The 115,343-nt window shown below is 46.6% G+C and carries 100 protein-coding genes, 1 tRNA gene and 1 other RNA gene (1 of these 102 only partly in view); 70 read left to right on the top strand and 32 right to left on the bottom strand.

Annotation, left to right across the window (positions count from 1 at the left end; translation table 11 throughout):
* Positions 1-122 precede the first annotated feature (122 nt).
* The 11 genes from gyrA to F5971_RS04925 all read left to right on the top strand — a co-directional run bounded on the left by gyrA (position 123) and on the right by F5971_RS04925 (position 12,447).
* Positions 123-2,762, top strand: a complete 2,640-nt coding sequence (gene gyrA / locus F5971_RS04975) for a DNA gyrase subunit A (protein WP_036509422.1) — start codon at positions 123-125, stop codon at positions 2,760-2,762.
* Between the two features lie 66 nt (positions 2,763-2,828).
* A complete protein-coding gene (gene serC, locus F5971_RS04970; protein WP_193494318.1) occupies positions 2,829-3,911 on the top strand; it encodes a 3-phosphoserine/phosphohydroxythreonine transaminase in 1,083 nt (360 codons plus the stop codon).
* 20 nt (positions 3,912-3,931) lie between these two features.
* Positions 3,932-4,816 carry a chorismate mutase gene (pheA, locus tag F5971_RS04965; protein WP_036509425.1) on the top strand — a complete coding sequence of 295 codons (885 nt, stop codon included), beginning with the start codon at positions 3,932-3,934 and terminating at the stop codon, positions 4,814-4,816.
* Positions 4,817-4,838: 22 nt separating this feature from the next.
* Entirely contained in the window at positions 4,839-5,942 is a 1,104-nt protein-coding gene (gene hisC / locus F5971_RS04960; protein WP_036509427.1) for a histidinol-phosphate transaminase, read from the top strand.
* A complete protein-coding gene (locus F5971_RS04955) occupies positions 5,936-8,155 on the top strand; it encodes a prephenate dehydrogenase/arogenate dehydrogenase family protein (protein WP_193494317.1) in 2,220 nt (739 codons plus the stop codon). Before hisC ends, F5971_RS04955 begins: the two co-directional genes overlap by 7 nt.
* Positions 8,155-8,844 carry a (d)CMP kinase gene (cmk, locus tag F5971_RS04950; protein WP_193494316.1) on the top strand — a complete coding sequence of 230 codons (690 nt, stop codon included), beginning with the start codon at positions 8,155-8,157 and terminating at the stop codon, positions 8,842-8,844. The genes F5971_RS04955 and cmk overlap by 1 nt, the downstream gene beginning before the upstream one ends.
* A gap of 27 nt (positions 8,845-8,871) precedes the next feature.
* Positions 8,872-10,557: a 30S ribosomal protein S1 gene (rpsA, locus tag F5971_RS04945; protein WP_193494315.1), complete on the top strand. Its 1,686-nt coding sequence runs from the start codon at positions 8,872-8,874 to the stop codon at positions 10,555-10,557.
* Positions 10,558-10,629: 72 nt separating this feature from the next.
* Positions 10,630-10,926 carry an integration host factor subunit beta gene (ihfB, locus tag F5971_RS04940; RefSeq protein WP_036509435.1) on the top strand — a complete coding sequence of 99 codons (297 nt, stop codon included), beginning with the start codon at positions 10,630-10,632 and terminating at the stop codon, positions 10,924-10,926.
* 25 nt (positions 10,927-10,951) lie between these two features.
* Positions 10,952-11,257: a lipopolysaccharide assembly protein LapA domain-containing protein gene (locus F5971_RS04935; RefSeq protein WP_036509439.1), complete on the top strand. Its 306-nt coding sequence runs from the start codon at positions 10,952-10,954 to the stop codon at positions 11,255-11,257.
* 81 nt (positions 11,258-11,338) lie between these two features.
* Positions 11,339-12,043, top strand: coding sequence for an orotidine-5'-phosphate decarboxylase (pyrF, locus tag F5971_RS04930; RefSeq protein ID WP_193494314.1), 705 nt, complete (start codon positions 11,339-11,341; stop codon positions 12,041-12,043).
* A 116-nt stretch (positions 12,044-12,159) separates the two neighbouring features.
* Positions 12,160-12,447, top strand: a complete 288-nt coding sequence (locus F5971_RS04925) for a ComEA family DNA-binding protein (protein WP_036509444.1) — start codon at positions 12,160-12,162, stop codon at positions 12,445-12,447.
* 34 nt (positions 12,448-12,481) lie between these two features.
* On the opposite strand, the gene F5971_RS04920 is transcribed toward F5971_RS04925, so the two are convergent.
* Both F5971_RS04920 and F5971_RS04915 read right to left on the bottom strand, forming a co-directional pair.
* Positions 12,482-13,375: an AEC family transporter gene (locus tag F5971_RS04920; protein WP_036509446.1), complete on the bottom strand. Its 894-nt coding sequence runs from the start codon at positions 13,373-13,375 to the stop codon at positions 12,482-12,484.
* Positions 13,376-13,466: 91 nt separating this feature from the next.
* Positions 13,467-16,304, bottom strand: a complete 2,838-nt coding sequence (locus tag F5971_RS04915; RefSeq protein ID WP_193494313.1) for an FAD-binding and (Fe-S)-binding domain-containing protein — start codon at positions 16,302-16,304, stop codon at positions 13,467-13,469.
* 170 nt (positions 16,305-16,474) lie between these two features.
* Here F5971_RS04915 and pdhR point away from each other — a divergent pair, with 170 nt between their 5' ends.
* The 3 genes from pdhR to aceF all read left to right on the top strand — a co-directional run bounded on the left by pdhR (position 16,475) and on the right by aceF (position 22,117).
* On the top strand, positions 16,475-17,248 hold the full coding sequence (gene pdhR, locus F5971_RS04910; protein ID WP_036509451.1) for a pyruvate dehydrogenase complex transcriptional repressor PdhR: 774 nt from the start codon (positions 16,475-16,477) through the stop codon (positions 17,246-17,248).
* Between the two features lie 206 nt (positions 17,249-17,454).
* A complete protein-coding gene (gene aceE / locus F5971_RS04905) occupies positions 17,455-20,112 on the top strand; it encodes a pyruvate dehydrogenase (acetyl-transferring), homodimeric type (protein WP_237748541.1) in 2,658 nt (885 codons plus the stop codon).
* A 40-nt stretch (positions 20,113-20,152) separates the two neighbouring features.
* Entirely contained in the window at positions 20,153-22,117 is a 1,965-nt protein-coding gene (aceF, locus tag F5971_RS04900) for a dihydrolipoyllysine-residue acetyltransferase (protein ID WP_036509454.1), read from the top strand.
* A gap of 258 nt (positions 22,118-22,375) precedes the next feature.
* Here the strand turns inward: aceF and F5971_RS04895 are convergent, their stop codons facing one another.
* The 6 genes from F5971_RS04895 to aas form a co-directional block, all read right to left on the bottom strand.
* Positions 22,376-23,869 (bottom strand): alanine/glycine:cation symporter family protein, encoded by a 1,494-nt coding sequence (locus F5971_RS04895; RefSeq protein ID WP_036509457.1) that lies wholly within the window; start codon positions 23,867-23,869, stop codon positions 22,376-22,378.
* A 415-nt stretch (positions 23,870-24,284) separates the two neighbouring features.
* Positions 24,285-24,692: a heme-binding protein gene (locus F5971_RS04890; RefSeq protein ID WP_036509459.1), complete on the bottom strand. Its 408-nt coding sequence runs from the start codon at positions 24,690-24,692 to the stop codon at positions 24,285-24,287.
* Between the two features lie 21 nt (positions 24,693-24,713).
* Positions 24,714-25,943: a glycolate oxidase subunit GlcF gene (gene glcF, locus F5971_RS04885; protein WP_193494312.1), complete on the bottom strand. Its 1,230-nt coding sequence runs from the start codon at positions 25,941-25,943 to the stop codon at positions 24,714-24,716.
* Between the two features lie 13 nt (positions 25,944-25,956).
* A complete protein-coding gene (gene glcE, locus F5971_RS04880) occupies positions 25,957-27,063 on the bottom strand; it encodes a glycolate oxidase subunit GlcE (RefSeq protein ID WP_193494311.1) in 1,107 nt (368 codons plus the stop codon).
* A complete protein-coding gene (gene glcD / locus F5971_RS04875; protein ID WP_036509463.1) occupies positions 27,063-28,562 on the bottom strand; it encodes a glycolate oxidase subunit GlcD in 1,500 nt (499 codons plus the stop codon). Before glcD ends, glcE begins: the two co-directional genes overlap by 1 nt.
* A gap of 102 nt (positions 28,563-28,664) precedes the next feature.
* The gene (gene aas / locus F5971_RS04870; RefSeq protein ID WP_193494310.1) at positions 28,665-30,824 is read right to left on the bottom strand and encodes a bifunctional acyl-ACP--phospholipid O-acyltransferase/long-chain-fatty-acid--ACP ligase; all 2,160 of its coding nucleotides are present in this window, start codon (positions 30,822-30,824) and stop codon (positions 28,665-28,667) included.
* 254 nt (positions 30,825-31,078) lie between these two features.
* On the opposite strand from aas, the gene glcC reads away from it, so the two are divergent.
* From glcC to F5971_RS04810, 12 genes are all read left to right on the top strand, one after another.
* On the top strand, positions 31,079-31,834 hold the full coding sequence (glcC, locus tag F5971_RS04865) for a transcriptional regulator GlcC (protein WP_193494309.1): 756 nt from the start codon (positions 31,079-31,081) through the stop codon (positions 31,832-31,834).
* Between the two features lie 22 nt (positions 31,835-31,856).
* Positions 31,857-32,216 carry a CidA/LrgA family protein gene (locus tag F5971_RS04860; protein WP_193494308.1) on the top strand — a complete coding sequence of 120 codons (360 nt, stop codon included), beginning with the start codon at positions 31,857-31,859 and terminating at the stop codon, positions 32,214-32,216.
* Positions 32,203-32,919 (top strand): LrgB family protein, encoded by a 717-nt coding sequence (locus F5971_RS04855; protein ID WP_193494307.1) that lies wholly within the window; start codon positions 32,203-32,205, stop codon positions 32,917-32,919. The genes F5971_RS04860 and F5971_RS04855 overlap by 14 nt, the downstream gene beginning before the upstream one ends.
* 40 nt (positions 32,920-32,959) lie before the next feature.
* Entirely contained in the window at positions 32,960-34,627 is a 1,668-nt protein-coding gene (locus F5971_RS04850; RefSeq protein WP_036509465.1) for a GMC family oxidoreductase, read from the top strand.
* A gap of 115 nt (positions 34,628-34,742) precedes the next feature.
* Complete coding sequence (gene zapE / locus F5971_RS04845) at positions 34,743-35,852, top strand: cell division protein ZapE (protein ID WP_036509634.1); 1,110 nt, start codon at positions 34,743-34,745, stop codon at positions 35,850-35,852.
* Between the two features lie 170 nt (positions 35,853-36,022).
* Positions 36,023-36,454 carry a 50S ribosomal protein L13 gene (gene rplM, locus F5971_RS04840; protein WP_036509466.1) on the top strand — a complete coding sequence of 144 codons (432 nt, stop codon included), beginning with the start codon at positions 36,023-36,025 and terminating at the stop codon, positions 36,452-36,454.
* Positions 36,455-36,467: 13 nt separating this feature from the next.
* The gene (gene rpsI, locus F5971_RS04835; RefSeq protein WP_036509469.1) at positions 36,468-36,860 is read left to right on the top strand and encodes a 30S ribosomal protein S9; all 393 of its coding nucleotides are present in this window, start codon (positions 36,468-36,470) and stop codon (positions 36,858-36,860) included.
* Between the two features lie 287 nt (positions 36,861-37,147).
* Positions 37,148-37,744: a ubiquinol-cytochrome c reductase iron-sulfur subunit gene (gene petA, locus F5971_RS04830; protein ID WP_036509471.1), complete on the top strand. Its 597-nt coding sequence runs from the start codon at positions 37,148-37,150 to the stop codon at positions 37,742-37,744.
* Complete coding sequence (locus tag F5971_RS04825) at positions 37,744-39,000, top strand: cytochrome b (RefSeq protein WP_193494306.1); 1,257 nt, start codon at positions 37,744-37,746, stop codon at positions 38,998-39,000. The genes petA and F5971_RS04825 overlap by 1 nt, the downstream gene beginning before the upstream one ends.
* Positions 39,000-39,773: a cytochrome c1 gene (locus F5971_RS04820; RefSeq protein WP_036509474.1), complete on the top strand. Its 774-nt coding sequence runs from the start codon at positions 39,000-39,002 to the stop codon at positions 39,771-39,773. The genes F5971_RS04825 and F5971_RS04820 overlap by 1 nt, the downstream gene beginning before the upstream one ends.
* 89 nt (positions 39,774-39,862) lie before the next feature.
* The gene (locus F5971_RS04815) at positions 39,863-40,495 is read left to right on the top strand and encodes a glutathione S-transferase N-terminal domain-containing protein (protein ID WP_036509477.1); all 633 of its coding nucleotides are present in this window, start codon (positions 39,863-39,865) and stop codon (positions 40,493-40,495) included.
* Positions 40,496-40,512: 17 nt separating this feature from the next.
* Entirely contained in the window at positions 40,513-40,929 is a 417-nt protein-coding gene (locus tag F5971_RS04810; RefSeq protein WP_036509479.1) for a ClpXP protease specificity-enhancing factor, read from the top strand.
* Positions 40,930-40,973: 44 nt separating this feature from the next.
* Here the strand turns inward: F5971_RS04810 and F5971_RS04805 are convergent, their stop codons facing one another.
* From F5971_RS04805 to F5971_RS04790, 4 genes are read right to left on the bottom strand one after another with little or no spacing between them, the layout of a single operon-like run.
* Complete coding sequence (locus F5971_RS04805; protein WP_193494305.1) at positions 40,974-41,549, bottom strand: BON domain-containing protein; 576 nt, start codon at positions 41,547-41,549, stop codon at positions 40,974-40,976.
* A gap of 2 nt (positions 41,550-41,551) precedes the next feature.
* The gene (locus tag F5971_RS04800; RefSeq protein ID WP_036509483.1) at positions 41,552-42,139 is read right to left on the bottom strand and encodes an SIS domain-containing protein; all 588 of its coding nucleotides are present in this window, start codon (positions 42,137-42,139) and stop codon (positions 41,552-41,554) included.
* Positions 42,140-42,163: 24 nt separating this feature from the next.
* Positions 42,164-42,514, bottom strand: coding sequence for a YraN family protein (locus tag F5971_RS04795; protein WP_036509486.1), 351 nt, complete (start codon positions 42,512-42,514; stop codon positions 42,164-42,166).
* A gap of 7 nt (positions 42,515-42,521) precedes the next feature.
* Positions 42,522-44,324 carry a penicillin-binding protein activator gene (locus F5971_RS04790; protein WP_193494304.1) on the bottom strand — a complete coding sequence of 601 codons (1,803 nt, stop codon included), beginning with the start codon at positions 44,322-44,324 and terminating at the stop codon, positions 42,522-42,524.
* 34 nt (positions 44,325-44,358) lie between these two features.
* Here F5971_RS04790 and rsmI point away from each other — a divergent pair, with 34 nt between their 5' ends.
* Together rsmI and rnpB are read left to right on the top strand one after the other, a co-directional pair.
* Positions 44,359-45,195, top strand: coding sequence for a 16S rRNA (cytidine(1402)-2'-O)-methyltransferase (rsmI, locus tag F5971_RS04785; protein WP_193494303.1), 837 nt, complete (start codon positions 44,359-44,361; stop codon positions 45,193-45,195).
* Between the two features lie 37 nt (positions 45,196-45,232).
* Positions 45,233-45,587: RNase P RNA component class A (gene rnpB / locus F5971_RS04780), an RNA gene on the top strand.
* A 20-nt stretch (positions 45,588-45,607) separates the two neighbouring features.
* Here rnpB and F5971_RS04775 read toward each other — a convergent pair.
* Positions 45,608-46,201: a helix-turn-helix domain-containing protein gene (locus F5971_RS04775; RefSeq protein ID WP_036509493.1), complete on the bottom strand. Its 594-nt coding sequence runs from the start codon at positions 46,199-46,201 to the stop codon at positions 45,608-45,610.
* Positions 46,202-46,552: 351 nt separating this feature from the next.
* On the opposite strand from F5971_RS04775, the gene F5971_RS04770 reads away from it, so the two are divergent.
* The 28 genes from F5971_RS04770 to F5971_RS04635 all read left to right on the top strand — a co-directional run bounded on the left by F5971_RS04770 (position 46,553) and on the right by F5971_RS04635 (position 80,446).
* Positions 46,553-47,794, top strand: coding sequence for an FAD-dependent oxidoreductase (locus F5971_RS04770; RefSeq protein WP_036509497.1), 1,242 nt, complete (start codon positions 46,553-46,555; stop codon positions 47,792-47,794).
* A 10-nt stretch (positions 47,795-47,804) separates the two neighbouring features.
* The gene (locus F5971_RS04765; protein WP_036509499.1) at positions 47,805-48,071 is read left to right on the top strand and encodes a sarcosine oxidase subunit delta; all 267 of its coding nucleotides are present in this window, start codon (positions 47,805-47,807) and stop codon (positions 48,069-48,071) included.
* Positions 48,055-50,967: a 2Fe-2S iron-sulfur cluster-binding protein gene (locus tag F5971_RS04760; RefSeq protein ID WP_036509502.1), complete on the top strand. Its 2,913-nt coding sequence runs from the start codon at positions 48,055-48,057 to the stop codon at positions 50,965-50,967. Before F5971_RS04765 ends, F5971_RS04760 begins: the two co-directional genes overlap by 17 nt.
* On the top strand, positions 50,964-51,449 hold the full coding sequence (locus F5971_RS04755; RefSeq protein WP_051514313.1) for a hypothetical protein: 486 nt from the start codon (positions 50,964-50,966) through the stop codon (positions 51,447-51,449). The genes F5971_RS04760 and F5971_RS04755 overlap by 4 nt, the downstream gene beginning before the upstream one ends.
* Positions 51,446-52,780 (top strand): type III glutamate--ammonia ligase, encoded by a 1,335-nt coding sequence (gene glnT, locus F5971_RS04750; RefSeq protein ID WP_036509505.1) that lies wholly within the window; start codon positions 51,446-51,448, stop codon positions 52,778-52,780. Before F5971_RS04755 ends, glnT begins: the two co-directional genes overlap by 4 nt.
* Before the next feature lie 22 nt (positions 52,781-52,802).
* Positions 52,803-53,708, top strand: a complete 906-nt coding sequence (locus F5971_RS04745) for a class II glutamine amidotransferase (RefSeq protein ID WP_036509515.1) — start codon at positions 52,803-52,805, stop codon at positions 53,706-53,708.
* 11 nt (positions 53,709-53,719) lie between these two features.
* Positions 53,720-54,403 (top strand): GltB/FmdC/FwdC-like GXGXG domain-containing protein, encoded by a 684-nt coding sequence (locus F5971_RS04740; protein ID WP_036509519.1) that lies wholly within the window; start codon positions 53,720-53,722, stop codon positions 54,401-54,403.
* A gap of 10 nt (positions 54,404-54,413) precedes the next feature.
* Positions 54,414-55,739: an FMN-binding glutamate synthase family protein gene (locus tag F5971_RS04735; protein ID WP_036509521.1), complete on the top strand. Its 1,326-nt coding sequence runs from the start codon at positions 54,414-54,416 to the stop codon at positions 55,737-55,739.
* 43 nt (positions 55,740-55,782) lie between these two features.
* Positions 55,783-57,120, top strand: a complete 1,338-nt coding sequence (gene amt, locus F5971_RS04730) for an ammonium transporter (RefSeq protein ID WP_193494302.1) — start codon at positions 55,783-55,785, stop codon at positions 57,118-57,120.
* Positions 57,121-57,472: 352 nt separating this feature from the next.
* Complete coding sequence (mraZ, locus tag F5971_RS04725; protein ID WP_036509638.1) at positions 57,473-57,925, top strand: division/cell wall cluster transcriptional repressor MraZ; 453 nt, start codon at positions 57,473-57,475, stop codon at positions 57,923-57,925.
* Positions 57,926-57,960: 35 nt separating this feature from the next.
* Positions 57,961-58,899 carry a 16S rRNA (cytosine(1402)-N(4))-methyltransferase RsmH gene (gene rsmH / locus F5971_RS04720; RefSeq protein WP_193494301.1) on the top strand — a complete coding sequence of 313 codons (939 nt, stop codon included), beginning with the start codon at positions 57,961-57,963 and terminating at the stop codon, positions 58,897-58,899.
* On the top strand, positions 58,896-59,252 hold the full coding sequence (gene ftsL / locus F5971_RS04715; RefSeq protein WP_246187763.1) for a cell division protein FtsL: 357 nt from the start codon (positions 58,896-58,898) through the stop codon (positions 59,250-59,252). The genes rsmH and ftsL overlap by 4 nt, the downstream gene beginning before the upstream one ends.
* Positions 59,242-60,951: a peptidoglycan D,D-transpeptidase FtsI family protein gene (locus F5971_RS04710; protein WP_036509524.1), complete on the top strand. Its 1,710-nt coding sequence runs from the start codon at positions 59,242-59,244 to the stop codon at positions 60,949-60,951. The genes ftsL and F5971_RS04710 overlap by 11 nt, the downstream gene beginning before the upstream one ends.
* Positions 60,948-62,441 carry a UDP-N-acetylmuramoyl-L-alanyl-D-glutamate--2,6-diaminopimelate ligase gene (locus F5971_RS04705; protein ID WP_193494299.1) on the top strand — a complete coding sequence of 498 codons (1,494 nt, stop codon included), beginning with the start codon at positions 60,948-60,950 and terminating at the stop codon, positions 62,439-62,441. The genes F5971_RS04710 and F5971_RS04705 overlap by 4 nt, the downstream gene beginning before the upstream one ends.
* The gene (locus tag F5971_RS04700; protein ID WP_193494298.1) at positions 62,438-63,811 is read left to right on the top strand and encodes a UDP-N-acetylmuramoyl-tripeptide--D-alanyl-D-alanine ligase; all 1,374 of its coding nucleotides are present in this window, start codon (positions 62,438-62,440) and stop codon (positions 63,809-63,811) included. Before F5971_RS04705 ends, F5971_RS04700 begins: the two co-directional genes overlap by 4 nt.
* 2 nt (positions 63,812-63,813) lie before the next feature.
* Complete coding sequence (gene mraY / locus F5971_RS04695) at positions 63,814-64,896, top strand: phospho-N-acetylmuramoyl-pentapeptide-transferase (protein ID WP_036509530.1); 1,083 nt, start codon at positions 63,814-63,816, stop codon at positions 64,894-64,896.
* Between the two features lie 34 nt (positions 64,897-64,930).
* Positions 64,931-66,286: a UDP-N-acetylmuramoyl-L-alanine--D-glutamate ligase gene (gene murD / locus F5971_RS04690; RefSeq protein WP_193494297.1), complete on the top strand. Its 1,356-nt coding sequence runs from the start codon at positions 64,931-64,933 to the stop codon at positions 66,284-66,286.
* Positions 66,283-67,482: a putative lipid II flippase FtsW gene (ftsW, locus tag F5971_RS04685; protein WP_051514315.1), complete on the top strand. Its 1,200-nt coding sequence runs from the start codon at positions 66,283-66,285 to the stop codon at positions 67,480-67,482. The genes murD and ftsW overlap by 4 nt, the downstream gene beginning before the upstream one ends.
* The gene (gene murG, locus F5971_RS04680; protein ID WP_193494296.1) at positions 67,479-68,564 is read left to right on the top strand and encodes an undecaprenyldiphospho-muramoylpentapeptide beta-N-acetylglucosaminyltransferase; all 1,086 of its coding nucleotides are present in this window, start codon (positions 67,479-67,481) and stop codon (positions 68,562-68,564) included. The genes ftsW and murG overlap by 4 nt, the downstream gene beginning before the upstream one ends.
* Positions 68,561-70,015 (top strand): UDP-N-acetylmuramate--L-alanine ligase, encoded by a 1,455-nt coding sequence (murC, locus tag F5971_RS04675; protein ID WP_036509534.1) that lies wholly within the window; start codon positions 68,561-68,563, stop codon positions 70,013-70,015. The genes murG and murC overlap by 4 nt, the downstream gene beginning before the upstream one ends.
* On the top strand, positions 70,012-70,965 hold the full coding sequence (locus tag F5971_RS04670; protein ID WP_036509537.1) for a D-alanine--D-alanine ligase: 954 nt from the start codon (positions 70,012-70,014) through the stop codon (positions 70,963-70,965). The genes murC and F5971_RS04670 overlap by 4 nt, the downstream gene beginning before the upstream one ends.
* A 1-nt stretch (position 70,966) precedes the next feature.
* The gene (locus F5971_RS04665) at positions 70,967-71,785 is read left to right on the top strand and encodes a cell division protein FtsQ/DivIB (RefSeq protein WP_237748543.1); all 819 of its coding nucleotides are present in this window, start codon (positions 70,967-70,969) and stop codon (positions 71,783-71,785) included.
* A complete protein-coding gene (gene ftsA, locus F5971_RS04660; RefSeq protein WP_036509544.1) occupies positions 71,775-73,097 on the top strand; it encodes a cell division protein FtsA in 1,323 nt (440 codons plus the stop codon). Before F5971_RS04665 ends, ftsA begins: the two co-directional genes overlap by 11 nt.
* A 64-nt stretch (positions 73,098-73,161) precedes the next feature.
* On the top strand, positions 73,162-74,334 hold the full coding sequence (gene ftsZ, locus F5971_RS04655; RefSeq protein WP_036509547.1) for a cell division protein FtsZ: 1,173 nt from the start codon (positions 73,162-73,164) through the stop codon (positions 74,332-74,334).
* Positions 74,335-74,426: 92 nt separating this feature from the next.
* On the top strand, positions 74,427-75,338 hold the full coding sequence (gene lpxC, locus F5971_RS04650; protein ID WP_193494295.1) for a UDP-3-O-acyl-N-acetylglucosamine deacetylase: 912 nt from the start codon (positions 74,427-74,429) through the stop codon (positions 75,336-75,338).
* A gap of 187 nt (positions 75,339-75,525) precedes the next feature.
* Positions 75,526-78,273, top strand: coding sequence for a preprotein translocase subunit SecA (secA, locus tag F5971_RS04645; protein WP_193494294.1), 2,748 nt, complete (start codon positions 75,526-75,528; stop codon positions 78,271-78,273).
* A 10-nt stretch (positions 78,274-78,283) separates the two neighbouring features.
* Complete coding sequence (gene argJ / locus F5971_RS04640) at positions 78,284-79,504, top strand: bifunctional glutamate N-acetyltransferase/amino-acid acetyltransferase ArgJ (RefSeq protein ID WP_193494293.1); 1,221 nt, start codon at positions 78,284-78,286, stop codon at positions 79,502-79,504.
* Positions 79,505-80,446 (top strand): Nudix family hydrolase, encoded by a 942-nt coding sequence (locus F5971_RS04635; RefSeq protein WP_193494292.1) that lies wholly within the window; start codon positions 79,505-79,507, stop codon positions 80,444-80,446.
* Positions 80,447-80,537: 91 nt separating this feature from the next.
* On the opposite strand, the gene F5971_RS04630 is transcribed toward F5971_RS04635, so the two are convergent.
* From F5971_RS04630 to rpsU, 12 genes are all read right to left on the bottom strand, one after another.
* Positions 80,538-80,918 carry a Na+/H+ antiporter subunit G gene (locus tag F5971_RS04630; RefSeq protein ID WP_193494291.1) on the bottom strand — a complete coding sequence of 127 codons (381 nt, stop codon included), beginning with the start codon at positions 80,916-80,918 and terminating at the stop codon, positions 80,538-80,540.
* 8 nt (positions 80,919-80,926) lie between these two features.
* Positions 80,927-81,196 carry a K+/H+ antiporter subunit F gene (locus F5971_RS04625; RefSeq protein ID WP_036509552.1) on the bottom strand — a complete coding sequence of 90 codons (270 nt, stop codon included), beginning with the start codon at positions 81,194-81,196 and terminating at the stop codon, positions 80,927-80,929.
* Positions 81,190-81,693, bottom strand: a complete 504-nt coding sequence (locus F5971_RS04620) for a Na+/H+ antiporter subunit E (RefSeq protein ID WP_036509556.1) — start codon at positions 81,691-81,693, stop codon at positions 81,190-81,192. Before F5971_RS04620 ends, F5971_RS04625 begins: the two co-directional genes overlap by 7 nt.
* 5 nt (positions 81,694-81,698) lie before the next feature.
* Positions 81,699-83,213 (bottom strand): monovalent cation/H+ antiporter subunit D, encoded by a 1,515-nt coding sequence (locus F5971_RS04615; RefSeq protein WP_193494290.1) that lies wholly within the window; start codon positions 83,211-83,213, stop codon positions 81,699-81,701.
* Complete coding sequence (locus F5971_RS04610; RefSeq protein ID WP_036509561.1) at positions 83,213-83,569, bottom strand: Na+/H+ antiporter subunit C; 357 nt, start codon at positions 83,567-83,569, stop codon at positions 83,213-83,215. Before F5971_RS04610 ends, F5971_RS04615 begins: the two co-directional genes overlap by 1 nt.
* Complete coding sequence (locus tag F5971_RS04605; protein ID WP_193494289.1) at positions 83,569-86,361, bottom strand: monovalent cation/H+ antiporter subunit A; 2,793 nt, start codon at positions 86,359-86,361, stop codon at positions 83,569-83,571. The genes F5971_RS04610 and F5971_RS04605 overlap by 1 nt, the downstream gene beginning before the upstream one ends.
* A 237-nt stretch (positions 86,362-86,598) precedes the next feature.
* The gene (locus tag F5971_RS04600; protein ID WP_246187762.1) at positions 86,599-88,356 is read right to left on the bottom strand and encodes an alpha/beta hydrolase; all 1,758 of its coding nucleotides are present in this window, start codon (positions 88,354-88,356) and stop codon (positions 86,599-86,601) included.
* Positions 88,357-88,468: 112 nt separating this feature from the next.
* A tRNA-Ile gene (locus tag F5971_RS04595) sits at positions 88,469-88,545 on the bottom strand.
* Positions 88,546-88,608: 63 nt separating this feature from the next.
* Entirely contained in the window at positions 88,609-90,459 is a 1,851-nt protein-coding gene (rpoD, locus tag F5971_RS04590) for an RNA polymerase sigma factor RpoD (RefSeq protein WP_036509596.1), read from the bottom strand.
* Between the two features lie 154 nt (positions 90,460-90,613).
* Positions 90,614-92,509 (bottom strand): DNA primase, encoded by a 1,896-nt coding sequence (dnaG, locus tag F5971_RS04585; protein WP_193494288.1) that lies wholly within the window; start codon positions 92,507-92,509, stop codon positions 90,614-90,616.
* Between the two features lie 36 nt (positions 92,510-92,545).
* The gene (locus F5971_RS04580) at positions 92,546-92,989 is read right to left on the bottom strand and encodes a GatB/YqeY domain-containing protein (RefSeq protein ID WP_193494287.1); all 444 of its coding nucleotides are present in this window, start codon (positions 92,987-92,989) and stop codon (positions 92,546-92,548) included.
* Between the two features lie 117 nt (positions 92,990-93,106).
* The gene (gene rpsU / locus F5971_RS04575; RefSeq protein ID WP_036509600.1) at positions 93,107-93,322 is read right to left on the bottom strand and encodes a 30S ribosomal protein S21; all 216 of its coding nucleotides are present in this window, start codon (positions 93,320-93,322) and stop codon (positions 93,107-93,109) included.
* A 240-nt stretch (positions 93,323-93,562) separates the two neighbouring features.
* On the opposite strand from rpsU, the gene tsaD reads away from it, so the two are divergent.
* Entirely contained in the window at positions 93,563-94,594 is a 1,032-nt protein-coding gene (tsaD, locus tag F5971_RS04570; protein ID WP_193494286.1) for a tRNA (adenosine(37)-N6)-threonylcarbamoyltransferase complex transferase subunit TsaD, read from the top strand.
* 5 nt (positions 94,595-94,599) lie between these two features.
* On the opposite strand, the gene plsY is transcribed toward tsaD, so the two are convergent.
* Positions 94,600-95,187 carry a glycerol-3-phosphate 1-O-acyltransferase PlsY gene (gene plsY / locus F5971_RS04565; RefSeq protein ID WP_036509606.1) on the bottom strand — a complete coding sequence of 196 codons (588 nt, stop codon included), beginning with the start codon at positions 95,185-95,187 and terminating at the stop codon, positions 94,600-94,602.
* Between the two features lie 30 nt (positions 95,188-95,217).
* Here plsY and folB point away from each other — a divergent pair, with 30 nt between their 5' ends.
* Genes folB through F5971_RS04550 form a run of 3 tightly spaced genes read left to right on the top strand, consistent with a single transcriptional unit; the run spans position 95,218 to position 96,689 of the window.
* Positions 95,218-95,574 (top strand): dihydroneopterin aldolase, encoded by a 357-nt coding sequence (gene folB / locus F5971_RS04560; protein WP_193494285.1) that lies wholly within the window; start codon positions 95,218-95,220, stop codon positions 95,572-95,574.
* Complete coding sequence (gene folK, locus F5971_RS04555) at positions 95,574-96,128, top strand: 2-amino-4-hydroxy-6-hydroxymethyldihydropteridine diphosphokinase (protein WP_051514317.1); 555 nt, start codon at positions 95,574-95,576, stop codon at positions 96,126-96,128. Before folB ends, folK begins: the two co-directional genes overlap by 1 nt.
* A gap of 9 nt (positions 96,129-96,137) precedes the next feature.
* Positions 96,138-96,689, top strand: a complete 552-nt coding sequence (locus F5971_RS04550; protein WP_246187761.1) for a DUF1415 domain-containing protein — start codon at positions 96,138-96,140, stop codon at positions 96,687-96,689.
* A 25-nt stretch (positions 96,690-96,714) separates the two neighbouring features.
* Here F5971_RS04550 and F5971_RS04545 read toward each other — a convergent pair whose 3' ends face one another.
* The 4 genes from F5971_RS04545 to F5971_RS04530 all read right to left on the bottom strand — a co-directional run bounded on the left by F5971_RS04545 (position 96,715) and on the right by F5971_RS04530 (position 100,192).
* The gene (locus F5971_RS04545; protein WP_193494283.1) at positions 96,715-97,848 is read right to left on the bottom strand and encodes a patatin-like phospholipase family protein; all 1,134 of its coding nucleotides are present in this window, start codon (positions 97,846-97,848) and stop codon (positions 96,715-96,717) included.
* 64 nt (positions 97,849-97,912) lie between these two features.
* A complete protein-coding gene (locus F5971_RS04540) occupies positions 97,913-99,040 on the bottom strand; it encodes a tRNA nucleotidyltransferase/poly(A) polymerase-related protein (protein ID WP_246187760.1) in 1,128 nt (375 codons plus the stop codon).
* The gene (glpE, locus tag F5971_RS04535) at positions 99,040-99,357 is read right to left on the bottom strand and encodes a thiosulfate sulfurtransferase GlpE (RefSeq protein WP_036511291.1); all 318 of its coding nucleotides are present in this window, start codon (positions 99,355-99,357) and stop codon (positions 99,040-99,042) included. The genes F5971_RS04540 and glpE overlap by 1 nt, the downstream gene beginning before the upstream one ends.
* Positions 99,358-99,364: 7 nt before the next feature.
* Positions 99,365-100,192 (bottom strand): symmetrical bis(5'-nucleosyl)-tetraphosphatase, encoded by an 828-nt coding sequence (locus F5971_RS04530; protein WP_193494281.1) that lies wholly within the window; start codon positions 100,190-100,192, stop codon positions 99,365-99,367.
* Between the two features lie 120 nt (positions 100,193-100,312).
* On the opposite strand from F5971_RS04530, the gene msrA reads away from it, so the two are divergent.
* Together msrA and F5971_RS04520 are read left to right on the top strand one after the other, a co-directional pair.
* Positions 100,313-100,786, top strand: a complete 474-nt coding sequence (gene msrA, locus F5971_RS04525) for a peptide-methionine (S)-S-oxide reductase MsrA (protein ID WP_246187759.1) — start codon at positions 100,313-100,315, stop codon at positions 100,784-100,786.
* Positions 100,787-100,826: 40 nt separating this feature from the next.
* On the top strand, positions 100,827-101,549 hold the full coding sequence (locus tag F5971_RS04520; RefSeq protein WP_193494279.1) for a 16S rRNA (uracil(1498)-N(3))-methyltransferase: 723 nt from the start codon (positions 100,827-100,829) through the stop codon (positions 101,547-101,549).
* Between the two features lie 14 nt (positions 101,550-101,563).
* Here F5971_RS04520 and F5971_RS04515 read toward each other — a convergent pair whose 3' ends face one another.
* The gene (locus tag F5971_RS04515; protein ID WP_051514421.1) at positions 101,564-102,997 is read right to left on the bottom strand and encodes a sigma-54 interaction domain-containing protein; all 1,434 of its coding nucleotides are present in this window, start codon (positions 102,995-102,997) and stop codon (positions 101,564-101,566) included.
* 206 nt (positions 102,998-103,203) lie between these two features.
* On the opposite strand from F5971_RS04515, the gene F5971_RS04510 reads away from it, so the two are divergent.
* The 6 genes from F5971_RS04510 to F5971_RS04485 all read left to right on the top strand — a co-directional run bounded on the left by F5971_RS04510 (position 103,204) and on the right by F5971_RS04485 (position 111,864).
* Complete coding sequence (locus F5971_RS04510; RefSeq protein ID WP_036511297.1) at positions 103,204-105,153, top strand: acetoacetate--CoA ligase; 1,950 nt, start codon at positions 103,204-103,206, stop codon at positions 105,151-105,153.
* A gap of 118 nt (positions 105,154-105,271) precedes the next feature.
* Positions 105,272-106,054 carry a 3-hydroxybutyrate dehydrogenase gene (locus tag F5971_RS04505; protein ID WP_036511300.1) on the top strand — a complete coding sequence of 261 codons (783 nt, stop codon included), beginning with the start codon at positions 105,272-105,274 and terminating at the stop codon, positions 106,052-106,054.
* A gap of 121 nt (positions 106,055-106,175) precedes the next feature.
* Positions 106,176-107,240, top strand: a complete 1,065-nt coding sequence (locus F5971_RS04500; RefSeq protein ID WP_036511303.1) for a TRAP transporter substrate-binding protein — start codon at positions 106,176-106,178, stop codon at positions 107,238-107,240.
* Between the two features lie 37 nt (positions 107,241-107,277).
* Positions 107,278-107,871, top strand: a complete 594-nt coding sequence (locus F5971_RS04495) for a TRAP transporter small permease subunit (protein WP_036511306.1) — start codon at positions 107,278-107,280, stop codon at positions 107,869-107,871.
* A gap of 63 nt (positions 107,872-107,934) precedes the next feature.
* Positions 107,935-109,296: a TRAP transporter large permease gene (locus F5971_RS04490; RefSeq protein WP_237748599.1), complete on the top strand. Its 1,362-nt coding sequence runs from the start codon at positions 107,935-107,937 to the stop codon at positions 109,294-109,296.
* 225 nt (positions 109,297-109,521) lie between these two features.
* Entirely contained in the window at positions 109,522-111,864 is a 2,343-nt protein-coding gene (locus tag F5971_RS04485; protein WP_193494278.1) for a methyl-accepting chemotaxis protein, read from the top strand.
* Positions 111,865-111,912: 48 nt separating this feature from the next.
* Here the strand turns inward: F5971_RS04485 and F5971_RS04480 are convergent, their stop codons facing one another.
* A complete protein-coding gene (locus F5971_RS04480; RefSeq protein ID WP_036511312.1) occupies positions 111,913-112,746 on the bottom strand; it encodes an ion transporter in 834 nt (277 codons plus the stop codon).
* A gap of 208 nt (positions 112,747-112,954) precedes the next feature.
* Here F5971_RS04480 and F5971_RS04475 point away from each other — a divergent pair, with 208 nt between their 5' ends.
* Together F5971_RS04475 and F5971_RS04470 are read left to right on the top strand one after the other, a co-directional pair.
* Positions 112,955-113,881, top strand: a complete 927-nt coding sequence (locus tag F5971_RS04475) for a tripartite tricarboxylate transporter substrate-binding protein (RefSeq protein ID WP_193494277.1) — start codon at positions 112,955-112,957, stop codon at positions 113,879-113,881.
* 70 nt (positions 113,882-113,951) lie between these two features.
* Positions 113,952-115,343 carry the 5' portion of an EAL domain-containing protein gene (locus F5971_RS04470; RefSeq protein ID WP_193494275.1) on the top strand. The gene runs 1,374 nt beyond the window's last position, so only the first 1,392 of its 2,766 coding nucleotides appear in the window; it begins with the start codon at positions 113,952-113,954; the stop codon falls past the right edge of the window.

The following is a 115,343-nucleotide window of genomic DNA, read 5'->3' as shown; positions in this document are numbered from 1 at the left end:
TTTAACCTAATTCTAACACTCATAGCAGAGGTGAGTCAGCGTGTGTTTATGGTACAATACTGCGTTGATGAATTACCGTAATTACGGTGTGTAAGCATACCGAATCAAGGAACACTGAGCGAATGGGTGATCTAGCGAAAGAAGTCCTGCCAGTTAATATCGAAGATGAGCTTAAGCAGTCTTATCTCGACTATGCCATGAGCGTGATCGTAGGGCGAGCCCTACCTGATGTGCGCGATGGCTTAAAGCCTGTTCATCGTCGTGTATTGTTTGCGATGAACGAGCTGGGCAATGACTGGAATAAACCGTATAAAAAATCAGCCCGTGTGGTGGGTGACGTTATTGGTAAATACCATCCTCACGGAGACAGTGCTGTCTACGATACAATTGTTCGTATGGCACAAAATTTTTCGATGCGTGCAACGCTGGTTGATGGACAAGGTAACTTTGGATCCGTCGATGGTGATAGCGCCGCGGCAATGCGTTATACCGAAATTCGAATGGATAAGATTTCGCATGAGCTCTTAGCGGATCTTGATAAAGAAACCGTCGATTTTGTGGATAACTATGATGGTACGGAGCGTATTCCGGCTGTTTTGCCAACACGAGTCCCTAATCTTTTAGTGAATGGCTCGTCAGGTATTGCGGTGGGAATGGCAACGAACATCCCCCCTCATAACCTGTCTGAAGTGGTTAAAGCCTGTTTAGCGCTGATTGATAATCCTGAGCTAACCGTCGATGAGCTAATGGAATACATTCCAGGCCCTGACTTTCCAACGGGAGGCATCATTAATGGTCGTGCGGGGATTTTGCAAGCCTATCGTACGGGGCGTGGTCGAATTTATGTTCGTGCGCGCCACCATGTTGAAGACAATCCCCGTAATGGTCGCCCCATGCTGGTCATTACCGAGATACCCTATCAGCTCAACAAAGCGCGTACCATCGAAAAAATTGCTGAGTTAGTAAAAGAGAAAAAGATCGAAGGTATCAGCGAGCTTCGCGACGAGTCTGACAAAGACGGAATGCGTATTGCCATTGAGTTGCGTCGCGGTGAAGTGGCTGAAGTGATTATCAATAACCTGTTTTCTCAAACGCAGTTGCAAAGTGTGTTTGGGATTAACATGGTTGCGCTGGTTGATGGACAGCCAAAAACCTTAGATTTAAAGTCAATTCTTGAATGCTTCATCCTGCACCGCCGTGAAGTGGTGACGCGTCGTAGCGTTTACGAATTGCGAAAAGCGCGTGAGCGTGCGCATGTCCTTGAAGGATTGGCCATTGCCCTTGCGAATATAGATCCTGTTATACAGCTGATTAAAGAGTCTCCTTCTCCAGCTGAAGCCCGTGAACGACTGATTGCCAAGCCATGGTTGCCGGGTAACGTTCTCGATATGCTTGAGCGCGCTGGCGAAAATGCTTGTCGTCCTGATGATTTAGCGCCTGAATTTGGCATGCGCGATGGGCAGTATTATTTATCGCCCGTTCAGGCTCAAGCTATTCTTGATTTGCGTTTGCATCGCTTAACGGGTTTGGAGCACGAAAAGCTAATCGCTGAATATCAAGGACTTGTTGATAAAATCGCCGAGCTTTTACATATTTTGGGCTCTCGTGAGCGCTTGATGGAAATTATTCGAGAAGAGCTCGAAGCCATCGAAAGTGAATACTCAGATCCACGTCGTACCGAAATTATGGCATCGCAGCAGGATTTAACCCATGCTGATTTAATTACGGAAGAGGACATGGTCTTGACTGTGTCTCATAACGGTTATGCGAAAACTCAGCCGATCACGGATTATCAATCTCAGCGTCGTGGCGGTAAGGGTAAGTCAGCAACGGCGATGAAGGATGAGGACTTCATAGAGCATCTTTTAATTGCCAACACGCACGATACCGTCTTGTGCTTTACCAATAAAGGTAAGGTGTATTGGCTCAAAGTGTATGAAATTCCACCTGCGAGCCGTGCATCACGTGGTCGCCCGATGATTAATATTCTTCCGTTAGACGAAGATGAATGTATTACAACCCTTCTGCCAGTGAAAGAGTTTGACGAAAATCGTTATATTTTCATGGCAACCGCGATGGGTACGGTAAAGAAAACGCCTTTGCAAAGCTTTGCACGTCCGAGAAGCACTGGATTAATTGCTTTGGACACGGTAGATGGCGATCGCTTAATTGGAGCATCGATTACCAATGGCAATGACGATGTCATGTTGGTTACAAGTGCCGGTAAGGCCGTTCGCTTTAATGAGCAAGATGTACGTCCTATGGGTCGAACGGCCCGTGGTGTCCGCGGCGTAAAAATGAACGAAGACACTAGGGTTATTTCTCTTATTATTCCGCAAGAAGGGGGGAATGTACTGACGGCTTCTGAAAAAGGCTATGGTAAGCAAACCGCCGTTGAAGATTTCCCACTGCGTGGGCGTGGCGGTCAAGGCGTTATTGCAATGCAATGCACGGATCGTAACGGAGCCTTAGCCGGTGCTGTTCAAGTATTTGCTGGTGATGGCATGATGCTCATCAGCGATAAAGGAACACTTGTACGTACGCGCACAGATGAAATATCGGTGCTAGGACGCAACACGCAAGGCGTTATGCTGATACGTTTATCTGACGAAGAGAAGCTGGTGGGTATTGCTCGGATAGAAGAGCCAGAGGATGAGCAATCGGATTCTGATACACTTGTCACCGCTTCGGATGATCATGTTCATACTGATTCTGATGTATCTGAGGATCAAGATGTCTCCGATGATCAAGATATAGAGTAATAGGCTTACTTTAACCCTTTCAAGGCAGCCGTTCGCTGCCTTGGATTTATAGACCGGAAATGAGTCATGACGCGCAAGTATAATTTCAGTGCAGGACCCGCTGCGCTGCCGGATGAAGTGCTCAAACAAGCTCAGGAAGAAATGTCGGATTGGCAGGGCAAAGGCCTGTCTATTATGGAAATGAGTCATCGTAGCGATGAGTTCGTATCAGTGGCTGAGCAGGCTGAACAAGACCTGCGTGATCTGATGCAAATTCCAGCCAATTACAACGTCTTATTTTTGCAAGGTGGAGCAACGAGCCAGTTCGCGATGTTGCCAATGAACCTGTTGAGAGGTCATACGTCCGCCGATTACATTAATACGGGTATCTGGTCTAAAAAAGCCATTGCTGAGGCGTCTCGTTATTGTGACGTTAACATTGCTGCAACCACAGAATCTGATAAGTTCTGCAGTGCACCTACTCAAGAAGATTTGGTGTTAAACCCCAATTCTGCGTATGTTCATTACACCAGTAATGAAACTATCGGTGGTGTTCAGTTTGATTATGTTCCCCAAACAGGTGACGTGCCCCTAGTGGTTGATATGTCGTCAGATATTTTGTCTCAACCGATTGATGTGAATCAGTTTGGATTAATTTATGCTGGCGCACAAAAGAATATTGGTCCTGCAGGTTTAACGGTTGTGATTGTGCGTGAAGATCTCTTAGGAAATCCTTTAGCGGCAACGCCATCGATGTACGACTATAAAGTGCATGCCGAGGCGGGATCGATGCATAATACGCCACCGACGTTTGCTTGGTATCTTGCTGGACTGGTTTTTAAATGGTTGAAAGCGAAAGGAGGGGTTGAAACCCTCGCTGCAATTAACCTGCGAAAAGCAGCCAAGCTCTATGCTGCAATTGATCAAAGTGATTTTTATGGGAACCCCGTAGCGATTCGCAATCGCTCAATCATGAATGTTCCATTTACGTTAGCCGATGCGCGACTTGAAAGCGCGTTTTTAAGTCAAGCGGAAGCCGCAGGTTTAGTCAACTTGCAAGGGCATCGCTCGGTCGGTGGCATGAGAGCAAGCTTGTATAATGCAGTGCCTGAAGCCGCCGTAGATGCGCTGATTGAATTTATGGTTCAATTTGAAAAAGAAAACGCATGAGTGGTCAACAGGTATAACCGATGACAAAACCAAATACGCTCAACGAGCAAGAGCAAGCACTGCGTGTATTGCGAGACCAGATAGACGATATTGACATGAATATTCAGCGCTTGATTAATCAACGTGCTGAGTGCGCAGGCAAGGTTGCCGACGTTAAACAGCGCTACGGTCAGTCAGAGTCTCCTGTTTTCTACCGCCCTGAACGTGAAGCTCAGGTGCTTAGACGTGTGATGGAGCGTAATACGGGGCCGCTTCCGGATCACGAAATGGCAAGGCTGTTTCGAGAAATCATGTCATCGTGTTTGGCGCTTGAGCAGCCTGTAAAAGTTGCCTTTATGGGGCCGGAAAATAATTATGCTGAGCAGGCGGTACGTAAACACTTTGGTTTATCGGCTCAGAGCGTTGCATTTGCAAGCTTAGAGCAGGTATTTAAAGCGGTTATGGACGCCAGTTGTCATTATGCTGTCCTTCCGATTGAGTCTCCCCAAGAAGGTTTAGTAAGTCATACGCTCGATCTGTTGAATCAATACGACGTGTTTATTTGTGGTGAGGTCGAGTTGCAGCTCGGGGGAGACGCTTTGTCATCGACTTTTGAAACACGCTTTCTCGTGCTAGGTCGTCAGCAGGTTGCCCCCAGTGGATGTGATAAAACCTCAATCTTGATTCGCTCAGAAGACGATCGTCCTGGTGCGCTGTATAGTTTGTTGGAGCCTTTCCGAAAGCGGGGGATCAGTTTGACCCGTTTAGAAACACGTTCCAATACTGGTGCACGCCCGGTATCGCTGTTTTATATGGACTTTGAAGGGCATCGAGATGATGAGACTGTGGCTGAGGTTCTTGCAGAGCTACAGTCGACCCCTTTGATACTTAAAATATTGGGCTCATACCCACAAGCGGTTCTTTAAGGTAGAACCTAGAGGTGAATAAATGTCGTGTGATTATGTGGCATTAGCCAATAGCGGAGTTCAGCAACTCAAGCCTTATCAAGCGGGTAAGCCGATTGAAGAATTAGAACGAGAGCTTGGAATTTGCAATATTATTAAGTTGGCGAGCAATGAAAACCCACTAGGACCATCACCCAAGGCAATTGCCGCTATTCAGCAAGAACTAGCGGAATTGACTCGCTACCCTGATAGCAATGGTCATCAGCTTAAACAAGCAATATCTCGGAATTTTGATCTTGATCCGGCACAAATTACGCTAGGCAATGGTTCAAATGATTTATTGGAGTTGATTACTCGCACCTTTTTGAATTCTACAAATGAGGCTGTGTATTCAGAGTTTGCTTTTGTCGTGTATCCCTTGGTTGTGCAAGCGGTAGGTGCGAAAAGTGTTGTTGCGCCTGCAAAAGAGTTTGGGCATAACCTTCAAGCGATTTCAGAAGCCATTTCTGACAAGACGCGTCTTATTTTTATTGCCAATCCAAACAATCCCACAGGTACCGTAATTGCGAAGGATGAGTTATGCGCCTTCTTGGATAGCATACCTGCGGATATACTCGTTGTGTTGGATGAAGCCTACAGCGAGTATGCGATGGATGATGCAATGCCGAATGGATTGGCGTTGGTAAAACACTACCCTAACTTAATAGTGACACGTACCTTCTCTAAAGCCTATGGATTGGCAGCATTGCGTGTTGGGTTTGCTGTGTCAAATCCGGTTATAACCGATTTGTTGAATCGTGTTCGTCAGCCGTTTAATGTGAATAGTTTTGCAATGGCGGCGGCCGTGGCATGTCTGAATGATACGGACTATTTAGCACAGACGGTGGCGTTAAATGCACAGGGAATGCAGCAATTAACCAAAGGCATTCAACAAATGGGTTTGGGGTATATCCCATCCAAGGCCAATTTTATCACGATTGACATGGGCGAAGATGCATTGCCGATTTATCAAAAGCTCTTGCATGAGGGTGTGATTGTGCGGCCGCTTGGTGTGTACAACCTGCCCAATCACCTAAGAGTGACGATTGGTACAGAGTCAGAAAATACTCGCTTCCTTCTTGCGCTAAAAAAGGTTATTCAGTGTTAACCTATACGACACATCGACTTCTTATTATTGGTTTAGGCCTTATCGGAGGCTCCTTTGCTAAGGCCTTAAAGTCGCGAAAAGTAGTGCAGCACGTAGCGGCCTATGACCGTCATCCTCAGGAATGCGATTTAGGCATGCGTCTAGGCGTCATTGATGAGGCCGTAGAGGATTTACCCAGTGCTGTTCAGCAGGCAGATGTAATCGTCTTGGCTGTACCCGTCAAAGCTATGGAGGCCGTTTTAAAAGATATCCAGCCTTTTCTGAGACCTACAACACTCTTAACGGATGTGGGAAGTACGAAAGGGCACTTAGTCCAAGCTGTTCGTCAGGTATTTCAACAGATTCCATCCGGATTCGTACCCGGTCACCCCATTGCGGGTGCTGAAAAAAGTGGTGTGATTGCCGCCGATGCTGACTTATTTGAGCGTCATAAAGTTATTTTAACGCCTCTTCCTGAATCCGATCCAAAAGCGACACTCGAGGTTGCTCGTTTGTGGCAGTCGGTTGGAGCGGAAGTGTTACAGATGGATCCGTATCGCCACGATCAGGTCTTGGCTGCGACCAGTCATTTGCCACATGTGTTGGCCTTCTCACTGGTCGATACATTGGCACATGAAGAAGAGAATCGTGATATTTTTCGCTATGCGGCAGGCGGTTTTCGAGACTTTACACGGATAGCCGCGAGTGATCCGGTGATGTGGCATGATATCTGCCAAGCCAATCGTGATGCTATTCTTAAGCAAATAGATCAGTTTACCTCTGGCGTGGCGCGTTTAAGATCCGCAATAGCGGCAGGCGATAGTCAGGCCATGTTGGGTATTTTTAGTCGTGCTAAAGTCGCAAGAGAACATTTCTCCACCTTGCTTGCTGGCTCCGCTTACTCGGCTAATACTCAGGATATCGATTTGCGTATTGAGCCTGGTAGTCCTTTGTCGGGTCAGGTGACAATACACAGTGATCGGTCAATTTCACACCGGGCAATCATCATAGGTGCGTTATCAGAGGGTGTCACCGATATCGAAGGCTTTTTCGAAGGTGAAGATAGCTTAATGACGATTAAAGCCTTCCGTGAAATGGGAGTCGTTATAGAGGGGCCCCATCAAGGTAGTGTTCGTATTTATGGTGTGGGCTTGCAGGGCCTGCAGCCACCCAAAGGCCCCTTGTACCTTGGCAAGTCTGAAACCTCATTGCAGCTTCTTACCGGGTTATTGGTTGCTCAATCGTTTTCGACAGAGGTTTTCGTTGATGAGGCCTTGAGTCAGCAAAGTTTGTTATCTACCTTGATGTCACTTAGGACGATGGGTGCCAAAATCGACAGTAATGAACAGGGGGGGCCGCCTTTTAGAATATCGCCGTCAATCCTGAAAGGGGCTGAAATTGAACTCCCCCATGCCAGTGCACAAGTAAAGTCGAGCGTATTGTTAGCGGGGCTTTATGCGCAAGGGCAAACCTGCTTAAAAACAAATCGTTTTTGTCGAGATCATACCGAGCGCATGCTAAAAAGCTTTGGCTATCCGTTGAGTGAGAGTGAAGAAGCGGGTGAAGTTAAAACAACAATCAATAGTGCGGGCACATTAACGGCCACAAAAATACGTGTTCCCGGTGATTTTTCGACAGCATTGATGATGATTGCCACGGCAACCCTCGTGCCTCAATCCTCGTTGACATTGACCGATATCGGTGTGAATCCACACCGAACAAAGCTTTTACCACTCTTATCAAGAATGGGAGCCAATATCCAACTGACCCTGCATAAGGATACAGGGTTTGAACCTGTCGCGGATATACGGGTTACCTACGCTCAATTAAAAGGGCAAGTGTTCACGGCTGAGGATGTGGCCTGTGTGGTCTACGAGTTACCATTTTTAATGGTTTTGGCATTATTCGCAGAGGGGCAAACCCTTATTCATCTGCCAGAAACCTTGTCCGCCAAGGAAAGTGCGTTGATTCTGAGTACCGTCGCCGTTTTACGGGAGCAGGGAGCACAACTTGAGCTAAATGGCTCACAGCTGGTATTAACTCCTTCTGCATTGAAAGGTGGTGAGATTTCAGACGTGTTACCCCCCATCGTTGCCTTTGCGATGATTGTCGCTTCAACAAGAGCGCAACAGGCATTAAGGATTAAACATTCAGCGGCATTGCTAGCGGCGTATCCTGCGTTGGTCGAACAATTAAGGCATGCCGGTATTAGTATTCATAAGGAGTCGGACTAATGTCCTCACTACTACCTCCAGTCATAACAGTAGATGGCCCAAGTGGTTCAGGAAAAGGTACTATTTGTCGTTTGTTAGCCAATGCACTGGGTTGGTTATTGTTAGATAGTGGAGCTTTGTATCGCTTGACGGCAGTTGCCGCCCGGCATCATGGTGTATCTTTAGATGATGTCGAGTCCTTACAGGTCATGGCTGCGCATTTGGATGTGCAGTTTTTGTCTGAAAGCACGGATAGCGAGTTGAAAATTATTCTTGAAGGTGAAGAGGTTACACAAACAATTCGCACGGAAGAAGTGGGTGCCGACGCGTCAGTAATAGCCGCATTAGGCCCGGTTAGGCAGGCTTTATTACAGAGACAGCGAGACTTTGCGCAGCTTCCAGGGTTGATTGCAGATGGGCGTGATATGGGGACAGTGGTCTTCCCAGAAGCCCCTTTGAAAATATATCTTGATGCAAGTGCAGAAGAACGTGCAAGCCGACGCTATAACCAGTTGATTAGCAAGGGAGTGAGTGCTAGCCTTGAAGATATATTAATTGATATTAAATCGCGGGACGATCGTGACATGAATCGCACGGTCGCACCTTTAAAACCGGCGCCGGATGCGGTGATTCTGGACACCACCAAAATGACAATTGAGGAGGTGTTAGAGGTGGTGCTGGATGAAGCGAAACACAAAGGGCTGCGTTAAGCAGTACTATTCTGAGGATGCACGGTAATGACTGAAAGTTTTGCACAGCTATTTGAAGAGAGCCTCAAAGAGCTGGAAATGGCGCCAGGTTCGATTGTTTCTGGCACAGTGGTGGCGATTGAAAATGACTTTGTTATTGTCAACGCAGGATTAAAATCTGAGGGTGTCATCCCTGTTGAGCAGTTCCGTGATGAAAAAGGACAGCTTGGCATTAAAGTGGGTGATGTAGTTAAGGTTGCCTTAGAAGCCCTAGAGGATGGTTTTGGTACGACGCTTTTATCAAGAGAGAAAGCGAAGCGTGCAGAGTCTTGGCAGGTATTGGAGAAAGCCTTTACTGAGCAAGAAACCGTTACTGGCTATATTATAGGTAAAGTACGCGGTGGTTTAACGGTTGATATCAACGGTATTAATGCGTTTCTACCAGGCTCTTTGGTTGATGTACGTCCACTTAGAGACACGGCGCACCTTGAAGGCCAAGAGCTTGAGTTTAAACTGGTAAAGCTTGATGCGCCGACCAATAACATCGTGGTTTCTCGTCGCGCTGTACTGGAAGAATCTTACAGTGAGGAGCGTCAAAAGCTGCTTGAAAAAATGGAAGAAGGCATTGTCGTAAAAGGTGTGGTTAAAAACCTCACTGATTACGGTGCATTCATTGAATTGGGTGGAATTGATGGCTTGCTTCACATTACCGATATGGCGTGGAAACGTGTTAAGCATCCAAGTGAGTTGCTAAGCGTGGGCCAAGAAATCGATGTGAAAGTACTTAAGTTCGATAAAGAGCGCAGCCGTGTTTCTTTAGGTCTTAAGCAGCTACAAGCCGACCCATGGGAGCAGCTAATCGGCAATCATAAAGTGGGTGACAAGCTTAAAGCAAAAGTCACTAACCTTACAGATTACGGCTGCTTTGCTGAGCTGGATCAAGGTGTTGAAGGCTTGGTACACGTATCAGAAATGGATTGGACGAATCGCAATATTCATCCATCCAAAGTGGTTCAAGTGGGTGACATCATTGACGTTATGCTACTTGATATTGATCAGCAACGCCGACGTATCTCTTTAGGGATGAAGCAATGCTCCGAGAATCCATGGCAGCAATTTGCATCGACCTTTAATAAAGGTGATCGTCTATCTGGCCAAATCAAGTCGATTACAGACTTTGGAATCTTTGTTGGACTAGAAGGTAATATCGACGGCCTTGTTCATATGTCAGACTTGTCGTGGGATGAGCCGGGCGAAGAGGCGGTTAAGCGTTTCAGCAAGGGACAACAGGTTGAGACGGTTGTTTTATCCGTTGATCCTGAGCGTGAGCGTATCGCGTTGGGTATTAAGCAAGTTGATTCAGATCCGTTTGCAGAGTATGCCGAAAGTCATCCTAAAGGAACGGTTGTTAAAGGTGCGGTTGTTTCTGTTGATGAGCGCCAAGCACTGGTCGGTCTAGCAGAGGGCGTTGAAGGAATTCTGAAGGTGTCAGAAATCTCCAAAGATCGCGTTGATAATTTGCCAGCACTCTATCCAGTAGGAACTGAGATTGAAGCAGCGATTATCAGTGTTGATCGTCGCAATCGCACTTTGAATTTGTCGGTGAAGCAGCTTTCGGATCAGGAAGAGAAGCAGGCAATTAAATCGGTTCAGGAGCAAGTGGTTCCTGAAGCGGCTGGCCCGACAACCATTGGCGACTTGATCAAAGCACAAATGAAGAAAAACACTAAATAAGCACCTGCGGACCGGGGTGCCATAGTTGTCGGGTTAGGTCTAACCCGACATTAACTTAAGTGGAGGAATAACATGACTAAATCAGAGCTTATTGAGCGCCTGATAGATCAGCACCCACAGCTTTCTGTTAAAGATGTTGAGCTTGCCGTGAAAACGATGCTTGATCATATGACAGAAGCGCTTTCTAGCGGTGATCGAATAGAGATTCGAGGTTTTGGCAGTTTCTCGCTTCACTACCGTGCTCCGCGAATTGGTCGCAACCCAAAAACAGGGGAATCGGTTTCATTGGACGCGAAATATGTTCCTCATTTTAAGCCAGGTAAAGAAATGCGCGATCAGGTCAACGATAGCCTGAATGCGAGTATGTAGACTCTAACCTATGGGAGGGTAGCGCGTGCGCTTAATTAAACGAATCATATTATTTATTGTGCTGTTATGCGTGTTGGTGATTGGTATTCTGTTCGCAATACATAACACAACGCCTGTCACAATTGATTTGATTTTCTTCACCTTGCCTCAAGCAAGTCTTTCACTATGGTTGTTAGGCGCGTTTTTGGTTGGGGGTGTTCTGGGTGTTGTGCTTAGTTCATTTATTATTTTTTCACTGAAAGCAAAAATACACTTTTTGAAGAAAAATATTCAATCGGCTAAGTCTGAACTGGATAAGCTCAAAACATCTGGTGTCAAAGATCTGGTTTGACCCAAATGCTATGTTTCTATCGGCAGTGTATCGAACACTGCCTTTTTTATTGCAGATCTTCCGATGTTATAGGTAGGCTTTATGCAAAAAGACGATAAACAAATTATTGTTGCTTTAGATTATCACAATGCTGCGGACGCGCTAGCAATGGCCTCTTCATTGAATCCTGATGATTGTCGAGTTAAAGTGGGTAAAGAGCTTTTTACATTGACAGGTCCGAGCATTGTTGAGGCACTGCAGGCAAAGGGGTTTGACGTTTTTTTAGATTTGAAGTTTCATGACATTCCCAATACAACGGCAATGGCGGTTAAGGCGGCGGCTGAAATAGGGGTGTGGATGGTGAATGTCCATGCATCGGGTGGTCGGCGAATGATGGAAGCTGCCAAAAATGCCTTAATGCAAGTCAATCAGCAGCAGACCCTACTGATTGCTGTCACGGTTTTAACGAGCTTAGAGCAGGCTGATTTAGCCGAAATAGGCTTGAATATCTCTCCCTTAGAGCAGGTTAAGCGGCTCGCGCTTTTGACAGAAGCATCAGGTCTTGATGGGGTTGTATGCTCCGCACAAGAAGCAAAAATGCTAAGAGAATGCATCTCACCTGACTTTGCTTTGGTGACGCCCGGAATTCGTCCTGCCAGTGCTGAAATCGGCGATCAAAAACGAGTTATGACGCCATTTGAGGCTGTTCAGTCTGGCAGTGATTACTTAGTCATAGGTCGTCCAATTACGCGCTCAGCGGATCCTCAAGCCATGTGTCGCTTGATCCAGGAAAGCCTTATTGTTTGATATTTCGTTAATAAAATTTGAGAGACTATGCATTTCAGCTAGACAAAGAAATGCATATTTATTATATTGAACCTATCGGCAAGGGTTGCCGACATTTAATTTATAAGGACGTAAACATGAAAAAATCTCGCCTTTTATCCTGCGCGTTACTTGCTACTTCTCTTTTTGCTTCTTTATCCTTTGCATCTGATAAAATCAATTTAAACACAGCGTCCGCCTCTGAATTGGCAAATGCCCTGCAGGGTATAGGTGTGGCTCGTGCTGAATTGATTGTGGAGTACCGAGATGCAAAGGGGCCTTTTGTGTCCGTTGAAGAATTAACAGAAGTGAGCGGTATAGGTCCTGCAACGTTGGAAAGAAATCGTGCAATTTTGACGGTGTCTGACGAGGGCAGTAAAGAGTAGAGTGAGTTGGGGCACGGTGTTTACCGTGCCTTTTTCAAAGTACAAATGCCAAAACTACGGGGATAAAGAGCAGGCTTCCTATGTTGCCAATTAATACGATGGCCGCAACTAAATGTGGCTCTTGATTGTAGCGCTCGGAGACCATGTAGTTTAATACAGCGGGTGGAAGCGCTGCGAAAATCAACAAATAGCCAAAATGGGCGGGTTCAAGCTTAAAGAAGGGTTGCAGCAGTAAGGCCAAAATTAACCCAGAGGCTGGAGCGAGTATGGCACCCCATAATCCAATTTTCCAATGCGTAAAGTCAATGCTGGTCATGCGTACGCCTAGTGCAAAGAGCATAAGAGGGATAGCGATTTGCCCGAGCATGTCGATAAAGGTTTGTAATGCAGAAGGCAGGGTAAAATGACTGTAACTCCAAAAAATACCCGCAATTGTGGCGATAATCATTGGCATTTTGAGCAGATTGAGTAATTTGGTTTTATTGTCGAGAATATAAAGACCCAGTGTAAAGTGCAGCAAATTCTCGACTAGAAATAGGACGACAGCTGCGGGTAAAGCGGCCTCACCAAATGCCAGAACAATGAGTGGAATACCAAGATTACCACTGTTCGTAAACATCATGGGAGGCAAAAAGGTTTTGGGCTTCACTCCAATGAGTCGGCATAGAGGCCAAATTAAAACACCCGAAAGAATGACAATGAGCCCCGCAGCCAACGCAAGAGGGTAGTAGTTTTGCAAATCAAAGCTTTCCGCTGACATGACCGAAAAAATGAGAGCGGGTGTGAAAATATCAATATTGATTTTGTTTGCGACAGCCATGTCAGTTGGGCGTTTACGAGCGTAAAAATAGCCAACACATACAATTGCAAGCAGTGGAAAGATGGTTTGAAAAATTCGCTCTGCAACCGAAAATGAGAAAATATCCATGATTTAAAAAAGCCGATAGAAAAAAGAAAACTATACGGCTTTGTTCAGAAAATACCAGCCTCATGGCTGTTGTCTCTTGAATTAATTGCCCTTACGGTCGGTTTTGTTCGATGGCCTTTGATTGCTGATCCAAAAGATACAGAATCGAGCGATATTCAATGCCACTGTGCTGTGTGAGTCCTATTTCACAGGTTCTGCTTGTTGAAGCCCCCATATCACAGGTTTGCACAGCCGTTTTTAATGTCCGCAATGAAGAGGCATTGAGTTCAGGATGGGTAAAGCCTTTATCGCCAGCAAAGCCGCAGCAGGTGATTTGATCTGGCAGCACAATATGTGATGCACAGCGACGACTGATTCGAATCAGCGCATCGGCTAGTCCCATTTTGACGGTGCTGCAGGTTACATGCACAGCGAGTTGCATTTCTTTTGCTTCAATATCAAGTTTGTTCAATACAAAACGGTCAATGAACTCGACGCTGTCAAAGATTTGCAAGCGTGGGTCAAGATTGTCTTTCATCCGCAGGCTGCAGGGGCTAGTGTCAGAAAAGATAGGAACAGTGCCATCTTGTGTGAGTTCAAGTAGCGTTGTGTTGAGTTCGTCAGATTTCAACTTCGCTGCTTCAAACAGGCCCTTGGATTCAAACGGCATCCCACAGCAAAGTTGCTCAATTTTGGGTGGAAAAATAACTTCAAATCCGGCTTTGGTTAAAAGGTTCAGTGTGACTTCATGGAGCGATCGGGTTTCTGTATCTTGTGATGATGTACCGAATGTCCGGCTGGCACAGCTCGCAAAATAAATAACCTTGCTACTCGGATTTGTCTGTGAGGGTAGCTCCCGTGCTTGAATTCTATTCGCGGCCCTTGGCATAGACGGTGACCAGGTTGGAACCTTCCCTTGTGATAGTCGTGTAATACCAGAAGAGGTTTTACGAAGAAAATTGGCTCCCAATACGCGTTGCGTCTGGTGTGCTACTGTCAACAATATGCGACCTGACGCTAAAAGCGTGGAAAAATTTTGTGCGAGCCAGTTGGCCTTTTTAGTCCAAGTAATATGGTTCTCAGCTCGAATAGCACGAGTTAAGTTACCCGTGTTAATGGAAACTGGACAGGTGTTTGCACATAGTCCGCAGGCTGCACAGGTTTCCTCCCCTTGGTATTGATAATCCGCTTCCAGACGCTTTAAACGCTCAGGGTTACTGCCTGTTCGACGCAATTCGGAAATCTCACGCCAAATGACTATTCTTTGTCGTGGTGTCAGTGTCAATGCTCTTGATGGGCATGAAGGTTCACAAAAACCACATTCAATGCACTTGTCTATCAATGGGTGTGCAGCGGGCATGGGTTTAAGGTTGGCTAGATGTACCTGAGGGTCTTCATTCAATAAAACGCCCGGATTGAGTAAGTTGTTCGGATCCAGTCGTTTTTTAAGGCTCCACATAAGTTGATAGGCATCCTTTCCCCATTCCCGTTCAACAAAGGGGGCCATGTTGCGGCCGGTACCGTGCTCCGCTTTCAAGGAGCCATCGTATTTATCGACAACCAAACGAGCGACATCCTCCATTAGCTGCTCGTAACGTTTAACTTCATCTTTGCTATCAAAGGATTGGGTAAAGACAAAGTGAAGATTGCCTTCTAATGCGTGCCCAAATATTAAGGCTTCATGATAGTTAAGTTGCTTGAAAATCGAGTGGAGATCTTCAACGGCATCCGCAAGTCGTTCAACTGGAAACGCGACATCCTCAATAATGACGGTCGTCCCAGTTAATCTTACGGCGCCTACGGCTGGAAACAGGCCTTTTCGAATTGCCCAAAATTCTGCACAGCGAGAAGGGTCTGTATAAAATTCAACTTGGGATGCCGTCTCGAATTGACTTAAGGTTGCAATAATTTCATTAATGGCTTGGTTAAGTTGATGTTCGTTGCTAGCACGGGTTTCAACAAGAAGTGCAGCTGCGTTTGGGTTAAGGTCAGATATAAAGTCAGGCATTCCGGGCTTATGCATGACTGAGGTGAGTCCGGCGCGGTCAATAAGCTCCACTGCAGCAACGGGTGTATGTTTTAGAGCGGCAACGGCTTCGCAGGTAACGCGTACACTGTTAAAAAAAATGAGTGCTGACGCTTTGTGGGGATGTTCCTCAACGGTGTTGTAGGTGATTTCAGAAATAAATCCAAGCGTACCTTCTGAACCAATCATTAAATGCTGAAGAATATCAATTGGATCGGTAAAGTCGATCAGGGAATTGATTGCATACCCCGTGGTGTTTTTTAGTCTATACTTATGCTTAATTCGTTCTGTGAGTGCTTGATTAGCAAGTGTTTGTTCTGCCAATAAGCTTAGCTCATTTAACAGGGTTGCGTGTGATTGTTTAAATGCCTGAATCGAATCAGGGCATGCTGTGTCAAGTAGGCTACCGTCAGCAAGGATTAAACGCATTGACTTTAGCGTTTGGTAACTGTTTTGCGCTGTTCCACAACACATACCACTGGCATTGTTTGCAGCAATCCCCCCAATTTTTGCTGCATTGATGGAGGCTGGATCAGGCCCTATCTTACGTTGAAAGGGGAGCAGGTATTTATTTGCATTTCCGCCAATAACACCCGGTTGCAACGAAATTTGCATGGCATCTTGCGAAATTTTGTAGCCATCCCAGCCGTCAGCAAGCACAATAAGAACAGAGTCTGTGATCGCTTGTCCGGATAAACTCGTGCCAGCAGCTCTGAAGGTTACTGATATTCTGTGCTTATTTGCTGCTTTTAAAAGTTGTTGTATTTCCGTTTCTGAAGTGGCTTGAACAACGATTTGAGGTACGAGACGATAGAAGCTTGCATCTGTTCCATACGCAAGCGTACGTAAGGGGTCGGTGATAAGGCGCGATAGAGGGATAAATGAACTGATATCATCAAAAAAGGGTTGAAAGTGCGTATTCATTGACGTTCCTGAACAATTAATTGGTAATACCAATTTACATTTATTATGGTTTAACTTTATTCTTTATGTTTGGTTTCGTCAATCCATTCAATAAATATAGTGCTTTTCTGTGTTTCTATGTTTTACTTATTGGTAATACCAATTTTATACGGGGTGTGTAAGTAAGGTTGATGGGGTATCTTAGAGTGAAACAGCCAAAAATTTCAGATGTGATCATGCAACAAATGGAAGCGATGATCTTAGAAGGTGCGCTTAAGCCTGGTCAGCGTTTGCCGCCTGAGCGAGAATTGGCATTAAGGTTCGAAGTGTCAAGGCCGTCTGTTCGTGAAGCTGTGCAGAAAATGGTGGCAAAGGGGTTGTTGAGCAGTCGGCAAGGGGGAGGGACCTATGTAACCGAGCGCTTAGGCGAGAGTTTGTCAGATCCATTGTTGGATTTGTTTAAACACCACCCAGAAGCTCAATATGATTTACTTGAGTTTCGTCATGCGCTTGAAGGTGTGTCAGCTTACTACGCGGCCATGCGGAGCACAGCGGCTGATAAGCGTGAAATTCGTAAGTGCTACGAGGACTTGCAGCGCTATCATGATGAAAAAGCCTTTGATAAAGAAGTCATGGCGGATGTCGATTTCCATCTAGCGATAGCGGCGTCAACACATAATATGGTCTTGCTGCATATGATGAGAGCTTTATTTACGCTGTTGCGACACCACATAGGTGATAACCTGAAAAATATCTATCCAAAAGATAACTGGAGATCTAGCATTCATTCTCAGCACGGTGTTTTGCTGGAGGCCATTGAGAATGGCGAGCCCGAAAAAGCTCGAAAGGCAGCCCATGATCATCTTATGTTTGTTGAAGAGGCGCTTTTGGAGCAAGGGCGGGAAAATACACGTCTTGAAAGGTCACTGCGGCGTTCTTCATTAACCGATGTAGATGAGTCTTAATGAAAACTTTTGTATTTTTACTACAAAAATAGCCTTTAACTCTTAAGCTGACGTCAATATTTGGTATCTTATAGACAGTTATTCCATTATTGCGTAGTATTACTACACGAAATTACCAAAAAAAACTGTGCAATGCAGCATGAAAACATGCCTAAGGGCGTCTAGTCTTTCAAAACACGGTTAAAAACTGACTGGAGAATAACAAAGTGCAAGATATCATCGACGATGTAGATCCAATTGAAACTCAGGAATGGCTTGAAGCCCTCGAGTCGGTTGCGAAAAATGAGGGCAGTGATCGGGCTCGCTATCTGTTGAAAAAACTTGGCCATAAAGCCTCAGAAATAGGTCTAGGTGCGGCGGGAACATTAACTACGCCTTACCGTAACACGATCAATCCGCGTGACGAAGCTCGTATGCCGGGTGATTTGTTTATGGAGCGTCGCATACGCTCATTTATCCGCTGGAACGCGATGGCAATGGTGATGCGTGCCAACAACAATAGCGATGCGTTGGGCGGCCATATATCAAGCTTTTCATCCTCAGCAACTCTTTATGATATTGGTTTTAACTATTTCTTTCATGGTCCAGAAGGTGACCGTGAGTCGGATATGGTGTTTTTCCAAGGGCACATTTCTCCAGGAATCTATGCTAGAGCGTATCTAGAAGGGCGCTTGACAGAAGAGCAGATGGATAATTTCCGCCGTGAAGTTGATGGAAATGGTTTATCTTCCTATCCACACCCATGGTTAATGCCGAATTTTTGGCAGTTCCCAACCGTATCGATGGGTCTCGGTCCAATTCAGGCGATTTACCAAGCACATGTCATGCGCTATTTGTCAGCGCGTGACTTGGTCAAACGTGGAAACCGTAAAGTCTGGGCATTCCTTGGCGATGGCGAGTGCGATGAGCCAGAATCCTTGGGTGCAATTTCATTGGCTGGACGTGAGCAGCTCGAAAACTTGGTTTTCGTTGTTAACTGTAACTTGCAGCGCTTGGATGGCCCCGTTCGTGGTAACGGTAAAATTGTACAAGAACTCGAATCCATTTTCCGTGGTGCGGGTTGGAACGTCATCAAGTGTCTATGGGGACGTCATTGGGATCCTTTGTTTGAAAAGGATTCGAAAGGGTTGCTGCAAAAGCGCATGGATGAAGTGGTTGATGGTGAGTTGCAAAATTATAAAGCCAACGGCGGCGCTTACACGCGTGAACATTTCTTCGGAAAATACCCTGAGCTGCTAGAAATGGTCAGTGATATGACCGATCAGGATATTATGAATCTGAACCGTGGTGGCCATGACCCGTACAAGGTGTATGCGGCTTACAATGCGGCCATGAATCACAAAGGACAGCCTACCGTTATCTTAGCGCAAACTGTTAAAGGCTATGGTACTGGTAAGTCAGGAGAGGCGAAAAACGATACGCACTCCATGAAGAAAGTGGCACTGGATGATCTAAAAGCCTTCCGTGACAACTTTAATATTCCGCTTACCGATGATCAGCTCGAAGATCTTCCTTACTACCGTCCATCACCTGACTCACCTGAAATGAAGTACATGTTCGAGCGACGCAAGCAGCTAGGTGGTTTCTATCCTGCGCGACGTAATGAGTTCCAGCAGTTGGAAACACCTGACCTTGAGGTCTTCAGTGGACAACTCAAAGGGACCGGTGAGCGTGAAATTTCAACTCAAATGGCTCTGAACCGTGTTCTAAGCACTTTGGTGAAAGACAAGAACATTGGTAATCGCATTGTTCCGATTGTACCAGACGAGGCCCGTACCTTTGGTATGGAAGGTATGTTCCGCCAGTTAGGTATCTATACGTCTCAAGGGCAACGCTACACGCCTCATGATCGTGATCAGATCATGTTTTACAAAGAGTCTAAAACTGGACAAATCCTAGAAGAAGGTATCAACGAGTCTGGTGCATTTAGTGCTTGGTTGGCTTGTGCGACTTCGTACAGCAACAACAACTGCCCAGTGATTCCTTTTTACATTTTTTACTCTATGTTTGGATTCCAGCGTGTAATGGATCTGACATGGGCAGCGGGCGACTCTCAAGCGCGTGGCTTCTTGATCGGAGCAACCTCAGGTCGTACGACGCTTAATGGTGAAGGTTTGCAGCACCAGGACGGTCACAGCCATCTTATGGCTCAAATGATCCCGAACTGTGTAAGCTATGATCCAACCTATGGTTATGAGTTGACAGTCATTGTTCAAGATGGCTTGAAGCGCATGTTCCATGATCAAGAAAACAAGTTTTACTACATCACGACTTTGAATGAAAACTACACTCACCCAGATATGCCAACGGGTGCTGAGGAAGGAATCATTAAAGGGATGTATTTGTTAGATGAAGGGAAAAAAGCTGACCTTAAAGTTCAATTAATGGGCTGTGGTTCGATCCTTCGTGAAGTCAGAGAAGCTGCACTGATTCTGCGTGATGAGTTTGGTGTGGAATCAGATGTATGGAGTACTACTTCTATCAATGAACTGCGTCGCGATGCGATGGCTGTTTACCGTTGGAATTTCCTCCACCCAGAAGAAGCGCCGCGTGAGTCGTTTATTGAGCAATGCTTAAAAGGCCATGAAGGTCCAGTGATTGCATCAACTGACTATATGCGTATGTATGCTGATCAGTTGCGCGAATACATTCCACGCCGTTATAAAGTATTGGGTACAGATGGTTTTGGTCGCTCTGATACGCGTGCGAAACTGCGCGAATTCTTCGAAGTGAATCGCTATTATGTCGTTGTTGCAGCTTTAAAAGCCCTGCAGGAAGAAGGCAAACTGGAGGCTTCAGTCGTCGCCAAAGCCATGCAGAAGTTTAATATTAATCCTGAAAAACCGGCTCCTTGGACCGTGTGATAACAGGCACTTCTGATAGGTTAAGCGAGAGGATATTATTGTGAGCAAACTGACAGTTACAATTCCTGACCTAAGCGGTGCATCAGATGTTGATGTTATCGAAGTGTTGGTCAAAGTGGGTGATCGTGTGAATGAAGGCGATAGCCTTATCGCACTTGAAACGGATAAAGCGTCTATGGAAGTGCCTTCAACCGCTTCCGGCGTGATCACAGCTTTTCATGTTAAAGAGGGTGATCAGGTTAATGAAGGCGACTTACTGCTAGAACTTGAAGTCGAATCGTCAGCGGCACCAGAAGTTTCCGTGGCAAAGGAAGACGTGAAAGAGCCCGTGGTAGTTGCACCGGTGGCCAGTCCGGCACCCGTTGCCGCGTCTACTTCTGTTGAAAAGGTTTTAATTCCTGATTTAAGTGGCGCTTCTGATGTAGATGTCATCGAAGTGCTAGTAAAAGTCGGCGACAGTGTTAACGAAGGCGATAGCCTTATTACACTGGAGACAGATAAGGCTTCGATGGAAGTTCCAGCGCCATCATCCGGGGTTATTAAAGCTTTGCACATTAAAGAAGGTGATAAGGTTAACGAAGGTGACTTGTTAATCGAGCTTGAGAGTGCTTCAGCTACTGTAGCTACTGTAGCTGCAGTGGCTGAAGCTACAGTTCCTTCTGCAGTGACTACAGAAGCGGCGCCTGCGCCTGCTGCAGCTGTTGTGTCTTCTGATGTGCAATCAGTCTTGATCCCAGATCTCAGTGGCGCTTCAGATGTTGATGTCATTGAAGTTCTAGTAAAAGAGGGTGATAGCATCAATGAAGGCGATAGCCTGATTACTCTAGAGACTGATAAAGCGTCGATGGAAGTTCCTGCTCCCTTTGGTGGAGTGATCACTTCCATGAAGATTAAGGTGGGCGACAAGGTTAACGAAGGTGACTTGCTGCTTGAGGTGGAGGTTAAGGGGGCTGCATCAGTTGCGACTGTTGCGGCATCACCAGCACCAGCACCAGCACCTGCTGCATCGGCGCCGAGCGCGCAGGCTCCTTCTGTCGCTAAGACTAGTGCTCCAGTTGATTTAGCCAATCTTGAAAAGTCCAATCGTCAAGTGCATGCTGGGCCAGCGGTACGGGCTTTGGCACGCGAGTTTGGGGTTGATTTGTCTCGCGTGACAGGTACAGGATCCAAAGGACGTATTCTTAAGGAAGACGTGCAGCTCTATGTCAAAACGACATTGAAGCAGTTGAGCGAGAAGCCGCAATCAGCTCCAGCGCTTGCCAGTGGTTCAGGGATACCTGCTATTCCGGCTGTCGATTTCAGTAAGTTTGGTGAAATCGAAATGGTTAAGTTGAATAAAATCGATAAGGTGACGCGTGATAATATGTCGCGTTGCTGGTTGAATATTCCTCATGTAACCCAGTTTGATGACGCGGATATCACGGCTCTGGAAGCCTTCCGTAAAGAAGTTAAGGATGAGGCACTGAAATCTGGCGTTAAGTTGACTCCTTTGCCTTTCTTGATCAAAGCCTGTGCAATCGCTCTCAAGCGTCATCAGAAGTTCAATGCGTCTTTGCATGCTGATGGTGAGCATATTGTGTATAAAAAATATGTAAACATTGGCTTGGCTGTTGATACGCCAAATGGACTCATGGTTCCTGTCATCAAAGATGCGGATCAAAAGTCTGTGTATGAATTGTCAAAAGAGTCAGTTGAGTTAGCTGGAAAAGCAAAAGATCGTAAGTTGAAGCCAAATGAGATGCAGGGCGCTTGCTTTACGATCTCTAGCTTAGGTGGAATTGGCGGTAAAGGGTTTACGCCGATTGTAAATGCGCCTGAAGTAGCCATTTTGGGTGTGTCTAAAGCCGATATTCAGCCTCGCTGGAATGGAAAAGAGTTTGAGCCTCGTTTGATGCTGCCTTTGTGCTTGTCCTATGATCATCGTGCAATTAACGGTGGGGATGCAGGCCGGTTCTTAACCGACTTGAATGCACTGTTGAGTGATATTCGACGCTTGTTACTCTAAGGTAAACTCCCTTTGAAAAAGGCTCCTTTGTGGAGCCTTTTTTGTTTGCCCTGTGAAGCTGGTAACCCCATCAGGCTAAAATCTGAGTCACCTTGCTGGGGAGGGAATGTTTGCTGGTCTAAAGACAAGACCTAAAGACCTAAAGACCTAAAGACTTAAAGACTTAAAGATCGAAAGACGTGGGATGGTAGGGGCAGTGAGAGGATTCAGAAATGAAAAAGCTCCGACTAGCGGAGCTTTTATATAAAGGATCTTAGATTATTGCTTTTTATCTTTTAGACGCTCTTCCCAGAAGGTCGCATTCTTGATGCCAAGCTTCACTGGGTCGAAGGTGATTGGACCACCTGCTTTTTTCTGAGCTTCATAGTCTCTTAGTGCGATCATAGTCGGCTTCGCAACGAAGAAGATAATGATGATACCTACAATGTTAATCCAAGCCATGAGGCCTACACCAACGTCACCTAAGTCCCAAATATAACCAGCACTGTTAACGGTGCCGTACGCCACCATAAACATGATGACAAGCTTAACGATGGTTAATGGGATGTTGATTTTGAATAGGCTGTTCAGATACGCAACATTGGTTTCAGCAATGTAGTAGTAAGCCAAGATAGTGGTGAAGGCAAAGAAGAAGAGTGCAAACCCTACAAACATTGGGCCTATGTTACCAAAGACACTTAACAGTGCCATCTGAGTGAAGGCTGCAGATCCAATAACAGTTGATGCATCAACGTTTTGTACAATGAACTGGCCTGCTTCGAGCGTGCCTTGGACGTTGTACTGTTGTGTGATCAAAATCATGAACGCTGTTGCAGAGCAAACGAACAGTGTATCAACATACACAGAAAATGCTTGCACGAGACCTTGCTGTGCTGGGTGATCAACTTCCGCTGCAGCAGCTGCATGAGGGCCAGTACCTTGTCCAGCTTCGTTTGAGTAGATACCACGCTTCACACCCCAGCCAATCGCGGCACCAAAGCCTGCTTGAGCTGTGAAAGCGTCAGACAGAATTAAGCCAAAAATGCCAGGCAGTTTGTCGAGGTTTAAGAAGATAATGATCAAGGCCATAACGATATAACCGAGGGCCATGAAAGGAACAACGATCTGTGTAAAGTGAGCAATGCGCTTAATACCACCAAAAATGATAAACGCAAGTACGATCAATATAACCGCCAAGGCAATCAGCTTGTTCGTGCCGACTTCACCATAACTGCTACTGACCATGTTGCCATCACCAAAAACCTGAGTGAAGGCATTACCTACCGCGTTGGCTTGGATTCCGGGTAAGAACACACCGCACGCAATAATTGCAGAAATAGCAAAGAGAACCCCTAACCAGCGCCAACCTAGGCAACGGTCAAAGTAATAGGCGGGTCCACCGCGATACTGGCCATTATCGTTAACCTTGTAAATTTGACCTAGGGTTGATTCTGCATATGCGGTACTTGCACCTAAGAAAGCAACCACCCACATCCAGAAGATTGCACCGGGTCCACCAAAACCAATCGCTGCAGCAACACCCGCAATATTACCTACACCCACACGACCGGAGAGGGAAACTGCAAGTGCTTGAAATGAAGAGATGCCCTGTGCAGATTCACGTGAGCTAAACAGCAAACGCCACATTTCTTTAAAGTGGCGAACTTGTGCAAACCGGGTAAGAATTGAATAGAACAAGCCTGCGCCCAAGCAGAGGTAGATGAGAGCATTGCTCCAAATATAGCCATTGAGCGTATTAACAAGTGTTTCCATTGTTAGTTCCTGGTTCATTATTGTTGTTAAATCAGCTAAACGCTGAAGCCGGATATTTTCCTACAACATATATCTAATATCTATCAATAACACTATATAATATGGCTAAATATGCCTTTATTACGATATTATTTCCTGTTTTTTGATTTAAAAACAGGATAAAAAAGTAAGCAATATGAGTTGCTGATAAAAATGTTATGGTTGAATCAGTTTTTAATCTATGTAATACAATGGCTTAGAATGGGTGTGCTTCGTTACAGCTCGTTTGGTTTGAATGTTGGTAGTGTTTCTCCGATTCAGTTAGTGAGGTCTGAGTCATAAAGGGGAAACACAATTCATGTAAGCGTGAAGTATTCGATGTGTGTGGGAGGTCGATATCCACATCAAGCATGTGAATATCGACGAGATGTAAAGCTTAGAGGCTTAGTGCAGCAATGCCCGCTTTCGCAATCTGAGCGTCTTCGTTTGATTTAACACCTGACACACCGACAGCGCCAATCACTTGGTTATCGACAATAACAGGAACCCCACCTTCAAGTGTGGCGCTAATAACAGGGGCTGATAAAAACGCATTGCGCCCTGCATTGATCATATCTTCATACACCTTTGTTTCACGTCGACCGAGGGCAGCCGTTCTGGCTTTTTCGATGGCGATATAGGATCCGACAGGTGCGCATGCTTCGGTACGCTGCATCGCCAGCAAATGGCCACCGTCGTCAACGATAGCAATGGCGACGGCCCATTGGTTGTCATTCGCCTCTTGTGCGGCTGCAGCCAAAATCTGTTGGGCATCTGCAAGCGATAAAGCGTGTTTAGTGTACATATAGAAAAACTCCTAATAAGGTTATTTGTGATCGTTTAGGGCACGTTCGAGAATTTCAATCCAGTGCAAAACAGGTGTTCTGTCTGCAGAATTGAGGTGTGTTTGGCAGCCAATATTAGCTGTTGCAATAACATCTGGCTGTTCTTTTTCCAAGGCATCAAGCTTGTTGTCTCGTAATTGTATAGACAATTTGGGTTGAGTAATAGAATAGGTTCCTGCAGATCCGCAACATAAATGGCTATTTTCGACGTGAGTTAATGAAAATCCAAGATTTTTAAGTAGAGACTCAACTTTGCCATTCAGTTTGAGTGCATGCTGAAGTGTGCAGGGGCAGTGGAAGGCGATCCGAGCGTTGGTGTCGGGTTTAAGCGTTTCCAAATTTTCGTTTAGTAAAACCTCAATAAGATCCACACTGAGTTCGGAAATGCGTTTTGCTTTGTGCGCATAGTCAGTATCATGCTTAAGTAGATGGCCATAGTCTTTAATAAAGGCACCGCAGCCACTCGCCGTTTGAATAATGCCTTCTGCTCCCGCGTCAATGCTTGGCCACCAAGCATCGATGTTTTTCTTGGCTCTTTCCAAAGCCCTTTCATGCGCATTTAAATGATAATCTACCGCACCACAGCAGCCTGCTTCTCGAATACTGACAAGATTTATGCCAAGTCTATCCAATACACGTGCTGCCGCTGCATTGGTGTTAGGTGACAAGCTTGGCTGAACACAGCCTTCTAGTACTAAATAGGTTCGAGTGTGAAGGGTATCGGGTCGATTCAGTTTTTTTGTCGCTGCCGCAAGGGGAATTTTGTATTTTAGGGCCTTAGGTAAAATTGGACGTAGCCATTGTCCTGTTTTGAGTAGAGGAGTAAACACGATTGGATTTGGAATGACGTGTCTAAGGGTATTACGTGTAAATTTTTCAACAAGTGGACGTCCAACCTTGTCTTCAATGGCGGCTCTACCTATGTCTAAAAGTGTATGGTACTCCACACCTGAAGGGCAGGTGGTTTCGCAGTTACGACAGGATAAACAACGATCAAGGTGCTGTTGTGTTTCTCGACTGATGTCGGCTCCTTCTAAAAAGTTTTTAATTAAATAAATGCGTCCTCTTGGTCCATCTAGTTCATCTCCCAGCAGTTGATAGGTGGGGCAGGTTGCTGTGCAGAAGCCACAGTGTACGCAACTGCGTAAAATCTCTTCGGCCTCTTTAGCACGAGGCAATTTTTTAGCTTCATCAGACAGGTTTGTTTGCATGTGGCTCTCTCTTTTAATAATCGCTATACATGCGGCCGGGATTGAATAGTTGAGTTGGATCCAGTTGCGCTTTCAGTCGTTGGTGGTAGCGCATTAATAGCGTTGGCAACGGGTGGAAAGGTGTCGTCGTAATACCCGGTGTAAAAGCCGTGGCGTGTCCACCAAGCTGAGCGACGGCTGTTCGAATGGCTTCGGGTGACTGTGATGTTTTTAGCCAGCGCTGAGCACCGCCCCAGTCAAGAATTTGCTCACCCGGAAGGGTGAGTGCCTGACTTTGAGAGGGAACTGAACATCGCCAAAGCAAACCAGAATCCTTAAAGAAAGGAAGTTGATGCTCTTTTAGGTTTAGCCAAAAGTTTGGATCAATGGCACTGCCATTTAATTGATTTGAAAAGGTTTTGACGGAGCTGTCGCCACCCTCAAGCCTTAAATAAAGGGTGTCATTAAAAAAGCAGGCAGCGGTTAAGGGGAGCGAGGCTTGCCCCCATTTTTCTAAGCAAGCGAGCGCATCCTTTTGAGATATTTGAAGTGATAGGTGCTGCTGATGTTTCGGTTTAGGTAAGACTTTCATCGATACTTCGGTGATAAGGCCGAGGCATCCGTAGCTTCCTACCATGAGTCGTGAGACATCATAGCCCGCAACATTTTTCATCACCTCTCCACCAAATCGTAATAACTTACCCTGTCCGGTGATGACTTTGGTACCCAAGACAAAATCACGAACGGATCCAGACCAAGGTCTGCGTGGTCCAGAAAGACCCGCTGCAACCATGCCGCCGACGGTGGCTGCTTCCCCAAAATGAGGTGGCTCAAACGCCAGCATTTGCCCTTTTTCGTCTAAGATGCTCTCTAACTCGGCTAAAGGCGTACCCGCGCGAACGGTAACGACCAGCTCAGTAGGATCATAACTCACAATCCCAGAGTGTGCTTTGGTGCAGATGGTTGATGCATCCACAGGGCGGCCTAGGAAGGACTTGGTGTTGCCACCTTGTATGCTGAGGGATTTTTTTTCAGAGAGAGCTTGATGGATTTGTTCCAATAATAAGGCTTCAGATGTCGCTGAAGGGCGCTCACCTGGGCGATAGGGAGAGTCATGTGCATGAGACGGTGCTAGGGTCATTAGAAACGCTCCAGTTCAGGAAAGGGGAGTTCGCCATGGTGAATATGCATTTTTCCGAACTCAGCGCAACGATGTAGGGTTGGAATGTTTTTTCCTGGGTTTAGCAAAGTTTTTGGGTCAAAGGCTGCTTTCACCGCGTGAAATACTTCAATTTCATCGTTATTAAATTGTGAGCACATTTGATTGATTTTTTCACGGCCAACACCATGCTCGCCCGTTATAGAGCCTCCAACTTTAACGCATAGTTCTAAAATCTTACCGCCCAGTGCCTCGGCCTTTTCTAATTCTCCGGGTTGGTTTGCATCAAATAGAATCAACGGATGCATATTGCCATCCCCTGCATGGAAGACATTAGCAACGGCTAGACCGTACTCTTCGGATAAGGCTTGGATGCCCGTCAGGACGTTGGGGAGTTCTCGGCGAGGGATGGTGCCATCCATACAATAGTAGTCAGGAGAAATACGACCAACGGCTGGAAAGGCATTTTTACGTCCCGCCCAAAAACGTTGGCGTTCAGCCTCATCCTTTGCCATTTGAATAGCGGTTGCGCCGGAGTTTTCGAGCACAGAGCGAACGATTTGACAATCTTCGTCAACGTCAGACTCAACGCCATCGAGTTCGCAGAGTAAAATGGCTTGTGCGTCGATTGGATATCCTGCGTGGATAAAGTCTTCAGCCGCTTTAATGGCAAGGTTGTCCATCATTTCAAGACCGCCTGGAATGATGCCTGCCGCAATAATATTGCCAACGGCCTGGCCTGCTTTGCCAATGTCATCAAAGCTGGCCATTAATACCTTTGCAACCTTGGGTTTGGGTAAAAGCTTCACCGTGACCTCAACCACAATACCGAGCATCCCCTCAGAGCCCGTAAATAAAGCGAGGAGGTCAAAGCCCGCAGTGTCAAGAGCATCGCTGCCCAGCGTTAAAAACTCACCTTCAACGGTAATAATATTGATTTTTAGAAGATTATGTACGGTTAATCCGTATTTGAGACAATGAACCCCTCCTGCGTTTTCGGCAACATTACCACCAATTGAACAGGCAATTTGTGACGAGGGATCCGGTGCATAGTAAAGACCATACGGAGCACTCGCTTCTGAAATGGCAAGATTTCGAACACCGGGTTGCACACGGGCAAAGCGACCTTCTGGATTGATTTCAAGAATTTTGTTTAGTTTTGCCAGAACCAGCAATACGCCTTGCTCAATAGGCAGTGCGCCCCCAGAAAGCCCAGTGCCTGCACCTCTTGCCACAACAGGAGCGCCAAAGTCATGACAAATCTTCATGATCTTCTGAACTTGGTCAACGGTTTCTGGTAAGACCACAAGCAAGGGTTTTGTGCGATAGGCTGACAGACCATCGCATTCATAGGGTGCTAAGTCTTCGTCTTTGTAAAGAAGATGAAGACTGGGCAAGTGTGCGATCAGCTCTTGTACCAGAGCTGATCGATCTACACGCGGTAATTTTCCATCAATACGTTCATCATGCAAGATATTCATTGCGTTCACCTAAAGTTGGGTTACAGCAATCTTGGTATCTGAAGTGCATTAGGTCAATAAATTCAGCCTCTGGTCTGACCAGTAATTGATAGCCTCCGTTGGTTAGGGTATGGGTAAAGTCCTTTGAGCAAGTGTTTTAAGCGTTACATAATCTATTTTGCCGGTTCCAAGTAGCGGTAATGTGTCAACGTATTGTATTTCACGAGGCACCGCGATCTCACTCACCCCCGATGCTTGTGCATGCTTCAAGAGTTGATCTTTCGTGAGGGTTGGGTCGGTTGTGAATAGCACCAAAGCTTCGCCTTTTCGGGTATCGGGTCTAGAGGAGACGGCATGGAGCTTGTCGGGTGAAACCGCATAGGCAAGAGTTTCTGCAACTTCTAAGCTAATCATTTCACCCGCGAGTTTCGCAAAGCGCTTTAATCGACCAATGATTGCGATGTATCCATCGTTATCTATTTCAACAATATCGCCTGTTTCGTACCAGCCGTCACCTACACTGGACGTGGGAGGTTGTAGAATGCCGGGTTGATCCACTTTTAAGTAGCCGGACATCACATTGGGTCCTCGTACATGCAGCGCGCCGCCTTGTTCAATGCCTTCTATGGGCGTGATGCGAGACTCAATCAAGGGAAGAAACTGTCCGACGCTCCCATAGCGATAGGCCATCGGAGTGTTCACGGCCAATACGGGTGCGGTTTCGGTTGTGCCGTAGCCTTCAAATACACGCAGACCAAACTTATCGAACCAAAGATTGCGCACAGAGTCCGTTAGTTTTTCAGCTCCCGCAACCACATAGCGTAAGCGGTGGAAGTCATAGGGGTGTGCGTATTTTCCATAATGATTTAAGAAAGTAGAGGTGCCAAATAGGATTGTACATCCTCGATCATAGGATAATTCTGGAATTATTCGATAATGCAGGGGAGTTGGATACAAAAATAGGCTCATCCCCGATAGAACAGGCAAAAGAGCACCTGCCGTTAAACCAAATGAGTGAAAGATAGGTAAGGCATTAAACACCTTGTCGTAGACTGAAAAGTCAGTTACTGCCCGTATTTGGTTAATGTTGGCCATGATGGCACGGTGAGAGAGAACAACCCCTTTGGGTTTGCCTTCAGAGCCTGATGTGTACAAAACAACTGCGGTGGATTCCGTGGAGGCAGGCTTCTCAAAGGATAAGGGGCGATGAAGTGCCCAGCCCACCAGCCATAATTTGTCTGCAAGCGTGATGCTGGCACGAATATCCTCTAAGTAATGAAAGGTGATTCCGCGCAATTGAGCTATTTTATCCTCAAGCTTTGCTTGCTCTATGAAAGCCTTAGAGGTGATGATTTTTGTCACTTTGGCTACGTCGCAGGCAGATTGTAGTGCCTCGACTCCTGCTGTGTAGTTCAGTAGGGCTGGGACGCGTTGTCGAGCGGTCATGCCAAAAATCAACCCAAGGGTCGGAGCAAGATTCGGTAATAGAACACCGATATTTTCGTGTTCACTTGAAAATGCTTCCGTTTTTTTTCCAAGCATTAACGCCATTTTGAGCAGGTCGTTGTAGGAGTATTCAATTTGCTTGATATCTTCAACCAGCTTACGACGCTTACCGTACAGTTTGCTTGCGTGGCATAGAGAGGAAAAGAGCGTTTTAGGCTTGCACGAAGTGAAAATCATCTCTTGCATCACGCGTCTGAGGGCTTCTCCTGCTCTTTTTCGACGTAGCTTTGCACTTTCACCCTCAGGCATTGTGAAGGGGCGTGTAGGTAAGAAGGTTAAGCTGAGCTTGGGAAAGAGTTGCCGTGGGTGCTTACCCGACAGTCTGGAAAAATACGTGTGTGAAGCGCCGTCGATGCACACGGGTAGCAGTGTTGCTTGTGCCTTAGCCGCAACAAAAGCAGGGCCTTCGTATATTTTCATTAAGGAGCCTGTCTGGGTGATACGCCCTTCGGGAAAGATAACAACGGGTCTGCCAGACTCGATAAGTCTAATCACGGTTTTCATTGCCATTGGATGCGCAGGATCGACTAAGACAAATTCAACTTTGGAAAGAAAAAAACGGAAAAAAGGATTGGCACTGACATCAGAGTGCACGACAAAGACGGGTTTAATCGGTAAGTAGAGCGCCAGTAACATACCGTCAATAAAAGACTGATGATTTGCAATAATCAGCAAACGCGGTTGTGAGAAATCAACGCCTTCTTGTTGATGAAGTGTTAATTTGAATAAGCGTTCAAAAACTGTCCTTAAAAGGTGTTCTATTATCCTGCGTATCATAGTGGTCATAAGCATCAAATTGGGGTTAAAGAAACGTTGTCTCAACAGTGGCTTTTAAGTCTTTGTAAGTTGACCTGATTTGTCAAGTTTGGTTCATTCATGCCTATAATGCCCTTATGTATATTTCTGGTCTGACCAGTTTGAATTCTTGGATATTGTTTAGCGTTTATAACTTTCTATCCGATCAAGCTATTATGATGCAAATAAAACGAGAGTAAGTCGCTCTTGGTCAGACCGGATGCATCGAGGTGATTATGTCAAAAACAACGGCACAGGTTGCTGATCAGGTGGCAGAGAAAATTGAAACGCTGATCTTAGATGGTGTGTTAAGCGTCGGGCAGCGTTTGCCTTCTGAACGACGTTTAACCGAAAAGCTAGCTGTTTCGCGTTCTGGCTTACGAGAGGGGTTAAAGCTACTAAGGGCGCGCGGTATTATTCGAACAGAACAGGGTAAGGGCTCTTATGTTGCGCCTCTGCTAAACGGACCTTCCAGTCCCTTAATGCATTTGTTTAGCGATCATCCCCGCACCCTGTATGATTTGCTAGAGGTTCGTGCTCTCTTAGAGGGTGAGTCTGCGCGTCTGGCCGCGATGAGAGCTACAGACGCCGATATGATTATGATTCGTCGGCGCTATGTGGAGTGGGCAGAGGCTCATAAAGGGGGTAAGGCACTTAAGCCCCAGGAACATGCTCGTTTAGATCATGCTTTTCATCTGGCCGTTTGTGAGGCTTCCCACAATCCCGTACTCGTGCAAACACTGCAATCGCTGACAGACTTAATGATTAGCTCAGTGTTTGCCTCTGTAAATAATTTGTACCATCGCCCTGCTGCTATGTGTCAAATTAATAAGCAGCATGCAAGCCTGTTTGACGCTGTTATTAATAAAGACCCTGAAAAAGCTCAGCGAGCGGCTGTTGAGCATATTCACAGTATTCGAGACAGTCTGTATGAAATTGAAGCTGAAGAACAGCGTTTAATACGAGCATCCATGCGTTTAAATGGATGGTAATTGTTATAGAGGATTGAAATGTATGTTGCAGGGCTTATTTATTTTATTGTTGTGTCAGTTGCTGGGTGAGCTTTTGATGATGGCCATCAATGCACCTATTCCCGGACCAGTTGCTGGAATGCTTATCTTGTTGGTAGGGTTGATGATTCTAGGGCGCGTGCCAGATGGTTTGCGTTTGACAGCGACAGGTTTGATTTCGCACCTTTCCTTGTTATTTATTCCCGCAGGCGTTGGCTTGATGGTCTTTGCTGATCAGATAAAACAACAATGGTGGATCATATTAGTGGCACTTTTGGTCAGTACATTTTTGACCCTGATCGTGGCGGCGTGGGTGATGGAAAGGTTTAAGTCAAAGGAAGGTCAGGATCATGGAGTTAACTAAGTTCTGGGTCTATTTTTCAGCGCAGCCTCTGTTTTGGATTATTGTTACGCTGGCTGTGTTTATGCTGGCGAAAAAACTGAATGAGTGGGCGAAGGGCTCGGCTTTTTTACATCCGGTGCTGGTTGCCATGGCCATTATCATTACACTGTTGATGCTCACAGGCACGGAGTATGATGCCTATTTTTCGGGAGCACAATTTATCCATTTTTTACTGGGGCCGGCGACAGTTGCCTTGGCCATTCCACTGTTCGATCACTTGGCGCGTATTCGACGTTTATTTTTTCCCGTTTTGCTTGCCTGTCTATCGGGGAGTGTGACGGCGGTGATCACGGTGGTTGCCATAGGTCATGTCTTGGGGGGATCTACAGAGGTGCTTCTATCCTTAGCGCCTAAGTCGGTGACCTCACCGATTGCGATCGGGATTGCAGAACAAATCGGTGGCTATCCATCCTTGGCGGCTGGACTTGCCTTGATTACAGGGGTGATGGGGTGTTTGTTGGCCCCTTTAGTCTTCCGTTTGTTCAACGTAAAGCGTCAGGCGAGTCAAGGATTCGCTCTGGGGTTGGCGGCTCATGGTTTTGGGACGGCTTATGCGATGCAATTAAGCACTCTGACCGGCGCCTTTGCTGGGTTAGCCATGGGGTTAACCGGTGTGCTTAGTTCGATTTTGGTGCCCTTTGTTGTTCGCTTGATGGGTTTATAAAAATAATACAGCGTTATGCTGATCAAAAGTGAGTATCAGGATGTCAGTTACAGAATTTGATTACATCATCGTCGGTGCAGGTTCCGCCGGATGCTTGTTGGCAAACCGTTTGAGTCGAGATCCATCGAATCGGGTATTGTTGATTGAGGCAGGAAAAAAGGATAATTATCACTGGATACATATTCCTGTTGGTTATCTGTATTGTATTGGGAATCCTCGAACGGATTGGTTGTATCAAACTCAGCCGGATGCTGGTCTTAATGGGCGTGTGTTGCGTTATCCTCGGGGTAAAACCTTGGGTGGCTGTTCTTCTATCAATGGCATGATTTATATGAGAGGGCAGGCGAGGGACTACGATACCTGGGCCGAGCTTACGCAGGATCAATCTTGGCGATGGGAGGAGGTGCTTCAGTATTTTAGAAAACATGAGCATCATTATCGGTTAGATGACCCCGCCTTTTTAGAATCAAAAGAAGGGCAGTCCTTTGCAAAGAATCACGGGCATGGCGGTGAATGGCGAGTTGAAAAGCAGCGCTTGCGTTGGGAGGTCTTAGAGCGATTTGCCGAGGCGGCGACGCAGGCTGGAGTGCCTCGTTCGGATGATTTTAATACAGGGAATAATGAGGGAGTTGGCTACTTTGAGGTGAATCAAAAGTCAGGTTGGCGTTGGAATACATCGAAGGCATTTTTGCGCCCCATTCTGGAAAGACCCAATTTAACGGTCTGGACAGAAGTTCAGGTTGAAAAAATCCTATTGGCGTCTGGAAAAGACAGTGTGCCAAGGGCTACAGGTGTTCGTGTTCTTCGCTCTGGTGGGCGTGATTCTGTGATGGCAGCGAAGGAGGTGATTTTGTCGGCAGGCGCAATAGGGTCGCCACAGTTGTTGCAGTTGTCAGGTATTGGGCCTAAAGCCCTATTGCAGCGGTATGGAATCGATGTTTGGGTTGATGCACCAGGCGTTGGACAAAACCTACAGGATCACTTGCAAATACGATCAGTCTTCAAAGTTAAGGGTGTGAAAACACTCAATACACTGGCCAATAGTGTGTGGGGGAAAGCGATGATTGGTGCGGAGTATTTGCTAAAACGTTCGGGGCCTATGAGTATGGCGCCGAGCCAGTTAGGTGCATTTACTCGGTCTGACCCAGCACAGGACTATGCAAACTTGGAGTATCATGTACAACCGCTGAGTTTAGAAGCATTTGGCGAAAATCTACACCCCTTTCCTGCGATGACTGTAAGCGTTTGCAATTTAAATCCAACCAGTCGCGGTGTGGTCGAAATCGCTTCAGCCAGCGTAGAGGACTCACCTCATATTTGTCCAAACTATCTGAGCACAGATGAAGATCGTTTGATTGCAGCGCAAAGTCTTAAGCAGGTGCGCCAAATCGTAGCCCAGCCAGCACTGGCGCCTTTTGAACCTGAAGAAATTAAGCCGGGCGTGCAGTATCAAAGTGATGATGAGTTGATTCGCTTAGCTGGCGATATTGCGACCACGATTTTTCATCCGGTGGGAACCGTAAAAATGGGGGCCGACGATGACCCTATGGCGGTCTTGAATTCGCGTTTGCAAGTGAAGGGGGTTTCGGGCCTTAGGGTGGTGGATGCCAGTGTCATGCCAACCATTACAAGTGGAAATACGAACTCACCCACATTAATGATTGCAGAAAAGGCGTCAGCCTGGATTTTAGGGGAGATAACCCCATAAAATGATGGCCGATGGTAAAGGATTATTCGTTAAGGCCAACGAATAATTGCAAGTCAAGTCGGCGCGCAGTAAAGTTGCGCGCTTGTTTTACACGATTGGCAGGGGTTGGAGCTTAATGACACCTTTAGAGCGTTACAAAAAAGATCTTCAGCGTGATGATTTTACCTATGATCCTACACAAGAGATGGCGGTTAAGCATCTTCAACGCTTATACGATGAGCTGATTGCGTCTGTTAACGCACCTGTGCCCAGTATGATTCGTCGTTTGACGGGGATTATGCGTAAAGAGTCGAAAGAGCCCTTAAAAGGTCTGTATTTTTGGGGTGGAGTAGGGCGTGGCAAAACCTACTTGATGGATACGTTTTACGACAGTCTGCCTTTTGAACATAAAACACGCACGCATTTCCATCGATTTATGCAGCGGGTTCATAAAGAGCTGAAGCAGCTTGAGGGGACTAAAAACCCGTTGGTTGAAATCGGTAAAAAGTATGCCGCCGAAACTCGAATTATTTGCTTTGATGAGTTTTTTGTGACGGATATAACCGATGCCATGATCTTGGGCGGGTTGCTGGAGCAATTGTTTGCAAACGGTGTCTCCTTAGTCGCCACTTCGAATATTGTGCCTGATGGTTTATATAAGGATGGATTGCAGCGTGCGCGCTTTTTGCCCGCAATTGCGCTGCTCAACAAGTATACCGAGGTCGTGAACGTTGATGGCGGTATCGATTATCGTCTGCGGGTGTTAGAGCAAGCCGAGTTGTACCATTTTCCGCTAGATGCAGACGCGGACATCAGCTTGAATAAAAGCTTTGAAAGCTTAGCACCGGATATCGACATCGCTGAGCGGGATAAGCTGATTGAGGTTAACGGTCGTCAAATTAAATGTCGGCGTGTGTGCGAAGATGTTGTGTGGTTTGACTTTAAAGAGTTGTGCGAAGGCCCACGTTCTCAGAATGATTATATCGAGTTGGGGAAAATCTACCACGAAGTGCTGGTCAGTAATGTCCCACAGATGGGGCGCCAGAATGATGATGCGGCACGGCGTTTCATAAACTTAGTGGATGAGTTTTACGACAGTGGCGTTAAGTTGATTTTATCTGCCGAAACCAGCATACATGATATTTACACCGAAGGTCGCTTGTCCTTTGAAATCGAACGCACTAAAAGTCGTTTGCTTGAAATGCAGTCGCATGAATACTTGGCAAGAGAACATCGATCTGCATAAAAAGCAAAACAGTGCTCGTAAAGCTGAGATAAAGTCAGTATAATGCCCGCTCCCAAAATTTGGGAACGTGAAGGTTGGATAATGTTTGTCCAACGAATAACTATAAGCTAAGTCGGGCCCGTATCTCTTGTGGTGCGGAATGAGACTTATCGAGTTAAGGTGATAATTTCATGAATAAAACAGTAAGCGCTAAGCCAGCCGAAGTAAAACGCGACTGGTACGTTGTTGACGCAGAGGGTAAAACCTTAGGCCGTTTGGCAACTGAAATTGCTCGCCGTCTGCGTGGCAAGCACAAGCCTGAATATACTCCACACGTGGACACAGGTGACTACATTGTTGTTGTTAATGCTGAGAAAGTGCACGTAACAGGCAACAAGCGCAATGATAAGATGTACTACCGTCATTCTGGTTTCCCAGGCGGTCTTAAGGAAGCAAACTTCACTAAGATGATTCAAACCTTCCCTGAGCGTACGATTGAATTGGCTGTAAAAGGCATGTTGCCAAAAGGCCCACTTGGTCGCTCTATGTACACTAAGCTGAAAGTGTATGCTGGTAATCAGCACCCGCATCAGGCTCAGCAACCTAAAGAACTGAATATCTAAGGGGAAGGCGAATATGTCTATTACTCAGTATTACGGCACAGGCCGTCGTAAAACCTCTACTGCTCGCGTCTTCTTGCGTCCAGGTACAGGTCAGGTCACTATTAACCAACGCACCATGGAAAACTACTTTGGTCGTGAAACTGCGCGCATGATTGTTATGCAGCCGTTGCAGTTGACGGGTACCGCTGAAAAGTTCGATGTATATGTAACGGTTGCAGGTGGTGGTGGCTTCGGTCAAGCCGGTGCTATTCGTCATGGTATTACACGTGCTTTGATGGAGTACGATGAGACGTTGCGTGCTTCCTTGCGTGAAGCTGGTTTCGTGACTCGTGACTCGCGTATGGTTGAACGTAAGAAAGTCGGCTTGCGTAAAGCGCGTAAGCGTCCACAGTTCTCCAAGCGTTAATTTTTGTTTGCCTTCTGGGCAAATTGATTCTTATCAAAAAACCCGAATCTTTCATGGTTCGGGTTTTTTTGTGGTTTTTTATTTTTTTCAAAACTTTAATTGCGTATTAGGCTGTTTTTTAAATGTGAATAGGCCTAAGGTAGACTGGTTTTAACCTTGTAAAAATCGGGTATTTTCTTTACTATTTGCGCCATTTGAAGAATCCGATTTGTGGGTTTTAAATGACTGGCGACGGAACTGACCGTATTTTTCGGAAAGTGGTCGTCGAATGAGTGGAGATGAAGTTAATGAGCAATGACGGCGTGAATAAAGGTCGGCGTCGGCTACTCCTCGGTGCAACATCTGCGTTAGGCGCAGTGGGTGCTGTAGGTGCGGCTGTCCCGTTCGTAGCGTCCTGGCATCCTAGTGCAAAAGCAAAAGCCGCAGGTGCGCCTGCTAGAGCGGATGTGAGTAAGCTAGAGCCTGGTCAGCAAATGATTGTTGAATGGCGAGGAAGGCCGGTCTGGATCGTGCGTCGTGGCGAAGAAGCCTTGGCGAATCTAGAACGCTTGAATGATCGATTGGCTGATCCAGAGTCAAATCGTTCAGAACAACCTGATTACATACCAAAAACTCCGGCAAGATCTTTAAGGCCTGAGTACGCTGTTCTGATCGGTATTTGTACTCACTTGGGCTGTTCACCAACCTATCGCCCTGAAATTGCACCCGCTGATTTGGGTGATGGGTGGTTAGGCGGTTTCTTCTGTCCGTGTCATGGATCACGTTTTGACCTGTCGGGTCGCGTATTCCGTGCACAGCCTGCACCGACTAATCTGGTTATCCCACCTCATTCGTATCTGGATGATTCGACGCTTATCATCGGTATAGATCAGGAGGCTTCATAATGGCTGGTCATCGCAATAAAGGAAACCCAGGCCTAATGGGCTGGATTGATGATCGTTTCCCAGCAACAGCGCTATGGGATGATCATCTTGCTAAATACTATGCGCCTAAAAACTTCAACTTTTGGTATTTCTTTGGCTCGCTTGCATTGTTGGTTTTGGTTAACCAAATCGTAACGGGTATCTGGTTGACCATGAGTTACAACCCTTCAGATGAGGGGGCGTTTGCTTCATTAGAATACATCATGCGTGATGTTGAGTACGGTTGGTTGTTGCGTTATATGCACTCTACCGGAGCTTCTGCATTCTTCGTTGTTATCTATCTGCATATGTTCCGCGGATTGATGTACGGATCTTACCGTAAGCCACGTGAGTTGGTGTGGATCTTTGGTATGACCATCTATCTTGCGTTGATGGCCGAAGCATTCATGGGATACCTCTTGCCTTGGGGACAAATGTCTTACTGGGGTGCTCAGGTTATTGTATCTCTGTTTGGCGCTATCCCAGTGATTGGTCCTGATCTACAGCAGTGGATCCGTGGTGATTACCTGATTTCTGGTATTACTCTGAACCGTTTCTTTGCGTTGCACGTTGTGGCTTTACCAATCGTTATTCTTGCATTGGTTGTTTTGCACATCATTGCATTGCATGAAGTGGGATCGAATAACCCAGACGGTATCGAAATTAGCGAGAATTTGGATGAAAATGGCATTCCGAAAGACGGCATTCCTTTCCATCCTTACTACAGCGTCAAAGATCTTGTCGGCGTGGGCGTTTTCTTGTTTATTTTCTCGATTGTTGTTTTCTTCTTCCCAGAAGGCGGCGGTTACTTCATTGAAAGGCCAAACTTTGAGCCAGCCAATGCGCTGAAAACACCGGATCACATTGCACCTGTATGGTACTTCACGGCTTTCTACGCTATGTTGCGTGCCGTAACCTTCAACCTCTTTGGCTTAGATGCTAAGTTCTGGGGTGTTGTGGTGATGGGGGCTGCAATTGCGATTCTATTCGTATTGCCATGGTTGGATCGTAGCCCTGTAAAATCAATGCGTTATAAAGGTTGGATTAGCAAGATTTACTTGGTTGTTTTTGCGATCAGCTTTGTGATTCTAAGCGTATTGGGTGCATTGCCTGCGACAGATGCGCGCACGACTGTGGCTCAAATCTGTACCGTGCTTTACTTCGGTTACTTCCTCCTGATGCCTTTCTACACCAGGTTAGAAAGTACTAAACCAGTTCCGCAAAGGGTGACAGGCTGATGAAAAAATTTCTATTTGCACTATTGATGGTGTGTCTGCCAGCTGTAGTTCAGGCGGCTGCCAGTGCGTATCCAACAGATTCAATGAAGCCAGATCTACGAGATCAAGCCTCTTTACAGCGAGGTATGGCGCTATATGTTAACCGCTGCATGGGATGTCATTCCATGGAGTTCCAACGCTTTGAGCGCACAGCCGATGATATCGGTTTGCCTCATGATTTGGTAGAAGAGTATTTGATCCGTGGTGATCTTAAAATTCACGATCAGATGACCATCGCTATGAGTAAAACTGATGCCGCAGGTTGGTTTGGTGCGCCACCACCTGATTTGACGCTTGAAGCGCGTCTAAGAGGTACTGATTGGTTGTATACTTATTTGCGTACGTTCTACCGTGATGACTCAAGACCTTGGGGTGTTAACAATGCTCTCTTCAAGGACGTAGGTATGCCAAACGTGCTTGAAGATCTTCAGGGTGTGGTTATCAACAACTGTACAAGTGAAGAACTTGAAGCTCGTGGTGGATTTAGTGGTACACTGGATCCGTTGACAGGAACGCGTAGCGGCCAATGCTTGACTGTTCAAGCGGGCACTGGAAGTATGAGTCCTGCCGAGTTTGATCAAGCAATATATGACTTAGTTAACTTTATGGCGTATGTCGGTGAGCCTTCGCGCTTGCAGTCTGAGCGTATTGGTACCTATGTTCTAATATTCTTGGCCATCTTCACTTTCTTCGCATACTTGCTGAAGAGAGAGTACTGGAGAGATATACACTAATACTCAGGTATTGGTTTATGAAGCTACGCGGTCGTTAGGCCGCGTAGATTTTTTTGTTTATAGCAATCGATTGTTTGTGGGGTAACTCGATGGGAGTTGTAGCAAAACGTTCTTCCATGACCTTTTTTTCAGATGGCGATGACCACTACAGCCATCGTGTAAGAATTGTTCTGGCTGAGAAAGGGGTCGCGGTGGATATTGTTGACTGTAAAGTTGACGATATGCCTGAAGATCTTGTAGGTCTAAATCCTTATAACAGTCTTCCAACTCTGTTGGATAGAGAGTTGGTGTTGTATGAGTCGGGAGTAATGATGGAGTACTTGGATGAGCGGTTTCCGCATCCTCCACTGTTACCTGTCTATCCTGTTGCTCGTGCTGAAAGCCGTTTGTTTATGTACCGTATTCAAAGAGATTGGTGCAAATATGCAGATACAATTCTGCAAGGCGTAGCGGATCACGATGAGATTGAGCGTTGCCGCAAAGAATTGCGTGACAGTTTAGTTTCTATTTCACCGATTTTCAGTGAAAAGCCCTTCTTCATGAGCGATGAGTTTACGATTGTAGACTGCTGTATAGCGCCTCTTTTGTGGCGTTTGCCTGTGATGGAGATTGAGTTGTCCCAGACGCAATGTGCTCCATTATTTAGCTATATGAAACGTTTGTTTAGCCGTGAGTCTTTCCAAGCGAGCTTATCAGACGCTGAACGCGAGATGAGAGACTAAGTTCTCTGAGGTTGTATATGACACCGAGTAGATCCTATTTGTTAAAAGCATTACATGAGTGGATAACCGATAACGACATGGCGCCGCATATTGCGGTGGATACTCAAGTTCAAGGCGTGATGGTTCCCGATCAATTTATGCGAGAAGAACAGTTGATCTTGAATGTGTCGTATTCTGCTGTCAAAGATCTGGTGATGGATCAGGACGGTGTATCGTTTAATGCCCGCTTTGGTGGGGTTCCAACCAATGTGTTTTTACCTTTACCCGCAATTTTAGCCATTTATGCAAGAGAAAATGGCCAGGGTATGGGGTTTGGTATGGAGCCTGGTGCAGAGATGCTGGTTGCCGAAGATCGTGGCCCAACAGAGCCACCACCTGACAAACCAAAGTTAGCTGTACCAAAAGAAAAACCACGATTAAAAGTGGTTAAGTAATATTAAGGGGCTTTTAAGCCCCTTTTGTTTAATGTAGAAGTCAACTAGACGCCAATGTATTCAAATACCTTGACAATGCGTCTGACCCCCACAATTCCACGAATAACATCAACAGCGACATCGGCTTCTGCAGGGGTGACAAGTCCCATCAGATAGACAGTGCCATTCTCTGTGACCACTTTGATTCTCATACCCTCAGTCCTGTTGTCGGCCAAGAGTTGAGCTTTTACGCGTCCAGTTAAGTAGGTGTCATTTGCGCGAATCATTAGAGATGTAGGGCCTTCAATTTCGAGCTCATTATGAATCTTGCGTATTTCACGAAGTACGTTAACCACTTGTTCTGCTTCAGCTTTTGTTGCTTGGTTGGGCACTTGACCTGTTAGCAAAACCTGCCCATTAAAGCTATTGATGTTAATGTTGGAAGCTCTTAATGCGTCACTGCCTTTATTGACATTCACCTTGGATTTAAACTCAATGGAGTTGTCTTCAATGTAATTGCCAAGGGTTCGGCGACCTTCGTTTTCCTCTATCGGTGTCTCGCGGGTGGCGCTGACAAATGTCGAGCAACCCGTTACCCCTGTAAGAATGCTGATTAACATCAGTGAGAAGAGTATGCGCATTGTTAGGCTCCAAATAGTTGATAATCGATTAAATCGCAAAGGCAATGAAGCACTAAAAGCTGTGCATCATGCACTAAAATTTCATCTTCGGACGGTATGCATATTTCGATTTCATCGGGGCGTAAAAGTGCCGTCATATTTCCACCATCGCCACCTGTCAAAGCAATAACATCCATTTCTCGGTCATGCGCCGCTTGTATTGCTTGGACTAAGCTTGCAGAGCGACCGTTTGCTGAAATCGCAATCAAAATATCACCGGGCATGCCAATGGCGCGGATTTGTTTAGAATAAATATCAGCGAAGCTGCTGTCTTCTGCAATGGCGCATATGGCGGCGCTGTCCGCATTCAGTGCAAGGGCTGGGAGGCCAGGACGCTCGTGTCGAAACCGATTAATCAGGAGGCTGCTAAAGTGTTGAGCCAGTGCACCTGAAGCGCCATTCCCAGCGCAGAGCAGTTTACGCTCACTCACTAAGCGTTCACAGAGCAACTGGCCCGCTTGAGCAATTAGCGGAGTGAATTGCTCAATCGTTTGGGCGTTGACCTCCATGGAGTGATGAAATTGATTAATAATTTTTTCTTCAAGTTCCATTAACGGATATCCAGTGTAGGTAATTCAGGGTCTGAAGGCATCTTTGTACCAAATCGGTGGTTGATCGCCTTCAAAAGCGACAACGTCAAAACGGCAAGGATAACCATCCCAGCCCGTTTGTCCACTCATAATATAGCGAGCTGTGCGAATTAACTTGCGTTGTTTCTGCCAATCAACTGAAGCCGCGGCTCCACCAAATTGAGCGTGCTTGCGCCGTCGCACCTCAATAAAGACGATGGTATCACGGTCGTACATTATCAGGTCTATTTCGCCAAGACGGCATCGCGCATTGCGTTTTAGAAGAATGAGACCTTGATTGCACAACCATTCTTCCGCTCTTTGTTCGGCATCCATGCCAAGGGTTTTTCGATCCATGAAAATTTTATTCCTTTATGAGTTGGGGGATTCCATTTGTAAACGTAGCCCAAGAGAGTCTGCGTATGATGCGTTTATTTGGGCCGACGCTTAGGCGGCCTGTCTCACCCTCAATGTAACTTCCTGGGCGCATGCTTAGTTCGTTTAAGGCAGAGTGCAAACGCCAAGCATCAGCACCGAGTGCATAAAACTTGCCTTCGTTTGTGTGGGTGTTGTCACGTGAAGCGGCTAATGTATTGCGTAGTTCGGAAGACTCGGAGAGGCGCCATGGAATATCAGTGAAGCTGATACGGGCCAGATCGGTATCTCGTACGTTATCAATCGAGCCTTCGAATAGATGAGACGTCGCCATAACCGGAATTTTAGCAACGTAGTGGTAAGCCAGCATTGGGTTAATTAAGCGGGCATCACGTGCATCAACAGCCATGAAAATAACATCTGTTTCATGACTAACGTTCACGCGCTGGCCGCTTTGAGAGCGACGCGGCATGGTTTGGGCCAACAGGCGATCATTGTTAAGCAGGCCTCTAATTTGTGCAGAGGTATCGCCTTGCGCCTTGAATTCGAGCGTAGCAAGCGTTTGTCCACCTTGTCTGAAAAATGCCTGTTCTATGGATTGGCCCAAACGTTGCGCCCATGGGGTATCACTTGTAATAATCAAAGCAGTTTGATATCCCAGCTCAGATGCACGCTTTGCCAGTTCAGTGGCTTCATGTTCACTGGATAAATCCAGTTGAAAGGGTGGGTTTGAGCCTGTATTGGTCTGGTTAAGGGCCAGTACGGGTACAGGGTGGTTGGGCAGTTCTGCTAAGCGATTGACATACTCACGTTCTAAGGGGCCGATAATAATTTCCAAGCCGCGTTGTGCCGCAATTTCAAAGAGTTGTTCTGGGTTGGTTATTTGCGTGCTGTCGAGCGTTTCAATGTGTGTATTCAAGGCTCCATCTGTTAGCATCGCGGTTGTAAAGCCGTCTGTAATGTAGCGGGCGATTTCGGCCAATGGGCCTGAGTAAGGGAGTAATAAGCCAATACGACGGCTACCTGGTGCTATAGATTCAAGAGCGGTGCCGGAGAAAAAGGGCGTTTGTTGGGATATTGGGCTGGAAAGGGTCGCTGGGTGCTGTGCCCATAGCGCTTCCCAGTCTTCTAACGCATCTTCTTTTTCGTCTGCTGACAGGTCTGAACGTTGTATCAACGCCAACTCAAACCAGCCTTGTTCGAAATAATTATTCTGCGGATTTTTTACAGCAGCATGTAAATCAGCAAGAGATGTTTGATCTAAGGTTTTTTCAATCAATTCTCGAAGTGCATTTTGTGTTTGCTTATCATCGGTCATTTGTGTACCTGTGACTAACTCACGAAGTGCACTGATCGGATCCGACGTTTGCAGATAAATAGAAGAGCGGCTTTGGCTGATCTCTAAAATATCATCTGGAGCAAGCTCAGCTGGGAAGCGTGCGTAAGACCAGTAATCGAGGGCTTGGCGCGGATTGTTGTTCAACAACGCGTGTTCAGCACGAATACTGGCAATATTTAAACTCAAATATGTCGGTAGTGTGCGCGTGTCCAGTTGATCTAAGATTTGATTGGCATCATTGGTTTGATTTCGGGAGTATAAAACCCTTGCGGCTTCAATACGCAGTTCGACGGAGCGTTCTCCACTGGCTTGATTGGCGGCGTTTAATAAGCGCGTGACAATATCATCCTTAGGAAGAGTGGGCTGCAAAGTGCCTGTCGAAGGGGTACTGCAAGCGGATAGGAATAGAGCAAAAAATAGCAAAGTCAAAGACAAGGCTAATCTATTCGTCATATACTGTTTTTTCCTGCAAGTATTTGGAAACATCATGTCAGATCCGGTTTTGTATGTCATAGCCACTCCCATTGGCAATCTTGGTGACCTGTCAGAACGTGCAATACGTGTGCTGAGCCAGGTCGATTTGATCGCGGCTGAAGATACTCGGCACTCAGGTCGTTTAATGGCACACTTTAACATTAAAGTGCCCATGATTTCAGTCCATGACCACAATGAAAGTCAAAGAATTGAGCTGATTCTTAAGCATCTTGCCAAAGGGCATAGTATAGCCTTGGTTTCGGATGCAGGAACCCCTTTAATTTCAGATCCTGGTTATATTCTGGTGAGAAGTGTCCGTGAAGCGGGTTATCGGGTGTCCCCCGTGCCGGGTTGTTGTGCCTTTATTGCGGCGTTAAGTGCATCCGGTTTGCCGTCGGACCGTTTTATGTTTTATGGATTTTTGCCAGCAAAGCGTGTTAGTCGTGTGCGCACGCTCAATCAATGGGCTGACGAAACCTCGACACTTATCTTTTATGAATCCACCCATCGTATACTCGACAGTCTAGAAGACATGATAGAGGTCTTTGGGGGCGCGCGTGAGGCTGTTGTCGCACGAGAGCTGACCAAAACCTTTGAAACGATTAAGCTCGATACCCTTGCCTCTTTATTAGATTGGATGAAAGACGATCCTAACCAACAAAAAGGAGAGTTTGTGGTGATTGTGCGTGGTGCACCCCCTCGGATCGATGAAGAAGAGTTGGATAAAAAAACCTTGGACATGTTGGCGCTACTGGCAACTGAGTTGCCACCCAAAAAGGCTGCGGCGTTAACATCAACTATAACAGGTGCCAATAAAAAACGCCTTTATCAGCACTTATTGGATTCCTAGGCTTGCACTTTATTAAGATCCTGCTATCCTGCCCGCGGGAGTTTGCTGGACAGTCGCTGCTTTGCTTGCAAAGTGGAGGAAAGTCCGGGCTCTACAGGGCAGAGTGCCAGATAACGTCTGGGCGGCGCGAGTCGACGGAAAGTGCAACAGAAAGTATACCGCCTAAGGGCTCTTCGGAGTCACGGTAAGGTTGAAATGGTGCGGTAAGAGCGCACCGCGTGGGTGGCAACATTCCACGGCGATGGAAAACCCCACTCAGAGCAAGACCAAATAGGGATCCTTAAGGTGCGGCCCGTACTGGATCCGGGTAGGTCGCTAGAGGTGCATGGTGACATGCATTCGAGACGAATGACTGTTCACGACAGAACCCGGCTTACAGGCAAACTCCCAACTTTTTACAGTCCTATAGGCGTTAATGTTCATCATCATAGTGTATGACGGATAAAAGACGAATAGGCACTTCGATCAGCTGCTCTGGTCCATGCGGTACTTCTGCATCAAATGACAGGCTGTCACCGGGCCCCATTTCATACAAATGGTTGCCGTGGCGATAGAGTATTTTACCCTCGAGCATATAAATAAACTCTTGTCCTGGATGTGAAAAGGTCGGAAAGACTTCTGCAGCATCATCCATTGAAATCAAAAAAGGCTCATAGGTTTTCTTCTTACCGCGATGGTAGCTTAGCAGTTGGTAAGTATGGCCTTTTTCCGTTCCACGTCTCACTACCTCCATGCCTTGCCCTGACTTTGTCAGTTGGGCACCTCCTTCCGGGCGATCATAATCGCTAAATAACTTCGAAATAGTTAAGCCAATTGCATCACATAGACGACTTAGCGTGTCTAGGCTTGTTGAAACCTGTGCATTTTCTATTTTGCTGACCATGCCCTGACTAAGTCCTGCAATTCGAGCAACGTCCATAATTTTCAGACCCTGTTCCACGCGCGTGCGTTTCACCTTCATTGCAATGTATTGCTCAAGTTGTAGTTTTGGATCTTGTTGTGTCATGCCGTATGCCTCTTATTGGTGCTGAACCTGATCATCTGGATCTAATTTGAATCACGACTCAGCGTCAATTCTGCGTCAAGGATTCCTATTATAGCGCAACTATTAATTCCCATCAGGAATATTTATTTCATTATTTGTTTGGTTTTCAAGCGCTTGTAAAAAATCTGTTTTAAGTCTTTTTGTACACGTCAGTTTGGCAAGAATGTTGCTTTATCCAGAAGAAATTAAATTTCTTAAAGGTAAAAGTAGGTTTGCCATGAAGAAACAGCATTATTCTCATCTTTTTAAAAAGAGCTATGCACCGCTGACTCTGGGTGGGTTGGCAATCAAGCATTGCGCAAGGAGAGCCTTATGCCTTGGCAATTGTTGAAGTACGGGTTCAAGCGCTCTCACGATGAACCCCGTTTTTTCCCCGAAGCACGGCCACTAAAAAAGCATTATGACGTGGTGATTATTGGCGGTGGTGGACATGGGATGGCCTGTGCCTATTACTTGGCAAAGGACCACGGAATTACCGATGTTGCTGTATTGGAGCAGGGCTATATTGGCGGTGGCAATACTGGGCGTAATACAACGATTGTTCGCTCAAACTACCTGACTCCAGAGGGCGTTAAGTTTTATGACACAAGTGTCAAGCTCTTTGAGGACTTGGCCGACGACTTCGATTTGAACATCTTTTACTCGACACGTGGGCATTTTACCCTAGCGCATACCGACAGTGCGCTCAGAACCATGCGCTGGCGTGCTGAAGTGAATAAACACTTAGGGGTCGCCAGTGACGTCGTCGACTTAAAAACGCTGGCTGAAGAAGTGCCCTATATGGATTTGACCTGTGCGGGTCACAGTCCAGTGATGGGGGCACTTTATCACGCGCCCGGTGCCGTTGCGCGTCACGATGCGGTTGCTTGGGGTTATGCGCGTGGTGCCTATAATCGAGGCGTTGAGCTGCATCAAAAAACCCGTGTTTTGAATATCCGTACAGACAATGGGCGCGTCTGTGGAGTTGAGACGGATCGCGGTTTTATCAGCTGTCGCCAAGTGATTTCAATGGTCGCAGGCTCCACGCCGCGAATCACCGAAATGGTCGGTCTCTCCACACCAATTGAAATTTACCCCTTACAAGCCTGCGTCACTGAACCTGTAAAGCCATTCATGGATACGATTGTGGTGTCGGGCAGTCTGCACGTCTACGTCAGTCAGTCATCGCGCGGTGAATTGGTCATGGGCGCTTCGGTCGACCCATCCGTCTTACATTCAACACGCTCCAGCTTCGATTTTACAGAAGGTCTGGCTGACAAAATGTTGGATCTCTTCCCCTTCGTGAGTCGATTAAATGTGATGCGCCAGTGGGCCGGAATGAGTGATATCACACCCGACTTCGCGCCGATTATGGGGGTTACTCCAGTCAAAGGCTTTTACCTGGATGCAGGGTGGGGAACTTGGGGATTCAAAGCCACACCTGTCAGTGGCAAAACCATGGCGTGGACCTTAGCGCACGAGCGCAATCACGAATTAATAGAACCTTTTCGTTTATCTCGTTTTGCCGACTTCGATCTAGTGGGCGAAAAGGGAGCGGCCTCGGTTGGTCATTAGGGAGCAAGTCATGAAGCTTTTAGAGTGTCCGGTGATCGGAAAAAGGCCTATCAGTGAGTTTGATTATATGGGTGAAATTCGCATTCCACCCCTTGCAGCTGACGAAAAAACCTGGAGTGAGTATGTATTTAACCGCAAAGGTGCGCCTTGCAGTTTGAAAGAAGCTTGGTACCACCGTCCAACAGGGCGTTGGTACGTTGTTGTGCGCAATACCCTAACCGATGAAATAGAAGCCCATGTCGATATATCTGAGGTGCAATATGAATTACCGGCTTGAACCTCAACCCTATGAGTGGATCTCTCGGGATAACGCAATTCGTTTTACGTTTGAAGGCCGAGAGTTTCAGGCGTTTGAAGGTGACTCTATTAGTTCGGGTCTGTTGGCAAATGGTCAATCTATTCTAGGCCGCAGTTTTAAATACCATCGTCCTCGTGGAGCGTTGACACTGGCCAATCATGATGTCAACGCACTTTTCCAAACAGATGAAAAGCCGAATGTTCGTGGTGATGTGGTTGCGTTAGAGCCTGGCATGACGTTAACAGCGTGCAACGTCAATGGCACGGTCATTAAGGATAAAGATGCCAAAATTGAATACGCTGCCCGTTTTCTTCCGGTTGGTTTTTATTACAAAACCTTCCATAAGCCAAAAAAACTCTTCCCCTTTTGGGAAAAGATCATTCGGAGCAAGGCAGGGCTGGGGCAGGTAAATACTCAATGGGATGCCCAACGGCAATCGAAGTCCTATGCATTTTGTGATCTTCTTGTGATTGGCGCTGGGTTATCGGGAATGCAATCGGCTTTGGCTGCAGCCGATGCTCAACTCAACGTGGTGCTGGTGGATGAGAATCCTTTTATAGGGGGGAGTCTCGATTATCAACTGGCACACGAACCCAGAGTTAAAGCGTTACGTGAGTCTCTGAAAGCGTCAGTATCCACGCACCCAAATATTCGCCTCTACACCTCAACGCTGGCTGTCGGTTGGTACACAGATCATTATCTGCCCCTGTTAACACCTCACGGCATTATTAAGCTGCGTAGTCGTGCTGTTGTTCACGCGACGGGTGTTATGGAGCAACCCGCTGTTTTTCGTAACAATGATCTGCCAGGCGTAATGATGGCCTCGGGAATTCAACGCTTGATCAGCCGTTACGCCGTTAAGCCTGGGCAAAATGCACTTGTGCTGACCAGTAATGACGAAGGGTATCGTGCGGCGCTGGATATGTGTGAAGCGGGGATAGCGGTTGTTGCTGTTGTCGACATGGAGTCCATCGCACAACGAGGTGAGTGGGCTGAGAGGGTGCTTGCAAAGGGCATTCGGGTTTTGGAAAAACACGGCATTTACGAAGCGATTGGCCGTCAGTCCGTGCAGCGTGTGATCGTAGCCCCCTTATCAGGTGAGTCCTGTGATCTAGCGAAAAAAGACGTCATTGATTGCGACTTGATCGCGATGAGTGTGGGATGGGTTCCGGCGGCTCAATTAATTTATCAAGCAGGGGGCAAACTCAGCTACGATGAGACTCTCCAGCAATTTGTGCCCGAATCTTTACCCAAGGGTATTTTTGTTTGTGGCCGTTTAAATGGCGCGTTTACCGTCGATCAGCGTATATCCGATGCCAAGGCCGTTGCGCAAGAGGCCGTTGCATTCCTAAAGGGGCAGCATGAACCGCGTGATTTATCCCAGTATCGTGATACCACTGCACACAGTCATCCATGGCCAATTATTGAGCATCCCAAAGGGAAAAATTTCATCGATTTTGATGAAGATTTGCAACTTAAGGATTTAAAAAACGCGATTCTGGAAGGGTTTGACAATATTGAATTGCTCAAGCGTTTCTCGACGGTTGGTATGGGGCCGAGTCAAGGCAAGCACTCCAACATGAATGCCATTCGAGTTCTGGCGCGCGCTCAAGGACTTAGCATTAACGCAACAGGCTCGACAACGGCTCGCCCATTTTTCCATCCGGTGCCTATCTCGGCACTTGCAGGGCGTCGCTTTCGCCCTGAACGACGCAGTCCACTTCATGCTTGGCATGAAGCGCATCAGGCGAAGTTCATGGAGGCGGGTGTTTGGCTCCGCCCCGAGTATTACGGTGCATCCTCGGCTCGACTGGACTGCATTCAAGAAGAGGTGGAAGCCGTTCGATCCCGTTTGGGAATCATCGATGTGTCGACGCTTGGCAAAATCGAAGTGATGGGGCCAGATGCTGCGCGCTTATTGGATTTAGCCTACACCATGAAAATGTCGACGCTAAAACAAGGCATGACACGCTATGCGCTGATGGTGGATGACAGTGGTGTCATTATCGATGATGGCATCGTTGGGCGGGTGGCGTCGGATCAGTTTTATGTGACGGCCACCACGAGTCATGCCGATGCAACCTACAAAGTATTATCTAAGTACGTGCAGTTTTGTCGCTTAAATGTGCGATTGGTGAATCGCACAGGCAGTTTGGCGGCGATTAACTTAGCTGGGCCAGAGAGTCGAAAAGTACTTGCGCCTCTGACATCTATCTCCTTGTCTGAGTCTGATTTTCCATACCTTGGTATGCGAGAGGGGCTTTTGTGTGGCTATCCAGTTCGGCTTATTCGAGTGGGGTTTGTTGGAGAGTTAGGGTATGAAATACACCTGCCTCATGACGCGGCATTGGAAGTATGGCAACGGCTTATGGCGGCGGGTCAGACGGTGGGTATTAAGCCCTTTGGCGTGGAGGCGCAACGCATACTCCGCTTAGAAAAGGGTCATATCATCATAGGGCAAGACACGGACGGTTTGACACATCCATACGAAGTGGGCATGTCTTGGGCTGTTCCGCTTAACAGCAAAGCCTGGTTCACAGGAAAACCCTCCTTGGCTCGCTTAAAGTCATCCTGCCAACGCCAGTTGGTGGGTTTCAAGTTGGCACAAGGTGCACCTAAAGATCTCGTTAAAGAATGCCATTTAGTGATTGATAACAACGAGATGGTGGGGCGCGTAACCAGCGTGGCCTACAGCCCGACACAGCAGTGTGTCATAGGTTTAGTGATGTTAGATCAACCCTATGCCGATACCTCCAATCCTATTCATATTCGCGTTGATGATGGCCGTTTAATCAGAGGGGAGCGTTGTAGATTGCCCTTTTATGACCCTGAAGGGATTCGGCAAACATCGGCTGTAGAGGAGGTGTTGCTATGAAATCAGTACAACTTACCCCCATCACAGATTGGCAGGCATGGATCTTGACGGGACCTGATTCAAGCGTGGCTTTCACAGGAATGGAAGCGCCCGCAGAGGTTATGACAGCGGTGTTCAGCGATGGACATTTGATTGCCAAAACAGGACGCGATGAGTTTTTGGCCTTTGTTAAAGAAAGCGCCGTTCAGCCTCAATCAACTTGGTGCTTTCGTCGACATGATCGAATCCTGCAGATTCAGGGATCAGCATGGGAAGAGGCGATGCTGTGCCTGTGTCAATTTGATTTTCATCGGATGCAGCCAAACGAATGGCAAATGTTGGCAGTTGCAGGAATTAACTGTTGGCTTTGGAAAGATCCGAATCCTGATCAGGGCATTTTAATTGGGTTTGACCCTGGATATGCCGAGTATTTGGAACACATTTTTCACGACGTGATACACGAATTAGAGCTGAGATCAGTCAATTTAGGAGGTGCATTATGATGCCCACAGATGTTCAATCATTCATCGATACTCATCAGATCAAATATGTCTTGGCGCAGTTTGTCGACATTCATGGTGTCGCCAAAACCAAGTCTGTTCCCGTTCATACCCTGATGGATGTTGTCGAAAAAGGTGCAGGGTTTGCAGGGTTCGCTGTGTGGGGGATGGGAATGCAGCCGCATGGGCCTGATTTCATGGCACGTGGTGACTTGTCGACCTTAAGTGCGGTGCCTTGGCAGCCAGGCTATGCTCGTTTGGCATGTGATGGCTATGTGAATAAAGCGCCTCATCCATTTTGCAGCCGCGTGTTGTTAAAGCAGCAGTTAAAGCGTTTAGAAAAGAAAAAGTGGACATTAAACACAGGATTAGAGCCGGAGTTCTCCCTCTTTCGCAAAACACAAGACGGCAAGTTGGTGCCTGTGGATGAAAGTGATGTATTGGATAAACCCTGTTATGACTATAAAGGCTTATCGCGATCACGAGAATTCTTAGAGCAATTGGTGGAGTCTCTGCAAGCTGTCGACTTTGATGTGTATCAAATCGATCATGAAGACGCCAATGGGCAGTTTGAAATTAACTACACCTATAGCGATGCACTAACCTCGGCAGATCGTTTTACCTTCGTTCGCATGGCAGCGGGCGAAATTGCCAATAAGCTGGGCATGGTCTGCTCATTTATGCCAAAACCGGATGCCAGTCGGACCGGTAATGGCATGCATTTCCATCTGTCTATTTCGGATGAACATGGGCGTAATTTGTTCAATGATGACTCGGACCCGCGCGGTATGGGCTTGTCTAAAATGGCCTATCACTTCATTGCTGGCTTACTGCACCACGCTCCGGCCCTCTGTGCCTTTGCGGCCCCTACCGTCAACTCATATAAGCGCTTAGTGGTCGGGCGCTCGTTATCAGGCTCGACTTGGGCGCCTGCATATATTTGTTACGGTGATAACAATCGCTCGGCAATGGTTCGAATTCCATACGGACGTCTAGAGTTTCGTTTGCCCGACTCCGGTTGTAATCCCTATTTGGTGCACGCTGCATTGATTGCGGCGGGTATGGATGGCATTGAGCGAGAGCTCGATCCGGGTGAGCCGCACAACATCAACTTATATGAACTTGATCGTCAGCAATGCAAAGAGAAGGGCATTGAGATTTTGCCACAAAACCTTGATGAGGCGATTAATGCACTTGAAGCCAACAGCATGTTTTCTGAAGTGCTGGGAGAGGCGTTTGTGAAGGAGTTTATCAATATCAAGCGCATGGAGTGGATTGAGTACAGCCGCCATGTTTCCGATTGGGAATTAAAACAATACGCAGAGTTTTTCTAGTTGGAATGTAGGAGAGATTAGTATGTGTGGAATTGTCGGATTGTATTTAAAAAATCCTGCTCTAGGTCCGAAGTTAGGCGCTTTATTTGAGCCTATGTTAATTGCAATGACAGAAAGAGGCCCAGACAGCGCGGGGTTTGCCATCTATGGAGATGAAGTACCTGAGCATTGGATTAAGCTGACGTTGAGACATCCCGATCCCTATTTTGATTGGGAGACCTTAGCTGAACGGGCTAAAACGGAGCTGAGTGCTCAGTTGAGTTGGTTCCAAAATGCCAACGTAGCCGTTTTTAAGCTGGAAGCGGATGAGGTGTCAGCAAGAGGCTGGTTCGCGGAGCATGCAAAGGATGTATTGATTTTAAGCGTTGGTCGTTCTATCGAAATTTTAAAGGAAGTTGGGCTGCCGATTGAAATTTCAGAACGTTTTTCCTTATCGGGCATGCAAGGAACCCACATTATTGGCCATACCCGTATGGCGACGGAGTCGGCCGTGACCATGGCTGGAAGCCATCCTTTTTCAACAGGCATGGACTTGTGTCTTGTACACAATGGTTCACTTTCAAACCATAACCGCTTACGTGAAAACCTGAAGCGGGAAGGAATCAGTTTTGAAACGGAAAACGACTCTGAAGTGGCGGCGGGTTATTTAACGTGGCGTTTACGTGAGGGAGACACGCTCAAACAAGCCCTTGAAGGTGCGCTGACGGATCTTGACGGCTTTTTTACCTTCACCATCGGGACACGAGATGGCTTTGCGGTGATCCGGGACCCCATCGCGTGTAAGCCAGCTGTTTTGGCTGAAACAGACGACTATGTGGCGATGGCATCTGAGTATCAAGCCTTAACCAGCTTGCCTGGAATTGAAAATGCCAAAGTATGGGAACCTGAGCCTGCAACTGTCTATGCCTGGGAAAGAGCAAGTGTTTGAGGAGCGATGAGATGAGAACTATTGATATCACACATCAAAGCGTTAGAGATTTAAATCAAGCCTTACATGATCAGGCACCCGAGTGCACTGAACGTGAATGGAAAGTGCTTAACCCCGCCGGAAAACACAATATTGCCTGCGGTTTGGATCAAAACCTCTCTGTCGACATCATGGGACACACTGGCTACTTCTGTGGCGGGATGAATAAAAAAGCCCATCTTGTCATTCACGGAAATGCTGGCCAAGGCGTGGGTGAAAATATGATGTCGGGCAGTATTCGTGTCAAAGGCGATGCATCGCAAGCGGCTGGTGCTACGGCACACGGCGGCTTGTTGGTCATTGAAGGCAATGCGGGTGCGCGTTGCGGTATTTCGATGAAAGGCGTGGATATTGTTGTTAAAGGCAATGTTGGGCACATGAGTTGTTTTATGGGGCAAGCGGGTCACTTGGTTGTTTGTGGTGATGCTGGCGATGCGTTAGGAGACTCGCTCTATGAGGTGCAAATCTTCGTGAAAGGGAATGTGAAGTCTCTTGGTGCGGACTGTGTTCAAAAAGAGATGCGTGCCGAACACCTTCAAACCTTAAAAGACTTGTTTAATCGCTCTGGAATCGATGAAGAGCCTGAAGCATTCAAGCGGTATGGATCTGCTCGTAATCTCTACAACTTTAAAGTGGATAATGCATCTGCCTACTGAGGAATTTAGTATGACTGATATCAATGTTAAGCCCGGTATGCGCGAGTCCGCAACCTTTGATCGTAATACGATTGCTGAAATTCAACGTGCCGCAGACACAGGCATTTATGATATTCGTGGCTTTGGTGCGAAACGAAAAGTACCGCATTTCGACGACTTGTTGTTTTTAGGTGCCAGTATGTCGCGCTACCCACTTGAGGGCTACCGTGAGAAGTGCAATACCTCTGTCACCTTAGGTACACGTTTTGCCAAAAAACCGATTGTGATCGAAACCCCCGTCACGATTGCAGGCATGAGTTTTGGTGCCTTATCGGCAAATGCGAAAGAAGCCTTAGGACGAGGTGCCTCTGCTGTTGGAACGTCAACAACGACAGGGGATGGTGGCATGACCCCAGAAGAGCGAGGGCAATCCAGTAAGCTCGTCTATCAATACTTGCCATCACGCTACGGTATGAATCCGGATGATCTTCGTAAAGCTGACGCCATTGAAGTCGTTCTAGGGCAAGGAGCGAAGCCTGGCGGTGGCGGCATGCTCCTTGGGCAAAAAATCACGGATCGCGTCGCAATGATGCGGACGTTACCTAAGGGAGTCGATCAGCGCTCTGCATGCCGACACCCGGATTGGACTGGGCCTGATGACTTGGCCATTAAGATTCAGGAGCTTAGAGAAATCACCGATTGGCAGGTGCCAATTTACATTAAGGTGGGTGCCACGCGAACCTATTACGATGTCAAGCTGGCCGTCAAGGCTGGTGCAGATGTGATTGTGGTGGATGGTATGCAAGGTGGAACGGCCGCAACACAGGATGTATTCATTGAGCATGTGGGTATTCCGACTCTGGCTGCCATTCCTCAAGCCGTGCAAGCTCTGCAAGAAATGGGTATGCATCGTAAGGTGCAGTTAATTGTATCGGGCGGGATTCGCAATGGCGCAGATGTTGCTAAATGCATGGCCTTAGGGGCGGATGCGGTTGCAATTGGTACGGCGGCGTTGATTGCCTTGGGATGCAACCACCCTAAATGGCAATCGGAGTATGAAAAAATCGGGTCCGCTGCCGGTTTTTATGATGACTACCACGAAGGAAAAGACCCAGCGGGTATTTCCACGCAGGACCCTGACTTAATGCAGCGACTAGACCCAATTGAGGGAGGGCGCCGAATTGCAAATTATTTGCGGGTGCTGACCTTAGAAGCGCAAACACTGGCTCGAGCTTGTGGCAAAAATGATCTTCGCCATTTAGAACCAGAGGATTTAGTTGCGCTGACCGTTGAGGCTGCAGCCATGGCGCGGGTGCCATTGGCTGGAACTCAATGGATACCCGGTCAATCCTTTTAAATGATATGTCCTCTGCCAGAGAGCCTATTCGGGAGATACGACGATGGATCCTATGATTATTGAGTTGGGCTATGCCCTAGATACCTTCTATTTTTTGATGTGCACGGCACTCGTGATGTGGATGGCCGCAGGCTTTGCGATGCTGGAAGCTGGCTTGGTGCGCTCAAAAAATACCGTTGAAATCTTGAACAAAAACGTTCTTTTATACGGCGTTGCCTGCACGGTTTATCTGTTTATTGGCTATAACATTATGTACCCCAGTGCGCCCGTCAATAGCCTGATTCCAGGTATAGACTTTTTACTGGGCGAAGATCACACATTGGAAAGTGTATTAAGCGGTGACGAAGATGCCCCTTACTACTCCAGTATGGCGGATTTTATTTTCCAAGCCGTCTTTGCTGCAGCCACCATGTCCATTGTCTCTGGCGCTGTTGCCGAGAGAATGCGACTTTGGCCATTTCTCGTGTTTGCCATTTTTATGGTGAGTGTGATTTATCCGGTATCTGGGTACTGGAAGTGGGGTGGTGGTTTCCTAGATGAAATGGGCTTCCAGGATTTTGCAGGCTCCATCGTCGTGCATGCAGCAGGAGCGGCGGCTGCTTTAGCAGCGGTCATTTTGGTGGGTGCGCGCAAGGGGAAGTACGGTCCCAAGGGCGAGGTGAGACCCATCCCAGGCGCAAATTTGCCCATGGCCACGTTGGGTATGTTTATTCTATGGATGGGGTGGTTTGGGTTTAATGGCGGATCTGAATTAAAGATCGCAAACCTTGAAGAAGCCAACGCCGTTGCGCAAATTTTTGTCAATACAAATGCGGCCGCAGCATCAGGTGCAGTCGTTGCTGCACTCTTTGCTAAATTCCTGTTTGGCAAAACAGATATTACGATGACGATTAATGGGGCTTTGGCAGGTTTGGTCTCCATTACAGCTGAACCCCTGTTGCCATCGCCGGGATTGTCTGTGTTGATTGGGGCTGTCGGTGGAATAGTTGTCGTCGTGTCTGTATTGGCTTTGGATAAGCTCAAACTGGATGACCCCGTCGGTGCGATATCGGTTCACGGCAGTGCCGGAATTTGGGGGATTTTTGCCGTTATGCTCAGTAACTCAGAGGCAACGTTTATGGGGCAATTGATAGGCACTTTGGTCATCATTTCTTGGATGTTTGTCGCCAGTTTTGTCGTGTTGTTTATCTTGAATCTGATTATGCCTCTGCGCGTGAGCGAGGATGAAGAACTTGAAGGCATGGACATCCATGAATGTGGGATGTTGGCCTATCCTGAGTTTGGTCCAGCATCTCAAGCGTCCGATCCTTATCAGGATTCAGACTCGACTTCATCAACAACACGGTCATCCCGCGTTTCATCACCTGCAGCTGCGGGTTGAAACATCGTAAACCCTCCATCCAAAAGGCCTGTATAGGCCTTTTTTTATGCCTGACGTTTACAAAAAAATAATAATTAAATTTGCGTGAAAACTTCGCTCTGGATCTCGCCTAACGACACTGTTTTTATTAACAGTATTCTGTTTTTTCTGATTTATAGGGTTGACTTTAAAGAGTTTTCTGCCTGTCGTGCAGTCATGTCAGAGATCTGCTCTTTTTGCACAATTGATAAATGCTGATTTGCCCTCATGCCTGCCCTTGCATTGGTTGGGCTTACTATCTATAGTGTGCAATTGTGGGTAAAAGTGGTTCAAAGTGGTTCAAAGTGGGGTAAATGGAGGTTCAGTGGGCATCATGTTCCGCGGAGTCAATCCGATCAATCTGGATGCAAAGGGACGCCTCGCGGTTCCGGCTCGCTATCGCGATATGATCGCTGAGCATTGCAATGGACAGATGGTGGCCACTATTGACACTGAAGCGCGTTGCTTATTGCTGTATCCCTTGCCGGAGTGGGAAGTCATACAAGCAAAAATCGAGGCTTTACCCAGCTTTAATAAAGCCGCTCGACGCATCCAGCGTTTATTGATTGGTCATGCAACAGATCTTGAGCTTGATGCCAATGGTCGTTTATTGCTGCCATCAAGCTTGCGTGAATACGCAGGGCTGGATAAGAAGCTCATACTGCTAGGCCAAGGACGAAAGTTTGAGATATGGAGTGAATCTCATTGGAACGAAACTCGTGATGAATATCTTGATGAGACGGATTCAGCAGAATTGCCTGCTGAAATGCTCGATTTGTCACTCTAAATAACGCGATAGCTTGATAAAACGATAGGATCTGCATGACTCAGGAATTTATTCACACCACGGTATTGCTTCAAGAAGCGGTTGACGCCTTGGTCACAGATCCCTCAGGTTTTTATATTGACGGCACATTTGGTCGAGGGGGACATTCCTCCAAAATCATTCAAACACTCGGTCCAGATGGTCGTTTGATGGCCATTGATAAAGATCCTGAAGCGATTGCCTATGCTCAGGCGCATTTTGGCGATGAGCCGAGATTTGAAATAGAACACGGGTCCTTTAGTGAAATCAGTCACTTTGCTGAAACGCGAGGGATGCGCGGTAAAGTGACGGGCGTGTTGTTGGATTTAGGAGTCAGCTCACCTCAGTTAGATGATCCACAACGCGGTTTCAGTTTTATGCATGATGGTCCCTTGGATATGCGCATGAATACATCGGTAGGCGAAAGCGCTGCGGAATGGATTAATCGTGCCTCTGAGGCTGAAATAGCTGATGTCTTGTATCACTACGGTGAGGAGCGTTTTTCGCGACGTATGGCCAAGGCCATTATTATGGAGCGCCAAACATCCCCGATTTTGACGACGGGTCGCTTGGCCAAAATAATTACGGATGCCAATCCTCGTTGGGAAAAAGGTAAAAATCCAGCGACGAGAGCGTTTCAGGGGATACGTATCCACATTAATAAAGAGTTGGATGATATTGAGCAATGCTTGGATCAAGCGCTGGACGTTTTGGCCATTGGCGGGGTGTTGGTTGTGATCAGTTTTCATTCTTTAGAAGATCGCATTGCTAAGCGGTTTATTCGTAAGCATGTTAAAGGAGACGAGCACCTGCCGACTGGAGTGCCCTTTACCCAGTCTATGTTAAATCAGCGTTTACGCTCGGTTGGAAAAGCGATTCGTGCAGGTAAAGACGAGTTGAATGTCAATCCTAGAGCGCGTAGTGCCGTGATGCGAGTGGCTGTGAAATGCGCTTGAGCGATATTAAAAAAAACGTTCTTTCGTGGCGACGAAATGATGAAGCATCTGTTGAGCCGTTAATTGACAGTGGTGAGCTATTTCGTCCTGCCGTGATTTTATGTGTTTTGATTATCGCAATTGTGATGACAGCCCTTTTGGTAATTCAAGCGGCATACGACTACCGCCGCTTATTTAATGATCATCAAGTTCTTGTACACCAGTGGGATGAGTTGCAAGTTGAATGGGGTCAGCTCCTTTTGGAACAAAGTACTTGGGGCGGTCACAGCCGAATTGAAAGTGAAGCTGAGTCTCGCATCGGTATGAGAGCACCCGAACCTTCTGATATAGAGATCGTAAGAGATGAGCAGTAAAGTAGAACAGCATCAAGGACAAGCGGCTAAAGGCTGGCGTTTGTGGCTGGTCTTTGCCATTTTTTTGGTTCTCGTGGTAGGTATTACCGGCAAGTTGTTGTCTTTGTACATGGTCGATCAAGCCTTTCTTCAGAATCAAGGTGATGCACGCAGTGTGCGTACCATGCTGATACCCGCACATCGTGGTTTGATTACGGATCGAAATGGTGAACCCTTAGCGGTGAGTGCGCCTGTAGCCAGTATTTGGGTTGACCCCCGATTTATAGACGTACAACATCGTAATTTCCGTCGTTTGAGTCAAGTGCTCGAAATTCCTCATGATGAATTGTTGAGCCGCTTGCAAAGCAATGCTGAGCGTCGATTTGTCTACCTGCGTCGTCAAGTGACACCTGAACTGGCTGAGAATGTTCAGGTTTTAGGCATTCCAGGTGTCAATGTTGATCGGGAATATCGTCGCTTCTATCCGGCAGGTGAGGTCACGGCTCACATCGTTGGTTTTACCAATGTCGACGGTGAGGGGCAAGAGGGCATGGAGCTGGCCTATGAACAAATTTTAAGTGGTGAACACGGTCGTAAATTGGTGATGCGGGACCGTGTCGGACGTACGATAAGCCATATTCGTTCTATACAGGATGCACAGCCCGGTACTGACTTACAGTTGAGTATTGATTTACGCCTCCAATATATGGCGTATCGTGAGCTTAAAGCCGTGGTTGAGGCCCATAATGCGGATTCAGGATCTGTTGTTATTCTGGATGTGCAGACGGGTGAGGTCTTGGCAATGGTTAACCAGCCTTCGTACAACCCAAACGATCGGTCTCGACTTCAGCCTGCGGCCTTGCGCAATCGAGCCATGACCGATTTGTTTGAGCCGGGATCAACGGTTAAGCCTATGTCAGTTGCCGCGGCACTAATGACTGGGCGCTACAAGCCCGACACAGTGGTGAAAACGTCGCCCGGGACCATGAGGGTTCGCAATGCGACCATACGTGATTTTCGTAACTACGGTGATCTGGATTTAACCGGCATTATCACTAAATCCAGTAACGTTGGAACCGTGCGCTTGGTGCTTGATATGGAGCATGATCGATTGCCTTCATTGCTGCAAAATATGGGCATGGGGCAAATGACCCATACAGGTTTCCCCGGTGAGCGAAGCGGTGTATTGCCGTTTGTTTCAGAGCGTCAAGTCGTTGAGCGTGCCACCATGTCCTATGGTTATGGCCTATCCGTCACCCCTTTGCAGCTCGCGCAAGCCTATATTCCCTTTGCTTCAGACGGCATTATGCGCCCTGTTTCCTTGCTTAAAATTGATGAAAATAAAGGCCATCGAATCATGCCTGAGGGCGTCGGACATCAAGTCTTGGATATGATGGAGACCGTCATTGGGCCAGCAGGAACGGCAAGACGTGCCGCAGTGACGGGCTATCGTGTTGCAGGAAAAACAGGCACCGTGCATCGACTCGGTAGTAGTGGTTATAACCGTGATGAGTATACCGCTGTATTTGCAGGTATCGCTCCCGTCTCCGATCCGCGCCTCGCAGTTGTAGTTATGGTTGATAACCCTAAAGGTCGAGAGTACTACGGTGGGGAAGTGGCTGCGCCAGTCTTTTCACGTGTGACTCAGGGGGCGATGCGTCTACTTAACATCGACCCAGATAAGTGGCCTGAGGGGAAAGGGCAGGTGGCCAATCGATGACTGAAACTATTTATCATAATACCCCCTTGTCTCACCTTCTGGACGTCCAGCACGATCTACTGGACGCCTGTTGTATTCAGGGTGTTGTCACCGATAGTCGTGCGGTAAAGCCCGGTTTTTTGTTTATCGCACGTCAAGGTGTTCATTTGGACGCTACTGGCTTTATTGGGCATGCCATTGCACAAGGCGCTGTTGCCATTTTGCAAGAAGCTGAGTCTTATAGCATTGAAGAGCGCTCTGGTGTTGTTTATGTTTATGTGACGGATCTTTTGCAGTGTGCTGGACGCGTGATCAGTCGTTTTTTTGGTGACCCCTCATCCGCTATGCAGATGATCGGTATAACGGGCACCAATGGTAAAACCTCTTGTACGCATTTTATCGCGCAGGCATTGACTCATGTGGGTACGAAAGCCGCGGTGATTGGTACGATCGGGAACGGACTGATCGGGCAACTCACCTCAGCAACTCATACCACACCCGAAGTAGCTAATTTGCATGCGTTGTTGGCTGACTTTAAGCAATCAGGTGTGCAATCCGTTGCCATGGAAGTCTCCAGTCACGCATTGGATCAAGGACGAACGGAAGGCGTAGAGTTTTCAATTGTCGGCCTAACGAACTTGACCCGAGATCATCTGGACTATCATCAGACAATGGAAGCGTATGCTGAGTCCAAATCTCGTTTGTTTCAAAATCCAGCTGCCACACAAATTCTGAATGTAGATGACATGCTTGGACAAAAAGTTATGGGTGAAACGACGGCTAAACGTCGCTACACCTACTCCTTGCATGACCATAAAGCCGATATTTATTTAATCAATGCCACTCAGCATGCGCAGGGAATGACCCTGTCTATTGCCTCTCCTTGGGGGATTGTTGAGTTTGAGTCCCGTTTAATGGGGCGATTCAACATCAGTAATTTAATGCTAACCCTCGGTGTGTTGGGGGAGTTGGGTCTGAGTTGTCAGTCCATAACGCAGGCATTAACGGAGCTTAACTCTGTTTGTGGTCGTCTAGAAAAGGTTTCAGATCATCAAGAGTTTAGCGTGTTTGTCGATTATGCCCATACACCCGATGCGCTAGAACAGACGTTAAAAGCCTTGAGTGAACATCAGTCGAGCACTGGACGCATTATTTGTGTGTTTGGTTGTGGTGGCGATCGCGATAAAGGTAAACGGCCATTGATGGCACAGGTGGCATCAACCCTTGCCGATCTCATTATTATCACCAGTGATAACCCGCGCACAGAAGACCCGCTCAAGATCCTTGCAGAGATTGAAGTCGGTATCACGCCGCATGCGACGCAGCATCTAATCGAAGTTGATCGAGCGCGCGCAATTTACAAAGGGATTGAATTGGCACGTACGGGGGATATTGTTTTGATTGCAGGCAAGGGACACGAATCGTATCAAGAAATAAATGGAGTTAGGTCACATTTTAGTGATCAAGAGGTTGCACGTGCTGCACTTGCGGTAGAGAGGCGTTTGACATGATTGGTCATTGGAATGTAAATGACGTAGTTGATTCCTTGTCAGCTGAAACTCAGCACGACACGGATTTTGTGTTTACCCATGTTTCGACAGATACACGAAATATCCAACCCGGTGATATTTTTGTGTGTTTAAAAGGTGAGCATTTTGATGCCCACGATTTCGTGGCTTATGCCCGGGAGAAAGGTGCCGTAGCTGCGGTTGTCGAGCGTTTTGTAGAAGACGAGCTCCCTCAATTAAAAGTGGCATCAACCTTAACAGCTTTAGGTCAGCTAGCGGCTCTGAATCGTCAACGTTTTCAAGGAAAAATGGTTGCCGTTACAGGAAGCAGTGGTAAAACCACGGTTAAAGAACTGCTTGCCGCGATGTTTGCTTGTAAAGGTCCAACCTTGGCCACTTTGGGTAATCTAAACAACGAAATAGGAATGCCATTAACCCTATTGCGTTTGGAGGCTACTCATCAATATGCAGTCATTGAAATGGGGGCAAGCGGTGCAGGTGAAATAGCACGAATGGTGTCGTTTGCTCGACCAAATGTTGCTGTTCTGAATAATGCCTTTGCTGCACATATAGAAGGGTTTGGTAGTCTTGAAGGTGTGGTGAAAGCAAAGTCTGAAATTTATCAAGGCTTACCTGAGGAGGGGGTTGGAATCGTCAATTTGGATGATCCGCACGCACCCTACTGGATAGAAAAGCTCAAGCAACAACACAGTCGGTACATGACATTTTCCTTGAACTCATCTGAAGCCGATGTATGGGCGTCAGATATGGGGGAAGACAGTCGTGGATGTGGCAATTGCCGACTCCATTACCAACAGGAAACGTTTCCACTTCAACTGAATTTACTGGGTCAGCACAACATTGCAAATGCGGCGGCTGCAACCTGCGCTTGGGTCGCGATGGGCATGTCCTTTAGTGATGCTAAACAGGGGTTGGAAGAGTGTGTCGCTGTGAAGGGACGAATGAAACCTTCCTTGTTGGGTTCTGTGCTCATTATTGATGATAGTTACAATGCCAATCCTGAGGCCATGAAAGCGGCCATCGATTATTTAGCCAAACGCCAAGGATGCAGTACTCTGGTCTTGGGTGATATGGCCGAGTTGGGAGAGGATGCCGAGCAACTACACGAATCGATCGGTCGTTATGCGGCGCAAATGGGCATTATGCGTTTGCGAGTGTGCGGGCCTTTGATGAAAAAAGCAGTGGACGCTGCACAGCAAGAAGGCATGGATGCACGTTACTTTTCTAGCCAATCTGAATTGATTGATTTACTAAAACAAGAACTGACGGAAACCAACACACTTTTGGTGAAGGGCTCTCGCAGTGCGGGTATGGACAGAGTGATACAGGCTCTGCTACATGGGGAAAACTAGGCATGTTATTGCTGTTAACTGAGTATTTGACGCAATTTTATTCAGGCTTTACGGTGTTTCGTTATATCACCTTGCGAGGCATTTTAGGGGTCTTAACGGCGTTGACCATTTCTCTGGTGGTGGGGCCTCATCTCATTCGTGTACTAAAAAATAAGCAAATTGGCCAAGCGGTTCGCAACGATGGACCTCAGTCTCACTTGAGTAAGTCAGGCACACCAACCATGGGTGGCGGTTTGATTCTGTTAGCGATTGCCATCTCAACGCTTTTATGGAGTGATTTGAGCAATCGTTATGTCTGGATTACCTTATTTGTCTTGGTTGTATTTGGTGCTGTTGGCTGGGTTGATGACTGGCGCAAAGTGATCGAGAAAAATCCGCGTGGTTTGCCAGCAAGATGGAAGTATTTTTGGCAGTCAATTGGTGGTTTCGGTGCGGCAGTATTGTTGTACATGACGGCACAAAGCCCCGTTGAAACCCAACTTATCGTGCCCTTCTTCAAGTCGATTGTGATTGATATGGGTTTGTTTTTTATAGTCTTTACGTACTTTGTCATTGTCGGCAGCTCCAATGCCGTGAATTTGACCGATGGTTTGGATGGGCTGGCGATCATGCCAACCGTTATGGTCGCTGGAGCCCTGGCTGTGTTTGCGTATCTAAGTGGCCATTTGCAATTTGCGAATTACTTGCATATTCCCTACGTCGCAGGATCGGGCGAGCTGATTATTATCTGCGGCGCGATTGTTGGTGCCGGTTTAGGGTTCTTATGGTTTAACACCTATCCAGCTCAGGTATTCATGGGTGATGTTGGTGCTTTATCTCTAGGGGCTGTTTTAGGCGTTATTGCCGTTATTGTTCGACAGGAGCTGGTTTTAGTCATTATGGGCGGCATTTTTGTGATGGAGACGGTGTCTGTCATTTTGCAGGTTGCCTCTTATAAATTGACAGGGCGTCGAATTTTTCGAATGGCGCCGATTCATCACCATTTTGAGCTGAAAGGATGGCCTGAACCTCGTGTCATCGTACGATTCTGGATCATCAGTGTTGTCTTGGTTTTAATTGGTTTAGCTACGTTAAAGCTGCGGTAAGTAGCCATTGGGTTTGGTGTAAAAGGAGAAAGTCGTGTCGTTAATAGCAACGGACAGTTTTAAAATTATTATCGGTCTGGGTCAGACAGGTATGTCCTGCGCACGATTTTTGGCTGCGAAAGGCTTGCGTTTTGCGGTAGTTGATACACGGGAAGAGCCTCCCTTGGCGGCAGAGTTCCGAAGCGTGTTTCCAACAATAGAACTCCGTTGTGGAGCACTGGATACTGAGTTTCTGCAGCAAGCAAGTGAATTAATCCTCAGTCCAGGTGTTGCCTGTGCACTTCCTGAAATACAGTCAGCTATCGCTCATGGCGTATCTGTCATTGGTGATATTGATTTGTTTTGTCGAGAAGTCACAGCCCCTATTATTGCGATTACAGGTTCAAACGCAAAAAGCACGGTAACGACCTTGGTCGGCAAAATGGCGGCTGATGCAGGCGTGAGTGTCGGTGTTGGCGGCAATATTGGCATCCCTGTTTTGGACTTGTTAAGCGTGGGTGTGCGTCACGATCTCTATGTCTTAGAGCTGTCGAGCTTTCAGTTGGAAACCACGCATGAATTGAAAGCCGCCGCGGCCACTGTGTTAAATATTAGTCCGGATCATCTGGATCGCTATACGGACATGCAAGCTTACTATCTTGCTAAGCATCGAATTTACCGTGGCTGTTCAGTCTGTGTTGTGAATCGAGATGATGCGCTAACCGTGCCATTGATGGCAATTGGAATGTCTAAAGTCAGTTTTGGATTGTCAGCACCTGATTTAAAAGATTTTGGTTTAGCCGAATATGAAGGGACTGAGTGGATATTTAAGGGTCTAACACCGATCTTACCCGTGGATTCAATTGGGATTAAGGGGCAGCATAATGTTGCCAACGTTATGGCGGCACTGGCCTTGGGTCATGCTGTGAATCTTCCGTTTGATGCGATGGTGAAAAGCATTCAATCCTTTCAGGGATTACCCCATCGTTGTCAAACAGTCGCGATTAAGCAGGGGGTTGTGTATGTCAATGACTCCAAAGGCACCAATGTTGGTGCAACGCTGGCGGCGATTGAGGGGTTAGGCCAACAATTGCCAGAAGGATCGGCATTGCATGTGATTTTAGGAGGGGTTGGGAAGGATCAATCTTTCTCTGAGCTTTCTGAGCCTTTACAGCGCTATGCTCGATCCGTGCATTTAATTGGTCGTGATGCACAACTGATCGCCAATGATTTGCAGGGTGTGCGTGTGGAGCATCAAACGACTTTGCAAGCGTCTGTGGTTGATGCATCGCAGAAAGCACAGCCAGGGGATATCGTTTTATTGTCTCCTGCGTGCGCAAGCTTTGATATGTTTTCAGGATATGACCATCGGGGTAATGTCTTCATCGAAGCCGTGGAGTCATTACCATGAATGTATTGAGAAGTCTGCGCCCTGCATGGCCACAAGCGCTGGATCTGCCTAAAGGTCAAATGCCGATTGATCCCTATCTTGCGCTGAGTGCCTTGGCACTGACCTTAACCGGTTTCGTGATGATCGCTTCTGCGTCGATGGATGTGGCCGCGCGGGACTTCGGGTCACCGACCTATTTTATGATGAGGCATGGCTTTTTCGTCGTACTGGCCTTCATCACGGTAGCCGTTATTTCTCGCATTCCTCTTAGCCTCTGGGAGCGTTACAGTGTGCTATTGCTGCTGGTGGGCATCATTCTGTTGGCGTTGGTGTTTCTGCCAGGCGTTGGCCGTGAGGTTAACGGGAGTCGCCGCTGGATATCGATGGGATTTTTTAACCTGCAGACGTCAGAAATTGCAAAAATATGCATGGTTCTCTTTATGAGCGGCTACCTTGTTAGACGCTTGGATGAAGTGAGGTCTAGCTGGTTTGGTGTCATCAAACCTGCACTGCCTTTGGCCCTATATGTTCTATTGCTCATTGTTCAGCCAGACTTTGGTGCCACCGTCGTCCTCATGGGGACGGTTATGGGGATGATTTTCTTAGGTGGCATGCGCTTTGGGCAGTTTTCACTGGTAATTGTGGGCGTTGTGGGATTGGCCTATTCAATGGCTATTTTTCAGCCCTATCGTTTGGCACGGTTACGATCTTTCCAAGACCCTTGGGCAGACCCTTTTGGGACTGGCTACCAATTATCTCAGGCACAGATTGCCTTTGGTCGAGGCGAGTGGTTCGGTACTGGGCTTGGCAATAGTATTCAGAAGCTATTTTATTTACCCGAAGCCCATACCGATTTTATTTATTCAATTTTATCTGAAGAAATGGGCTTGGTTGGCGCGCTGGCCATTATTGCTATTTATATGCTGCTGGTTACGCGAATCTTTTTAATCGGTCGACAGGCTGAAAAGCAAAGCCAATTTTTCAAGGCGTACGCCAGTTATGGTTTTGGCTTTATCTTTGCAGGCCAAGCCATGATCAATATCGGTGTGAACGTTGGTGCATTACCAACCAAAGGTTTGACTCTGCCCTTGTTAAGTTATGGTGGAAGTAGTTTGCTGGCGTCAGCCTGCATGATTGCGATTATCCTACGAATTGATTATGAATTAAAACGGGAACGATTAAACCAAGTTCGTCCAGGTAGGAGGCGCTCTCAATGAATGCGCAACCAGCAAAACGCCTATTGATTATGGCAGGAGGCACAGGTGGACATGTATTTCCTGCCTTGGCAACTGCGGATGTTTTAAGAGAGCAAGGTGTTCATATTGAATGGCTTGGCACTGAAAAAGGCATTGAAGCCAAAGTGGTTCCTGCGGCCAATATACCACTGAATACGATTGCTGTTACGGGCTTAAGAGGTAAAGGCGTGGCGAGTCTTTTGTCCGCACCGTTTAATTTGATTCGTGCAATTTGGCAAGCTCACCAAGTGATTAAGCGCGTCAAGCCCGATGCTGTATTGGGGATGGGCGGTTTTGCATCAGGCCCCGGAGGTTTAGCCGCTTGGTTGCACAGAATTCCCGTGGTGATACACGAACAGAATGCACTGCCGGGTATGACGAACCGAATTTTGTCACAAGTTGCAAAAAAAGTGCTGCAGGCATTCCCCGGCGCATTTCCAAAACTCAAGCTCGAGCATACTATTGGCAACCCCGTGAGAGGGCCGATTCTAGAGCTTGCTGAGCCGGATATACGCTTTAAAGATCGAGACGGTCCGATCCGGCTGTTAGTTGTGGGTGGGAGTTTAGGCGCTCAAGCGATCAATACATTGTTGCCTGACGTCTTATCTAAGATGCCAGTAGCGTCCCGTCCTGTGGTTTGGCATCAAACGGGCCGTACGCACTTTGACGCAACCGTCGAAATTTACAACCAACACAATGTTGAAGCCAAGGTTGTTCCATTTATTGACAAGATGGACGAGGCCTTCGCTTGGGCGGACTTGGTTCTTTGTCGCTCAGGGGCTTTGACGGTCAGTGAGTTGGCGATTGCAGGGGTGGGGTCAATTTTAGTTCCATTCCCCTATGCGGTTGATGATCATCAAACGGCAAATGCACAGTTTTTGGTGGCTGCCGATGCCGCGCGCTTGGTACAGCAGTCTGAGCTAAGCAGTGACCGACTTAACACACTTTTAAATGAACTTAATCAGCGTGATGTGCTGCTGGCTATGGCAAAAAAAGCACGCAGCCAAGGACAGCCTTTGGCAGGTCAAAAATTGGCAGTCGCATGTTTGGAGGTAATGCAATGATTAAAGATAGCACGCTTCAGGTGTATGAAGTGCCCGAAATGCGACGTATCCGTCAAATCCATTTTGTTGGGATTGGTGGTGTTGGCATGTGTGGCATTGCTGAAGTGCTGCTCAATCAAGGCTATACGATTTCTGGGTCGGATATGAAATCCTCAGCCACAACTGAACGATTAAGTGGTTTAGGGGCCATGATTTTCATCGGACATGACTCCTCCAACATTGACGATGCGGATGTTGTGGTTATTTCGACGGCTGTTGCCGACACAAATCCTGAGTTGATTGCTGCGCGAGAAAGAAGGGTGCCAATTGTACGCAGAGCAGAGATGCTTGCCGAATTGATGCGCTATCGCCATGGTATTGCGGTTGCCGGAACGCACGGAAAAACAACGACTACCAGTCTGCTGTCTTCCATTATGGCTGAAGCTGGATTGGACCCTACATTTGTGATTGGCGGGCGACTGAACAGCGCAGGCACGAATGCACAATTAGGCGGTAGCCGTTACTTAGTTGCCGAAGCCGATGAAAGTGATGCCTCTTTTTTACATTTGCAGCCGATGGTCGCCATCGTGACCAATATCGATGCCGATCATATGGACACCTATGAAGGAGACTTTAATAAACTGAAGCAAACGTTTATTAATTTTCTTCATAATTTACCTTTTTATGGCTTAGCTGTTCTGTGCACGGATGATCCAGTGGTAAGGGAGATATTACCCAGAGTGAGCCGTCCAATTCTGACCTATGGTTTTCATGAAGAGGCTGATTTCAGAGCTGTAGATGTCACGCAGAGGGGGATGCAAACATCCTTTAAAGTGGTTCGTCCGACGGGTCATAAAGACCTTGAGGTTACAGTGAATATGCCAGGCCGCCATAACGTATTGAATGCACTGGCTTGTATTGCTGTCGCCACCGATGAAGGTATTCAGGATCATGCAATCTGCAATGCGTTATCGCGCTTTCAAGGGGTCGGACGACGTTTTCAAGTGTTGGGCGATATAAACGTCACCGGAGGTTCTGTTCAATTGGTGGACGACTATGGTCATCATCCACGTGAGGTGAAAGCCGTGATACAGGCCGTTCGTGATGGCTGGCCGGATCGACGCTTAGTGATGATATATCAGCCACATCGCTACACGCGAACGCGCGATCTTTACGATGACTTTGCACAGGTTCTTTCTGAAGTGGATTTGTTGATTATGCTTGAAGTCTATTCGGCGGGTGAACAAGCCATTCCGGGTGCCGATACTCGAAGTTTGTGTCGAACGATTCGCCAAAGGGGTATAGAACCTCTGTTTGTTGAATCAACAGATGATATTCCTGATTTGTTAAAAAATGTCCTTCGGCCTGATGATCTTCTACTGACCCAAGGTGCTGGTGATATCACATCCTTAGCGCATCGGTTAGCTGGGCTTGATCTTCAATCGACTCGCGAGGAGGAAATAGGACAATGAGTAAGATGTCTGAGCAAGAGATGCAGTCGTTTGGACGTGTTGCCGTTTTGATGGGGGGGCGCTCTGCTGAAAGGGCGATTTCTTTGCGAAGTGGTGCAGAGGTTTTAAAAGGCTTATTGGCGGCGGGCATTGATGCCTTCCCTATTGACCTTTGTAAAGACGGTGCTGATCCAGTTGCCCAGTTGTTGGATGCAGAGTTTGATCGTGCGTTTCTCATTCTTCATGGTCGTGGCGGTGAGGATGGAACCCTTCAAGGTTTGCTCGAAATGATGGGCAAGCCTTATACCGGCAGTGGGGTGGCGGCATCTGCCTTAGGAATGGATAAACTGCGCTGCAAACAGCTTTGGATGGGCGCCGGTTTGCCGACGCCACCTTGCTGTGTGCTAACACAAGAGACGGATCTTAACCAAGTTGCAGAGTTGTTAGGCTATCCACTGATGGTTAAGCCTGTCCACGAAGGCTCCAGTATTGGTATCAGCCGGGTTATGAATTTGGATGAGTTAAAAGCCGCCTATGCTCAAGCCGTGTCATATGATCATTTAGTGATTGCTGAGCAGTGGATAAAGGGGTCTGAGTACACAATTGCTGTTTTAAAAGGGGAAGCGTTACCGATTATTCGATTGGAAACCAGCCACTCTTTTTACGACTTTAACGCGAAATATGAAGCCGCAGATACTCAATATTTATTTGATGATCAGCTCAGCGATGAAAAACGCTCTGAATTAAAGCGCCTTTCTGAATCTGCTTTTGCAGCGGTTGGTTGCACGGGGTGGGGGCGCGTTGATGTCATGATGGACGAAGAAGGTCGATTTCAGTTGTTAGAGGTCAATACCTTACCGGGTATGACCGATCACAGTTTGGTTCCGATGGCGGCGCGCGAAGCAGGATTGAGCTTTGAGGACTTGGTGATTGAAATCTTAAAAACCTCATTCAATACAGAGGCGCGCTAAGATGAATCTTTCCTTACCTTGGATGAGACTGCAAGGAACGTCTGAGTTAGAGACTCGTCCGTCTGCCCAGCCGATTGCTGCGTCTAATCCGGTTGAGGTACAGGATAAGGCGTGGAGAACCGTTAACTCCTTGCTTGCACTGGCCGTGTTTGTTGGAACCTTAGTGTATCTGTCCGAAAAAGTATACATATGGCTTGATCAACCGATTCAAGAGGTGAGAGTGAATAGCCATGTTCGTCATTTAGATACAGAGACACTTGCGCAGTCGGTTGCATCCGGTATTTCCAGTTCGTTGCTCTCACAGGACGTTGTGTATTTGCGTGAATTGGCACTCGCCGATCCTTGGGTACATTCTGTGAGTGTTCAACGTCAGTGGCCTGCTGCCATTGAAGTCACTATTACTGAAGAAGTACCCGTTGCGCGTTGGGGAGATGTTGGGCTTTTAAATCATCAGGGCGATATTTTTTGGCCTGAGCGCAATGCAGACTATGACAACTTACCCAAACTGAACGGCCCTGCCCATGAAACTCGAGCCATCATGCAGCAGTTCCATGATTTGAATCGACTTTTCTCAGGTTATGGATTGAAGCTGACGGGGTTGTCGTTGGAAGGGCGTGGTGCTTGGACGCTTGAATTGGATAATGGCCTGCAAATCGTTGCAGGAAGAGAGCAGGTGATGCCTCGACTTAGACGCTTCATGAAGCTTTATGATGCTAGGTTAAGCGATATGGTTGAAACCATTGAAAAAATAGACATTCGATATACCAACGGCGTTGCTGTGAAGTGGCGGACCGAAGAGAGGCAAGATAATGCAGGGTAAGCAAAGTACTTCAGACGGCGGAATGGTCGTTGCGTTAGACATAGGTACGTCAAAGGTTGTCTGTCTTGTTGGTGAAGTCTGCGCGGATGGAAGTATAGAAATCGTCGGTGTGGGCTCCCAGCCTTCTCGGGGAATGAAGAGAGGGGTGGTTGTCAACATTGAGTCGACTGTTGCCGCTATTCAGCGGGCGGTTGAAGAGGCCGAGTTGATGGCAGGATGTAAAATACATTCTGTCACGGTTGGTATTGCAGGCAACCACATTAGCAGTTTGAATTCACATGGAATTGTTGCCGTTAGAGATAGGGAGGTTTCTGAGTATGATCTTGAACGAGTAATTGATGCGGCGCGTGCAGTTGCGATCCCGGCGGATCAACGTATTTTGCACATCTTGCCGCAAGAGTATTTGATTGATACCCAAGAGGGTATTAAAGAGCCTTTAGGAATGTCAGGTGTGCGGCTAGAGGCCAAGGTGCATCTAGTGACAGGGGCGAGCAATGCAATCCAGAATATTGATAAGTGCATACGTCGATGTGGTTTAGGTGTTGATGCGATTGTCTTAGAACAGCTTGCTTCCAGCTATGCGGTCTTGGCCGAAGACGAAAAAGACTTAGGTGTTTGCATTGTTGATATTGGGGGTGGCACAACCGACATCGCTGTTTTCACGGGTGGAGCAATTCGGCATACAGCGGTCATCCCTATTGCCGGCGACCAAGTGACCAATGACATTGCGATGGCCTTGAGGACCCCTACGCAGCATGCAGAGAAAATTAAGATCAAGTATGCCTGTGCGCTCGCTCAGCTTGCTCAAGCCGATGAAATGATCAAGGTGCCGAGTGTGGGCGATAGACCGCCGCGAGATTTATCTCGTCAATCCTTAGCCGAGGTTGTTGAACCACGGTACGAAGAGTTGTTCACCTTGGTGCAGGCTGAATTAAGACGTTCTGGTTATGAGGAGTTAATTGCTGCCGGTATCGTTCTAACGGGCGGTACTTCAAAAATGGAAGGTGCTGTAGAGCTAGCAGAAGAAATATTTCATATGCCTGTTCGTCTTGCTGTACCCCAGGGGGCAAGAGGAATGGAGAGCTTATTACAGAACCCCATTTATGCCACGAGCATCGGGCTTTTGCATTATGCGAAGGTTGAGCAAAAGCCCGTTGCACGTGAACGAGAGGCACAACCGAATAAAGTGAAAGAAAAAGAAATCGTACCGGAAATGCGCGAGAAACGTCTAAAAGTGCCAAAAGCAAAGAGTAAGCCGAAGGTAAAAGATTTTTTTAGCCGGATAAAAGACTGGTTTAAAGGTAATTTTTAAATTTTATTGAATTAATAAGGTCATTGCCGGAATACAGTAGTAGGCAAGGACGGGGGAGGACAAAATGTTTGAATTGATCGACAGCTTACCACAAGACGCAGTCATTAAGGTCATCGGAGTGGGCGGCGGCGGCGGTAACGCTGTCCAGCACATGGTGAATTTTGACCTAGCCGGCGTTGAATTTATATGCGCGAATACGGATGCGCAAGCGCTTGATCGTATGGCGACTCGCACTGCCTTACACATAGGTGGCAGTATGACAAAAGGGTTGGGTGCAGGAGCAAACCCAGATATAGGTCGCCAAGCAGCATTAGAAGATAGGGACCGCATCGCAGAGTCTTTGCGTGGTGCGGATATGGTGTTCATCACTGCGGGTATGGGTGGTGGCACGGGAACGGGTGCCGCTCCAATTGTAGCTGAAATTGCAAAAGAGATGGGCGTCTTGACCGTTGCTGTGGTAACACGTCCATTTCGATTTGAAGGCCGCAAACGGATGCAAATTGCGGAAGAAGGGATTCGTGAACTGCGCGAGTGCGTCGATTCACTGATCATTATTCCCAATGAAAAGCTGATGCAAGTATTAGGGAAAAACTGCAGTTTGATTAATGCCTTCAATGCTGCGAACGATGTACTCAAAGGGGCTGTGCAAGGGATTGCTGACTTAATCACGCGTCCGGGTATGATCAACGTTGACTTTGCTGACGTTAAAACCGTGATGTCTGAGATGGGTATGGCCATGATGGGTACAGGCATCGCTAAGGGCGATAACCGTGCGCAAGAAGCCGCTGAAGCCGCTATTAGCAGTCCGTTGCTTGAAGACATCGATCTAAAAGGTGCCCGCGGGATTCTGGTCAATATTGCCGCAGGTGAGGACTTAAGTTTAGGTGAGTTCAACGAAGTCGGTATGATCGTTGAAGAGTGCGCTGCTGAAGATGCCACGATTGTTGTGGGTACGGTGATTGATCCTACTCTAGGAGACTTCTTGAAAGTGACCGTTGTTGCAACAGGATTGGATCGTCCAAGAGATGCAGAAGTCCGTGTTGTGGCGTCTAATCCTCAACCGCGCAATGATGTAAAAGCAGTGGATCAGATTGAGTTGCCGTCGATCTTACGTAGACAAAAGCAAGAAGCCTTGCTGGAAAAGCAAGAGCATCGTAGTCAAGAAGCGGGCATGACCTCTAAGCGTGACTATGGTGAATTGGATATCCCTACGTTTCTGCGTCGTCAAGCGGATTAAGTCACAAAGAGGATCATGGCAGAGTGGATTGCTTGAAAAGCGTTAATTCTGTTATGATTCTCATTTAGATTGAAGCGCAAGCGGCGGAAAATATGATCAAGCAGCGTACACTGAGTCGAAGCATAAAGGCGAATGGCATAGGGTTGCATTCGGGTAAAAAAGTGTACATGACACTTAAGCCGGCTCCTGAAAATATGGGCATTGTCTTTCGTCGCGTTGATCTTACTCCGATTGTCGATATACCGGCGTTTGCTTTAAATGTTGTAAGTACACAACTGTCGACGAATTTAGCAGAAGGTGCTGCGAGTGTGTCGACGGTTGAGCACCTCATGTCTGCCTTAGCGGGATTAGGCATCGATAACGCGATCATCGAAGTCGATGCAGAAGAAATTCCGATTATGGATGGGAGCGCTGCGCCATTCGTTTTTCTCATTCAGTCCGCGGGTATTCAAGAGCAGAGTGCAGCCAAAGAGTTTGTTCGTATTTTAAGGCCCATTGGTATTGAAGTGGGCGAAAAGACCGCGAGCTTTCGACCCTTTAATGGCTTTAAGTTGGGATTTAAAATCGAGTTTGATCATCCTGCATTTACCGAAAAGCACTTAGAGTCATCGCTTGAGTTCTCCTCTCATAACTTTGTCAAAGAGGTCAGTCGCGCTCGAACCTTTGGTTTTATGCGAGACATCGAATTTTTAAGATCCAACAATTTGGCCTTGGGCGGTAACTTTGATAACGCGATTGTTGTCGATGATCAAAAGGTCTTGAATCAAGATGGCTTGCGCTACGAAAATGAGTTTGTTAAGCACAAAATTCTAGATGCTGTGGGCGATCTTTATCTTTTAGGTCGCAGCATTATTGGCGAGTACTACGGTTTCAAGTCTGGCCATCATCTCAACAATTTACTTTTGAGAGAGTTGCTAAATCACCCTGATGCGTTCGAGCGTGTCACCTTCGAGCAGGGTCAAGCGCCTGTTCCAATTGATTATCAACCCTCGACGAGCCTCTAGTCGAAGGCTGAAACGATCCATTAGGATGGATAGCCGGATCATTTCCGGCTTTTTTATGAGCAAAAATTATAAATAAAGCCTGAAAAAAAGGTTTAAACCTCAACTATCTGCCCCAATCAATGTAAAATGTTTCGCATTCTTGCCCAGCGTGGGCATACGTCATCTAATAAATGGTAAAAATTGAATTATGCTCACATCACTGTTGAAAAAAGTTTTCGGAAGCAAAAACGAACGCGAACTCAAACGGATGAAACGGACTGTCAAGGATATCAATGCATGGGAAGCCGAGCTTGAAAAGCTCAGTGATGAAGGGCTGACGGCATTAACCGAACAATACCGCCAACGTTATCAGCAAGGCGAAAGCTTGGAAAAGCTTTTGCCAGAGGCCTTTGCAACGGTTCGTGAGGTTTCCAAGCGTGTGATGAACATGCGCCACTTCGATGTTCAGATGATCGGTGGTATATCCCTTCACGAAGGCAAAGTAGCCGAAATGAAAACAGGTGAAGGTAAAACACTTGTTGCTACCTTACCTGCGTATTTAAATGCGATTACGGGCAAAGGGGTTCATGTTGTCACTGTCAATGATTACCTCGCCAGCCGTGATGCCGAGTGGATGCGTCCACTTTATGAAGCCTTGGGTTTGAGTGTTGGTGTGATTCTGTCCGGTCAAGATCCGATGACAAAGCGTTCGGCCTATGCCAGTGACATTACCTATGGCACCAATAATGAATTCGGCTTCGACTACTTGCGCGACAACATGGCGTTCAGCATCGAGGAGAAAGTTCAACGTGGCTTTAACTTTGCCATCGTCGATGAAGTGGACTCTATCTTAATTGATGAAGCTCGTACGCCATTGATTATCTCAGGGCCAGCCGAAGACAGTTCGGTTATGTATGCGCGTATCAATACCGTCATTCCAAAACTGAAACAGTTCTTTGGAGAAGTGGACGTTAAAGACGACACGCAAACGATAGACGAACACTTCGTCGTGGATGAAAAAAATAGAACGGTTGAGTTGACTGAAGCTGGACATCAGTTGATCGAAGAGATTTTAAGCGAAGAAGGTTTGTTGGCTGAGGGTGAAAGCCTTTATGCACCGAATAACTTGAACTTGCTGCATCACGTTTTGGCTGCACTTCGCGCGCATTACCTTTTCCAAAAAGATAAAGACTACATCGTGCAAAATGGTCAGGTTGTCATCGTCGATGAACACACTGGCCGTATTATGCCGGGCCGCCGTTGGTCAGAGGGTTTGCATCAAGCCGTAGAAGCAAAGGAGGGCGTCAATATCCAATTGGAAAGCCAAACGCTGGCTTCGACCACCTTCCAAAATTATTTCCGTTTGTATGACAAACTATCAGGAATGACGGGAACCGCTGATACCGAAGCATTTGAATTACGTCAAATTTATGGTTTGGATGTTGTCGTGATCCCGACGAATCGTGAAATTCAGCGTATCGACCATAATGATCTCATTTATCTTACGATGGAGGATAAATTTAACGCAATTGTTAAAGAAATCCGGCATTGTAAAGAGAACAATAAGCCTGTGTTGGTCGGTACGGCGTCGGTTGAGTCTTCTGAACTCTTATCACGCATGCTGACCAAAGAAAAAATAGAGCACAATGTTCTAAATGCTAAGAACCATGGCCGTGAGGCTGAAATAGTCGCGGATGCCGGACGTCCTGGTGCTATTACGATTGCGACGAACATGGCGGGTCGTGGTACTGATATCATGTTAGGCGGTAAGCTTGAAAGAGAGCTGGCTGCGCTAAAAGACCCGACACCGGAGCAAATTGAAGCGGTTAAAGCCGATTGGCAACAACGTCATGATCAAGTGTTGGCGGCTGGTGGTTTGCATATTCTGGGAACAGAGCGTCATGAGTCTCGTCGAATTGACAACCAGTTACGTGGGCGTGCTGGACGTCAGGGCGATCCAGGTTCGACGCGTTTCTTCTTATCGATGGAAGATGATTTAATGCGAATCTTTGCATCGGATCGTGTTCGTCAATTTATGCAAGCCTTAGGGATGGAAAAGGGCGAAGCCATTGAGCACAAAATGGTGAGTAATGCGATTGAAAAAGCCCAGCGTAAAGTTGAAGGGCGCAACTTTGATATCCGTAAAAACCTCTTGGAATACGATGATGTTGCAAATGACCAGCGTACAGTTGTCTATGATCAGCGCAACGAGTTGATGAGCACTAACGATATTTCTGAAACAATCAATGCGATTCGTGACGAAGTGGTGGAAGACACGATTAACGAATTTATCGCGCCTCAGAGCTTGCCTGAAACTTGGGATATTGAGGGGCTTGAAAAGGCTCTCGAAATAGAGTTCTCGGTCGCCTTGCCAATCCAAACGTGGTTGGATGAAGACAAGAACCTCTATGAAGAGCCCTTGCGTGAACGTATTCGGGCGGAAATCATCCAGCGCTATACTGAAAAAGAGCAATTGGTTGGGGCAGAGACCATTCGTTTGTTTGAAAAACAAGTGATGTTGCAGGTCATGGACACGTTATGGAAAGAACATTTGCAAACCATGGATTTGTTGCGTCAAGGCATACATCTTCGTGGTTACGCGCAGAAAAACCCCAAGCAGGAATATAAGCGTGAAGCCTTCCAGCTTTTCCAAAACTTGCTCACGAACATTAAAAAAGACGTTGTCCGAATCTTGAGCCACGTTAAAGTACGTCAACCTGAAGAGGTTGAGGCGATGGAGCAGCAACGTAGAGAAGCGGCAGAGCGCCAACAAATGAATTTTGAACACTCACAAAGCAGTGGTCTTGCGAGCGCAGACGGTCAAGCGCAAGCCGAGGCTCAAGAAGAGTCGGATAAGTCTGAACCTTTTGTGAGAGATGTTGCTAAAGTGGGACGCAATGAACCTTGTCCATGTGGATCAGGTAAAAAATATAAACAATGCCACGGTAAAATCTGAGGTAAGCACAATGGCAGTCGGCAAAGAAGAAGCGATCGTGTATCACCCTGTCAAAGGGTTTAAGCTAGGAACAGGCTCTGCAGGCATAAAAAAACCAGGACGAAAAGATCTGGTGGTGATGGAAATACCCGTTGGCTCTTCATTGGCGTCGGTATTTACCCTAAACCAGTTTTGTGCAGCCCCCGTTCGAGTTGCAAAAAAGCATTTAGCGACAGGTGCCTTGCCTAGGTATCTCCTGACGAATACCGGCAATGCGAATGCGGGCACAGGGGAGCAGGGCATAGTTGATGCCGAGGCATGCTGCCAAGCGTTGGCCAGTAAAATGCGCTGTGATGCAGAGTCGATTCTTCCGTTTTCGACAGGTGTTATAGGCGAGCCTTTGCCTGTCGCCAAAATCACGGCGGGTTTAGACAGTGCTATCGCTAATCTGTCAGAAGAAGGTTGGGAAGAGGCGGCTCACGGGATCATGACAACGGATACACGTCCCAAGGGCGCCAGTGTCCAGTTTGAGTACCAAGGTAAAACGGTAACCGTAACCGGTATTTCCAAAGGCTCAGGCATGATTATGCCAAACATGGCCACAATGCTTGGATACGTCGCCACCGATGCAGAGGTCGAGCCCAATTTATTGCAACGTTTGTTGAGCCATGCGAGTGATCGCTCATTTAATCGAATCACAGTGGATGGTGATACTTCAACGAATGATGCCTGTATTTTGGTTGCAACAGGTCAAAGCGGTGTTGAAATTACCGACCTTGAGCCTGTGTTGATGGAGCGTTTTACGCAGGCATTGGATCAAGTTATGTTGTCCCTAGCGCATGCCATTGTTAAAGACGGTGAGGGCGCGACTAAGTTTGTAGAGGTTCGTGTTGAGAAAGCAGGCAGCACGGAAGAAGCCTTGAAGGTCGCTTATACCATAGCTCACTCACCTTTGGTCAAAACAGCATTATTTGCTTCTGATCCAAACTGGGGACGTATACTTGCATGTGTAGGTCGTGCAGGCGTTCATGAACTCGATGTAAGTGATGTGCAGATCTGGTTAGATGAAGTGTGCATCGTCGATAAAGGGGCCCGTGCTACGAGCTATACAGAAGAGCAAGGACAGGAGGTGATGAACCGCGAGAATATTTGTATTCGCGTGATTCTGAATCGTGGTGGCTTTGCTGATCAAGTTTGGACAACTGATTTGTCTCACGATTATGTCACCATCAATGCGGAATATCGCTCCTAAATGAAGTCCTTGATTCATGTTATGGTTGGGGTTATCAGAAATGCCAAAGGCCAAATTCTGATTGCCCTTAGGCCTAAAAACAGGCATCAAGGTGGATTATGGGAGTTTCCAGGCGGTAAGGTTGAAGGCGATGAGCCACCTTACCAAGCCTTGGTGCGTGAACTCAATGAAGAGTTAGCGCTTCATGTGCACGAAGCGACCCCCCTTATTCGTATCCCATACCATTATGATGATTGCTCAGTTCTCTTGGACGTATGGGATATTAATCGCTTTACCGGTGAAGCCAAAGGAATGGAAGGGCAGGAGATACGCTGGGTTGATCTCAATCATTTAGAGGAATACAGCTTCCCTGCGGCGAATGTTCCGATTCTTTCTGCCGTTCGATTGCCTAGTCATATTGCCATTACAGGCCAGGCTGCAAACCAAGATGCATTTTGTTCGAAGGTGCAATCCCTACTTGAACAAGGTTGTCGTTGGATTCAGCTCAGAGATCACTCGCTATCGGAGCGAGATTACGCAGCTGTGTTTCATTTGCTTAAGCCTATCTGTGACGCGCATCAGGCCATCCTTCAGGTCAATACATCGCTTACATTGGCCAATACGCTGAATGCGCAGGCCTTGCATTTAACTGAGCCTCGCTTAAATGATCTAATGGAAAGACGAGCATTTAAAGGGCAATGGCTGAGTGCTGCGTGTCATTCACCGGACGCATTGCAACGAGCACAATCCAAAGGATGTGATTTTGTATTCTTGTCACCTGTGAAGGCGACACAAACTCACCCTGAGCAAGCAGGTATAGGTTGGCAGAGGTTTCATCAGTGGGTTTCTGACGTGACGTTACCTGTCTATGCGCTTGGCGGGTTGTCTCAGGTGGATTTTCAGTCTGCACGGGAAGCGGGTGCACAAGGAGTTGCTTCAATTTCAGCTTTTTGGCCTAACTGAGTGTTTTTAGTTTAACTCAATACATCCGACAGATTTATAAAATGCCGAGTGATATCAAGCCACTCGGCATTTTTTTTGTTTCTATGACGGGTCAGTCGTTAAGGCTGGATTTCACATCAGGGGCTTTTTGTTGTCTTGCTCTTTCTATCAGCTCTTGCCCTGTGGTTCGTTCAATCATCTTATTTTTTTGATGCAATGCTGTTTTAGCCATCATGTGCGCACTGACGGGAGCTGTAATGAATAAAAACAGTGTAATCAGTAATTCATGAACACTAATGCCAGACTCTCGAACGGTGAATAAAATCATTGATGCGATCAACAAGCCACCCATACCCAGTGTAGTTGCTTTTGTTGGCGCATGCAGCCGCATAAAAAAATCCGGTAAGCGCACTAAGCCAATCGAGCCGACTAAAATAAAGATGCCGCCAATCAGTAAAAAAATAGAAACAATCAGTTCAAGTAAAAAATTCATCTTTAGGCCTATTCAATAATATCGCCGCGCAGTAAATACTTACACAATGCTGCGGTGCTGATAAAACCTAACATTGCAATTAAAAGCGCTGCTTCAAAGTACAACGCCGACCCCAGCCAGATACCCAGTAAAATGATAAGTGCGATACTGTTGATATACATGGTATCCAACGCCAGCAGGCGATCAGGTAAGTCTGGGCCTGCAAACAGTCGCCATAAATTGAGAATCAATGAAATGGCCACCATGGCCGTTACCAAGGATACAGTCCAACTTAACATGAAAATATCTCCATTAATGGCGCTTCATAACGTTGTTTAATCGTTTGAATCAGCTCTTCTTCATTTTTCATGGTGAGTGCGTGGACATAGAGAAACTTCCGACATTCAGACACTTCGGAGCTGACCGTGCCTGGTGTTAAAGAGACGGTGCTGGCTAAAAGGGTAATTGGAAGCTCACCTTCAAGGTCAAGTGGTACCGCAAAAAAACCTGGGTTGAGATTTTTGATTGGCCCCATAACTTGAATGGCGACTTCGAGGTTTGCCGTCACGATATCCCCCAGAACCCGTAAAGCATAACGAAACGTGTGCATGGGTTTATGCAGTGCGGGTTGTGGTTTGCTTAAGCTAGAGGTGAGCAGAGGAATACCCAATGCCAACACCGACCCCAAGAACAGATGTCCAGGTGCCAGTGTGTTGTTTAGCAGCAGCCATGTGACAAATAACAAGATGCTGTGATAGGGCATGGGCAGCCATTTAAAACGAGGTTTTGCTAACATGACAGTTATTCTCCTAACACTGGCAACAGAGCACGAACCGAGAGCTCGGGGTTGTGTAAAACCGCCGCTGCTTCATGCGTCATGCTGGTAATAGGGCCGGCAAACAAGACCAATAAAGGGGAAAGGCTAAGTAAGAATACAATCGCCATTAGCTGGGTAATATGCACAGGGTTACCATCAGTATCGGCGGTATTTCCGGTGGTACGCCAGAAAAGGGTGGTTCCGGCTCTCGAGAGAGCGATAATTGATGCCAATCCGGCGAACAAGATCGACGACCATACCCAGCCCATTTCAGCGCCTGTATGGGCCGATTGCAGTAGCAGTGCTTTTCCAATAAAGCCGGATAGCGGGGGCATACCCACCATGGCAATTGCCGCTACAAAGTATAAGCCGGCCAGTAGATCACGCTGCTTCATGAGTCGAGCCGCTACGAAACGGTCAGCGGCTTTGCCGCGCTGTTTGGCAATCAAATCTGCAATTAAAAACATCGCGGCCGACACCAAGGTGGTGTGCAGCAGGTAGTAGAATGAAGCGCCACTGGCATCCTCACGTCCGAGTGCGGCCCCAGTTAGGAGTGTTCCCACCGAGATTAGAATCATGTTGGCGGTTAGCATCTTCAGATTTTGGCTGGCCAGCGCGCCAATGGCCCCTGCGATCAGGGTTAGCACGGCAATCGGCCAGAGCCAAAACTGCGCAATATTGGCTAGATCACCAGCAAAATCGCCAAAAATAACGGTATGTACCCTAAAGATGCTGTAAATGCCCACTTTGGTCATAATGGCAAACATGGCGGCAACTGGAGCACTGGCTGCGGCATAGGTTCTGGGCAACCAGAAGTGGAGGGGAAGCATGGCTGACTTTAGACCAAATACAATAAGTAGCAGTAATCCTGCAATTTTAACCAGTGTGGTTTCATCAGGGTCAAGGGTTTGAAGTTTTACCGCCATATCTGCTGTGTTTAGCGTGCCAAGCATTCCGTAAAGAATACCAAGGGCAAACAAGAAGATACTCGATCCGACCAAGTTTAAAATAACGTAATGTAGACTCGCCTGGGTCTTGTGTTTGCCACCGCCATGTATGAGCAAAGCATAGGACGCGATCAACAGAATTTCAAAGCAAACGAATAAGTTGAATAAATCCCCAGTTAGGAAAGCGCCGTTAACACCTGCCACTAAGAGTAATATCAGGGTGTGATAATACATGCCCGTTTCATCTTCACCTGCACAGGCATAGAGAATGGAGGCAAGGGCCAGAATTGAGGTTAAAAGCACCAGTAGCGCCGCCAATGGATCCGCAACAAGTACGATGCCGTAGGGTGCTGACCAGTTGCCTAGCGCGTAGAGTTGTGTTCCCTGGGACATGACTTCTTTAAGAAGACCGCTGGACACCACCAATACCAGCATAGATGAGCCTACCGCAAAGATGCGCTGACGTGTAATGCTGTTTTGAATCGGTGGAAGGATCAGCAATACACCCGCTAATAATGGCAGTAGAAATGGCATGATGACCAAGTGTTGCATCAAGATTTCTCCTTGTCCGTGAGTGATGAGTGATCTGGAATGCGTCCATCAACGTGGTCATTTCCAAGATCACCTCGCCCTCTCATCGATAAAATTACAACAAACGCAGTCATCGCAAATCCGATAACGATGGCCGTGAGTACCAATGCCTGAGGCAGTGGATCGGCATAGGTGCTGTTAGCCCCTATGACGGCAGCCGAGTCAACGGATAAGCGTCCCATGGAGAACAGGAATAAATTAACGGCATAACTTAATAGTGTCAGTCCAACCACCACAGGAAAGGTTCGGCTGCGTAACACCAAAAAAATGCCGCAAGTGGTCAGTATCCCAACACAAAATGCAAATAAGGCTTCCATTATTTATCCTCCATTTTTGGACGATGCGATGTGGTTAACTTTCCAAGGTTCGCAAGGATTAATAGTGTTGCGGCCACCACCGTAATATACACGCCAAGATCAAACGCAATCGCGCTTGCTAATTCAAACTCACCCAGCAGCGGTAAGCTGAAGTAATCAAACCAGCTGGTTAAGAACGGACGATCAAATAACCAGCTACCTGCACCCGTGATGGCGGCGATCAAAACACCTATGGCGATTGCCCATTGGTAGTTGATTTTCAGGCGAGGTTTAATCCAGTCCACACCGTGTGCAATGTACTGCAAAATGATGGCAACGGCTGTAATTAAGCCTGCAATAAAACCACCGCCGGGCATGTTGTGACCACGAAGGAAAATGTAGGCAGAAACAAGCAGCGCTAATGGAAGCAGTGATTGAGACACTGTTCTGAGAATCATCGGATGGCTGTCTTTGGTCCAGTTGATGCCCTTACTGTCACCGGATGGCATAAAGACCTTCATGCGGTTAATCAGCTTGAAAATACCCAGTGCAGCAATGCCGAGTACCAGTATTTCCCCAAAGGTATCGAACCCACGGAAGTCGACCAAAATGACGTTAACAACATTGGTCCCACCCCCGCCAGGTTTACTGTTTTCTAAGAAGAATTCAGAAATACTCAGCTGAGGGCGAGTCATGATTGCATAGTTGATGGTGCCGATAATACCGCCAATAATTGCAGCAACGCCAAGGTCTCTGGCAACTCGCCCTGGGCTTGACTCCTTAGGCGTTTGTTGCGGTAAAAAGAATAGCGCCAACATTAATAGTGTAATGGTGACAACCTCGACTGACAGCTGAGTCAGAGCCAAGTCGGGTGCTGAAAAATAGGAAAAAGAGACAGAAACAATTAAGCCGACAACAGATAGAGTCAACAATGAAATGTAACGTTGTCGATGCCAAATAACGGTTGCAAACGCCGACAATACTAGAAGGGTGGCCATGATAATCGACAAGGAGGTTAGTGGTAACTGAGTTCTTGTCCCCTCGGTTTGCAGCAAATCCAGCAGCGGGTGGCCAGCAAACACGATGACCAATAGCAACACCATTAGCATATAGCGTTGCAATGAACCATTTTCAAAATAGGCATTGATTTTTTGAGTCCCACGTACCATGCATTGAATAATGCTTTCAAACACAATTTTTGCATCGGTTTCAGGGAATTGGCTCTGAAATTTGAAGAGCTTACGACGGTTGTGGTAAATAATAATGCCAAAGAGCATTGCCACAATACTCATCGTTAGGGGCAAATTAAAACCATGCCAAATTGATAAGGAGTAATCGGGCACATCTCCTAAGAGAACGGCTGATGATGCACTGAATAAGAGCTTACCAACAATTAAACCCGGAAAAATACCAACCAAGAGACATAAGCCGACTAAAATTTCGACGGGTACTTTCATATACCGAGGCGGTTCATGTGGTGTTTTGGGCAAATCAATCGGTTCGCCATTGAAAAAGACATCGTGAATAAATCGAAGCGAATAGGCGACCGAGAAGATGGCGGCAAGTGTTGCTAAAACAGGGATCATCCAAGATAAAGAGCCTAGGGTGTGTTGGTGCAGGGTTTCAGCAAAGAACATCTCCTTTGATAAGAAACCGTTCAGTAATGGAACACCCGCCATGGAGGCTGCTGCAACCATGGCAAGGGTTGCTGTGTAGGGCATAAACTTCCAGAGACCATTTAAGCGCCGCATATCGCGAGTGCCAGCCTCATGGTCAATAATACCTGCCGCCATAAACAACGATGCTTTAAAAATGGCGTGGTTGATAATGTGGAAAATGGCTGCAATTGCCGCAAGCTGCGTATCCATGCCAAGTAATAGAGTGATTAATCCCAAGTGGCTGATGGTTGAGTAGGCAAGTAACCCTTTGATATCGTGTTTAAATAAGGCGGTGTAAGCCCCCAGCAGCAGTGTGGCAAGCCCCGTCATGCTGACGATGATAAACCATAGTTCAGTACCGGATAGCGCAGGGTAAAATCTCGCCATCAAAAAGATGCCAGCCTTAACCATTGTGGCAGAGTGCAAATAGGCACTGACTGGTGTGGGCGCCGCCATCGCATGCGGTAACCAAAAATGGAAAGGGAATTGTGCTGATTTAGTGAAGGCGCCTAGGAGTATAAGGACCAATGCGACAGGGTAGGCACCGTGGGCGCGAATCAGGTCTCCACTGCTAATAACGACTTCAAGATCATAACTGCCGACAATTTTACCGATTAGGATGAGGCCTGCAAGGAGTGCAAGACCACCAGCTCCCGTCACCGTGAGGGCCATTCGGGCGCCTTTACGACCCTCGGTTTTTCCATGCCAGAAGCTGATTAACAGAAAAGAGCTTATGCTGGTGAGCTCCCAAAACATCCACAACTGAATAAGGTTGTTTGATAGCACAATGCCCAGCATGGCTGTCATGAATAAAATCAAATAGGCGTAAAATTTGCCCATTGAGTCTTTTGCAGATAAATAGTAACGAGCATATAGAATAATGAGCAAGCCAATTCCAAGGATGAGCAGTGCAAATAGAAAGGCAAGGCCATCCATCCTAAATGACAGGTTCATTCCCAGTGCTGGCACCCAGTTCATGCTGACAATTAGGGTTTCACCGCTGAAAACGGCGGGTGCCATCAATAATACGAGCAATAATGATAGAGCCGGTGCGGCGGCCGTTATAAAAGCGCACTGTGTTCGGCCAAGCTTTGCAGACAGTAAAGGGGCCAGCACTCCTAACGCAGGTAGGAGAGGAATCCAGAAAAGACTCATGGTGGCGACTTGCTCCTGATAGGTCCTGTGGACAATACATACAAAAGCAGACCTGATATATCCCTGTTAAGAGGTATAAAAGATCTGCCAAGTGTATTCATAATTACAATTAGTAGCGGACTTTATACACGCTCCGGCGCTTCTAGTCTAGATTTTGTGGTTTGGTTGTAAGCTTATTCGAATATGGAATAATCGGAGGGTGTTACTCTATCAAAATAACGTGCCGTTGAGGCTATCTTAATCCAATTGCCGAGATTCTGGTGGGCTTGAGCGGTTCTCGGAAAGCTGAGTTAAATGCTGAGCCAGCCGCTCTAAGGACTCTGTAGACCAAGTTGAATCCGATAGTGCGGCCCAGGCCTTAATGTAATCTCCAGTGGAAATTTCATGTCCAAAGCCTGAGGGCGCACTGCCTATGGATAAGTCGACCATGAGTTGCAGCATGGTAACAATAGGATACCAGCTGAGGTAAGGCGATACATCGGGTGCGCGAGGTTCCTGCATCCAATCGGGCTTTCGCCAAAAAGCAGCAGGTTCAAAAAATGTAATAGGGTCACTTCCGTATTGTAAAAAGGCAATGCGAAAATCGCCCCACGGCTGTCCGTTTCGCTCCAGTCCTTGTGTTTGGTTCATAAAACGAACCACGCTGCCCTGTCGAAAGGTGGGAAGCCAAGCGGGTGAGTCAGGGTCGCGATTACGCGTTACATTTCTCCAAGTCTCACTTCTGAAGGGGGGGCCGCTCCATAACACGCCATTAAATGGATCTTCTATGATGTCATAGAGGTCGAATGAAAGATCAGAGTTGAGTGCGCCTAGACTCAGTCCGAATAAATAGAGTTTTGGGCGTGAGTCTCTGGGTAAGGATGTCCAGTAGCGGTAAAGTGTATTGAATAAGGCTCTAGCATTTTCGGCACCGTATTGACCCTCGGCAATGATGGAGAGGTGGCTGGGTAAATAGGAGTATTGTGCGGCAACCGTTGCAATATCACCTTTATGAAGGTATTCAACAGCATCCTGTGAACGAGGATCAATCCAGCCACGTCCAGTAGGGGTTGCCAGAATCAATACCGAACGCTCAAATCCTCCGACCCTAATCAGCTCATCTAATGCCAGTTGTGCGCGTAGCTCTGGCGTATCGGCTGCATTGAGCCCGACATAAACCCGAATTGGGTCAAGAGCAGGTTCGCCTGTGAAGCGGCTTATATCATCGCTAGAAGGGCTTTGTACAACAAAATGTCGACCTCGGCTGCCCAGTGCTTCCCAGCTGATTAGCGACTCAGCACTACCGGGTTTATTAGGGTCAAGAGGAGGGTGCAAATCGTCTTGAATCAACTGATCGGCATGTTGATAGGATCGATCCGCCAATTGGAGTGCATAGGAGTAAACCAAGCCTTCAATAATTGACCAAAATAAAGCCGTCACCATGACGATACCAAGTACATGTGATACATGGCTTGGAAGAAACCGGGACATCCTCTTCGATAAATAATAGAAGAGGATTTTAAATAATTTAGCGAACAAGAACGCCACAGCAAAAACGGCAAGTGTGATGGCGGCAATTGTAAAGGGCCGGGTGCTATCTTCGGGTTCCATGCCCATGAGCGTGCGAATACTGTTTTGCCACTCAGACGCACGCCACAAGAATAGAATTGAAATGCATAGACTGATGGCGGCTAGACTCAATTGTATATAGCGCTGCATTGGCTGTTTGGCCGAGGGCAGGTGTAAGTAATTCCAAAGCCAGTGACCCAGCACACCAAAAGCATATCCAATCGTAAAGCTCAGTCCCGATACGATGCCTTGAGCAATATAGGGGCGTGGAACTAGGCTTGGAGTGAGCGATAGGGCAAATAAAAATGTAGCGAATACAAGCCCAGAGGTTGAGAAATGCTTAAGGAGGTTGCTGAATTTGTACATCTTAACGTGATTGATCATATTGAAAACGTGACGACTACCCAGTGTGTGTGCTCTATTCATTGATGATATAGATTTATTCATCGTCTGTGATCGATAAAATAAATTTTTTTCAGTTTTTCTGATTGTATACGTCGAGATTTAGGAGTGGCAAGTCAATCGGGATTATAAGAAAGGAGGTAATCATGGGGTAGGATGGTGGGCCCAGCAGGACTTGAACCTGCGACCGATCGATTATGAGTCGAGCGCTCTAACCAACTGAGCTATGGGCCCTAAAAACGAGCGCTAATGATACAGATTTCGTATCATTAGCGCAAGATGATGATTGTAAAAGTTTTAATCGTCTAAAAAGCTGCGCAGATGATCAGAGCGGCTTGGGTGTCGCAGTTTGCGCAATGCCTTGGCTTCGATCTGACGAATCCGCTCACGCGTAACGTCAAACTGTTTGCCGACCTCTTCAAGTGTATGGTCGGTGTTCATATCGATACCAAAGCGCATTCTGAGAACTTTGGCTTCACGTGCCGTAAGTCCAGAAAGAACGCTGCGTGTCGCTTCACGTAAGCCTTCGCCTGTTGCAGTATCAACGGGTGATGACATGGTCACGTCTTCAATGAAGTCACCTAGGCTTGAATCTTCATCATCACCAATCGGAGTTTCCATGGAGATAGGTTCTTTGGCTATTTTCAGTACCTTGCGAACCTTGTCTTCAGGCATTTCCATTTTTTCAGCCAGTTCTTCCGGAGTGGGTTCACGTCCCATTTCTTGAAGCATTTGGCGAGAAATACGATTGAGTTTGTTGATTGTTTCAATCATATGAACCGGTATACGGATGGTGCGTGCCTGATCCGCAATAGAACGTGTGATTGCTTGGCGTATCCACCAGGTTGCATAGGTTGAGAACTTATAACCACGGCGGTATTCAAATTTGTCCACCGCTTTCATCAAGCCAATATTCCCTTCTTGAATAAGGTCTAGGAATTGCAAGCCGCGGTTAGTGTATTTCTTGGCAATCGAAATAACCAAACGCAGGTTGGCTTCGACCATTTCCTTTTTGGCGCGACGAGCACGAGCCTCACCAATCGATAGGCTACGGTTTACTTCTTTGATTTCGGCAAGCGTAATGCCTGTATCCGTCTCGATTTGAATCAGTTTGCGTTGTGCGCGTTTCAAATCAGCTAAGTTGGCATGGATGTTCTTCGCAAAGCTTGTGTTGCCTGATGCAACTTGATCCAGCCATTCAGGGTCGGTTTCTTTGCCTGGGAAGCCTTGAATAAAGTCTTTACGTGGCATGCCACAACGCTGAGTACAAATACGCATAATGGTGCGTTCTTGTGTACGGATTTTTTCAATGGTGTTGCGAACGCGATCGGCCAATAGCTCGTAAAATCTAGGTGAAAGCTTAAGCGGTGAAAAGGCAGCACACAGTTCTTCCATCGCTTGTAACGTGCGAGGATCGTACTTGCCGAAACTATTAAAGGCGGCGCGATAGTTGTCAAGCGACTCTTGAATTAAGCCAAAGCGTTGCTTGGCTTCTTCTGGGTCTGGGCCACGATCTTTTTCGTCATCGCTGGCGTCAGAGCCCTCGCCATCTTCATCCTCGTCATCGTCAGTTGCTACGTCATCATCATCGACTTCAATTTCGTCGAGCTCGACTTCTGTATCGGGAACAAACGAGTCTGGATCAATATAGCCACTAAAGATATCGCTGAGACGACCCTCTTCTCTTAAGGTGCCATTGTAGGCTTCTAAAATCTCGTCGACACTGCCTGGGAAGTGAGCAAAGGCGGTCATGACTTCACGGATGCCTTCTTCAATGCGCTTGGCGATTTCGATTTCGCCCTCACGCGTGAGAAGTTCAACCGTGCCCATTTCACGCATATACATGCGCACTGGGTCAGTGGTTCTGCCTGCGTCTGATTCTACCGCTGCTAATGCGGCAACCGCCTCTTCATCGGCTTCTTCCGCGGAGTCACCTTCCGTCATAAGGAGTGTTTCAGCATCAGGCGCTTCTTCAGACACGGAAATACCCATGTCATTGATCATGCGAATGATATCTTCAACCTGATCCGGATCTGCGATATCTTCCGGAAGATGATCGTTGACTTCGGCGTAAGTCAGGTAACCCTGCTCTTTGCCTCTGGCAATAAGTTCCTTCAGTCGAGACTGCTGTTGGGAAGTGTCTGACATAGAGCCCCTGCGATGAATACTGATGTGAGTAAAGTGTAGAAAACGAAGCGCGACATTATAGCGGAATTTAGCCTTGCTGAATAGTGAGTCACATTTTTTAACCTATAAATACGTGTTAAAAATAGTCGATAAATCCAAAATTGCAAATGCAGTCTTAGGTTTTTTTGTGGGCCTCTAGCAGAAGTTCTTGAAGTCTCGCTTTTTCTTCTTGCGTTAATGGTGTCTGTTTTGATTTTTTCAAGAGCTGGTCAAGTCTTCTTTCTTGGCTGCGTTTCATGAGTTGCTGAAATGCACCTTGCAGTTCCATAAGAGCGTTCGCTTCAGCCGGAATGGGGTCTATGTTGGCAATTTCGTTTAATAACATTAGGTAGGGACTGTGTTGGGCGGAATGTTGCCAGTCGACTAGAAGTGTTCCGAGCGAGTTGTTCTCATCCTTTTTGAGATAGTTGATGAGTTCAATGAGTAAATCGATATTGTTGTCTTGGATATTGCCTAGGTCATCGGGGTGACGGATCGATTGAGCTAGATCTGGGCGGTGCAGTAGGATTGAAATCACTTTGTTGATTAGGTTGAGGCGCAAACGTGGTGCTTGTGTTGCGCGTTTGGGTTGAAATGTGTTTCTTGGCTCGTGTGTGTCTGAGTAGTCCGGGTAGTCAGGATAGTTTACATAGGGCTCTGAGTCGTAGGCATCAAAAGTTGGCTCAGCTAAGGTGTCTTTTTTCTCATGAGTAGGGTGTGACGCTTGGTGTAAATTAACCACGCTGCTTAATTGTGCTTGAGAAAGTCCTGTCAGTTCTGTGATGCGTTCAAGCATCATCTGCTTCAGTAAACCTGTTTTCATGCTTTGAATTTTAGGCAGTGCGGAATTGGCAAACTTTGCCCGTTCATCAAGACTTTCCAGCTGAGCGTCTTCTGTTTGGCTTTTGAAGAAAAATTCAGACAGTGTCAGAGATTGGCTAATTCGCTGCTCAAAGGCTTCTTGTCCTTCTTTGCGAATTAAACTATCCGGGTCTTCACCTTCTGGTAGAAATAAAAACTTAACGGTCTGGCCATCTTGTATTGTCGGTAAAGCGATATCGAGTGCTCTTTGTGCGGCTGTTCTGCCTGCTTTGTCACCGTCAAAGCAGAAAATGAGTTCAGAAACGACCTTGAAAAGTCGATTTAAGTGTTGCTCGGTTGTGGCTGTTCCAAGTGTCGCAACAGCCCAAGTGATGCCATGTTGGGCGAGTCCAACAACATCCATATAGCCTTCAACAATCATGATTTTTGACAGTTGGCGAGTGGCTTGTCTTGCTTCATAAAGGCCGTAGAGTTCTCGGCTTTTATGGAAGGTGTCGGTTTCAGATGAGTTGAGGTACTTGGGTTTTTCATCGCCTAAAACACGCCCACCAAAGGCAATGACTCGACCTCTGACGTCGCGAATTGGAAACATGATGCGGTCACGAAAGCGGTCATAAAAGCGATTTTTTTCTTCGTTATGGACAACCAGTCCAGCGCTTTGCAGTTGCGCTTGAGGGTTGGGGAGGTTTTTGAAGTGTTTAAGTAGGTTGTCCCATCCTGATGGAGAAAAGCCAATTTGGAAATGCTGGATAGTTTTGTCCGAAAGGCCGCGCTTTTGAAGATAGTTAATGGCTTTTTGGCGCTCGGGTGATGAGGCGAGTTGTTGTTGATAAAAAGCTGTCGCTTGCTCGAGTATATTGAGCTGCTCTTTTACTTTGTGCTCTTTAGCGCTATTGTGCGCAGGGTTTTCGTCTCTAGGAACATCTAAGCCGGCCATTTTAGCAAGCTCTGCTACAGCATCAGGAAAGGGCAGGTTCTCGTATTCCATCAAGAAGCCTAACGCATTGCCGCCAGCGCCGCAGCCAAAACAGTAGTAGAACTGTTTATCAGGACTGACTGTAAAGGATGGAGAATTTTCTTTATGGAAAGGGCAGAGACCGGAAAAGTTTTTGCCGCTACGCTTAAGTTTGACGCGACTTTCAATCACATCAACAATATTTACACGAGCCAGCAGATCGTCAATAAAGCATTGCGGTATTTTGCCTGCCATGTGTTCTCCGCTGAGATACCCAGCGAAAAATGCTGGTTAGAGTCTTGCTTTTACCTTGGCAGAAACAGCGCTTATGTCAGCTCGGCCTTGAACAAGTGGCTTAATAATTGCCATCACCTTGCCCATGTCTTGCATCGAGCTTGCACCGCTTGTCTGCATTGCGTTTTCAATTATATCGTCTATTTCCACATCACTGAGAGGCTGCGGCAGGAAAGTTTTAATCACCTCCAGCTCCTGCTGCTCCTTGTCCGCCAGTTCAGGGCGCTCAGCCGCCTGATACTGGGCAATCGAATCCTTACGCTGCTTCATCATTTTATCGAGAGTCGCGAGGACGCGGGCATCATCAAGTTCAATGCGTTCATCAACCTCTATGCGGTTGATGTCTGCTAACATCAGGCGTATGGTATTCAAGCGAATTTTGTCTTTCGCTCGCATAGCGACTTTCATCTGTTCTGTTATCTGTTTTTTCAGATCAGACATCTGACTACCTGTTGTTTAAGTTGACTTAAATGGCTTGCGTTAACGATTACAAGTCTTGGTTTTAACGCGTGTTGTAATACAAAATTGGGTATCTATGAGCTTGTTTCTGTACAGCAATTAGTACATGCGTACGCGACGTGACGTGTCACGAGATACTTTTTTAGCGTGACGCTTAACAGCCGCTGCTGCTTTACGCTTGCGAACAGTGGTTGGTTTTTCGTAATGTTCACGACGACGCACTTCAGCCAAAACACCGGCTTTTTCACAAGAACGCTTGAAACGACGTAAAGCAACATCAAATGGCTCGTTATCTTTAACTTTTACAGCTGGCATGAAAATATCCTAACTTGTTTAATAAAATAAGGGCTTGAATGCCCCTGATATCTCGATTTCGATCCCTTTTGCAAGGCGAAAGACATCAAGGTGCAAAATTTTACTGGGAGCGGAAGGTTAAGTAAAGTGAAAACTCACTATTCATCTGTGATGAAATGCAGACTTAACTCCGTCATAATAGCGTTTTTTGGCAGCTTAATCGTTGCAGTGTGTATCAGTGGGTAGAGGGCGAGTTATTCCATGCGAGTTTTAGGTATTGAAACCTCTTGTGACGAAACGGGTGTCGCGATTTTTGACAGTGAAAAAGGTTTGCTTGCCGATGCGCTGTACAGCCAAGTTGCTATGCATTCTGAATATGGTGGCGTTGTACCTGAATTAGCGTCTCGCGATCATGTTCGAAAGTTGTTGCCGTTGATTCGAGAGGTGCTTGCTGAAGCACAGCTAAGCTTGCAGGATTTGGATGGCGTTGCGTTTACAGCAGGGCCGGGCTTAATTGGAGCCTTAATGGTCGGTGCATCGACAGGACGTGCATTGGCAATGGGGCTTGGAATTCCAGCTATCGCGGTGCATCACATGGAAGGTCATCTTTTAGCACCTATGCTAGAGGAAAACCCACCGTCCTTTCCATTTGTGGCATTGTTGGTGTCAGGGGGGCATACCCAACTCGTTAAAGTTGAGGGCATTGGCGAATATGAGTTACTGGGCGAGTCCCTAGACGATGCCGCCGGAGAGGCGTTTGATAAAGCCGCAAAAATGCTCGGACTTGATTATCCGGGTGGGCCACTGATCGCTCGCTTGGCTGAAAAAGGTGATCGTTCGCGTTTTCGCTTTCCGCGGCCAATGACAGATCGTCCAGGGTTGGAGTTTAGTTTCTCGGGTTTAAAAACCTTTACGCTGAACACGGCGAATTCGCATCGTGATGATCAAGGTCAAATTGATGAGCAAACGATGGCGGATATCGCGGCAGCCTTTGAAGATGCGGTGGTTGATACGCTTGCAATAAAATGCCGTCGTGCCCTCCAGCAAACAGGCTTAAAGCAGCTTATTATTGCAGGGGGGGTCAGTGCTAATCGCCACTTGCGCTTAAAATTAGAGGCGGCTGTGAAGAAAGAGGGCGCTGAGCTGTATTATGCCCGCGCTAAGTTTTGCACCGATAATGGGGCAATGATAGCGTATGCTGGGTGTCAACGCTTGTTGGCAGGGCAGATGAGTGATTTAACTATTTTGGCGAAGCCCCGTTGGCCTATGGAAACGCTCGAACCCCTTTCCTAGGAGTCCTAAAGTCGTCGCTCAGTACCTTTAAGGAGGTTCATTATATTGCTTCGGTGGCGCGCTATGAGCAACAGACTGATGAGTAAAAGTGCACTAAGGGCGTCAGGGTAGAGAAAGTAAGCGGATATCGGTGTGGCCAGTGTCATGGTAATAGAGGCCAGTGATGCGATTCTAAAAAGGCTGGCCATCGTTAACCAAACCAGTATTTGCACTAGGGCGATGGGCCAGCTTAGGACTAGGGTGCAGCCGATGAAGGTTGCGATTCCTTTTCCGCCACGATAAGCCCCCAAAAGAGGGAATACGTGTCCTAAGATCGCTGCCAGTCCACACAAGCCTGCAACACTTGTTGAGAGGTCAAAAAGTAACGCTAAATAGACAGCGAGAACCCCTTTGCTGATGTCTCCCAATAGTGTGAGGCTGGCGGCAATGCGGTTACCAATTCTTAGCACATTGCTTGCGCCTGGATTGCCTGAGCCTTGTTGACGAGGATCGGGTATCCCCATAGAGTTGCAAACCAGCAGTGCGGTTGGGATAGACCCCAGTAAGTAGGCAAAGCTAATGAGCGCAGGTTCCAGTAAACTAGTGGTTAACATGGTGGCTCGCCAATGTTCAGGAGTAAGTAAGTGGATATAGTGTACATTCGTGAGTTACAGGTTGAAACGATTATTGGTATCTATGATTGGGAAAGAGAGGTGCGCCAAATTGTTTCTCTCGATCTTGAAATGGGAACGGATATCCGAGCAGCGGCCAATACCGAAGACATAGAAAACACGCTCAATTACAAAAGTGTTTCGGATAGGCTGATTGCATTTGTCGGTGAGAGTCAGTTTCTACTGGTCGAAACCATGGCAGAGGAAATTGCAGCGTTGATTATGCAAGAGTTCAGTGTTCCTTGGCTAAGGTTGCGTGTGGGTAAACCCGGAGCCGTGCCTCAAGCGAGTGATGTTGGAGTGATCATCGAAAGAGGGGTTAAAAGCTGATGGCGTTGGTTTATCTGAGCCTAGGAAGCAATGTGGATCGTGAACGTTACATCCTTGCTGCACTGGATGCATTAGCGGATCAATTTGGTGAGCTGGGCATTTCATCCGTGTATGAAAGCGAGTCGGTCGGTTTTAAAGGCAGCCCTTTTTTTAATCTTGTCGTCAAAATTGAAACCTCAATGAGTGTGGGCGACTTGTCGCGTTGGCTAAAAATGATTGAAGACCAAAACGGTCGTAAAAGGGGAGGTCCCCGTTTTTGCTCGCGCACGTTGGATATTGATATTCTGACCTATGATGACTGTGTTGGTGAGGTCGATGGTATACAGTTGCCGAGAGATGAGGTGGATAAAAATGCCTTTGTACTTTGGCCATTGGCGGAGTTAGCACCTGATGAACAACATCCTGTTCGTCAATTGCCTTATGCATTTTTATGGCAAAATTATACAGCGAACCAGCCGCTTTGGCGTGTTGATTTTTCTTGGAGAGGTCGACAAATTTCATCTTCATCCATCGCAGGCGATACAGCCGTCGATGCTAAGGCGACGGTAAGTTAGTTAATGGTCATGCAATCTGAGAATCAAGAAGCACGTGTTTGGCAATGGATAGATGAAGTTGTAATCGGTTTAAATCTCTGTCCGTTTGCCGCTTATCCAAGACGTAAGAACCAGATTCGTGTTTGTATTAGCGAAGTGACTGAGGAGGCGGATGTCTTAACCTTGTTAGTGGATGAGTTGATTCGTTTGGATGAAACGCCCGTTGAGCAGCTTGAGACCACTGTGTTGGCGTTTCCAAATATGTGGCCAGATTTTTTGGATTACAATGATTTTCTCTGGCAAACCGAACGTCTGTTATCCAAGTGTGATCGAGACGGTGTGTATCAAATCGCCAGTTTTCATCCAGGGTATCAGTTTTCGGGTACGACGAATGATGATGTGGGTAATTTGACGAATCGCTCTCCCTATCCAATCTTGCATTTGATCAGAGAAGACTCGGTTGAAATTGCATTGGAAAAACATCCCAATCCTGATGCCATTCCGTTTACGAACATTGCGCGTATGCGATCCTTGTCGATTGAGGAAAGAAAGCGACTGTTTCCTTGGTTGTTTAAATCGTAAATGGACGAGCTGGTTACGCGGCTGGTTATTTGAAAAAGCGCAATATCTTCTCCTTGTCCCATAGCGTATCACGGTAACCCAGTGTAATCAGTGACTCCGTAAACCTTGGCGTGAAGAGCAAGTAACTGGCGATCCCTGCACCGCCGCCTTTGCGAGAGGCGCCGACAGCTTTCAGTGCAAACTTGAGCCCCTTAGGTAATGCTTGTAATTTGTTGGCTGCAATTGCATCCAATGCCTGAGAGGGCGAAATAATCAAACTCTCGATGACTTTTAAATCCAGTTGAGTTAAGGCGCGTTGTTGGTCTGGAATCAGCTTAAGTAAATGGTTGACGCGTTCCATATGCTCAATGTCATTTTCAAGGGCATCAATAAATGCGCTATTAAACAAGTGCCCCATAATTTGTGCCATGGAGGGGGAGTGATTTAGCGTTTCGCGCTTCGCCCAGTGTTTGGGGCTTCTGTTGCCACTGACGCCGATCACAAGAATTTTACTGGCCCCAAGGTGCAGAGCGGCGCTGATCGGCGAGCCTTGTCGAATAGCTCCATCACCAAAGTACTCGCGATTAATGTGCACCGCCGGGAAGATGGTCGGTAATGCGGTTGATGCCATTAAGTGATCAAGGCTCAATTGACAGGCAACACCACTGCGACGGCTGCGTTTCCAGTTGCTAAGGCCTGAGTGCCCTTGGAAAAAACTGACCGATTCACCTGAATGGTACCCCATAGCCGTGATGCTAATGGCATCCAGTTTTCCTGACTGAATGGCATCGTTCAAGCGCTCAAAGCGAATATTCTTTTTTAATAAGGTTTTGAGCGGTGTGTTATCAAATAAGGATAAGGGAGCTGTTTCACTAATACCTCCCTTAAACAACGAGCAGCCTAAGTGCATGAGGCCTTTAAAGATGGAAAGAGCATCGGCTTTAAACACATCGTTAGGGGTGAGTTGTGACCATAACTGTTCAAGCTCCCGAACCGCTTCTGCAAAGTTTTCGGTATGAGAGGCAAGCCAAAGTGCATTAATTGCACCAGCTGATGTTCCACATATGATTGGAAAGGGGTTGCTGGTGTTGGGTGGCAGCATTTCAGCCAGTGCTTTTAATACACCAACTTGATAGGCAGCTCGCGCGCCACCGCCTGATAAGATCAATGCAGGCTTCATACCTAAGGCCTTTGGCTGAAGTAAGATATTGATAGTCTAGCATAAATTTTAACGTATAAACGCACTAGCTGTATTCTGTGTAACGCGCGCAGATGTCGAGTTGAGCGGCTTCGATGGCTTTGCCGAGTTCGGCACCCTTGAGTCCTTTTGCCATGAACGTCTGTGGTGAAAGTGTTCGAATCTGCTGAAGCAAGCGCTGCAGTGGTTCAAAGTCTTCCCGCTTAATATTGGTGTTCCGACTCAGGTAAAGAGCGATCAACTCAGGCAGGGTGTTGGGTTCTTTGAGCAGCCTCAGTTCTTTGAGTGTGGTCAGTGTTTGTTGAGGGGGTAGCTGCACAAAATCATTGATAAAAGGATAAAAGATGACAAATTGACGAGCAAGATCGCGGTAGCGATTGGGCATTTTGATGCGAAGGCAGAGGTCTTGAACAAACGAGGTGCTTTCTAGCATTTCCTGCTCGGCAATTGCCTGGCATATCAGAGCGAAGCTGAGTTCAGGTGCTGGGCTCATTGTTTTTAGGCGTTGCATAAAGGGAGTTAGGCGCTCTAAATTCAAGCGCGAGAATTCTGAAAAAAGACAATCCAGCGCATTACACTGCTTGAGTATTTCCAAGAAAATCAGAGGGTGTGGACTACACAGTGCCTTTTCAAATTCTTGCGCGACGCGTTCAGCGCTTAAAAAACCGAGTTCACCGCTTTCGCTAATCTCTCGCATGAGGAGCATTGTATCACTGGCAACGTGGAAACCAAGATGGTGAAACTGAGCAGCAAAGCGTGCCACTCTCAGTACACGCAGTGGGTCTTCTGAAAATGCCGATGAAACGTGGCGAAGCACTTTATCCTGTAGATCTCTTTGACCTGAAAAGGGGTCAACGATTTCTCCTGATGCCAGTTGAGCCATGGCATTTATTGTTAGATCTCGACGAGCAAGATCTTCCTCTAGGCTCACATCGGGTGACGCAAAAAAGGTGAACCCAGCATAGCCATGGCCCGATTTACGTTCGGTGCGAGCTAAGGCATATTCTTCGCCTGTCTTTGGATGAATAAACACAGGAAAGTCACGTCCAACAGGATGAAAGCCTTGAGCGATCATATCGGTCTCTGTAGCACCGACGACAACCCAGTCACGATCTTGGCTTTGAATGCCTAAGAGTTGATCACGGACAGCGCCACCGACAAGGCAAATTTGCATCAGGATTCGCAAGCATCGGGGAATAACTGTTTCCAGCCCTCAAAGCCGCCGTCTAAACTATACACGTCGGAAAAGCCTTGTCCGACTAAGTAGTCGGCTGCTGATTGGCTGCTAATGCCGTGATAGCAGCAGACAATCAACGGCTTTTCTCGACTGGCCTGGTCTAAAAACTGTGGCAAATTGTCATTGTTGAGATGAATGGCGGTTGGGATATGGGCGCTGTTGTAACTTTGGATGTCTCGAATGTCGACAAGGTTGGCCCCTTGCTCCATGAGTTCAACAGCGGCTTGCGGTGATAGATGTTTAAATGAGCTCATATGGTTCCTAAGCCTGGTGAGTTTGATAGGCAGAGCAGTCTTGTTGAAAGAAAACATGGTCGTCTAGACGCATGGCTGTTAGCTTATTTCCCCAAACACAGCCAGTATCGAGCGCAACGACGGCAGCGTTATTGACATTGCCCATCAGTGCAGCCCAGTGACCAAAGAGCTGGCGCTGTTCAAGTGGCTGATCTCTAGGGACTTGATACCAAGGTGCGAATCCGGGTGGAGCTGAATCAGGCGTGCCATTGCCGCTAAACTCCAACCGTCCATTTGTCGAAATAAAGCGCATGCGGGTAAAGTAATTCGTGATGAGTCGAAGTCGGGCCCAGCCATCAACATTTTTGCTCCATACATCAGGCTTGTTGCCGTACATATGACGAAAAAATTCAGTGGCATCTTTGCTTCTGAGCACTTGCTCAACTTCCTGAGCATATTTCTTCGCTTTTTCCAGTGACCAAATATGAGGGATACCTGCATGGGTCATGACATAGCCGAGGCGTTCGTTTGAGACGAGCAGAGGCTGTCGGCGTAACCACTCCATCAGTTCGGTGCGATCAGGTGCATTAAGTATCGGTTGCAGTGTTTGGTTGCGCTTATCACGCGTTGCACCAAAGTGAAGAGCCAGTAAATGGAGATCGTGGTTCCCTAGAACACAGGTTGCTTGTGAACCAAGCCCTTTAATGAAACGCAAAACGTCGAGTGATTGGCGTCCACGGTTAACCAGATCACCTGCAAACCATAGGTGATCTTGTTCATTGAAGTTCAATAAATCCAGAAGTTGTCGAAGTTCATCATAACAACCCTGAACATCGCCAATTGCGTACGTTGCCATAGTCTTCCTACTCTTAATATCTGAATCATAACGCAGTTATGGCGTAAAATTCTAATCAAAGTCGTGGGTTTTTGCGTAAACTCAAGTAACTTTTTCAAATCATGAGTAAACGGAGAGTTGATGATGGCTATTGCAACCTTTGCGGCTGGATGTTTTTGGGGTGTTGAACTGACCTTTTCAAAGGTACCGGGTGTGCTGTCAACACAGGTTGGTTATATGGGTGGGCATGTTGATTCGCCTTCGTACGAGCAGGTGTGTACAGGCGAAACCTATCATGCTGAGGTGGTTCAGGTAGAATTTGACCCGGAGCAGGTTGCTTACGAGGCCTTGCTTACAACATTTTGGCAGTGTCATAATCCGACGACGAAAAATCGACAGGGGCCTGATGTCGGTACTCAATATCGTTCCGCTATTTTTTACCACGACGAGTCGCAGCGCGTCTTAGCTGAGCAAAGCCGACTTGAGCTGAGTAAAAGCGCTGCGTATCCTCAACCTATCGTCACAGATATCTCGCCGGCATCCCATTTTTGGAAAGCGGAAGAGTATCATCAACAGTATTTAAGCAAACGAGGAATGGGGCACTGTGCGTTCTAATGCCGCTTGGCTTGCGATTGCATAGAGTATTTTGATTATTATGAATTTGGTTATTATTGATCCATTAAAAGATGCCGTTACTTCTACGGGGGTGACCCTCCGAGATCGGCGTTTTGTGCATATTCGTGATGTCCATCAGGTTGCGCGAGGCGATCTTCTCAAAGTGGGGTTATTAAATGGGTCTATAGGGTTGGCGAGTGTTGAGCATATTGATCAGGCGTCTGTGTCGCTGAGTTGGACTGAATTGACTCAGCGCTCGCCTTTGCCTTTACCGGTTACCGTAATCTTGGCGCTCCCTCGTCCTAAAATGTTAAAGAGAGTGTTGCAAACGCTCTCCAGCATGGGGGTGAAAGATATTTGGTTGATTCATTCATATCGGGTGGATAAGAGCTACTGGTCCACGCCTATTCTGAATGAAGCGTCCTTGTATGAGCAGATGTTGCTTGGCTTAGAGCAGTCTGGCGATACCAATTTACCGACACTTCATATTCGTAAGCGGTTTAAGCCCTTTGTCGAAGATGAGTTGCCAGCAATGGTAGAGGGAAAAAGAGCCTATGTTGCACATCCGTATCAAGCCTTAACCTGTCCAGCTTCTGAGTGGCTGCCAACGGTGTTGGCGATTGGCCCAGAAGGAGGGTTTATTCCTTATGAGGTTGAAAAACTCAATGCTGCAGGATTGAGCAGCATTAGTTTAGGCCAGCGTATTCTTAAAGTTGAAACCGCTGTGCCTGTTTTATTGTCACGTTTGTTTCCCGTGATTTGAGTTCAAGGTGACGGCTAAGCATCTTGAATATTGAACTGCGTTATCTTGTTATACAGAGCTGCTCGTGAAATACCGAGTTGCTTTGCCGCTAATACTCGCTTACCTTTGTTTCGGTTAAGCGCTTCACGTATGGCTTGGATTTCCGCTAATTGGACTTGCTCTTTTAAGCTCAATAGGGGCTGAGTTTCGGGTGTTTTGGCGTCTTGTGTGATCAAAGAAGGGGGGATGGGCGCTAGGCGAAATTCCATCAAGGCTTCAATATGATCAGCACAAATTAAAGTGTGCGATTCATTTAAAATGCAAGCGCGCTCTAATAGGTTGTAGAGCTCTCGAACGTTTCCAGGCCAATGATGTAGCTTCAATCTCTCTAAGGCGTCGGTGGCAAGTTCTTTAGTGGACAGATTTAGGCGTATACAACATTCATCTAAAATACGTTCAGCAATAAACTCAATGTCTTCAGGCCGCTCGCGTAGAGGGGGTAAATGAATCGGCATTCCGCTCAGTCGGTAGTAGAGGTCGGCTCTGAATTCGCCGTCTTCAACCATTTTCAGTAAGTTTCGGCTGGTTGCGGCGACAATTCTGACATTTGTTTTTTGAATTTTATTAGAGCCAATCTTTTCAAACTCCTTTTCTTGCAAGACACGCAAGAGTTTTGATTGAAGCACCAAGGGCATGTCACCAATTTCATCTAAAAATAAGGTTCCATCTTGAGCGAGTTCCAGCTTTCCAGCACGTCCTTCTTTTTTTGCTCCTGTGAAGGCACCGGGCGCGACACCAAAAAATTCGGCCTCAATTAAGGTGTCGGGAATGGCTGCAACATTGATCGATACAAAAGGGCTTTCGGAGCGGTCGGATAGGTTGTGTAAGGCATGGGCAAAGAGTTCCTTCCCCGTGCCTGTCTCGCCAGTTAAAAGTACGGAGATGTCAAAGCGTGCCGCTTGGCGTACTTGATGTTTGACGTGTTTTAACGCTTCGCTTTGCCCCGCTATTTGTGAGAGTTGGTAGCGCGATGTGCGTTCACTTTGGTAATGGTTTGCATTCCTGACTTCGCTTTGGAGGCGGTTGTATTTGGCCAATAAGGGTTTCATGCTAGATGGGCGGTCAGTGGCGACAAAGCCAAATGCCCCTTCAACCTGGCCTAAATCGTTGTGGAGCGGGATGACGCTTACCAGTACCCATTGGTGTCGAACATAGAGCAAGTCGAGGAAAACGGGTTTACCTGTGGCGATGACTTGAGGCAGGTAACTATTCGGTATGACGTCTGTAATGTGTTGGCCAACTGGCGATGTTTCCAGATGTAAAAAATCGCAATAGCTTTGGCTAATCCAAGTGAGAATTCCTTTTTGATCCACAGCAATCGTGTGCTCATAAAACGTATCAAAAGAGGTTTGTAAGAAGGATAAAACCTTTGCACGCATAGCGTGAGCATCAAAGCGAATATTTTGCATAATGGATAGCTTGTCTTAATTATTAGACGTTTTTTGTATCAGAAATAAGACATTATGTCTATTTTTTAAGACTCTGAGAGCGAGGTGTTGTATTTGTTTTAGCTAAATCAATGGTTTATAAGGTTGGCATGTTGTGTGCTTAATTGGTTGTTAAAGTACGTAACTGTTTTCAATCTATTTGGTTAAAATAATAATAAGGGTTAACCATGCAAGAACCTCTGTGGGCGCCTACGCCTGAACGAGTCGCTTCGACTCAAATGTCTGATTTTATTGTTAAAGTTAATCAAGCTTTCGGTTTGGATTTGGACGATTACAAGTCACTTTGGCAGTGGAGTACAGATGATTCTGAAAGATTTTGGAATTTTTTCTGGGATTACGCCGGAATTCTATCCAGTCATAAAGGGGGTCGTACCCTCGATAACGGCCACCTTATGCCAGGTGCGACTTGGTTTCCTGAGGCACGCTTAAATTTTGCTGAAAATCTTCTACGCTATCGTGATGATGCGCCAGCCATTGTTTTTTGTGGTGAGGATGGCCGACGCAGCGAGATCTCATATCGTGACCTTTATTCGAAGGTAGCGGCTCTCGCAGCTGGTTTGAAGGCTCAAGGTGTCGTAAAAAACGATATAGTGGCTGGCTTCATGCCCAATATCACAGAAACCTTAATTGCGATGCTGGCAACCACTTCAATAGGGGCTGTTTGGACATCCTGTTCGCCAGACTTTGGTATTAATGGTGTTATTGATCGATTTGGACAGGTTAAACCCAAGGTGTTGTTTACAACCGATGGGTATCTGTACAACGGTAAATCGATTGACAGTCTTGGAAAAATACACGGGATTGTTGAGAGCATTACCTCAATTGAAGCCGTTGTGGTCGTGCCTTTCCTAAGCGCCAATCCTGATCTGTCAGGGGTGCCTAAAGCCATCCGACTGGATGACTTTGTGCTTGATGATGTAAAAACAATAGACTTTGAGCAGGTGGCCTTTAATCATCCGCTCTATGTTATGTACTCATCAGGGACCACAGGTGTTCCCAAGTGTATCCTGCACAGCGTCGGTGGAACCTTGATTCAGCACCTTAAAGAGTTGATCTTACATACTGACCTGCGTAGGGATGACCACTTTTTCTATTACACGACCTGTGGATGGATGATGTGGAATTGGATGGTCAGTGGTTTGGCGACGGGCTGTACGCTGGTCCTGTTCGACGGTTCTCCCTTTGCACCGACGCCTTCCATCCTTTGGCAGATAGCAGAGCAGGAAAAAATCAGTGTCTTTGGTACGAGTGCTAAGTATTTAGCGGCACTGGAAAAAGCCGGCGTGAAACCCCGTAACGATTTTGATTTGTCAGCGCTAAAAGCTGTCCTTTCAACAGGCTCTCCTCTTTCGCACGAAAGCTTTGAGTATGTTTACCGCGATATTAAGCAAGATCTGCAGTTATCTTCCATTTCGGGCGGTACAGATATTGTCTCTTGCTTTGCCTTGGGTTCTCCGATTTTACCAGTCTATGCAGGCGAGTTGCAGTGTCGAGGCTTAGGCATGGCGGTTGATATGTTCGATGACGACGCAAAACCAGTGCGTGGTCAGAAGGGTGAGTTGGTCTGCACGAAGCCATTTCCAAGCATGCCAATTGGTTTTTGGCAAGATCCAGAGCAGCGTCGTTTTCATGATGCCTACTTTGCTCAATTTCCAAACATCTGGGCGCATGGCGACTATGGTGAAGTCACGGAGCGTGGAGGCATCATTATTCACGGTCGTTCGGATGCAGTCTTGAATCCGGGGGGCGTGCGTATAGGCACCGCTGAAATATACCGACAAGTTGAAAAAGTGGATGAGGTTCTTGAAAGCCTTTGTATTGGTCAGCCCTGGAAGGATGATGTGCGAGTGGTGTTGTTTGTTCGCCTAAAGGATGGGGTTGAGCTTGATGACAGTTTAATTAAGCAAATAAAAAATGTGATTCGTTTAAATACCACTCCACGGCATGTCCCGGAAAAAATACTGCAGGTGAGTGATATCCCTAGGACAATTAGTGGGAAAATAGTCGAACTTGCTGTAAGAAAAGTGGTAATGGGAGAGGAAGTTAAGAATAAAGATGCTTTGGCCAATCCAGAGGCATTGGCGCTATTTAAAGATTTAGATGAGTTGAAAAACTAAGCGTTTTAAGTCGGTTTTTTACGGATTTAATTCTTGACAGTATTTTAGAAAACCCAGTAATATATATGTGTAAATTGGTATTACCAATTTACACATATAAAAATAAAAAAGGTTACACATGTCTTATATCAAACGTGCACTCATCACTGGATCAACCAGCGGTATTGGCCTTGCAATTGCCCGTCAGTTGGCGGCAGAAGGGGTTGATATTGTTCTTCACGGTCTCTCATCTGAAGATGAAGGGCAAGTGCTTGTACAAGCATTTCTCGATGAGTTTTCAGTCGGCGTCAGCTACTTCCAAGCGGATATTAGTGATCCAAACCAAATTACCGATCTATTTGATCGCGTTAAAAAAGAAGTGGGCTTTATTTCCATTTTGGTAAACAATGCGGGCATCCAACACACTTCGCCTATCGAAACCTTTCCTGTCGAGCAGTGGGATAAAATTATTGCTGTGAATCTATCCAGTGCGTTTCATACGACTCAGCAAGTGCTCCCGTTTATGGTTGAGCAAGGCTGGGGACGGATTATTAATATTGCTTCGGTTCATGGTTTGGTTGCGTCAGTTAACAAAGCAGCCTACTGCGCGGCCAAACATGGATTGATTGGTCTTACCAAAGTTACCGCTTTGGAGTTGGCTGCAAAGCAGGTGACGGTCAATGCGATTTGCCCTGGTTGGACCGACACGCCCTTGCTGGTTCAGCAATTTAAAGCATTTAGCCAAAAGAACAACACCAGTTATGAAGAGGCTAAGCAAGGCTTAATTAAAGAAAAAGCACCTTACCCTGATTTTGTAGCACCCGATGATATCGGGCGTTTAGTGGTGTTTTTATGTTCTGATGCGGCAAAAGCAATAACAGGTACATCTTTACCTATTGATGGAGGTTGGACAGCACATTAAAAACTTGCAGTTTGGAAAATAAAAGCTAGATATATAATAGTATTGATGCTTTGACGAAGTTTGAAATATTTCAAACCAGATAATCCTATATTAATAAAACTAAAAAACGGGTATTTGCATTATGAAAAAGTCTCTTATGGCGGTTGCTGTTGCAACAACGTTATTCACTTCTACTGTCACTTTTGCTGATTTTGATCGTGTTCGTTGGCAAGTTCCAATGGGGTTCCCTTCTACCCTGACAGCACTTGGCGACACTATGCCTGCTGTTTCTAAAATGATATCCGATATGAGTGGCGGTCGCGTCACACTGCAAACTTTTGAACCCGGTGCTTTGATTCCAGCATTGGGTGTGTTTGAAAACGTAAGCAATGGCAATATTCCGGCGGGTTACTCATGGATGGGGTACGAGTGGGGACAGCTTCCTGTGTCGGCGCTGTTTGGCGCGACGCCCTTTGGTTTAGAGTCTCAAGAGTTTCTTGCCTGGATGTATTTTCATGGTGGCGATGAGTTGTTAAAAGAGGCCTTTGCTCCGCATAATGTGTACCCCATTCTGTGTGGAACCATCAGTCCGGAAGCCGCAGGCTGGTTCCGTCAGGAAATGGACTCTCTTGATAAGTTCAAAGGACTTAAGTTCCGTGCCGCAGGTGTCGGTGGTGAAATCATGGCTGAGTTTGGTATGTCTGTGACACTCTTGCCAGGTGGCGAGTTGTATCAAGCGCTGGAAACAGGGGTGCTTGATGGAACTGAGTTCTCACTGCCAACCGTAGATGAGCAGTTAGGCTTTTATCAGGTGGCTAAGCACTATTACTTGCCGGGTTGGCATCAGCCATCAACCAATCAGTTCCTCTATGTAAATACAGGTGAATGGTCTAAATTGAATGATCAAACCAAGGCACTGATCGAAAACGCGTGTATGGCAGGCAATGCCTTAGCCCTTGCAAAAGCAGAAGCGCTTCAAGGTGCGGTGCTTAAGACCTTCGAAGAACGTGGCGTGCAGCTGCATCAGTACGATGAAGAAATATTGAAAGCCTTCCAAGAGGCAACTGATAAAGTCATGGCGCGTCGCTCAGAAACAGACCCTATGTTTGCTAAAGTCTACAGCTCAATGAAAGCCTTCCAAAAAGAGCATAGCACTTGGAAACATTTGGGTTACCTACCACGTGATTGGGGTATTGAAAAAGACTAATTTCTATTTTCCTTTGACGTAAAAGGTTGATATTCACATGGCTGAATATAATGTTGATCTTGAAAAAGTCGAGGAGGCGGTCGCTCATCGAGCGGCCGTTCAATACCCTCGGACTCTGGTTTCAGACATTCTCGAATCCATAGTTGAGTTTTTTGGACGTTTCTCTTCCCTAATCTGGGTTTTTCTTATGATCTTGGTGGTAGCAAATGTTGTACTTCGCTACTTACTCGGGACAAACTACATTGCACTTGAAGAGTTGCAATGGCACTTATTTGCGGTCGGATTTATGGTGGCATTGTCCTACTGTATTCTGCATGATGGGCATGTTCGAGTGGATGTGTTGGCTGAACACCTCTCACCTAAGACACGAGCAGTGATAGAGATCCTTGGAATCTCTATATTGTTGCTACCCTTTTGCTACCTGATTCTGACATATGCCTATCCGTTTGTAGAACGCTCATACCGAATCAATGAGGTATCAGCGGCCCCTGGTGGACTGCCCATGAGATGGATTATTAAATCGGTCATCTTGCTGGCGTTTGGTCTTATGTTTATGGCGGGGTTAGCGCGCTTAATTCGAGCTTTTTCTTTTCTGACAGGCTTTCCTAAAGCCAGAGTTACTCATAAGTGATTCGTCATGTAATGGGCGTTGCGCGCCTAAGCGCTTCTATGTTGCTGTATAGGGGATTTTTCCGTGTTTGAAGCGAATGAAATTATCGTCATTGCAATGCTTTGCAGTTTCATCCTACTGATATTTACAGGATACCCGGTTGCTTGGATATTGGCTGGTATCTCTGTTTTATTCAGCGTTGGCTCAATTTTAGCTGCCCAATATTGGGATGTGGACACCTACTTCCTGACCGATTGGCGTATTTTTGGGGTAATGGTTCAACGTATTTATGGGCAAATGACGAACTGGGTGCTGGTGGCCCTCCCCATGTTTATCTTTATGGGTTTGATGCTTGAGCGTTCAGGCGTTGCAGAAAAACTCATGAAAAACTTCGTCAATCTGTTTGGCCGTTTCCGAGGCGGCTTGGGCGTTGCTGTGATCAGCATTGGCATCCTGCTTGCTGCGTCTACTGGAATCGTTGGCGCCTCGGTTGTGCTCTTAGCCATGCTGTCGATTCCTGTGATGTTAGAACAAAAATACTCGCCAGCATTTGCCAGCGGTATTGTCGCGTCGGCTGGCACACTCGGAATTTTGATTCCACCCAGTATCATGCTAATTATTATGGCTGATCAGTTATCATTGCCCGTTGGTGATTTGTTCATGGGGGCATTAATTCCGGGTGTGATGCTAGGTCTTATGTACATTGCATATGTGGTGATAGCATCGATTTTTGTTCCATCACTGTCAAAACCACGTGATGATTTGCCACCGATTACGGCTAAGATGATCATTGATACCTTGCTGGCTGTGGTACCTTCGCTTGGCTTAATTCTTGCGGTTTTGGGTTCAATTTTCTTGGGTATTGCAACGCCTACAGAAGCGGCGGGCGTTGGCGCGCTTGGCGCAACTATATTGGCAGCGATGAATGGGCGTTTAACCCTTGCGGTTCTAAAAGATGTCAGTATTAAAACCAGTTTAACGACGGCTTTCGTCTTTGGGATTTTCTTAGGGGCGACCGCCTTTGCTGTTGTCATGCGTTCACTGGGCGGCGACGAATTTATAGGTGGTTTACTTAAAGCCATTCCGCTGTCGCCTGAAGGAATAGTGGTTGTGATCTTACTGATTGCATTTGTAGCAGGCTTCTTCTTAGATTGGTTGGAAATCAGCTTGATCTTACTGCCATTGGTGGGTCCCGTTGTGGCGGCATTAGGTTTTGATCTGACTTGGTTCGTCGTGTTGTTTGCGTTGGCGTTACAAACGTCCTTCTTAACACCACCGGTGGGCTTCTCACTCTTCTACTTAAAAGGCGTTGTGCCGCCCAGTATCAAAACAACGGATATCTATAAAGGCGTCATTCCTTTTATCTTGATTCAGTTGTTAGCCGTTGCGTTGGTCTTTTATTGGAAGGATCTAGTGCTCTGGTTGCCTGGAGTTCGATATGGTTAGGTGCTGTTTGATTGCTTCAACGTAATCTTGCTCTCTAAGGCTCACATTAGTTGAGCCTTATTTTTTTAGAATTGCAGTAAATAATTGATACAAAATAATTCTTTTGGCATTAACGAAAAATCAGCTTGGATAAATCTCCAAGAGCATGCTAACTTTAGTCGTATATGAACAGTGTTTGAAACATTGTTTCTATCTAATTTAGTGATGCGTTGATAGGAAAGGCCGATGAGTATAAGAACTAAGCTCTTGTTAATCATGCTCGGGGTTTCTTTGTTTGCCTCGTTAGCGGCCAGCTTAATGATTAGCTTTTCGAGTTTGCGTGCGGGTGAGAGCTTATTGGTTGAGCAGGCAGAACTGAAACTTGCATTTATCAATGATACCCAAACGCAGCGTTTGACGGGGTATCTTGATACCTTGAGTCAGCAAGTGGCAGGGTATGCGTCAGGTGTACAGGCAAAAAGAGCCTTGCCTGCTTTAGCTTCAGCTTATCGCGGCTATCGCCTCAACGCAGTGGTGCGTAGCAGAGAAGAAATACTGGATGAGCAAAATGCCTTACGAGCGTATTTAGAATCAGGTTTTTTGGCAAATTTACAACGTAATATGGGGCAAAGTCTTTTTGATGCCCATAACTATGTTCAATCTCTAGACAAGCCGAAACTCATTCTTCAGTATTATTATCTTGTTGAGTCAGGCACAAAGTGGGATGAGGTTGAGCAGGTATTTGAACCCGCTGACCGCTCACGTTATACCTTAGCTCACCGAGAGTTTCATCCGGAGCTGTTAGATTTTGCAAATTTTTATGGATATGAAGATGTGTATTATCTAAACCCTGAAGGTGAAATTGTCTATTCACTTAAAAAGTTACCTGACTTTACCCTAGATGTTAACCACGAAATGATTGTGTTATCGGGGTTGAGTGATGTGTTTAGGCAAGCTATTCAGGTTCCGGTTGGCGGTCGTCCTATCTTTTCTGACTTTTATTCTTATATTCCTGCAGGTGGAATGCCATCGGCTTTTATTGGAATGCCCGTGTACGATGTTCAAGATGGCCAAGCCAATCTGCTAGGTGTATTCGCTGTAAGATTAGGGACAGGTTCATTGGATGAAATTCTATCGAATAAAGGCAATCGTGTTGGGCAGGGGTTAGGGGCGACAGGAGATACGTATCTCTTAAATCAAAACCAGTACTTATTGTCGAGCAAGCGTGAGTTTGATGAGAATCCAGGCCCATTTCTAGCAAACCTGTCATCGGAGCAAAGCCCTCAGGCAGCGTTAATCCCAATCCGAAATCAACTTGCAACCTTAGTGCGTTTTGAAAGTCAGGCGATTACCCGCGCGGTATCTGGAAACGAGGGGGTCGAGCATTATATTAACCCAATCGGCGCAGAGGTGATTGGAAGCTATCGAACTGTCCCCGCACAGGGTGTCGAGTGGATTATCGTCACTGAGATGGAAAAAGATGAAGCTTTGCAAATGGTCGGTACATTGCGTCAGCAAATTACGCAATCGGTCATTTTCGTAACGCTTGCTGTTTTAGTAATCGCGCTCATTCTTGCTCTCCTGGCTGCACGTTTATTTAGCCGTCCTGTAAGCGTGTTGCATAGCAGTCTTCTTAAAATCCAGTCAACCCGTGATTTAACTCATAAGAGCCCATTAAAAGGTCAAGATGAATATGGAGAAATATCAGGGGCCTTAAATCAATTGATGGATGAAATTGCTCAGTCAGTGACCCTCAGTCGTCAGGCCAGTGAAACGCTTGGTCAAGTTTCGGTTAAGTTAAGCCTTGGCTCAGAAGAAACGTTCAATCAGCTGCATTTACAGAATGAACGTAATCAGCAAGCGGAACAGTTGGTTCAGGGCATGGTACAGAGTGCAGTGTCCGTGAATCAGCAAGCACATCAAGCCAGTGAGTTGACGCGTTTGGCGAGTACAACCATTGATCAAAGTGCCTCAACGGTTCAATTGGTGATATCCGATGTACATCAAGCGGCTCAAGGGGTTGCTGAAGCGACTCAATCCATTTCAAATCTGGTCTTGGATTTTGATCAAATACGCCATGTATTAGAGGTCATTACTCAGTTGGCGGAGCAAACGAATCTTTTGGCGTTGAATGCTGCGATAGAAGCGGCAAGAGCGGGAGATCAGGGTAGAGGCTTTGCGGTGGTGGCAGATGAAGTGCGTAACTTGGCTCAACGCTCCAAAAACTCAGCCGCCGAAATACATGTCATCATTAATAAGCTTTTAAATAATGCAGAAAGCACTAAAAATCTGATGACGAAAGAGCATGATCGCTTTGACGTGCTGCAAGTAACGGCAAAAGATGCGCAGAGTGCGCTGCAAACCATCCAGAGCTCTTTGCAAGATATTGTCCGTGCGAACATGGACATCGTCGCGATTTCAGATCAGCAAAGTCAAATGACAGATGAGTTGGTTGGTGTATTATCGGATAGTTTTGAGAGTTCACGCGTATCGATGGACAAAGCGGGCGAAACCGCTAAGTCCAGTGAGGAGTTGAGCGTGGTGTCGTCGGAATTGAATACCAGTGTTAACCGTTGGAAAGTACGTTAGGGTAGAGCGTCCTCGAGAGTAGTGTTTTCGAGGACGCTTATTGAATGTCTAGGGCTTCCGTTGCTCACGAAGCTGAACTTCGATACGCTCTAATTGTTCAGACATACTTTGCATATGCTCGCGCATCCAGTGGATTTCGGCTATTTCACCTTCACCGGACTCCAGTTGTTCAGCGGCACTTTCTTTTTGCATGACGTCTAAAACGATTCCGATCATCATGTTCAGAAAAATAAACGCGTTTAAGAATATGAATGTTAAGAAGTAAATCCAGCTGTAGGGATAATGTTCCATGGTTGGGTACAGAACAGCTGTTGCCCAACTTTCAAACGTGGCAACTTGGAATAGCGTGAGCATGGCCAGTGAAATATTGCCCCAGAGCTTTTCATCAACGCTTTCAAATAGAAAACTCCCAACGGCTGCGTAAATGTAAAAAATGATAAACATTAACAGAGCAACATACCCCATCCGAGGGATAGACTTTAAAAGTGCCGTTAATAAAATGCGAAGTTCAGGAATCATTGAAATCAAACGTAAAACTCTGAAAATACGCAGTAGACGAGCGATGAGTACCATCTCGGAATCATCAATCGGAATCAAGCTCGCGGTTACAATTACAAAATCAAAGATATTCCAACCTTTTTTGAAAAAATCGAGGGTTCGCTTTTCAGCGGCTATGCGAATGATGAGTTCAAACAGAAAAAAGAGGGTAATGCCGAGATCAAGCCAAACCATAACTTGCTCAAAACGCGTGCTCTCATCATAGGTTTTCGCCCCTATCAGCAACGCTGAAATAATGATGACAGCAATGACAAACGTTTCAAAGATCTTGTTGGCACGCAGTGATTCAAGCCGGTCTCGCAAGCGGTACCAGTATATTTTCATTCTAGATAGGTCTCCAGTAAAGGTTGTGCAACACATGAGAAAATTGATGGCCATTATCGCCGATTGCGCCTGCCTTCAAAAGAGAGATTTAGTCTATCTACAGGATGATTTAAGTGGTCAGAGCTTGCTTAAGTGGCGTAGGCTCCTAAAATTAAAACATGACAGAACGACTAGGCGTATTCGATTAAGCAAAGCAGGGGCATGCATCATGAAAAGAGTAGCACTTTTTTTACTGGTTTTATTATGCCCGTGGGGGCAGGCTGCAGAGTTTCCTACCCGACCCCTTTCCATGCTGATTGGATTTGAGCAAGGTGGTAGTACTGATATACAAGGTAAGGTTTTAGCGGAGGTGATGTCAGAAGTGATTGGACAGCCTGTGAACATTATTTACTACCCTGGAGCCGGTGGTGCAGTGGCTGCGGCGATGTTGGCAAATAACCAAGATCAGGGGTATGTGTTTCAGTTTGGTTTATCTTTACCTTTTACCTTCGCTCCTTTAGTGTCACCTGCTTCATACCAGTTGGATAGTTTTCGTTATGTGGCAGGTGTGACCTTAGATCAACCCGCTTTTGTTACGGGGGGGGTTCAGGATTTCAAAACCTGGCATGAATTTCTGGATTATGCCCGACAAAATCCAGGGCTTGTGTATGCGACTCAAAATTTGCAAGATCGGTTTATCATGCAGTACATCGCTAAAAAGGAGGGGCTTAGCTTACGGTTTATTCCGACGACAGGTGGTGCTGGAATGGCCCCTTTAATAGTATCTGGAGCGGCTCAAATTGCGTTTAGTGGAGGGACTCATGGTGTTTATACCCAAACGGGAGAAATGGTCGTCCTCGCTGGCCTCCCAGAAGATCGCTTATTCTATTACCCCGATGTTCCGTCATTGAGAGAGTTGGGGTATCCGTTTAGCATGGATGTAATACGTGTAATCTCGGTGCCTGCGAATACTCCTGATGAGGTGGTCTCGACTTTGTATGGGGCATTGCAACAGGTTGTAAAAGATCCTCGTTTTATTGATGTTACGGAAAACGTGATACGCATGCCCGTTGTGCTTCTGGATGAAGTTGAACTAAAGCGCGTTTTTGATCTGCAAGTTGAGTCCTACCAACGGCTAATCGAACTGTCGAAATAGCGCTTAAATTTTAGTAGCAACAATCATGTCTGGGTGTTGATTTGAGTTGTTGAAGTCGGGGTCAATACTGATGAGTGATGATGGTAAGCAGGTAAGTGAGCGAGGTTCGAGCAAACGCTGGGAGCTTAAGTTTACAACTAGAATTACTCTAATATTTGGATTGTTGGGTTTTTTAACCTTAATTTTATCAATGGGATACTCTGTTCAAACAGCTAAATCTAAATTTGAGGAAGATATTAAGCAGAGTTTATTGCAGCGTCAGCGCACCATTGAAAGCATGGTAGAGAATCGAATAAATCTTCTTGATGTGTATTTGCATACAATCACTTCAAGCCGAAATTTCATGCCAAATTCTAATATCAGTGAAAACACGACCGTTGAATCTATCACGGATGATATGATTTTTATGTTTCAAGACTCGGTAATTGGTGCAAGTTTAGATATATTTTTTCTTGTTGACCATTCTGGATCTCTTTTATTTGATGCTGGTATTCCACTTTATAAAATTGATCCTATATTGGAAAATATAGATTCACCTATATTGTTTACAAACAAATGGACATTATTGGAGCATGAAGAGATTTCTGTATTATTAAAGGCAGTCCCTGTTTTTGATCCAGCAAGTATTCAGCTGAAAGGTTATATTTTTGCGGGATTTGCAATAGGAAATAATAAAATTTTTCATCAAGATGTAATTGCAAGAGCTGATTTAGATGTTTTAAGGATAGGTACCAAAAAATCAGTAATATTTGACAGTCATCCACAGGTAAATGGTTCGAAGTTTACACGAAAAACTGTAACATCTGATGATGTTCTTTGGTATGACAATGATGTTTTTTTTATCAAAGAGACTCTAAGTCTAGATAAAATTATAACCCCAATATGGCTGGAACTTGGTGTCGCTGGAAATCGATTTGACTCAATTTATGTTGAGTACTGGCGCTCTTTTTTACTACTATCAGGTGGGTTCTTATTGTTGCTATTTATGGCAGGCTCTATTTTACATTTTACCCATAAACGGGCAATTGATAACATGATGAGCTATATAGAATCAATAAAAAAAGGAATGAGGGGGGTTGAGTTCACGCCCACAGATGTATACGAATATAATCAAGTCAGTGAAGCCATGCAGAGTATGGTTGAAGATTTAAATATTGCTGCAACTGTTTTTGAATCGAGTGAAGGTATGTTGGTAACGGATCGCAATCAAGTTATTCTCCGGAATAATCAGGCCTTCACAGATATAACAGGGTTTCAGTCAGATGAGTTGATCGGTAAGTCATTAAGTCAGCTTAAGTCTAATAAATATACTGATTCTTTTTACAAAGAAATGAGTAAAAAACTATTGATTGATGGGAAATGGCAGGGTGAAATATGGAATCAAAAAAAGAATGGGGAAGAGTATTTACAGTGGATTAGTATCACGGCGGTTATGAGTGATGTAACGGGTAAAGTTCTGAAT

This window comes from Nitrincola alkalisediminis (genome assembly GCF_009821115.1).
Classification (GTDB): Bacteria; Pseudomonadota; Gammaproteobacteria; order Pseudomonadales; family Balneatricaceae; genus Nitrincola; species Nitrincola alkalisediminis.
The sequence above is the reverse complement of the archived record's forward strand: the minus strand, read 5'-3'. Positions and strand labels throughout refer to the sequence as shown.

Excerpts from the sequence above, each read along its gene's own strand:
- ihfB (WP_036509435.1), top strand. The coding sequence starts at position 10,630 with ATGACTAAATCAGAGCTTATTGAGCGCCTGATAGATCAGCACCCACAG.
- dnaG (WP_193494288.1), bottom strand. The coding sequence starts at position 92,509 with ATGGCAGGCAAAATACCGCAATGCTTTATTGACGATCTGCTGGCTCGT.
- F5971_RS04775 (WP_036509493.1), bottom strand. The coding sequence starts at position 46,201 with ATGACACAACAAGATCCAAAACTACAACTTGAGCAATACATTGCAATG.
- serC (WP_193494318.1), top strand. The coding sequence starts at position 2,829 with ATGACGCGCAAGTATAATTTCAGTGCAGGACCCGCTGCGCTGCCGGAT.
- rpsI (WP_036509469.1), top strand. The coding sequence starts at position 36,468 with ATGTCTATTACTCAGTATTACGGCACAGGCCGTCGTAAAACCTCTACT.
- ftsA (WP_036509544.1), top strand. The coding sequence starts at position 71,775 with ATGCAGGGTAAGCAAAGTACTTCAGACGGCGGAATGGTCGTTGCGTTA.
- amt (WP_193494302.1), top strand. The coding sequence starts at position 55,783 with ATGGATCCTATGATTATTGAGTTGGGCTATGCCCTAGATACCTTCTAT.
- plsY (WP_036509606.1), bottom strand. The coding sequence starts at position 95,187 with ATGTTAACCACTAGTTTACTGGAACCTGCGCTCATTAGCTTTGCCTAC.
- F5971_RS04740 (WP_036509519.1), top strand. The coding sequence starts at position 53,720 with ATGAGAACTATTGATATCACACATCAAAGCGTTAGAGATTTAAATCAA.
- F5971_RS04925 (WP_036509444.1), top strand. The coding sequence starts at position 12,160 with ATGAAAAAATCTCGCCTTTTATCCTGCGCGTTACTTGCTACTTCTCTT.
- F5971_RS04510 (WP_036511297.1), top strand. The coding sequence starts at position 103,204 with ATGCAAGAACCTCTGTGGGCGCCTACGCCTGAACGAGTCGCTTCGACT.
- cmk (WP_193494316.1), top strand. The coding sequence starts at position 8,155 with ATGTCCTCACTACTACCTCCAGTCATAACAGTAGATGGCCCAAGTGGT.
- F5971_RS04765 (WP_036509499.1), top strand. The coding sequence starts at position 47,805 with ATGAAGCTTTTAGAGTGTCCGGTGATCGGAAAAAGGCCTATCAGTGAG.
- mraY (WP_036509530.1), top strand. The coding sequence starts at position 63,814 with ATGTTATTGCTGTTAACTGAGTATTTGACGCAATTTTATTCAGGCTTT.
- F5971_RS04615 (WP_193494290.1), bottom strand. The coding sequence starts at position 83,213 with ATGCAACACTTGGTCATCATGCCATTTCTACTGCCATTATTAGCGGGT.
- F5971_RS04820 (WP_036509474.1), top strand. The coding sequence starts at position 39,000 with ATGAAAAAATTTCTATTTGCACTATTGATGGTGTGTCTGCCAGCTGTA.
- F5971_RS04825 (WP_193494306.1), top strand. The coding sequence starts at position 37,744 with ATGGCTGGTCATCGCAATAAAGGAAACCCAGGCCTAATGGGCTGGATT.
- pyrF (WP_193494314.1), top strand. The coding sequence starts at position 11,339 with ATGCAAAAAGACGATAAACAAATTATTGTTGCTTTAGATTATCACAAT.
- F5971_RS04580 (WP_193494287.1), bottom strand. The coding sequence starts at position 92,989 with ATGTCTGATCTGAAAAAACAGATAACAGAACAGATGAAAGTCGCTATG.
- F5971_RS04670 (WP_036509537.1), top strand. The coding sequence starts at position 70,012 with ATGAGTAAGATGTCTGAGCAAGAGATGCAGTCGTTTGGACGTGTTGCC.
- F5971_RS04810 (WP_036509479.1), top strand. The coding sequence starts at position 40,513 with ATGACACCGAGTAGATCCTATTTGTTAAAAGCATTACATGAGTGGATA.
- F5971_RS04620 (WP_036509556.1), bottom strand. The coding sequence starts at position 81,693 with ATGTTAGCAAAACCTCGTTTTAAATGGCTGCCCATGCCCTATCACAGC.
- F5971_RS04610 (WP_036509561.1), bottom strand. The coding sequence starts at position 83,569 with ATGGAAGCCTTATTTGCATTTTGTGTTGGGATACTGACCACTTGCGGC.
- glpE (WP_036511291.1), bottom strand. The coding sequence starts at position 99,357 with ATGAGCTCATTTAAACATCTATCACCGCAAGCCGCTGTTGAACTCATG.
- rpoD (WP_036509596.1), bottom strand. The coding sequence starts at position 90,459 with ATGTCAGACACTTCCCAACAGCAGTCTCGACTGAAGGAACTTATTGCC.
- F5971_RS04915 (WP_193494313.1), bottom strand. The coding sequence starts at position 16,304 with ATGAATACGCACTTTCAACCCTTTTTTGATGATATCAGTTCATTTATC.
- rpsA (WP_193494315.1), top strand. The coding sequence starts at position 8,872 with ATGACTGAAAGTTTTGCACAGCTATTTGAAGAGAGCCTCAAAGAGCTG.
- rpsU (WP_036509600.1), bottom strand. The coding sequence starts at position 93,322 with ATGCCAGCTGTAAAAGTTAAAGATAACGAGCCATTTGATGTTGCTTTA.
- pheA (WP_036509425.1), top strand. The coding sequence starts at position 3,932 with ATGACAAAACCAAATACGCTCAACGAGCAAGAGCAAGCACTGCGTGTA.
- F5971_RS04505 (WP_036511300.1), top strand. The coding sequence starts at position 105,272 with ATGTCTTATATCAAACGTGCACTCATCACTGGATCAACCAGCGGTATT.
- F5971_RS04890 (WP_036509459.1), bottom strand. The coding sequence starts at position 24,692 with ATGTACACTAAACACGCTTTATCGCTTGCAGATGCCCAACAGATTTTG.
- F5971_RS04705 (WP_193494299.1), top strand. The coding sequence starts at position 60,948 with ATGACTGAAACTATTTATCATAATACCCCCTTGTCTCACCTTCTGGAC.
- gyrA (WP_036509422.1), top strand. The coding sequence starts at position 123 with ATGGGTGATCTAGCGAAAGAAGTCCTGCCAGTTAATATCGAAGATGAG.
- F5971_RS04815 (WP_036509477.1), top strand. The coding sequence starts at position 39,863 with ATGGGAGTTGTAGCAAAACGTTCTTCCATGACCTTTTTTTCAGATGGC.
- F5971_RS04480 (WP_036511312.1), bottom strand. The coding sequence starts at position 112,746 with ATGAAAATATACTGGTACCGCTTGCGAGACCGGCTTGAATCACTGCGT.
- rplM (WP_036509466.1), top strand. The coding sequence starts at position 36,023 with ATGAATAAAACAGTAAGCGCTAAGCCAGCCGAAGTAAAACGCGACTGG.
- tsaD (WP_193494286.1), top strand. The coding sequence starts at position 93,563 with ATGCGAGTTTTAGGTATTGAAACCTCTTGTGACGAAACGGGTGTCGCG.
- F5971_RS04605 (WP_193494289.1), bottom strand. The coding sequence starts at position 86,361 with ATGAGTCTTTTCTGGATTCCTCTCCTACCTGCGTTAGGAGTGCTGGCC.
- F5971_RS04795 (WP_036509486.1), bottom strand. The coding sequence starts at position 42,514 with ATGGATCGAAAAACCCTTGGCATGGATGCCGAACAAAGAGCGGAAGAA.
- F5971_RS04710 (WP_036509524.1), top strand. The coding sequence starts at position 59,242 with ATGAGCAGTAAAGTAGAACAGCATCAAGGACAAGCGGCTAAAGGCTGG.
- glcF (WP_193494312.1), bottom strand. The coding sequence starts at position 25,943 with ATGCAAACAAACCTGTCTGATGAAGCTAAAAAATTGCCTCGTGCTAAA.
- F5971_RS04545 (WP_193494283.1), bottom strand. The coding sequence starts at position 97,848 with ATGAAGCCTGCATTGATCTTATCAGGCGGTGGCGCGCGAGCTGCCTAT.
- F5971_RS04895 (WP_036509457.1), bottom strand. The coding sequence starts at position 23,869 with ATGGAAACACTTGTTAATACGCTCAATGGCTATATTTGGAGCAATGCT.
- ftsW (WP_051514315.1), top strand. The coding sequence starts at position 66,283 with ATGAATGTATTGAGAAGTCTGCGCCCTGCATGGCCACAAGCGCTGGAT.
- F5971_RS04500 (WP_036511303.1), top strand. The coding sequence starts at position 106,176 with ATGAAAAAGTCTCTTATGGCGGTTGCTGTTGCAACAACGTTATTCACT.
- F5971_RS04540 (WP_246187760.1), bottom strand. The coding sequence starts at position 99,040 with ATGCAAATTTGCCTTGTCGGTGGCGCTGTCCGTGATCAACTCTTAGGC.
- secA (WP_193494294.1), top strand. The coding sequence starts at position 75,526 with ATGCTCACATCACTGTTGAAAAAAGTTTTCGGAAGCAAAAACGAACGC.
- F5971_RS04485 (WP_193494278.1), top strand. The coding sequence starts at position 109,522 with ATGAGTATAAGAACTAAGCTCTTGTTAATCATGCTCGGGGTTTCTTTG.
- F5971_RS04665 (WP_237748543.1), top strand. The coding sequence starts at position 70,967 with ATGAATCTTTCCTTACCTTGGATGAGACTGCAAGGAACGTCTGAGTTA.
- pdhR (WP_036509451.1), top strand. The coding sequence starts at position 16,475 with ATGGGGTATCTTAGAGTGAAACAGCCAAAAATTTCAGATGTGATCATG.
- lpxC (WP_193494295.1), top strand. The coding sequence starts at position 74,427 with ATGATCAAGCAGCGTACACTGAGTCGAAGCATAAAGGCGAATGGCATA.
- F5971_RS04630 (WP_193494291.1), bottom strand. The coding sequence starts at position 80,918 with ATGAATTTTTTACTTGAACTGATTGTTTCTATTTTTTTACTGATTGGC.
- mraZ (WP_036509638.1), top strand. The coding sequence starts at position 57,473 with ATGTTCCGCGGAGTCAATCCGATCAATCTGGATGCAAAGGGACGCCTC.
- F5971_RS04600 (WP_246187762.1), bottom strand. The coding sequence starts at position 88,356 with ATGAATAAATCTATATCATCAATGAATAGAGCACACACACTGGGTAGT.
- F5971_RS04530 (WP_193494281.1), bottom strand. The coding sequence starts at position 100,192 with ATGGCAACGTACGCAATTGGCGATGTTCAGGGTTGTTATGATGAACTT.
- F5971_RS04920 (WP_036509446.1), bottom strand. The coding sequence starts at position 13,375 with ATGGATATTTTCTCATTTTCGGTTGCAGAGCGAATTTTTCAAACCATC.
- hisC (WP_036509427.1), top strand. The coding sequence starts at position 4,839 with ATGTCGTGTGATTATGTGGCATTAGCCAATAGCGGAGTTCAGCAACTC.
- folK (WP_051514317.1), top strand. The coding sequence starts at position 95,574 with ATGGCGTTGGTTTATCTGAGCCTAGGAAGCAATGTGGATCGTGAACGT.
- rsmH (WP_193494301.1), top strand. The coding sequence starts at position 57,961 with ATGACTCAGGAATTTATTCACACCACGGTATTGCTTCAAGAAGCGGTT.
- glnT (WP_036509505.1), top strand. The coding sequence starts at position 51,446 with ATGATGCCCACAGATGTTCAATCATTCATCGATACTCATCAGATCAAA.
- ftsZ (WP_036509547.1), top strand. The coding sequence starts at position 73,162 with ATGTTTGAATTGATCGACAGCTTACCACAAGACGCAGTCATTAAGGTC.
- glcC (WP_193494309.1), top strand. The coding sequence starts at position 31,079 with ATGTCAAAAACAACGGCACAGGTTGCTGATCAGGTGGCAGAGAAAATT.
- F5971_RS04755 (WP_051514313.1), top strand. The coding sequence starts at position 50,964 with ATGAAATCAGTACAACTTACCCCCATCACAGATTGGCAGGCATGGATC.
- rsmI (WP_193494303.1), top strand. The coding sequence starts at position 44,359 with ATGTCAGATCCGGTTTTGTATGTCATAGCCACTCCCATTGGCAATCTT.
- argJ (WP_193494293.1), top strand. The coding sequence starts at position 78,284 with ATGGCAGTCGGCAAAGAAGAAGCGATCGTGTATCACCCTGTCAAAGGG.
- F5971_RS04790 (WP_193494304.1), bottom strand. The coding sequence starts at position 44,324 with ATGACGAATAGATTAGCCTTGTCTTTGACTTTGCTATTTTTTGCTCTA.
- F5971_RS04735 (WP_036509521.1), top strand. The coding sequence starts at position 54,414 with ATGACTGATATCAATGTTAAGCCCGGTATGCGCGAGTCCGCAACCTTT.
- F5971_RS04855 (WP_193494307.1), top strand. The coding sequence starts at position 32,203 with ATGGAGTTAACTAAGTTCTGGGTCTATTTTTCAGCGCAGCCTCTGTTT.
- F5971_RS04515 (WP_051514421.1), bottom strand. The coding sequence starts at position 102,997 with ATGCAAAATATTCGCTTTGATGCTCACGCTATGCGTGCAAAGGTTTTA.
- aas (WP_193494310.1), bottom strand. The coding sequence starts at position 30,824 with ATGATACGCAGGATAATAGAACACCTTTTAAGGACAGTTTTTGAACGC.
- F5971_RS04850 (WP_036509465.1), top strand. The coding sequence starts at position 32,960 with ATGTCAGTTACAGAATTTGATTACATCATCGTCGGTGCAGGTTCCGCC.
- zapE (WP_036509634.1), top strand. The coding sequence starts at position 34,743 with ATGACACCTTTAGAGCGTTACAAAAAAGATCTTCAGCGTGATGATTTT.
- F5971_RS04700 (WP_193494298.1), top strand. The coding sequence starts at position 62,438 with ATGATTGGTCATTGGAATGTAAATGACGTAGTTGATTCCTTGTCAGCT.
- murC (WP_036509534.1), top strand. The coding sequence starts at position 68,561 with ATGATTAAAGATAGCACGCTTCAGGTGTATGAAGTGCCCGAAATGCGA.
- petA (WP_036509471.1), top strand. The coding sequence starts at position 37,148 with ATGAGCAATGACGGCGTGAATAAAGGTCGGCGTCGGCTACTCCTCGGT.
- murG (WP_193494296.1), top strand. The coding sequence starts at position 67,479 with ATGAATGCGCAACCAGCAAAACGCCTATTGATTATGGCAGGAGGCACA.
- msrA (WP_246187759.1), top strand. The coding sequence starts at position 100,313 with ATGATGGCTATTGCAACCTTTGCGGCTGGATGTTTTTGGGGTGTTGAA.
- F5971_RS04760 (WP_036509502.1), top strand. The coding sequence starts at position 48,055 with ATGAATTACCGGCTTGAACCTCAACCCTATGAGTGGATCTCTCGGGAT.
- F5971_RS04745 (WP_036509515.1), top strand. The coding sequence starts at position 52,803 with ATGTGTGGAATTGTCGGATTGTATTTAAAAAATCCTGCTCTAGGTCCG.
- F5971_RS04520 (WP_193494279.1), top strand. The coding sequence starts at position 100,827 with ATGAATTTGGTTATTATTGATCCATTAAAAGATGCCGTTACTTCTACG.
- F5971_RS04770 (WP_036509497.1), top strand. The coding sequence starts at position 46,553 with ATGCCTTGGCAATTGTTGAAGTACGGGTTCAAGCGCTCTCACGATGAA.
- F5971_RS04475 (WP_193494277.1), top strand. The coding sequence starts at position 112,955 with ATGAAAAGAGTAGCACTTTTTTTACTGGTTTTATTATGCCCGTGGGGG.
- glcD (WP_036509463.1), bottom strand. The coding sequence starts at position 28,562 with ATGAATATCTTGCATGATGAACGTATTGATGGAAAATTACCGCGTGTA.
- F5971_RS04635 (WP_193494292.1), top strand. The coding sequence starts at position 79,505 with ATGAAGTCCTTGATTCATGTTATGGTTGGGGTTATCAGAAATGCCAAA.
- F5971_RS04550 (WP_246187761.1), top strand. The coding sequence starts at position 96,138 with ATGCAATCTGAGAATCAAGAAGCACGTGTTTGGCAATGGATAGATGAA.
- F5971_RS04800 (WP_036509483.1), bottom strand. The coding sequence starts at position 42,139 with ATGGAACTTGAAGAAAAAATTATTAATCAATTTCATCACTCCATGGAG.
- glcE (WP_193494311.1), bottom strand. The coding sequence starts at position 27,063 with ATGACCCTAGCACCGTCTCATGCACATGACTCTCCCTATCGCCCAGGT.
- F5971_RS04860 (WP_193494308.1), top strand. The coding sequence starts at position 31,857 with ATGTTGCAGGGCTTATTTATTTTATTGTTGTGTCAGTTGCTGGGTGAG.
- F5971_RS04495 (WP_036511306.1), top strand. The coding sequence starts at position 107,278 with ATGGCTGAATATAATGTTGATCTTGAAAAAGTCGAGGAGGCGGTCGCT.
- F5971_RS04805 (WP_193494305.1), bottom strand. The coding sequence starts at position 41,549 with ATGCGCATACTCTTCTCACTGATGTTAATCAGCATTCTTACAGGGGTA.
- F5971_RS04625 (WP_036509552.1), bottom strand. The coding sequence starts at position 81,196 with ATGTTAAGTTGGACTGTATCCTTGGTAACGGCCATGGTGGCCATTTCA.